Genomic DNA, 115,343 nt, shown 5'->3' with positions numbered 1-115,343 from the left:
CGCAAGACCTACGCGGAACTGATCAGCGAGTTACGCTGCCCGAAATGTCAAAACCAGAATATCGCCGACTCCAATGCACCGCTCGCTGCGGATATGCGTGAACGCGCCTACGAAATGGTCATGGCCGGTGAATCGAAACAAGCGGTTATTGATTACATGGTCGCGCGCTACGGCAATTTCGCGCACTATAAGCCGCCGTTTAATGTATTTACCGCCATACTTTGGGTGGCACCGGTGGCGATTGCATTAATTGGCATTTTTCTGGCCTTGCGCTTATCGCGAAAGCGTAGCCAGCCGGTCACCTTAAGCGACGAAGAAAAGCGTCGCCTGGCGCAACTAAAAGCGGAGGCCAAAGATGATTAAGTTAGTACTGGCGTTAGCCGTGTTAGTCATCTTAGCGGTGATTGTCATTTTATTGGCACGGGTATTTCAGCACAAACAGCAGCTTAGCCGCGATAACGAAAATCAGCAGTGGTACCGTCAGCGCCTGTCCGAATTAGACGAGGATCATGCCAACGGTCGTGTCAGCGAAGAAGAATATCAGCAAGCGGTAACCGAGCTGGATAAAACCTTCGTTACCGATAATCGTAATATCGAAGCCGACATAAAATGGCTACCGGCTAAACCCTGGCTACCCATTGTCTTATTGGTGGTGTTGTCGGTAGGGCTCTACATCGCATTCGGTAGCTGGACACTGCAGCGCCAGGCCGACGACGCCTTGCAGCAATTGCCCGAGCTGGGCAAAACCGTGTTACAGGAACAACAGCAGGTGGATGCCGAGACGCTGTCGACCTTTGCGCTGGGGCTGCGGCAAAAACTACAACGCCAGGGCGACGACCCCATCGCGTGGTGGATTTATGCCGGTCTGATGAGCGATTTACAACAGTTCGACCAGGCCAATAACGCCTTCCAACGGTCGCTGGACTTAGACCCTGACCGTGTCGGCACGCTGATTAGCTATGCACGCTTTTTACTGCAAAATGGCGGCGCAGAGACTAACCAGCAGGCGGCGCAGTTATTAGCTCGGGCACTGCGGTTAGAGCCGGATAATGCTGATGCACTGTCATTAAGCGGTTTTGTTGCATTCGAAAACGCCAATTACGAACAAGCTATCAACGCGTGGCAGCGCTTGTTATCGTTAACACCTGCAGACTCAAACCGGCGCGAGGTGGTGGAACAGGCAATTGCCGATGCCAAGCAGCAGTTGCAACAGGGTGCCATGAGCCTGACGGTAACGGTGGAGCTGGGCGAAACCGTGCGTGATGCACTGCCTGCCAATGGTACCTTGTTTATTTACGTGACTGCGCCTGATGGAGCACCGATGCCGGCGGCGGTTAAGCGTGTTGCCGCCGGCAGTTTGCCGGTAACTGTTACCTTGAGTAACCAGGATTCGATGCTGCCCGACTATCAGTTAAGCTCACTCGAGCAATGGAAAGTACAGGCGCGCGTCTCGCAAGATGACAAAATAGATGTACAAGCGGGTGATCTGAATGCCGTACCAGCGGTTATTAATGCAAAGGATTCTGCCAGCGTCACACTGCGGCTGACAGAGCAAGTTGCGACAACAAACAATCAAAATGGAAGTGGAAAGTAAGCGATGCAAAAAAGGTGGTATGCGAAGCTGTTTGGTGCGCTGATGTCAGTGCTGGTGTTGGCCGGTTGTTCATCCACACCGGATGATCCTTATGCCGACAAGCGAGACCCGTTCGAGGACATGAACCGCGTGGTCTGGGATTTTAACCAAGATGTTGACGAAGCAGTAATCAAACCAACCGCCGAGGTTTATGAAAACATCCCGGCACCGGTGCGTCATTCGTTGTATCGCGCGTTCGAAAACCTGCAAGAGCCCTGGTCGTTTGTAAATAATATTTTGCAAGGTAAACCCAAAGATGCCGGTGTTACCGTGGGTCGCTTTTTCTTTAACAGCACCATTGGTTTGCTGGGATTATTGGATCCGGCCACCGAAATGGGCCTGACCAAACGCGAAGAATCACTGGGCGAAACACTGGCACTGTGGGGCGTACCGGACGGTCCTTACCTGATGTTGCCACTGTTGGGCCCGACGGTACTTATCGATCGTGGTACCGACTGGGTTGACGGCAATTACTTCCCTTATACCGCAGTCGACTCAGACTGGGACATTCCGCGTTATACGGTAAAAGGGCTGGAGCTGCGCTTACGCTTGCGTGAGCAAGAGCAAGTGCTGGAGAACGCGCTGGACCCCTACACCTTTGTTAAAGAGGCGTATTATCAAAACTGGCGTTACAACGTGTATGACGGTAATCCGCCGCAAGAGCCGGCTGAAGACTTCGAAGATTTTGAAGATTTTTAATCAAATCGTGACATTGACGCCAGCCTGATCCTGAACAATGCTTAAGGCAGTTTCGGTATTTAAAGGCGGTAAACATGTCGCAGGCAACGGTATTAATGATCGAGGACGACGTCGTTTTTCAGGGCGTCGTGCAACAATACCTGCGTCAGCTCGATTATGACGTGCACTGTACAGCTAACGGCCGCGAAGGCATCAAACTGTGCAGTCAACGTACCCCCGATATTATCATTTGTGACTTAAAACTCCCTGATATCAGCGGTCTCGAGGTTATCGAGACACTGCTGTCGATGACCACCGACCTGCCGATTATTGTGGTTTCTGCCAGTGACTCCATGGCGGATATCCGCGAAGCGGTGCGACTAGGGGCGTGGGATTATCTGGTCAAGCCGTTAGAGAGTTTAACCACCCTAAACGAGGCAATTCAGCATTGTCTTAAGCGCTACCAGTTAGAAGAAACCTACCTGCATGATCGCTGGGAGCTGGATGATCATATCGACGTGCTCTACAACGATGATGCGCTGGTACAGCGGCTGACGCACGAATTATTGCCTAATGGCTCGCTGCAGTTGGGCGGCTACCGGTTTGATTTTCATCTGCAAAACGGACAGCCTAGTTTGTGGCTGGATTACCGGCCACTGCTGGACGGCAGGGTGCTGGTGCTGATGGCAAGCCCGCAAAACGCAACCGACCAAACCCTGATACCCTTGCTGGTTTTCAAAACGCTGTTAGATCCGCTGTTACGTCAACACCTGTCCGGAAACGACGATACGGTTTTACAACCACAGCGGCTGTTGCGGCATCTTAATAACGAGCTCTGTCACTCGCGCATTCGTACGGCTTTTGATGTCTGGGTGGGGGTGTTAGATACCAAACAACAACACTGGCGCTGGGCGCAGGCGGGGGACATGATACACAGTGAACCGCAGGCAAAACCGGATCTGGCGTTGGGCATATGGCAACAGGCGCGCTATCAATGCCGTGAACTTGAACAAGTGAGTAAAATTCATGCCCGGCTGCCACAACAAGCCGAGCTAATTATTCAGCGCGAGACGCCTCAAACTGCCGAATAGCCTTATCGATGTAGGGCAGGCTCATATTGATATTAATTGGCTGGGTAAACAACGGATAACCAATTCCGGCCGCTAACAACGCGGGTAACTTCCACCATCCTTGCACGTCTACGATGGCATAAAATACCACACAAATTGGCACTAACTTAGCCAGGTTGCAGATTAACCGACGTGGAACAGGCATCGCTTGTTGCGCTGCAGCCAGTATTGCTGCACGCTCAACAAATGAATAGTCCTGCAATTGCGGAACTTTTTTGGAAGAAAAATACAGGGCCATAAGTACCTTTGTTACCTTTAAATTCACTGTCTATAGGCGCGTTGAGGTTGCATTATAACAGTAAAACGCGGTATAAACGTGGCCGATTTTTAGAACTTTAGAATAGGTAAAAGCATGGACAAGCAGAACGTCAAAAAAGTCGTTATCCCGGTTGCGGGACTAGGAACACGGATGTTACCAGCCACTAAGGCCATTCCAAAAGAAATGCTGCCGCTGGTCGATCGTCCGTTAATTCAGTTTATTGTGGAAGAGTGTGCTGCGGCGGGCTTAACCGATGTGATTTTGGTTACACATTCCAGTAAAAACAGTATCGAAAACCACTTCGATACCAGTTTTGAACTAGAAACAACCCTCGAGCGCCGCGTTAAGCGTCAGTTGTTAGAAGAAGTACAGGCGATTTGTCCCAAAGGCACCACCATTATGCACGTGCGTCAGGGCGAGGCGAAGGGCTTAGGCCATGCGGTGCTGTGTGCGCGGCCGTTGGTCGGTAATGAACCGTTTGCGGTGGTGTTACCGGATGTCCTGGTCGACGAAGCCAGCTGCGACCTTAAGCGCGACAACATGGCCGAAATGAAGCGCAATTTTGAGCAGACCGGCGCGGCCCAGGTGATGGTAGAGAAAGTGCCACACGAAAATGTTAGTAGCTACGGCGTTGCCGATATTAACGGTGCGGATTTGGCCCCCGGTGAGCAGGCGGCCATTAAGCAATTGGTTGAAAAACCCGCCGTGGACGAGGCGCCGTCAGATTTGGCTGTGGTTGGTCGTTATGTGTTCCCGAAAGAATTATGGCCATTGCTGGAAAGAACCCCGGTTGGTGCCGGCAACGAAATTCAGCTAACCGACGCCATGGCAATGTTATTGCAGGATAAACCGGTCAATGCCTACTACATGAAAGGCAAAAGCCACGACTGCGGCAACAAATTCGGCTACGCCAAAGCCTTCCTCGAGCACGCCCTGCGCCACCCGCAACTAGCGGATGATATGCGGGATTATATAAATAGGCTTTGATGACATACGACGGTGGGGGGCATTCCGCTCCGCCGTTGCGTTCGGCTACGCCTCACTAAACCGGCGGCCACTTACGATATGAATTAATAGCGAGGGGTAGTCGGCATCAAGGTTTTAAAAGGATTCAACGTCATCGTTTCAAAAGTGCAATTTAGCTCGCGACGGAAAGGAATGATTGCATATCGTAAGTAGCCGTCGGCTTAGCGGCGCAACGCGCCGCGTGACGGCGGGAATAGATGTCACGAAACGGCCGCTTTCTGCGCTTCGATCTCCTTGCCCAGGATCAAGTCGGCCAATTGGCGTGCGCAGGGGCCGGTTTGTTCGCCTTTCGGTAGCACCATATACAAGCTGCCTTTGCGGCAGCTACTGCCTTCCAGTTGCAGTTTGCGAATAGCGCCTTTTTTCATCTCGCGCTCGGCAATGTAGGGCGGTAACCAGCAAAAGCCGAGGCCGGAACGAACCAATCGCAAAGCTTCGTCGAAATGGCTCACCGTCCAGCGTTGCTCCGCCTTCAGCCAGCCTTCATCCTCCTGCGGATGTTCGGCGGTATCGCGGATAACAATTTGCAAATGCTGGCTTAACTCGTCCTGCGCAACCGGCTGTTCGAGTTGCGCCAACGGATGGTCAGGATGGCACACCAAATCCATCACATAATCGTCAATAGGTTCGCCAATATAGCCTTTCGGCAGGTGGTGGGTAATGACCACATCCGCTGATTTTTCGCGAATGTGCTCCAGCGTGCCGGTCAATACGGTGTCTTCGATCGATAACCGGCTGCCGCGGCTAAAGTCCTGAAACTTGCGTAATGCCGGAATCAGCGTCGAGCGGTCAAACACCATCTCCAGCGCTAATTTAACTTCCGGCTCCCAACCTTGTTCCAGGTTATGCGCCAGTTGTTCCAGTTCCTGTGCCGTTTGTGTTAACTGTCGGGAGCGACGCAGCATAACCTCGCCCACCGCCGTTAAAACCGCCTTACGACCTTTAACCTCAAGCAGTTGTACGCCTAACACCTGTTGTAATTTTGCTACGGCGTGGTTTAAAGAGGATTGGCTCTTATTCAATTTATCGGCTGCGTGAGCATAACCGCCACAGTCGATAACGGCCTGAAAAATCCGCCACTGCTCTAAGGTGGATTTTGCTCTGTAATGTGCCATATCAGTATTGATACCGCCCTTATTGAAGAAAACTTAGGTCCGTGCAGTCAGAATGGCACGGATCGGTGCTTTGTACCCTTCAATAGTCATATTGTAGTCATTTGGATCAAGAAAATCTTTTAACGATTCACCCTGCATCCATTCCGTCGACCGCTGTTCGTCCAGAGAGGTGACGTTATGGTCAACAATTTCGATGTCTTTGAAGCCCAGCCGTTGTAGCCAAACCGCCAACGCCTCAGCGCTGGGTAAAAACCAAACATTGCGCATTTGTGCATAACGTTCACCGGGCATCATCACCGTGGTATCGTCGCCCTCGACTACAATCGTCTCCAGCACTAACTGGCCGCCGGGCTTTAACAACCCTTTTAACTGCTGCAAAAATTCCAGCGGCGAACGGCGGTGATACAACACACCCATGCTAAACACGGTATCGAAGCTTTTTAACTCCGGCATCTGTTCAATACCGACCGGGAAAAAGTGCGCGTGCCGGGCAAGCGCCGGCGGCATATATTTTTTAATCGCCTGAAACTGGGTTAAAAACAGCTCGCCCGGATCGACTCCCCAAACATCCTCCGCACCGGCTTCCAGCATCCGCCATAAGTGATAACCGCTGCCACAGCCGACATCCAGCACTTGTTTGCCCTGTAATGAATCCAGATGGGGCGCAACCCGCTGCCACTTCCAGTCCGACCGCCATTCGGTATCGATGGTCATGCCGAACAAATCGAACGGACCTTTACGCCACGGGCATAACTGCATTAACAGCCCGCGCATTTGCGCTCGCTGCGAGTCGGTCGCCCGCGCCGCAGAGCCGATGCTAATGGTGTCGCCTAAATCAACATCCGCGCTATCCGTTAGTTCGATATCCGGCAACTGCTTTAACACCCGTTGCCATTTTTTAAAGTCGCCATGGGGTTTGTCGCTAAACTGACGTAGCTGTGTTGGTAAGGTTTCCAGCCAGGCGGCATGCGGGCTATCGATTAAACGTTGCAGTGAATGATTAAACATCGGCATTAGTCAGTTCCCTTAACAGCCAGCATGGCAGCAAAATTAAAACACTGAAACCAGCAGCCATAGTGAGCAAAGCCGGCTTCCTTAAAGCGCGCAAAATGGTCGGACAGCTTGTCAATTTTCATGACGTTTTCGATGGCGGCGCGTTTTTGGCTGATTTCCAGCTCGCTGTAGCCATTGGCACGCTTAAAATCGTGGTGCAGATCCACCAGTACATCGTTCATGGTATCGTCCTCGGCGATGATTTTTTCGGCAATCATCAAGGCACCACCGGGGCGTAAACCAGAAAAAAGTGTCGAAATAATACGCTGGCGCTCTTCACGCGGCACGAATTGCAACGTAAAATTGAGCACTATCATAGACGCATTAGTAATGTCGGTTTCGCGGATATCCTCGCATCGTAGTGTTACCGGCACTTGGCTTTTAAAACCTTGCAGGTGCAGTCGCGCCCGCTCGACCATTGCTTCGGAGTTGTCGACGGCGATAATCTGAACCGGTGCAGTGGCTTCGCAGCCTTTGCGCAAAGCCAGCGTTGCCGCGCCCAGCGAGCAACCTAAGTCATACACGTTGGAATTCGGTTGAACGTAACGTGCGGCCAGTTGCGGCAAGGTTTGTAAAATGCTGGAATAACCCGGAACCGAGCGGTTTATCATGTCGGGAAACACCTCGACCACGTGCTGATCGAAGCTAAAATCAGCGACACTCGGTAAGGGTTTAGAAAAAATAGTATCGCGATGGTTCATAAATGGCGCGCCTGTCCGATAATGCTCTATATAAACAATAACGTAATAGTTTACCTAACCTGTCGGAGAATATACAACGAATGAAACATCAATGGCGGTCATTGCTTGCTTTCATGTTGCTGCTGTTTGGTCTTAACGCGCATGCCGCGAATGAGGCCAACGACTGGCTGGTTGAGCATCCGGAAATACGGGTTGGCGTGCCGGAAGATCTGAAGCCGCTTATTTCGTTCGATCAGGACAAGGCTGTTGGCTTTGATGTTGATATGCTGACAGCCATCACCCAGGGCGTACCGCTGGATTTTGTCTGGGTGCCCTGTGGCAGTTGGTCGGACTGTTTAAGTGCCCTGCAGCAACGCCAGATCGATGTACTGCCCAGTATGTCATTTTCTACCGACCGCGCAGCCTATACCAGTTTTACTCAACGCTACTGGACCATGCCCTGGGCCGCCTTGTCGATACATGACGTTGGCGAGCAGGTTCCTCGAGAACTCAAAGCCGAGCAGCTGCGGGGGCAACGCATTGGTGTGACCCAGGGTTACAGCGTTATCCCAATGCTGCAGCATATCCAGCAAACCGAGGTGGTGGAATTTAAGACCTTGCCGCGGGGCATTGATGCCCTCGCCCGCGATGCCATAGACGTTTATATTGACAGCCTGCCGATTTTGGTTGATGAGTTACAGCAACGGCCGGTGGCTAACGCCGATTTAAGCGTGCTAACCGGCGCGCCGGGGGAGGATTTGTTTTTTGGCGTGCGTAGCGATTACCAACCGCTGGTGGTGATATTTAATCAGGGTATCGAAAAACTGACCGAGTTAGAGCGTCAACGCATACGTCGTAAATGGTATGGCTACGAATTGCAGCGTGGCTGGAGCGATCAGGAGTTGCTCAGCCTGGGCCTAAAAGTGGGCTCGGTGGTGGTATTGTTGATTGCCGGTGTGGCCTACTGGAACAGCCGCCTGCGACGCGAGGTTAAATTGCGCAAATCGGCTGAGCGACGGATTCGTTACGTCGCCACGCACGACGAACTGACTGGTTTACCTAATCGTAATTTGCTCAGTGACAGGTTAGAGCAGGCGATTTTGCAGCATCAGCGCGGCAATAAAGCCTTTAGCATGATGTTTCTGGACTTAGATGGTTTCAAGGCGATTAATGATGACTTTGGCCACGAATACGGCGATGAAATACTCATCCACGCTGCGCAACGGTTAATCGGATTGCTGCGCAAATCAGACACGGTATGCCGCTATGGCGGTGACGAATTCGTCGTGTTACTGCCCAGCACCAACAACACCAACGCCGCATTGGCCGTGGCGCGCAAACTGGTGGTGCATTTAGCCCGGCCCTATAAAATTAAAGGCGAGTCGCTCGATGTCAGCGTCAGCATCGGCGTCGCCATGTTCCCGCAGCACGGCACCGACGAACAAACCCTGCTACGCTCCGCCGACAAAGCCATGTACGCCGCCAAAGCCGCCGGCAAAAACGACGTCCGCCTGGCGGGGTAGGGCGTCCCCACAGCGTGGATGACATTTGGCGCCAGTTCGCTATAATGTGGCGCTTCAAATTTCATAACATCCAACGACAGCTGGTAGTAGGAAAACGCACATGCGAACGCATTATTGTGGGCAGGTAAACGCCGAATTAGCAGGACAGCAAGTCACTTTGTGTGGCTGGGTCAACAAACGCCGCGATCTGGGCGGCTTAATATTTATCGATTTACGCGATCGCGAAGGCTTAATACAAGTCGTTTTCGATCCCGACCAAAAAGACCTGTTCGAGCAAGCCAACAAATTGCGTCAGGAATTCTGTGTGCAGATAAAAGGTACGGTTAACCGCCGTCCTGACAGCCAGGTTAACAAAACCATGAAAACCGGCGAAGTTGAACTGCTGGCCTCAGAACTGACGATTTTAAGCCGCTCTGAACCGCTGCCTATCGACTTTAACTCGCAAGTGAGCGAAGAAGCCCGTCTGCGCTTCCGCTACCTTGATCTGCGTCGCCCGCAGATGAACGAAAAACTGCAGTTTCGCGCCAAAGTCACCAGCGCCGTACGTCGCTTTTTAGACGACAGCGGCTTTTTAGACATCGAAACACCGATGCTGACCCGCGCTACGCCAGAAGGCGCGCGCGATTACCTGGTACCGAGCCGTACCCACAAAGGCCGTTTTTTCGCACTGCCACAAAGCCCGCAGTTGTTTAAACAGTTACTGATGATGTCGGGTTTTGACCGCTATTACCAAATCGTAAAATGCTTCCGCGACGAAGATTTGCGCGCTGATCGCCAGCCGGAATTCACCCAGATCGATATCGAAACCTCGTTCATGACCGCAGAGCAGGTAATGGAAGTCACTGAAACAATGACCCGTGAGCTGTTTCAGAAGCTGTTGAATATCGACTTAGGCAAATTCCCGACCATGAGCTGGCACGAAGCGATGCAGCGCTATGGTTCAGATAAACCTGACCTGCGTAACCCGCTGGAATTGGTCGATGTCGGCGACTTATTAAAAGACGTCGAGTTTAAAGTATTCTCCGGCCCGGCCAACGACGAAAAAGGTCGGGTAGCAGTGATTCGTCTGCCGGGACAAGCCGATAATGTTTCACGCAAAATGATCGATGACTACACCAAGTTTGTCGGCATTTACGGCGCCAAAGGTTTAGCCTGGGTTAAAGTTAACGATTTATCGCAAGGCCGCGACGGCCTGCAGTCGCCAATTTTAAAATTCCTGCCGGACGAAGCGTTAAACGCAATTCTGGAGCGCACCGGAGCGCAAACCGGCGACGTACTGTTCTTTGGTTCTGATAAAGCCAATGTTGTGGCAGAGTCGATGGGCGCGTTGCGTCTTAAGCTGGGTGAAGAGTTTGATTTGGTCAGCGACGAATGGAAGCCGCTGTGGGTTGTCGACTTCCCGATGTTCGAAGAAGACGACGATGGCTCGCTGGCTGCGCTCCACCATCCGTTCACCGCGCCGGTTAACGTCACCCCGGAAGAGCTTAAAGCCAATCCGGCACAGGCGCTGTCTAATGCTTACGACATGGTCTTGAACGGCGTTGAAGTCGGCGGTGGCTCGGTGCGTATTTTTGATAACGCCATGCAACAGGCGGTGTTTGAAGTGCTGGGCATTGGTAAAGACGAAGCGCAGGAAAAATTCGGCTTTTTGTTAGAAGCACTCAAGTACGGCACGCCACCACATGCGGGTCTGGCTTTTGGTCTGGACCGCCTGGTGATGCTGATGGTTGGCGCCAGCTCGATTCGTGATGTGATTGCGTTCCCGAAAACCACCACCGCGGCTTGCGTTATGACCGACGCACCGGGGCTGGCAAATCCGGACGCATTGCAAGAATTGGGTGTTAAGAGTACGGTTGAGGATAAACCAGAAAATCAATAAGGGTGAATTATGGCCGGTCATTCTAAATGGTCCAACATTAAACACCGAAAAGCCGCGCAGGATGCGAAGCGCGGCAAAATTTTTACCAAGTTAATCCGTGAAATTAACGTCTCTGCCCGCGAGGGTGGAGGCGACCCGGAAACCAATCCGCGATTGCGCGCTGCTATCGACAAAGCCCTGTCGAACAATATGAAGCGCGATACCATCGATACCGCCATTAAGCGCGGCACCGGCGAAATGGAAGGTGATAACGTTGAGGAGCTGACCTATGAAGGATACGGCCCCAATGGCGTGGCGATTTTGCTGGAATGCATGACCGACAATAAAAACCGTACGGTGTCGGAAGTGCGTTATGCCTTTAGCAAGCACGGCGGTAATTTAGGCACTGACGGCTCGGTGGCTTACCTGTTTAATAAAATGGGTGTGATCAGCTACAGCGATGGTGTTACCGAAGAGCAAGTGATGGAGCCAGCGCTGGAAGCGGGCGCCGAGGACATTGTTAAACATGCCGACGGCTCGTTAGATGTCATGACCACGCCGGATAACTTTGGTGCCGTCAAAGATGCGCTGGATGCGCGCGAGCTGGCCGCATCGAATGCGGAAGTGACCATGGTGCCGGATACCAAAGTCGATTTAGATGCCGACAGTGCGCAAAGCTTTTTAAAACTGCTGGATGCGTTGGAAGACTTAGACGACGTGCAAAACGCCTACCACAATGCTGATATTTCGGATGAAGTATTGGCACAGCTTAACGCCGACTGATGAGCGTGATTCTGGGCATTGACCCGGGCTCCCGCTTAACCGGCTACGGCATTATTCAGCGCCACGGCCGCAAGCTGCATTATGTCGCCAGCGGCTGTATTCGCGTTACCGGACCGTCGGCGCATCCTTATTCGTTGCCGGAAAAGCTTAAGCGCATTCACAATTCGGTAGTGGAACTAATCACGCAGTTTCAGCCGGACGAATTCGCCATCGAGCAAGTGTTTATGGCGCGCAACCCGGATTCAGCATTAAAGCTGGGCCAGGCGCGCGGGGCGGCCATTGTCGCAGCCGCCTGCCATGATTTGCCGGTAGCAGAATACAGCGCGCGCTCTATCAAACAAGCTGTAGTCGGCACCGGCGCCGCCGAAAAAGAACAAGTGCAGCACATGGTCATGGCCCTACTCAACCTCAGCAAACGCCCCCAGGCCGACGCCGCCGACGCCCTCGCCGTGGCTATTTGCCACGCCAACACCCGATCGTTTTGATACGCGCGGGTCGTTTTCGCCCCGCCGGTGCGTTCGGCTTCGCCTCACTAAACCGGCGGTTACCGCCTCCGCCGCCGTTGCGCTCGCCTACGGCTCGCTAAACCGGCGGTTACTTACGATATGAATTGGTTTCGTGGGTTAGCCGGCATCACGGTTTTAAAAGAATTCAACGTCAAAAAGCATTAAAACCTCAAATGCTGGCATATCCCGGGAACGTGAACAGATCGCAAGTAGCCGCCGGTTTAGCGACCGAAGGGAGCGCACCGGCGGGACAAAGCGTATCCCCGACGACGAGACCCATCGAAGCCCCCCGAATCCCCCGCCTAGCGGAGTGTGTGTGCCGGTGGTATGATATCGCCATCGCCAATAGAACAAGATAAACAATGATTGGACAAATCTCCGGCAAGCTGATTGCCAAGCAGCCGCCTGAAGTATTGATTGATGTGAATGGCGTGGGATATGAAATCCAGCTGCCGATGACCTGTTTTTACGCGCTGCCGGCGCTTAATGAACAAGTTACGCTGGTGACTCATTTTGTCGTGCGCGAAGACGCACAACTACTGTACGGCTTTAACAGCCAGGCGGAGCGCAGCCTGTTCCGTTTGTTAATAAAAACCCAGGGCGTGGGGCCGAAACTGGCGCTGGCGATTTTAAGCGGTATGAACGCCGATGAATTTGTCTGGGCGGTTAATCAAAACGATGTCAGCCGGCTGATCAAATTGCCCGGTGTTGGCAAAAAGACCGCTGAGCGCCTGGTAATTGAAATGCGCGATCGCCTGAAAGACTGGCAGGGCAGTGGCAGCCCGGCTACCGATGCGGCAGCTATTGATGCGGTTACCGCCGATTCCACCTTTGTGCACCCGGCCGATGCCCGCAGCGATGCCTTGAGCGCACTACTGGCATTGGGTTATAAACAAAACCAGGCCGATAAAGCCTTAAAAGCCGTGTATCAGCAAGAATATACCAGCGAAGAGCTAATCAAAGCCGCGCTTAAACAATTGGCGTAGTGAGAGCCTTCAGCGGAACGAGAGCCTTCAGCGGAATAAGCAAGCCTTCAGCGGAATAAGAGAGCCTTATGATAGAAGCCGACCAAATACCCAGCCATCGCATTGTCGAAGCCGAAACCCAGGGTGACGATGAGGCCATCGACCGTGCCATACGGCCCAAGGTCCTCAAAGATTATACCGGCCAAAAACATGTGGTCGAGCAGATGGAAATTTTCATCGAGGCGGCACGCAAGCGCCAGGAAGCTCTGGACCACCTGTTAATCTTTGGCCCGCCGGGGCTGGGTAAAACCACACTGGCCAACATCGTTGCCAACGAACTGGACGTGAATATAAAAACTACCTCGGGTCCGGTGCTGGAAAAAGCCGGTGACCTGGCCGCGTTGCTGACTAACCTCGATCCTCATGACGTACTGTTTATTGACGAAATCCATCGCCTAAGCCCGGTAGTGGAAGAGATCCTGTACCCGGCGATGGAAGACTACCAACTGGATATCATGATCGGCGAAGGGCCGGCGGCGCGTTCTATCAAACTCGATTTACCGCCATTTACGCTAATTGGCGCCACTACGCGCGCCGGCGCACTGACCTCGCCGCTGCGGGATCGTTTCGGTATCGTGCAGCGATTAGAATTTTATAACGTGGAAGAACTAACCGACATTGTTGCCCGCTCAGCCAATTACATGAATATGGTGATGAAAGACGGCGGCGCCCGTGAAATTGCCCGGCGTTCTCGCGGCACACCACGTATTGCCAACCGACTGCTACGTCGGGTACGCGATTACGCCGAAGTTAAAGGTAACGGCGAAGTCGACGAAGCCACGGCAAACGCTGCGTTGACTATGGTTGATGTTGACCAGGCCGGCTTCGACTACATGGATCGCAAGTTATTGCTGGCCATTATGGAAAAGTTCCTCGGTGGTCCGGTGGGGCTGGATAACCTGGCTGCGGCAATTGGCGAAGAAAAAGACACCATTGAAGACGTGCTAGAGCCTTATCTTATTCAGCAGGGCTTTTTACAGCGCACGCCACGGGGTCGTATGGCAACACCGCGTGCTTACCAGCACTTTGGTTTAAAACCTGAAGAAAAGTAAAGCTTGAGTAAAAAATGGATAAAAAAAAGCCCGCACAAAAGTACGGGCAAACAGAACAACAAGAAGGAAGTTAAATAAAATCCAGGGAACTAATTACAAAAAATCAAAATTTCAGAAGTAGTGACAACCAAACTCTGTCTCTTCGATTTGTTCGCTATTATACGGCTAAATTGGCCTGTATCAAACAAGAAATTTTACACGTTCACATTAAAAAAATTAATGCGAACATTTTAACTAACGGTTAAAAAAAGACCAACAATTTTTCAACAATTGAAAAAATCCGTTAAAAAACAAGGATCATAGTTTTAATTGTTTCAGTTTTGTCATAAATAAAAGTCTGCTGAAGTTTTAATCAGCGCCACTTTTAAGTGTCTTAAAAAGTTATTGTGACAAAATTGTCATTTTTAAAGGTTTACCCATGAAAAAAATACATTTTGAATGGCCAGTGAGAGTTTACTACGAAGACACTGATGCCGGTGGTATCGTTTATTATGCGAACTATCTCAAATTTCTTGAACGTGCCCGCACCGAATGGTTAAGGTCGTTGGGGATTGAACAGGACAGCTGGTTAGATCACAATAGGGGCTTCGTGGTCAGGCAGGTCGAACTGGATTTGCGCGAAGCAGTAAAATTTAATGCTGAACTGACCGTAACCGTGACGGTCGAACAGCTGAAGCGCGCATCGATGGTGTTTACGCAGCAGGTTATTGGTCAGCAGGGGCAGCTGCATTGCAGCGGTACGATCAAAGCCGCCTGTGTCGACCTTAATGCAATGCGCGCGGTCGCCATACCAGCGCCGATTTACGACAAAATAAATGACACCATAAAAACATAGTCAAACAGACAGAGGGTTAACGAGCGTGGAAACAGAATTATCCTTTATTGATTTATTCTGGCAGGCAAGCCTGCTGGTGAAGTTGGTCATGATCATGCTGTTGGCCATGTCAGTATGGGGTTGGGTGCTGATTTTCCAGCGCAAAAAGGTGATTAACACCGCCAACAAAGACGCGCTGAAATTCGAAGATCGCTTTTGGTCCGGCGTTGACCTTGCGCGCCTGTACCAGGAAATTTCCGCCCGCGCCAAAAATGCCAAAGGCATGGAGCTGCTGTTCCACGCCGGCTTTAAAGAATTCGCGCGGCTGCGTAACCATCCCGGAACCAATCCACAGGCCACTATCGAAGGGGCATTCCGCGCTATGCGTGTAGCTCACGCCCGCGAGCTGGAAAAACTCGAAAATAACCTCGGCATACTCGCTACCATCGGCTCAATCAGCCCGTATATCGGCCTGTTTGGTACGGTCTGGGGTATCATGAATGCCTTTATCGCCCTGGGCGCGGTTGAACAAGCGACGCTGGCAATGGTCGCGCCGGGTATCGCCGAGGCGCTAATTGCTACCGCAATGGGTCTGTTTGCCGCGATCCCGGCTGTTATCGCTTACAACCGCTATGTAAACCGGGTAGAAAAAGTCGACAACCAGTACATGAACTTTATTGATGAATTCGTCGCTATTTTGCAACGCCAGGCGCTGTCGCAAAAAGCCACTGGTAATAGCCAGGAGGAACCTGCGCTATGATGGTGATGCCGCGTAAACGCCGTAAGCCGGTAGCGGAGATCAACGTGGTGCCTTACATCGACGTCATGTTGGTGTTGCTGATTATCTTTATGGTTACCGCGCCGCTGATTACGCAAGGCGTTAAAGTTGAATTACCTAAGGCGTCGTCAGAGCCATTGTCAAAAGACTCTAAGCCGCCATTGGTGGCGTCGGTCGACGCGCAGGGCAATTACTACCTGAATCAGAACACTGATCCCGACCAACCCATCAGTGCGCAGGAAGTCGCGACGCTGGTGGCAGCGCAGCTGCAGTTAGAGCCGGAAACGCCGGTGATGGTGAATGGGGATGGTGCCGTTTCGTATAACCAAGTCGTACAGTTGATGGTGTTACTGCAAAAAGCAGGGGTACCGTCAGTGGGCTTAATGACAGATTCGTCGGAAAACTAGTCGTGGCAAAAAAAGTAGCAGGCACAGACAGTATTAAATTACCCTTGCTTTACTCGGTTGGCATTCACGCAGCAATCGGGGCTGTTTTGTTGTTCAGTTTTGAGTTTGCGCCAACCGAACCGACGCCGATGGAAGTCAGCCTCAGCGAAAGCGATTTTCAGCAGCAACCTGACGAGATCGTGTCGGCGGTATCGGTCGATAAAGCGGCAGTAGAGCAGCAGGTGCAGCGCATAAAAGATCAAAAAGCAGCGGAACGCCGCGCCGAGCAGCAGCGTATAGCAGAATTAGAGCGTCAGGCCGAGGCCGCGCGCAAAGCCCGTGAGCGGGAAGAGCAGCGTCGGGCGGAAATTGAACGCCAACAACAGATTGAACAACAGCAAGCTGCAGAAGCACGTCGCGCGGCTGAACAGGCCAGAAAAGAAGCACAACAGCTGGCCGAGGAGCGCCGCAAAGCAGAACAAGCCGCTAAAGAGGCTGAAGAACGCCGTAAAGCCGCAGAGGAAGCCGAGCGCCGTGCCGAAGAAGAGCGCAAGCGCCGCGAAGAGGAACGTAAACGGTTAGAAGAAGAACGTCGCAAGGCAGCCGAACGCGAAGCGCAGTTACAAAAAGAAATGGAAGCCGAGCGTCAGCGCCGTGCCGCCGCGCGCCGGCAGCAAATGCTCAGCGAAATCGAAAAATATCAGGCCTTGATCAGGCAGACTATTCAGCGCAACTGGAACGTTGACGAGTCCATGAGTGGCAAATCCTGTGAGCTGACCATTAGCGTAGCGCCCAGTGGTTTTGTTAAATCAGTAACCACCGGTGCCGGCGATGCCGCAGTCTGCCGCTCTGCCGAAAACGCGGTGCTAAAAGCCACCACGTTACCTGTTTCGCAAGACCCGGAAGTCTACGAACAAATGAGTACGATTAAATTAACTGTTAAACCGCAGTTGTAAGCTTAACGAGCTAAGGTGACCCATGAAAAAGCTGTTTATCAACACATTGTTGTTTTTCTTCGTTCTGACTTCCAGCGTCCGCGCCGGGGTATTGGAAATTGTCATTACCGAGGGTATGGACACCGCCAGACCGATTGCGGTCGTACCGTTTAAGTGGCTGGGCGATGGTCCGGCTCCGGGGCAGCTAACGGAAGTGATTGCAGCGGACTTGACCCGTAGCGGTAAGTTCAACCCAATCCCTGCATCAGCAATGCCCCAGCAACCAACTAACGACGGCGAGTTGGATTATGCCGCGTGGGCAAAACTTGGTGTTGAAGCGGTATTGATGGGAACCATCGAACCCTATAGCGTCGACCGCTACATGGTCAAGTTCCAGCTAGTTGACGTACTACGCGGGCAAATAACCGGCGGCAACGCGCAAATGTTGCGCGACGGCGAGTTGGTACAAAGCAATGATCACATTCTGGATGCACGCAGCTCGGTTATTGACGGTGATCAATTCCGTCAGTACTCGCATCGTATTTCTGACGTTGTATACGAGGCTTTGACCGGTGAACGTGGTGCCTTTATGACCCGCATCGCCTACGTTACCGTTAACCACGACGACCAATATCCGTACAAACTGATGGTAGCGGATTACGACGGTGCTAACGAAAAAGTATTATTGCGCAGCCCGGAGCCATTGATGTCACCTTCATGGTCACCGGACGGCAACAAACTGGCTTACGTGACCTTCGAAAACGAAACCGCAGAAATTTATATTCAGGACATTTACACCACACGCCGTGAAAAACTGACTTCGTTCCCGGGCATCAACGGCAGTCCGGTATTTTCGCCGGACGGCAGGAAAATGGCTATGGTACTGTCTAAGGACGGTAATCCGGAATTGTACGTAATGGACCTGGCGACTAAAAACTTGCAACGGGTAACACGCAATCGTACGATTGATACTGAGCCGAGTTGGACGCCTGACAGTAAATCGTTGGTATTTACCTCAGAAAGGGGTGGCAGACCGCAACTTTATAGCGTAAATTTAGATTCAGGGCAGGTACGTCGGTTAACGTTCGAAGGCGAGCAGAACTTAGGTGGTACCGTTGCACCGTCGGGTGACTCAATGATTTTGGTCAACCGTACACGAGGCAACTATCACATTGCGCGTCAGGAGTTTCCACGGGGTACCATGCAAGTGCTGACCAAAACATTTTTGGATGAATCGCCAAGTATCGCGCCAAATGGTAGCATGGTGATTTACAGCACGACACACAACAACAAGCAGGTGTTGGCGTTGGTGTCGACCGATGGCCGTTTTAAGGCACGATTACCGGCTTCAAGTGGTGAGGTTAAGTCGCCATCTTGGTCACCGTTTATGTAACGTAATTTGATACAACAGACGAGAAAAAATAAGGAATACAGGATGCAGCTGAACAAACTCTTTAAAGCTCTGGCAATTGCTGTACCAATGGCAACTTTGGCCGCTTGTAGCTCAAACCAGTCGACTGATTCCGGCGCTGGCGCAGGTCAGGAAACTAACCAGGCTTCTGGCCAGGACTCTGGCTCAGGTGTACAGGTTGGCGCTGCTGACCGTCAAAAAACGCCTGAAGAAATCCGTCAGGAGCAAATGGAAGCGCTACGTAAAGAGCACATCATTTACTTCGCGTTTGACCGTTCAAATATCCAGTCTGAGTACGCAGAACTGTTAGCTGCGCATGCGGACTACCTGGTTAAAAACCCAAATGTCAGCGTTGTAATCGAAGGTCACGCCGACGAGCGTGGTACGCCTGAGTACAACATCGCACTGGGCGAGCGTCGTGCACAAGCTGTCGAAAGCTACCTGGAAAACCTGGGTGTTCAGGACTCACAAATCTCTACCGTATCTTACGGTGAAGAAAAGCCGATGGTTAATGCCTCTACCGAGAGTGCATACGCGAAAAACCGTCGCGCTGTTTTAGTTTACTAATCGCTAACGTTAGCTGTATTCAACCATGTTGAAAAAAACGCTAATTGCGATGAGTTTACTGGTGCCTGCTGCCGCTATGGCGCAGGCCCCGGTTTCGAGCCTTTCTGATTCAGCCGGCTCGCTGGAGCAACGCCTGGCCACCATCGAACGTATGATGGAGGCACGACAGGGGGCGCAGTTGCAGCTGATGGATCAGTTAAGTACATTGCAACAGGACGTCGCCGAGCTGCGCGGTATTACCGAGGAGCACGAGTATCGTCTGGAGCAGTTGCTACAACGTCAACGCGAGCTGTATCAGGAAATCGACCGCCGCTTCAGTCAACTGAAGGAGCAGGGCGGATCGTCGTTTGGCGGCTCAGTTTCAGCCGGGGGCGTTCAGACGATACCCACCGACAGTTCCGGCTCTGCGGATGGTGGCAACTCGGGTTATTCCAGTAACCTCAGCGAAAACGACGCCTATGACCGTGCTATTGCTTTAGTGTTGGAAGACAAGCGTTACGACGCGGCAATTCCTGCATTCGAGCAGTTTATCCAGCAGTTCCCGAACTCAAGTTACCTGCCTAATGCGCATTACTGGCTAGGCCAACTGCAGTTTGCACAGCAAGCGTACGATAAATCTAAAACGCATTTTCAGACGGTGGTTAACGACTATCCTGACAGTAACAAACGGGCAGATTGTTTGTTAAAACTGGGCGTTATTGCCTCGGAGCAGGGCCGTAGTGCCGATGCCGAGTCGTTTTATCAGCAGGTTGTGTCGGAATACCCGGACAGCACCGAAGCAAATCTGGCCAAACAGCGGTTAAATTAATCGCTGTTTTTGCTCGCCTTTGCTAACACGAAGGCAACAACTGCTGGTGAATTAAGCAGTCGCACAAAAAACTGAAATAATCAGTTGCATCACAGCGTTATTTAAGTAAACTATGCCGCCGTTGCCAAGGACAAATCGTCTCCGGTTTAGCGTTGGTAACGGCACGTTTGGACGTGGGTTGTTAGCTCAGTTGGTAGAGCAGTTGACTTTTAATCAATTGGTCGCAGGTTCGAATCCTGCACAACCCACCATCTCCTCCCCCAAACGTAGCTTGCGTCCTGACGCAAGTAAAACCTCAGAATACGGGTTGTTAGCTCAGTTGGTAGAGCAGTTGACTTTTAATCAATTGGTCGCAGGTTCGAATCCTGCACAACCCACCATTTCTTGCTCATTTCATTCGCGGTTTTTTGCACCTTCGGTGCGGTTATTTGTTGCCTTCGGCCACGGCTTTTTGCGCCTGCGGCGCGGCTTTTTATCGGTTCGCTTCGCTCACCGATGGCTTTTGAATTTACAGCCGTTGCGTAGCAACAAAAAGCCGACGACGAGCGAAGCGAGTCGACAAACAGCCGTGCCGCAGGCACAAAAGGCCGCACCGAAGGTGCAAATAGTGGTTTGTCCATTGAAATCCGCTATACTTGCCCGCACGTATATAGGACTCCACCGAATAAAGATGTAGGAAGTATGTCAGCGATCCAAACTTTAGATAATTTAGATTACGCGTTTCCGCCTAAGCCGAAGCCATTATCTGACAAACAGAAAGCAGAATACCGTGCGCGTATTAAAGACTTATTACAGCAACGCAATGCGGTGCTGGTTGCGCACTATTACACCGATCCCGAAATTCAGGCGCTGGCTGAAGAGACCGGCGGCTGCGTTGCCGACTCGCTGGAGATGGCACGTTTTGGTCGTGACCACGATGCCGATACATTGATTGTTGCCGGCGTGCGCTTTATGGGCGAAACCGCAAAAATCCTGACACCTAACAAAACCGTGCTGATGCCAACCCTCAAAGCTGAGTGCTCGCTTGATCTGGGTTGCCCGCCGGATAAGTTCGCTGCATTTTGTGACGAGCATCCGGATCGCACCGTGGTGGTCTACGCTAACACCTCTGCTGCTGTTAAAGCGCGTGCCGACTGGGTGGTAACATCAAGCATGGCACTGGATTTAGTTGAGCACCTGGACAGTAAGGGCGAGAAAATCCTCTGGGGCCCAGATCGCCATCTGGGTAACTATATCCAGAAGCAAACCGGCGCTGACATGGTGATGTGGCAGGGCGCCTGTGTAGTGCACGACGAGTTTAAAGCGAAAGCGCTTAAAGATCTTAAAAAAGTGCACCCTGATGCTGCAATTCTGGTACACCCGGAGTCACCGCAAAATATCGTCGATATGGCGGACGCTGTTGGTTCGACCTCACAGCTAATCAAGGCCAGCCAGGAATTGCCTAACGATACCTTTATCGTGGCCACCGACCGCGGCATTTTCTATAAAATGCAGCAGCTGCAGCCAAACAAAACTTTTTTAGAAGCACCAACCGCCGGTAACGGCGCCACCTGCCGCAGCTGCGCGCACTGTCCGTGGATGGCAATGAACGGCTTAGTCGCCATCGCCGATGCCCTCGAACACGGCGGCGCAACCCACGAAATCCACGTCGACCCCGAGCTCGGCAAACAAGCCATGCTCCCCCTCGACCGCATGCTCGCCTTTAACGCTCGGTAACGTGCGCATCTTGCGCACGATGGCTCCGATTGGGGATTGTAGGCAACGGCGGGCTTAGCCCCGCCGGTGCGTTCGGCTGCGCCTCACTAAACCGGCGGCTACACACGATATAAATTAATATTTTGGGAAACTAAAGGGCCAAACGTATTCAAAGCGTTGATGCCGTAATCAAAACGGAATCATTGCAGCTCGTAAGTACCCGCCGGTTTAGCGACCGAAGGGAGCGCACCGGCGGGGGCGGATTCGAATCCAAAGCCGGAAGTCAGAATAAATCCTCCTCTATCCGCATCTGCGATGCTCCATAGAATCCAACCCCACCATTCAACAAATTTATTACAAATTCGCAGCATCGCATGATAATCTAATAAGAATGAATATTCATTCATTGGAGTATCAAATGAGCTTGTACCAGCACGATGATGTGCGCGATAACTGCGGATTTGGGCTGATAGCCGATATTAACGGCGAAGCACGGCACGACCTGATTACCACCGCCGTGCAGGGCCTCGACCGCATGCAGCACCGCGGCGGTATCGGCGCCGACGGCAAAACCGGCGACGGTTGTGGGCTGCTACTGCAAATGCCCGAGCAATTCTTTCGCGATTACGCCAAACAACAAGGCTGGGGGCTGAGCAAAAAATTCGCCGTCGGCAGCATCTTTTTCAGCAATAACAGCGACCAGCGCGAAGCCGCGCGCGCTGTTATCGAACAAGAGCTGAAAAAAGAAACCCTCGAAATAACCGGCTGGCGTAAAGTCCCCACCGACAACAGCGTGCTGGGCGAGGGCGCCAAACAGTCCGAGCCGACCATAGAGCAAGTTATCATTTCGGCACCGCCGGGATGGCGCAAAAAAGACATCGAACGTCGCCTGTACATGGCGCGTCGTCGTATCGAAAAGCAAATCAGCGATCCCAATCAATTGTATATCGCCTCGTTGTCCAGCCTGTTGCTGGTCTACAAAGGCCTGATGATGGCCGGGGATCTGCAAAACTATTACCCCGATCTGGCCGATGAAAGCCTGAAAACCACCATTTGTGTGTTTCACCAGCGCTTCTCGACCAATACCCAGCCGCGCTGGCACCTGGCACAACCGTTCCGTTTTCTCGCCCACAACGGCGAAATCAACACCATAAGAGCCAACCGCCAGTGGGCAAAAGCGCGGGCATATAAACTGCAAACGCCGTTAATACCTGACTTGCAGGATGCCGCACCCATTGTCGGCATGAGTGGCTCTGATTCCGCCTCGCTGGACAACATGCTCGAGCTATTATTAGCCGGCGGCATGGACTTATTCCGCGCCATGCGTCTGTTAATCCCGCCTGCGTGGCAGGGCGACAGCACTATGAGCGAAGAAATGCGCGCCTTTTACCAGTTCAACGCGCTACACATGGAGCCGTGGGACGGCCCCGCGGGTGTGGTGATGAGTAATGGTCGCCATGTAGCCTGCTCGCTGGATCGCAACGGCTTACGACCGGCACGTTACGTGCTCACAAACCAGGGCATCTTAACCATCGCCTCCGAAGTCGGCATCTGGGACTACGACGAGCGCGACGTAAAAGAAAAAGGCCGTCTCGGTCCCGGCCAAATGATGGCGGTCGACACCTATACCGGCCGTATTTGGTACAACCAGGAAATCGAAGACGAACTGAAAGACCGCCACCCGTACCGACAGTGGCTGGATCAGCATCGCCGCACCTTGTTGCCATTCGAACAGTGCAGTGCCGACAAAATCGGCCAGCGCCTGTACGACGACAAGATGATGAAGGTGTTGCATAAAGCCAACCTCTATACCGAGGAAGAACTGCTGCAGGTGGTCGCGGTGCTGGCTAAAGACGGTCAGGAAGCGGTTGGCTCCATGGGTGACGACACCCCGACCGCCATCCTGTCGCAGCAGCCGCGCCTGTTGTACGACTTTTTCCGTCAGCAGTTCGCGCAGGTGACCAACCCGGCCATTGACCCCATCCGCGAGCGTCACGTGATGTCGCTGGCGACTATTATTGGCCGTGAGCATAACGTTTTTAGCGAGGCTTCCGGTGATGCTGATCGGGTCGCATTTGAATCGCCAATCCTGATGTACACGGATCTTAAGCAACTACGCGAAATGGATCCCACCCATTACAAGCATAAAACCTTGTCGCTCGCATTTGATGCGGAAAACGACGACTTGCAGTCCGCTTTAATCCGTGTAACTGAAAGCGCTTACACTGCGGTAAAAGAAGAACAAACCGTCATTTTAATCCTGTCTGATCGCGGCCTGGAACAAGGCCAGCTTATGATCCCTGCGCCAATGGCAGTGGGTGCGGTGCAACAAACGCTGGTCGACAACGACCTGCGCTGCGACTCAAATATTATTATCGAAACAGCCAGCGCCCGCGACCCGCATCACATGGCCGTGCTGCTTGGTCTGGGCGCCACCGCAGTTTATCCGTATCTGGCTTATGAAACGGTCGAGCAGCTGGTGCAGCAAAGCCGTCTGCAGGCCGACCTAAAGTTAGCACTGACTAACTACCGTAAAGGCCTGAACAAAGGGCTGCTTAAGATCCTCTCAAAAATGGGAATCTCGACCATTGCCGGCTATCGCGGCGCTTCGTTGTTCGAAGTGGTGGGGCTGGACGAGACGATTCGCAAGCAGTGCTTTGTAAATGCGCCTGCGCGTATCGGCGGCGCCACCTTTAACGATATCCAGCAGGATCTGCAGCGTGTATTCAAATCTGCCTGGCTGCACCGCAAGCCCCTCTCGCAGGGCGGTTTGCTTAAATACGTGCACGGCGGCGAGTATCACGCCTACAACCCGGATGTGGTCATGAGCCTGCAAAAGGCGGTCGCCAGTGCCAGCCAACAGGACTACGACACCTACGCCAAGCTGGTGAACGAACGCCCGGTCACGCACCTGCGCGACTTACTGGCGATTGATAAAAGCAAGGCAACGGCTATCGACATCAATCAAGTCGAGCCCAAAGAGCAGCTGTTCCAGCGTTTTGACACCGCCGCCATGTCGATTGGCGCGCTGTCAGCCGAAGCGCACGAAGCGCTGGCTATTGCCATGAATAAAATCGGCGGCCATTCGAACTCGGGCGAGGGCGGTGAAGATCCCAAACGCTTTAACAGCCTGAAAAACTCGCGTATTAAGCAGGTTGCGTCCGGCCGTTTTGGGGTGACGCCGCATTACCTGATTAACGCCGATGTCATACAAATAAAAGTCGCACAGGGCGCCAAGCCCGGCGAGGGTGGTCAGCTACCTGGCGAAAAAGTCACTGCCGAAATCGCGCAGCTACGATTTGCGGTGCCGGGCACTACGCTGATATCGCCGCCGCCGCATCATGATATTTACTCCATCGAAGATCTGGCGCAGCTAATTTTCGACCTCAAACAGGTTAACCCCAAAGCGCTGGTCAGCGTCAAACTGGTCTCAACTCCGGGTATTGGCACCATCGCCACCGGCGTAGCCAAAGCCTATGCCGATCTGATCACGGTATCGGGTTATGACGGCGGCACCGGCGCCAGTCCGCTGACCTCGGTTAAATATGCCGGCTCGCCCTGGGAGCTGGGCTTAGCCGAAGTGCATCAGGCATTAGTCAGCAATAACTTACGCCATAAGATACGCCTGCAGGTCGACGGCGGCTTAAAAACCGGCGTGGATATCGTCAAAGCGGCTATTTTAGGCGCCGAAAGTTTCGGTTTTGGCACGGCACCCATGGTGGCGCTGGGGTGTAAATACTTACGTATTTGTCACCTCAATAACTGCGCCACCGGCGTTGCTACGCAGGACGAAACCCTGCGTAAAGAATTTTTCCGTGGCCTGCCGGAGCGCGTCATCACCTTGTTTGAATTTGTTGCCGAAGAAGTGCGTGAGATCCTGGCACAGCTGGGGTTGGAAAACCTCACCGATGCCATTGGCCGCACCGATCTGCTTAAGCGTTTACCGGGCGATACCCCGCGCCAACAGGCACTAGATTTAGCACCTTTGTTAGATGCGGCCGGCACGCCGTCAGAGCAAACGCTGTATTGCAGCGAACCGAACGAGCCGTACGACAAAGGCGCGCTCAATCAGCAGTTGCTCGAGTTAACCGAAGACGCGGTCAAACAGCGTCGCGGCGGCCGTTGGGTGCTGCCAATCCGTAATGACGATCGCTCAGTGGGAGCAATGGTTTCAGGCGTTATTGCCTCGCATCACGGCAATCAGGGCATGGCCGCGGCGCCTATTCAAATCGACTTTAACGGCACCGCAGGGCAAAGCTTTGGCGCATTTAACGCCGGCGGCTTAAAACTGCGTTTAACCGGCGACGCCAACGACTATGTCGGCAAAGGTATGGCCGGCGGGCAAATCGTGATAAAACCACCAGCCGGCGTCAGTTATGCCAGCGAAAACTCGGCCATTATGGGCAACACCTGCCTGTACGGCGCCACCGGCGGCAAGCTCTATGCCGCGGGCTGCGCAGGTCAGCGTTTTGCGGTGCGCAATTCCGGTGCCGCAGCGGTAGTCGAGGGCATTGGCGACAATGGTTGCGAATACATGACCGGCGGTATCGTCGTGGTACTGGGCAGTTGCGGCATTAATTTCGGTGCCGGCATGACCGGCGGTTTTGCCTATTTGCGCGATACCGACGGCGATTTGCATCGGCGCTTAAACCACGAATTGGTTGAGGCCGTGGCGGTAGACACACCGATTATCAAAGAGCACCTGCGCGGGCTCATCCATGAACACCACGAAGCCACCGGCAGCCGCTACTCGCAGCAACTATTGCAGGATTTCGAAGACGTGGTTGGCGACTTTTATATCGTCAAACCTAAATCGGCAGACATTAAGGAGCTACTCGGCCATCGTGCGCGCTCCACCGCAGAATTACGGGTCGAGGTAATGTAATGAACAAGAATATTTATCAGTTTTTAGACGTACAGCGCATTGATCCGCCCAAGCATCCGGTGGACGAACGGCGCATCGAATTTAAAGAAATCTACGAACCCATGTCGGATCGCCAGCTGCAGGGTCAGGCCGATCGCTGTCTGGATTGCGGCAACCCTTACTGCGAGTGGCAGTGCCCGGTGCATAACTATATTCCGCAATGGCTGCAACTGGCTAACGAGGGCCGGGTGCTGGAAGCGGCGGAGCTGATGCACAAAACCAATTCGTTGCCGGAGGTTTGCGGCCGTGTGTGCCCGCAGGATCGCCTCTGCGAGGGGGCCTGCACGCTTAACGACGGTTTTGGCGCGGTGACCATTGGCAGCATCGAAAAGCAGATGGTGGATGAGGCCTTTGCCCAGGGCTGGCGACCGGATTTATCGGACGTTGAAGCGCGGCCGGAAAAAGTAGCGATTATCGGCGCCGGTCCGGCGGGCTTGGCCTGTGCGGATGTGTTGGCGCGCAATGGCATCAAACCGGTGGTGTACGACCGTTATCCGGAAATTGGTGGCCTGCTGACTTACGGGATCCCGCCGTTTAAGCTGGATAAGTCAGTGATGACCCTGCGCCGCGAGATTTTTACCGAGATGGGGATTGAGTTTAAGCTCGGCGTTGAAGTCGGCAAAGACGTGACCTTTGATGAGCTGGTTAACGGCCATGATGCGGTGTTTTTGGCGTTGGGTACGTACAAAGCACTCGATGGCCGGCTCGAGGGGCTGGATACCCCGGGGGTTTATCCGGCGCTGCCGTTTTTAATCGGTAACACCCAGCGTTTATTGCAACAGCAGATGGCGGACTATCCGCTGATTGATGTTAAAGACGAAACCGTGGTGGTGCTGGGCGGTGGTGATACCGCGATGGACTGTGTGCGGACGTCGATCCGCCATGGCGCTAAGTCGGTGGTATGTGCGTATCGCCGCGACGAAGAGAACATGCCGGGCTCGCGCCGTGAGGTGCAAAATGCACGCGAAGAGGGCGTGGAGTTTGAGTTTAACCTGCAGCCACTGGAAGTGGTGAAGGGCGATGATGGTCGCGTCAGCGGCGTGCGCATGGTCAAAACCGAACTGGGCCCGCCCGATGCTGACGGTCGCCGTCGCCCACAGCCGGTCGAGGGCTCGGAGTTTGTGATACCGGCAACGGCTGTGATTATCGCCTTTGGTTACCAACCGAATCCACCGCAATGGCTGGCCGAGCATGAGGTTAAACTAAGCGACTGGGGTACGGTACTGGCGGTCGGCGACAGCGAGTTTGCCATGCAAACCAGTAACCCGAAAATCTTCGCCGGCGGCGACATGGTGCGCGGCGCCGATCTCGTCGTCACCGCCATCGCCGAAGGCCGCACCGCCGCCGACGGCATCCTCGACTGGTTTGATCGGTAACGCACCTCTGCCCCGTACCGTGCGCCTCCGGCGCACGTTCAAAACATCTCACCACCGAGAACACGGAGGGCACGGAGAAAACCTTTTAAAGGTAAACACCGATCGGTAGCGTGCGCCTTTGGCGCACGTTCAAAATATCTCACCACCGAGAACACGGAGGGCACGGAGAAAACCTTTTAAAGGTAAACACCGATCGGTAGCGTGCGTCCTGACGCACGTTCAAAATATCTCACCACCGAGAACACGGAGAGCACGGAGAAAACCTTTTAAAGGTAAACTCCGATTGGAATCGGCCTATAGGTTTTGCCGGTTAAGCTGCATGGCAGCGGTTGCGGCTTCGCGGATCGCCTCGTCTGCGTGGTGACGGCCTTGGCTATCTAAAGCGTCGATAACATTCGCCAGCCTAAAAATTTGTGTATTGCCGACGCTAGTGAAAGGATGAACGTGCGATAGTTTTGTATTAACCAGAGCCTGAACTCGCTGTCGAGTGATTGAATATACACGGGCGATATCCGTCGGACCGACAAAGTCCGGTTTCACTTCGAGTAATTTTGCTTGCGGCAACGCTAAAAGCACCTGCTTTTGCGCATCTTGCATCGCATCAAGCGCCGTTGATGACTGGCGTTCGAAGGTGATATTAATCTCGCCGCCCCGACCGTGGCGGACTAGCGCATCATCGCAGCCAGCCTCAAACAAACTATCGTCAATTTGATCCTGATTTTTGCCACAGTTTGAGACATCAAACCGAAGGCTGAATTCATAGTATTTCGTCATTTTGTCCCCGCCACTGACATTTTTCGACTGCTTTTATCGTTTCTTGGGAAAAATACTCCTTTATCTTTTTATTGTCAACCGACAATATTTTTAATATGTGGTTTATAAGCATAGTTCAATCTAAAAAGTCTGCTTAAAATGGGATCCGAATAGAGTCCCGTGGTGGGTGCTGAGACACAGCAACAAATGGTTTCATCGGTTACGCACGCTATTCCTTCAAAGATATAACCGCAGAGGCGCAGAGCACGCAGAGAAAACCTTTTTAAAGGTAAAACCTAAACATCTAACCACGGAGGACACTGAGAACACGGAGAAAACCTTTTAAGGGGAAAACCAAAAACTCGCTTATTGGGGTTTTAATTTATAAAGTCTTTTCTCCGTGCTCTCCGTGTTCTCCGTGGTTATAGTGTTTTAACAATATAAGTGTTTTCTCTGCGCCCTCCGCGCCTCTGCGGTTATATCTCTTGCCCTAACCCCATCGAATGGTGTTATATTCTGCCGTATGAAAATATTATCAATTGGTTATGGCGATATTGCGCAGCGTGCGGCGCGGCGGTTAGTGGCGGCGGGGCATTCGGTGGTAGGTGTTTGCCGGCATCCGGATGACAAGCCGCCTGTAGACGGGGTCGAATTAATAGCTGCCGATGCGGGCAATGAGCAGGATCTGCGCGCGGTCTTGCATGGCAACGAATTCGGTGCGGTGCTGGTGACGCTGACGCCGTCCTCTTACGATTTAGAAGGCTACCGCAACGGTTACGTTGTGCCTTGTCGGCATTTGCAGCAGATGATTAGCGGCCTGGACTATGCCCCCTACGTGATTTATGTGTCCAGCACCGGGGTGTATGGCCAGCAAAATGGTGAGTGGGTGGACGAGGATTCGCCCTGTGAGCCAGAATCGGACTCGGGGCGCATGTTGCTGCAGGCCGAAGCCTTGGTACGCGACTTGCCGGTACCGTCGACGATTATACGATGTAGCGGCATTTATGGTGCAGGACGAGACTTTATGCTACGCCAGTTAAAAGCCGGCAAAGTCACCTTGCGCGAGAGCTGGACCAACCGTATACACCAGGACGATGTCGCCCGCTTTATCGCATTCGTGATTGAACACTCCGAAAAGCGCAACGATGCGTATTTACTCAGTGATGACGAGCCAGTGATGCAATACGAGGTATACCAATGGCTGGCACGGCAATTGGGCGTAGAGGTATCGTCCGAAGTCGAACCCGGCCCCGGCCCGCGAGGCTCCAAGCGCTGCAACAACACCCGCGTGCGCAACACCGGCTTTACCCTCGAATACCCCACCTACCGCCACGGCTACGCCGAAATGATTAACCCGTAGCGTGCGTCCTGACGCACGTTCCAAAGATTTAACCACGGAGGACACGGAGAGCACGGAGAAAACATCTTAAGGGTAAAACACAATTTAGGTTTAAAATTTAAAAGGCTTTCTCCGTGCCCTCCGTGCTCTCCGTGGTTAGCGCTCGTCCTCGTAAAGAACCGACCCCATTGCGAACCATCCATTTATGAAGTATGTTAAGCGCATGTTACATGGAGGTAACGTCAGGGAGGTTTAATGGTCAGGGGACTCGGGTTACAGAAATTAATTAACGAGCTTAAGCACAAGGTGCATTCGGCCAGTTTTGAGCGCCTGTTTGCCGAGAAAACAGCACACCTTAGCGGCCCGCAAAAGCTTCAGCTCAAAATTAAGCTGAACGAGCTGACCAAACCCAGCACCGCTGCCATCGACCTGCGCCGCAAGGTGCCCGGACCGGTTGCAATGTACGAATACCAGGGGCGTACTCATTTTTTTAACGCCGAAGCGCAAAAAATCTTTACCGACGGCCTAAAAGCCAACAACGGCGTTTATACTGACGAAACCTACCGCAACATCATGCAGTACATGCGCGAGCAACAGCAGACTCGCGTCACTAAGCAAATTGAGGCCGACAGCCAGAGTAAGCTGGGTAGCTTTGTGCTGGGGCGCTATTACCGGCGCAGCGAAGAGCGCATGAATTTTGTCACCGACGTTGTCGTGAAAGGCCGCATAGACGGCAAGCTCATTAAGCTAAAAGCCGTGACTGTCGACATTTCATTGCAGGGCGTGCAGCTAAAACTCCCCGCCACCGCACCGGTGCAAAAACTATTACACCAAACAGTCGCTATTTTTTACCTGGGGCTGGCCAAAGAATTTGTCTTTGATCAGAGCCAACCCTACAGCTACCAGGTGCTGGGCACACACGAAAAAGACAAACAAAGCTATTTACGCCTGCGCCGTGACGCCGTAGCCGATGACGATGCGCTGGATAAACTGCTGCGCGGCCTGCTGAACGGCTATAAATTCCGTTACAAGGTGAATGTCGACCATGTTATCCACTCGGTACGCGCCAAAGGCCACGAAAGCCAGTGGCTGCAAAGCCAGCAGGGCGTGCCGGTTATCTTTAGCGGCAATCCGGAAAAGACCGCTTACGCCATTGCCACCGAGAGCAACAGTGCGCTAATTGATTCCTGCTGTAAGAAAACGCCACAGCTATTGAATGCGTTAATTAACCAACGCTGGTTAAGGTTAAAACTGGCCGAGCTACGCGGCCACAGTGAACAAACCCGGCTGCAACTGCCGTTTTACTTTTTAACCCTTAACGTGAAGGGCGAAAAGCGCCATTATGCCGTGCCGACGGTAGCGCTGGCCAAACAGCCGGCGATTAAAAACATACTCGCCGGACTCAAGCGCGCGGGCTACACGGTGCAGGCGCTGGTACTGAGCGTCACCTACAGCAGGCTGGACAAACTATTCGTTGGCCTGGTTAGTGCCATCGATTTGCCGGACTGGAAGACGGTTAAAGCGTCAGAGTTAAAACTGAATGTGCTAAAACCTCACCGACTGCATTTACAGGGCGTGCAGGGCACTAAAGTGGTAGAAGAGCATCCGCGGTTAACGCAGTTATACACCAAATGTGGTCTGTGCAATGCGCTGTTTGTACACCGCGAAGCTAAGCAACAAGATATTGGTTTAGCCGCTTTGATGCCGTTCAAACAGGGGTTGCCGGGATGGTTCCAGAACCCGGAATTATGGCTAAGCCGCAGTCATTATATTTTGGGCGGCAAAAAGATCGAAAACGAAATTCTCAAGCGATTAAAATATATCGACCCGGCTGAACATGCCGATACCAAGACGTTGTTACTGCGCCTCAGCCAAAGCGATAATCAGGCCGAGCCGACGGTAAACGGCCGCTGGCTGAGCGATTTTACCAGCTTTAACGAAGCCAGCCTGTATATGAAAAAGCTCTACAAAGAGAAGAAATTACTGGCTGTAAATATTGAGCTGTACCGTTGCAAACGGCCGGTCATCCGTGCCTTCCGCGACGACCTCAACTACGTACAAACCTACCTGCCGCACCGCGCCAAAAGCCTGGAGCGCCAAATCAAATCCATCGACGGCGTCATCGGCGTCCAGGACGTCACCGCCCCGTTATTGCGCCTGGCCCTATAAGAAATATTAAGTGTTAGTAAAACGACACAACCACAGGGTAGTTTGTCTTGCGATTACAAAACTAAGTTGTCGATATGCATTAAAGTAACTTGCGCTTAAAGCGCAAGCTACGACGATGGTTGAACTTGCGCTACAAGCGCAAGCTACGCATAATCAAATGCATCTTGTATAAATAAGAAGGCGATTGATTATGCGTTATTTGAAGAGCTTGGTTGTGGCGGCTACGGTGTCGCTGAGCCTGCCGGCGACGGCGTCAGCGCAGCAAGCATTGACTTATAAAGACCAGCAAAAACTGCACGATATCGCGGCGGCTGTGCAGGCGGACCGTATCGAAAAAGACATCCAGAAGCTGGTTTCTTTTGGCACCCGCCATACCCTTTCCGAAACTGAATCAGATACCCGCGGCATTGGTGCTGCGCGGCGCTGGATCTACGAAGAGTTTAAACGCATTTCCGCCGACTGTGGTGGCTGCCTGGAAGTCATGTACGTTACTGATATTATCGAAGGCGAAACTCGCATCCCGGATGCGACCGAAGTTAAAAGTGTTATCGCGATTCAGCGCGGTAAGACGGACCCGGGCCGTTATGTGTTGATGTCGGGCGATATCGATTCGCGGGTTAGCGACGTGATGGACTATACCTCGGATGCGCCGGGTGCTAACGACAATGCCTCGGGCGTTGCCGGCACCTTAGAAGCTGCGCGTGTTTTGTCGCAGTATGAATTTGATGGCTCAGTTGTATACGCTGCGCTGGCCGGCGAAGAGCAGGGTTTGTTTGGCGGTAAAATTCTGGCCGAGAAGGCAAAAGAGCAGAACTGGCGTATTCATGCGGTGCTGAACAACGACATGATCGGTAACATCGAGGGCATTAACGGCGTCATTAATAATACGACTGCGCGGATTTTTGCTGAGGGCACGCGCATGGATGAGACCGACCGCGAAGCAACCATGCGCCGCTTTTATGGTGGCGAAGTTGATTCACCGTCACGTAACGTCGCACGCTATGTGGATTTGATGGCTGACCGTTATATTCCTAACCTGGACACCATGATCGTGTATCGGCTGGACCGCTTTGGTCGCGGCGGACATCACCGCCCGTTTAATGATCTGGGTTACCCGGGTGTTCGTATAATGGAGACTAACGAAAATTATTACCGTCAGCATCAGGATCTGCGTACCGAAAACGGTATCGAGTACGGCGATACTATTGATGGCGTCGATTTTGATTACGCGGCTAAATTAACCGCACTTAATGCTGTTTCGCTTGCTGGTATGGCGTGGGCGCCGGAGCCGCCTCAGAACGTTGACATAGAAGGTGCGGTACAGCCGTCAACAACGCTTAAATGGGATGCCGCCAGTCAGGGCGAAGATGTTGCCGGTTATAAGATTTATTGGCGTTTGACGTCAGAACCACAATGGCAATGGAGCCGGTTTGTGGGCGATGTGACCGAATACACACTAGAGAACATCGTTATTGATAACTATATCTTTGGCGTCGCCAGTGTCAGCGAAGACGGCTTTGAAAGTCCGGTGGTGTTCCCCGGGCCGGCTGGCGAGTTCTCGATAGACTTTGAGGAAGAGGGCGATCAGTAATTCTACAGAAAAGAACACTAACGAGTTTTTACCACTACAACGTGATTGCACCGTCGGCTTTGAGCTGGAGTTTTCCGGGCTGTCGGTGCAGCAAACCCTCGATACCCTGCAGCATCAACTGCAGGGTCACATCCAACGCGTTTCGCTTGCTGAACGCACGATAACCCATTCTGAGTTGGGCGATTTCCAGATCGAACTGGACTGGAGTTACCTGAAAAAACTTGCCAAAGAACAGAGCGAAACCGGCGAGAAAGCCTGGTTGCAGGATTTACAGCAGCTGGCCGAAAAGGTGGTGCCGATGGAGGTGGTCTGCCCGCCGTTGACGCTGACGCAATGTGAGCAGTTACTACCGCTGGTGGATGCGTTGCGCGACGCCGGCGCGCGCGGCACCGACGAAAGCTGGATTGCGGCTTATGGCGTGCATGTGAATGCATCCGTGCCTATGGCTGATAATGGTGACGATGACGAGTCGATTTCGGCCGAAGTGATTCATCGTTATCTGCAGGCCTACGGTTTATTGCAGTGGTGGCTGTTTGACGCGCTGCAAGTGGATACCACCCGCAAAGTTAGTCCTTACATCGATAAATACCCTGAGAGTTATTTACGTGTGTTGTTGTCGCACGAATCGGTAGCCATGCCGTTATTGATTAGCGATTACCTGGAGCACAACGCGTCGCGGAACCGTGCGCTGGATATGCTGCCGCTGTTTGCGCATATCGACCCGGACCGGGTTTATAAAGCGGTTGGCGATGACAAAATAAAGTCGCGGCCGACCTTTCATTTTCGGTTGCCTAATTGCCACGTCGAGCGACCGGACTGGAACTTAACCGAGAGCTGGAAGGGCTGGTGGGTGATTGAGCAGTTGGCCAATGATGGTAAGGCATTGGCGTATTGGCGCGATGAGTTTTTAGCGTTAAGCCGTCCATTGATGGGCGTGAGCGAGAGCGATTGGAAGCGGAGAATGCAGGCATGGCTAGTCGACCGCGGGTGGTGGTAACCGGTAATGCACGGCGCTGGTCGCCGTCGTGGTGGTGTACCTGGCTGGCGCTGCGCTTGCTTGGCGCTTGCCCGCTGCGGGTAAGTGTGCGGCATCAGGTGTCGCCTGATGCTATTGATGCGGTGATTATTGGCGGCGGTGATGATATAAGCCCGTCGCATTATGAGCAGCAGCCGGAACCCGATGGCGAGTACGATCCGGATCGCGATGATTTGGAAATTAGCTGGATCCGCTGGGCGCTGGAGCATAATCGGCCGCTACTGGGCATTTGCCGTGGCTCGCAGTTAATTAACGTGGTTTTAGGCGGGGCGCTGAACCAAAACATCCGCGAGTTACGTAAATTGACCTATAACCGTCCCGGATTGTTGCCGACCAAGCAGGTGCGTTTAGCTGATGATTCTTGTATTGCTGCGGTATGCCGCAAGCAACGGCTGCGGGTTAACAGCCTGCATTCGCAGATTGTCTCGCGCACCGGCACGGACATGCGCGCCGTGGGTTGGGATCTTGACGGTTTTATTCAGGCGTCGGAGCATACACAGCGAGACGTGATTGGAGTTCAGTGGCATCCGGAGTATTTGTTTTATGTCCCGAGTCAGTTACGGCTTTTTCGCTGGTTGTTGGATTGCCGTTAGTTTAGTTTTAGTCAGTTGTTCCAGCCCTTCTTATCAGCCCACCAAGCCCTGGCACACTGCCGAGGGTTTTAAAAACTTGCATGGCGCCGAAAAAGATACCGGTTTTTTTGATTACTGGTATATGCGCTGGTTTGGTGACGTGGAGTGGAAGGATCAGGCCGAGCAGGCGCATTTAATCCCTGTGGCCGAGCCGGATTTAGCAGCGATTCAGTCGCCGGACCCGGACGAGCGGATCGTTACCTGGGTGGGGCATTCGACGTTTTTGCTGCAATACCAGGGCATGAATGTGCTGACCGACCCGATTTTTAGTGAGCGCGCGTCGCCGGTTAGTTTTGCCGGCCCATCGCGGTTAACTGAACTGCCATTATCACTGGACGAGTTGCCGCCGATTGATGCGGTGGTTATTTCGCATGATCACTATGATCACCTGGATGAAGCCAGCATTTTGGCGTTGGGCCCGGATGTGCATTATTACGTACCGTTAAAGTTAAAATCATGGTTTGTTGAGCTGGGTATTGCTGAGTCGCAGGTGACTGAACTGGATTGGTGGCAGAGTGCTTCGCTGGCTAGCGGTGATTTGTCTGTTTATGCAACGCCGAGTCAGCACTGGTCGGGACGGTCGTTGTGGGATCGGTTTGAGACCTTATGGGCCAGTTATGTGATTGATATTGGCGACTGGCGGGTGTGGTTTGGCGGTGATACCGGCTATAACGAGGTGCAGTTTAAGGAAATTGGCGAGCGCTTTGCGCCGGTCGATTTGGCTTTAAATCCGGTCGGCGCCTATTTACCGCGCTGGTTTATGGAAATGCCCCATGTTGACCCCTATCAGGCGACCTTGATTCACCGTGATATTGGTGCAAAACAAAGCGTGACCATGCATTGGGGAGCGTTCCAGTTAGCCGCGGAAGGCATTCAGAGAACCTTGGATGATATTGCGGCGGCGCGCGAGCAGGCGGGTCTGTCTGAGCAGGAATTTCAGATAATGGCAGTTGGCGAAACCCAACAGTTTTAGGTTTTTTCGAATATTTTTGATCTAAACCTGCATTAAATGGGTAAAACTCTTCGTTAAAATAGAATAATCAATCAATTTGGAGTTATTGATGACGATTGCCAACCGTCTTTATGCGGGTTTTGCCTTCATTATATTGTTGTTAGTCGCCACTACGGTGATTGGAACCTACCAGGTCGACGAAATTAATAAAACCCTGACCCGGGTTAACGAAGTCGGCAGCGAAAAACAACGCTATGCGATTAATTATCGCGGCTCAGTGCATGACCGCGCTATTGCCCTGCGTGATTTAGTGCTAACCGAAAGTGCCGCCGAGCGGGATGAATTTCGGGCGTTAATAGAAGAATTAGCGGCGGCCTATGATGATGCTGAACAGGGTATGGATTCGGTTATTAGTAATCCTCAGTATGTGAATAGCCGCGAAAAAGAATTGTTGGCGCGAATTGATGAGATTCAGCAGCGGGCGTTGGCGACGGCGGTTGAAGTTGAACGGCTGTTGGCCGCAGGGCAACGTCAGCAAGCGCAGGATTATGTATTGACGGACTTATCGCCGGCCTATGCTGAGTGGCTTAATCGGATTAATGACTTTATTGATTACGAAGAGGCGTCAATTGCAGATGGTGTCGACTCGGTATTGGAAGATAGTAATAACTTCACGACATTAATGTGGATTGTTACGGCGTTTGCGATTATTGCCGGTGCGGTAGTGAGTTATTTTATTGTGCGCCGCTTAACGCATACCATTGGTGGCGAGCCTGAAGAGGCGGTGGAAGTGCTGGAGCGCATTGCTGATGGTGATTTGACGGTATCGACTCACTCTAAGTATGAAGGCTCGATGATGGAGCAGGTGAACCGCATGGTTCGTCAGCTGCAGCGGTTGGTTAAAGAAGTGTCTGAGTCGTCTGATACCTTGTTAAATTCATCCGGCGAGTTGTCAGAGACCGCGGACAATAATTCGCAGCTGGTGATTAAACAACAGGACGAAACCACTCAGGGTGCTGCGGCAATTAACCAAATGTCGCAAACGGTGAGTGAAGTAGCCCGCCATACTAACGAAGCGGCACAGTTGGCTGACGAGACCGATCGTGAAACCCAGCAGGGCAGTGCCGAAGTCGATTCGACCATTCGCTCGATTGAATCGTTGGCGCATGAAGTAGAGAATGCCGCCGCGGTGATTACGCAGCTGAGTGATAATACCGAAGAGATTAATAAAGTGCTTGAGGTTATCGAGGGGATTGCTGACCAGACTAATTTATTGGCATTGAATGCGGCCATTGAGGCGGCTCGTGCGGGTGAGCATGGCCGTGGGTTCTCGGTAGTAGCTGATGAAGTTCGCGCGTTGGCGAATCGTACCCAGGAGTCGACGAAGAGCATCCAGACGGTTATTGGCACCATGAAAACCAGTGCGAGTGATGCAGTGTCGGTAATGGAACGCGGCCAGCAACAGGCGTCGGATAGTGTGGAGCAGGCGCGTCGGGCAGGGCAGTCGTTGCAGACCGTCAACGAAGCCGTCAAACGCATGACTGATATGAATGCGCAAATCGCCACCGCGGCGGAAGAACAAAGCTCGGTAGCGGATGAAATTAACGAAAACTTCCATAGTATTACCCAGGCGACTGAGCAGTCGGCTGCGGGTTCTGAGCAAGTTAGCTCATCCAGCCGCGAGCTAAATGAGCTGGCCAAGCGCTTAAGTGGCCAGGTGCGCCGCTTCCGGGTGTCGTAAAAGATGTATGAGTTTTAGCCTGTTAGCGCAAAATGACTTGAACTAACCGGCTAAAACCCCTAGTATAGCGGCCGTTCCGGAGAGGTGTCCGAGTGGCTGAAGGAGCACGCCTGGAAAGTGTGTATAGCGCAAGCTATCGAGGGTTCGAATCCCTCTCTCTCCGCCAATATATAAGAAAGAACCGCCCTTGAGGCGGTTTTTTTGTTTCTGCAGGCTATGGCTTTGGAGGCTTCGATGGGGCTCGCAGGCGACGGCGGGTTTTGCCCCCGCCGCTTCCCCGATCTCCCTTAAATCCCATCCCGAATTCAACCCCGCCCCCTAAAAACCCTTCCGCGATATCCGATATTTCGATGTCGATTTTAATCCGATATCCCCGGCAATTTTCGCTTTCTTGATTTTCAATTGGGGGATGAAAAAATGGAAACTCCAAAAATATTATCCCGCGGGTATGTATTTCGTCACCATGAATACCTACCAGCGTGAGCCTGTTCTTATAGAGCCTGATGTTCTTGCAGCGTTTCGGTGTGCGTTGAAGCGTGCGCGGGACAAATATCCGCTCGAGGTTCATGCGTGGGTGGTGATGCCGGACCATATGCATTTTGTTATTCGAACCCATCATATTGAACTGGGTCGATTTATTGCATGTTTTAAAAGCCATATGACGCGTGCGTTACCGAAATATTCATCTAAAAAGTATAATTTGAATGATAAATTTAAGCAGCGTCGAAGAGCGAAGCGGGGGAGCTTGTGGCATAAGGGATTCTATGAGCATTGGATTGCTGACCAAGCCGATTATCAGCGCTGTATTAAATATTGCGTTTATAATCCGGTAAAGCATGGCTACGCTAATCGGCCCTGGGAATGGCCGTATTCAACACTGCACGAATTTATCGCCAAAGGCCGATATCCGCCGGCATGGCGGAATTTGGTGGGGCAATAAATGTTTTGGGCATAAAATATTTTTTCTCCGTGGGCTCCGTGCCCTCCGTGGTTAAATCTTTGGTTCTTAATCATGTTAATCGTTTTGCCCGCGTTGCGACGTATATGAGACACTATGGTTTTAATGGGTAATGGAGGTCAGGTGGTTCCTGCCAGCAGTGATTTTTGGTTTCTGCCGCTCGGTGGTACCGGTGAAATCGGTATGAACATGAACCTTTACGGGCACGCGGGGCAGTGGCTGATGGTCGATTGCGGGGTGTCGTTTGACGAACCGCTCAATCCGGACGATGTCGGTGCCGCAAAACACGAGGTGGTGGCGCCTGATCCAAAATTTATCACCGACAATCTCGATTTACTGGCTGGGTTGATTATCACTCATGCGCATGAGGACCATATTGGTGCGGTTGAAGATTTATGGCCACGGCTGAAGTGCCCTATTTATACCACGCCCTATACCGCGGCGGTGTTACGGCGAAAGCTCAGTTATACCAATTTTGCCGATAAAGTGCCGATAATTGAAGTTAACGACGGCGAAACTGTCACCATTGGCGCTTTTCAGGCCACCTGGATCCGGTTGACCCATTCATTACCCGATCCTTATGGCATTTTACTGGAAACTCCCGCTGCCCGTGTCGTACATACCGGCGACTGGAAAATTGATCGTGACCCGGTGATTGGTGCGCCGATTGATGCCAGCGCGTTGCAACAGCTGGCGAATATCCCCATTGATGCGGTCGTTGGTGACTCTACCAATGCATTAAAACCGGGTTGGTCGGTGTCAGAAGCAGAATGTTTTGAGGGACTGCTGGCAGAAACCAAACGCTGCGAAGGGCGCGTGGTGGTCGGTTGTTTCAGTAGCAATATTGCCCGCCTGGTTACACTGGCTAAAGTGGCTGAGCGCGCCGGTCGGCGCATGGCGGTGTTTGGTCGCTCGTTAGAGCGGCACGTTGCCACCGCCAGAGCGTTTGGCCTGTGGCCGGATGATTTAGAGCTTATCACGCACCAGCACGTCGGCTATCTGCCGCCGCACGAAGTGATGGTGGTGGCTACCGGTTGTCAGGGTGAGCCGCGTGCTGCGCTATCGCGTTTAGCGGACGACTCCCATCCAATGTTGGCGATGGATAAAGGCGATACCGTCATCTTGAGCGCGATGGTGATTCCGGGCAATGAAGCGCCAATCGACACGATGAAGAAAAAATTCAGTGCCCGTGGTATCGCGGTTATCCAGAAGCATGACACTGAGTTGCCTATCCACGCCTCTGGTCACCCTAACCAGGAAGAGCTTAAGCAACTTTACCGTTGGCTTACCCCGGCGCTGGTTATCCCCACCCATGGCGAGCCGGAACACTTAAAACGTCACGCCGAGATTGCTCGCGAAATCGGCATTAAACGAACCCTGACAGGTGTCAATGGCGATTTGTTCCGCATTGCGCCTATCCCGAGTATCCGCCGTAAGGCCGTATCCACCGGTCGCTTTCCTATCGCACGTAGCTAGCAACCTCGGCGTTTTTACACAATGATGCGACCAAGGTCGAATTCCATATTTCCTGCCACAGCCTATGCTGTTATCAAGATGTTAAAAAATGGATTTGAGGTAGCAGTATGCAGGCTTATCACGAGATTTATACCGAAGCGCAGCAGGATCCTGAAGGCTTTTGGCTGGAGCAGGCCAAGCGGCTGGAATGGTTTAAGCAGCCGACTATAGGTGCGGCTGTTAAAAAGAACGGACTGGCGGACTGGTTCCCGGATGGTGAAATCAACGCCAGTTATTTGGCTCTGGATGCGCAGATTAATGCCGGTCGTGGCGATCAGGATGCGTTGATTTATGACTCGCCGGTTACCGGAAGCCTGCAAAAATATACCTTTAACGAACTGAAAGACGAAGTGGCGAAGTTTGCCGGCGTTATACAGTCGATGGGGGTAGAAAAGGGCGACCGCGTCATTATCTACATGCCTATGATACCCCAGGCGGCGATTGCGATGCTGGCGTGCGCCCGCGTTGGCGCGATTCATTCAGTGGTATTTGGCGGTTTTGCCGCGCACGAGTTGGCCATTCGCATTGACGATGCCGAGCCTGCCCTGTTGCTAACCGCGTCGTGCGGTATCGAAGGTAAAAAGACGCTGGCCTATAAACCTATCGTGGATAAAGCGCTGAAAGAAGCCGAAAAGCCGCCAAAAAACGTGATTGTCTTCCAACGTGAGCAAGAAACTGCCGAATTACAAGACGGTCGCGACCATGACTGGCAGCAGTTAATGCAAACCGCTCAGCCGGTTGATGCGGTGCCGGTAGCGGCGACGCACCCGCTGTATATTTTGTATACCTCGGGCACCACCGGACGACCAAAGGGCGTGGTACGCGACCACGGTGGTTATGCGGTGGCGCTGAATTTTTCTATGAACTATGTGTACGGACTGCAACCGGGTGAGGTGTTCTTCACCGCGTCGGACGTTGGCTGGGTGGTTGGCCATTCTTATATTGTTTATGGGCCGCTAATTTTTGGCTGTACCAGCATTTTGTACGAGGGTAAGCCGGTGAATACCCCTGATGCAGGAGCATTTTGGCGGGTTATAGAGCAGCACAAAGCCACTGCGGTATTCTCGGCCCCGACGGCTTTTCGGGCGATTAAAAAAGAAGATCCGCACGCGGAATACCTTAAAAAATATGACCTCAGTTCGCTGCAACGCATTTATATGGCCGGCGAGCGTTTAGACCCGGCAACTTACGAGTGGACCACCGAGGTAACCGGACGGCCGGTGTATGATCACTGGTGGCAGACCGAGTCTGGCTGGCCCATGTGTGCGAACCCGGTAGGCGTTGGTGCAACGCCGGTTAAACCGGGCTCATCGAGCCTGCAGGTACCGGGCTATGAAATTGCGGTGCTGGATACCATGGGTAAACCGGTAGCGGCCGGCGAAGAAGGCTCGATTTGTGTGCGCTTGCCATTGCCGCCGGGCTGTTTACCGACGGTTTGGGGCGACGAACAACGGTTACACGATAGCTATTTGAAGGCGTTTCCCGGTTATTATTGTAGTGGCGACGGCGGCTATATTGATGACGAGGGGTACGTGTTTATCATGGGCCGTACCGACGACGTGATTAACGTTGCCGGGCACCGCTTGTCGACCGGCGAAATGGAAGAAATCCTTGCTGCGCACCCGGCTGTTGCCGAGTGTGCGGTGGTGGGTACGCCGGATGATTTGAAGGGCGAGCTGCCCATTGGTTTGGTTATTTTAAAAAATGACGTGGATGTGGATCCGGCACAGTTGCAAGCCGAGTTAGTGCAAACCATTCGCAACGAAATTGGCGCGATTGCGTGCTTAAAAACCTTGTACGTGGTGCCAAAATTGCCGAAAACGCGTTCCGGTAAGATTTTGCGCCGGCTTATTCGGCAGTTATTGCAACGCGAGGATGTGGCGATTCCGTCGACCATTGATGATCCGAACAGCATCGAGGCGATACAGCAGAGCATTGCCGAGCAGCAAGGGTAAAGCAAATAGTGTAACTTTGCGTTTAACGCGCTAAAATGACGCCATTAAATTAAACCAAATTCAAAGGGTTATTAATGGCGTTGTCGATTGTAGCGGTCATCGTTGGTTTAGCGGTATTAGTTTGGAGTGCCGATCGTTTTGTTGATGGCTCGGCCGCGGTTGCAAGGCATCTGGGTATGCCACCGTTGATCATCGGTATGGTCATTATTGGTTTTGGTACTTCTGCACCTGAAATGGTGGTTTCTGCATTGGCCTCGTTAGATGGCAGCCCGGCGCTGGCGCTGGGTAACGCCTACGGTTCTAACATTACCAATATTGCGCTGGTATTGGGTTTAACCGCGGTACTTGCGCCGATCACGGTGCAATCCGGCGTGATCAAACGCGAAATGCCGGTATTAATCCTTATTACGTTATTTTCTGCGGCACTACTTTGGGACTTTAATATTACCGAGCTTGAGGCCTGGTTGTTGTTGGCAATTTTTGCCGTCTACATGGGCTGGTCGGTGTATTTGGGTGCTAAAGGCAAGCAGAATACGTTAGCGGCCGAATTTACCCAGGAGATTGATTCGCATCCGATGGCGATGAAGCCGGCGGTGATTTGGCTGCTGGTTGGCTTGGTGTTTCTGGTGTTGAGTTCGCGGGCGCTGGTGTGGGGCGCGGTGAATATTTCGCAGGCGCTGGGCGTCAGTGACTTGGTTATCGGCCTGACGGTAGTGGCTATCGGTACGTCACTGCCGGAACTGGCTTCAGCGATTGCCGCCGTGCGCAAAAACGAACATGATTTGGCGCTGGGTAACGTGATTGGCTCGAATATGTTTAATACCCTGGCGGTTGTGGGTATCGCCGGCACCATCCATCCGATTTCGTTAGAGCCTTTGGTGCTTTACCGTGACTGGGTAACCATGGCCGCGCTGACGCTGCTGCTATTGTTGTTCTCGCTGCGCATCAACCGCATCGGCCGCATCAACCGGATTCATGGTATTTCATTTTTGGCCATGTACATCGCCTATTGTATCTATCTGGTCTCTACGGGATTTGCACCGGCGCTGTAACTTGCGCCTTTGGCGCAAGGGCAGCACGAGTCGTGCCAAAGGCACGACCTACAGCTTTTCCAAGCACTATTGCAAATTGTTCGCATTTGCGCTAATCTGGCTTTAGCTAGAGAGGTGATTGCGAATGTATGTTTGTTTATGCAAAGGCGTAACCGATAAAACCATCAAGAAGGCGGTGGCGTGTGGTGATGTTGATTCCATGCGCGACCTGCGTCAGCAATATGGTGTGGCATCGCAGTGCGGGTGCTGCAAGCAGTGCGCGAAAGAAACCCTCAATGAGGCACTGGCCGAGCGCTCTACCGAAACTGCGAAAGACCTTGCCTTTGCCGCTAAAATTCCTGGATCGGTGTGCTACACTTAAGTTAATTTCATACACGAAATAGCTTAAGGAGTGCACCCTGATGAAAGGTGATGCAAAAGTTATTCAGCAGCTGAACAAGGTGCTGACCCTCAAATTAACCGCCATTAACCAGTATTTTTTGCATGCCCGCATGTATCAAAACTGGGGCTTCGAAAACCTCAATAAAATGATCTACAAAGCGTCCATCAACGAGATGAAGCACGCTGATGACATTATCGAACGCACTTTATTCCTGGAAGGCATGCCGAATCTGCAAGAGCTCGGTAAACTCTACATTGGCGAAGATCCGCGCGAGATGATTGAGCTGGACCACAAAGTTCAGTTTCAGGATGTTAATGCGATTCGCGATGCGGTTAAGGTGTGCGAAGAGCACCAGGATTACGTCAGCCGCGATATGCTGAACCACATTCTCGACAGCCAGGAAGAACACCTCGATTGGCTGGAAACGCAAATCGACCTAATGTCACGTCTGGGCAACGAACTTTACTTACAATCGCAGGTAGAAAAAGGGGAGTAGTATGAAGGCAGATAACAATGTTGTAGAGCAATTAAACCGTCTGCTGGCTTTCGAACTGACCTCGATTGATCAGTACACCTCGCACTCGCGCCAATACGAAGATTTCGGGTTGATGAAGCTATATGAGCGCATTAACCACGAGATTGATGACGAGCGCGGGCATGCCGACTTGTTGATCCGCCGCATCCTGTTTTTAGAGGGTGAGCCGGATATGACCACCCGCGAAAAGCACAATATTGGTCATAACGTGCGGGAAATGCTGGAAAACGATCTGCAACTGGAATATAACAACGCCAACACCTTACGTGAGGTAATTCAGTATTGCGAAGAAGTTCGTGATTACGTGACCCGTGACATGCTGATCGGCATTTTACGTGATACCGAAGAAGATCACGCGTATTGGTTGCGGATCCAGTTAGGCCTGATGGATAAACTGGGTGAGGAGATTTACCTACAGAGTATGAAATAAGCATGGCCTTTATTATCGATGCGTGGGATTTTAACCAGCAGCCGGCGAGTCGGGTTACGGACCTAACCGGTAAGCCGGTTGTTGGTTGTTGGTATCACCTGGAGCGGGATACCGACGGGCTTGAGGATTGGCTTAAACAGGCCGACATTCCGGAGCCGTTGATTGATGCGATGACTGAAGAAGACACGCGCCCGCGCTTTCAGCGCTTAAAAGAAGGTTTTGTGTTGTTGTTGCGTGGCGTGAACCTGAATCAGGGCGCCGCGCCGGAAGACATGTTGAGCCTGCGCATTTTATCCTACAAAGGCGTGATTTATACCTTCCGTAAGCGGCCGTTTAAGGCCATTACTCATATCCGTGAAAGCCTCGAAAAGCAGGACGGGCCGGATGATCTGAATGATTTTTTGGTGCACTTGGTCGAGCAGCTTAACCTGCGCATCGAGGATGTGATTGATGCGGTCGAGGTAAAAATCGAGGATATGGAGGCGGGAGGTTACGACAATACGGCTGTGCAGCAGCAGGAAATTAGCAAATTGCACCGGCGGTTGTTGCGTCTTAACCGCTTTGTGCGACCGCAGCTGGCGGCGTTAGATAAGTTCACTACAGAAAGTGAACGGAGCATGGATAATGAAATGCATCAGTGGCTGTTGAACGAGCGTGATACCACCCAACGTCTGCTTGAGCAGATTGATTTAATGCTGGAGCAGCTGTGGATGCAACGCGAACTGTTGCAGCAGGCGGTGGCTGAAAAAATGAACCGCAATACCTATTGGCTATCGGTGATCGCCGGGGTATTCCTGCCATTAAGCTTTTTAACCGGCGTGTTCGGTATCAATATCGGCGGCATGCCGGGCGTCGAAAACGAAGACGCTTTTGAGATTTTTACCTATGCTTTAGTCGTCATCGCGGTTATTGAGTTTTTGTTGTTGCGGCGGCTGCGATTTTGGTAGCTTTTAGCTGACTCTCCGGGGGAGGGAGCCTCCGCCCCGCCGTTACGCTCCCTGCGGTCGCTAAACCGGCGGGTACTTACGAGCTGCAAAGGCTCCTCTATATCGCGAGCATATTTCCATTTTTAGCGTGTTGGCGTTGAATTCGGGGGGATTTATGCCGGCTTTCGGCGGCGGGTTCTGGTCCGCCCCCGCCGTTGCGCTCCCTACGGTCGCTAAACCGGCGGGTACTTACGAGCTGCAAAGGCTCCTCTGCGTCGCGAGCATATTTCCATTTTTAGCGTGTTGGCGTTGAATTCGGGGGATTTATGCCGGCTTTCGGCGGCGGGTTCTGGTCCGCCCCCGCCGTTGCGCTCCCTGCGGTCGCTAAGCCGGCGGGTACTTATGATCTGTTCGCGTTCGCGGGAAATGCTGGCATTCGAGGTTTTAATGCCTTTCTGCGTTGAATTCTTTTTCTCTTTAATAAGATTTCTCCGTGCTCTCCGTGTCCTCTGTGGTGAAATCTTTTAAAAAAACACTCGATATCGAGGTGCTGTTACGGCCGTTGTGCTATTGAAGTTCGTAAGTAGCCGCCGGTTTAGCGAGGCGAAGCCGAGCGCACCGGCGGAGGCTAAGCCCCCCGTCGACTGAAGATCCAATTAATTAATCGGACAACTCGCGCACCGGCGGGGCGAAGCGCGCCGTCGACTGAGGACCCGCGCAATTAATCCGGCAATTCGCAAACATCTGAATCAAAGACGACGAGGTGGTCGAAGTCGTATTCGATGCCGACCTGGGCGCCGTTTTGCAGGGGTTGGTGTGAGGGGCCGACGGCCAGTACCTGGGAGGTGTCGGGTAGCTCCAGGGTGTAGAGATAGTGCGAGCCGCGGAAGCCGCGACCGGCGACTATGGCGGTTAATTCGGCGTCGCGCTTATCGGTGATTAAGACGTCATCCGGGCGCACTAAAAAGGTCACGTCGTGGTCGTCCTGTTCACACAAAATTTCGTGATCAATCACGCCCAGCGCGCAGTGCAGCTGATGTTCGCGGATCCGGCCTTGTAATAACACGCCGCGGCCGATAAAGTCGGCCACCAATTGATGCTCCGGCTCGTGATAAAGCTCGTAAGGGGTATTCCACTGCAACAGCTGGCCGGCGTACATCACACCGGCTTTGTCGGCCATAGCAAAGGCCTCCTGCTGGTCGTGGGTAACCAATAATGCCGTAATGCCTTCCTCTTTCAACAGCTGTCGCACATCCTGCGCCAACAACTCCCTCAGTTCCGCGTCCAGACTCGAAAACGGCTCATCGAGCAACATCAGTTGCGGCTTCGGCGCTAATGCGCGAGCCAGCGCGATACGTTGCTGCTGGCCACCGGATAGCTCGTGCGGGTAACGTTTTTGATAGCCATTTAAACCAATCCGTTGCAGTAGCTCTTTAATGCGTTGCTCCTGCGCATCGGCAGACAAGTGCTCAATACCAAAGCGAATGTTATCGGCAACGTTTAAATGCGGAAACAATGAAAAGTCCTGAAACATCATGCCGACCTGGCGCTGTTCCGTCGGTATCGACAGCGACGATGATGACACCGCCTTGCCCTGCAAAGAAATCGCACCACCGGAAACCGGGTTAAAACCGGCAATAGCACGCAACACGGTGGTTTTGCCACAGCCGGACGGACCCATTAAACAACCAATATCACCGGGTTCTAACGCGATACTCAGGTCATCGACGATGCGATGCCCGGCCAGTTCTATCGATACCTTGTCGAGTTTAAGGAACGCGCTCATTTAGTCTCCCGTCTTTATACTTTGGGTTTTTAACGCCCGCGATAACATCATCACCGGAATTAATCCGACCGCGACAATCATCAATGCCGGTGGCCCGGCGTCGGCCAGGCGCTCGTCCGACGCCATCTCGAACGCCCGCACGGCCAGCGTATTAAAATCAAACGGGCGCAGCACCAGCGTTGCCGGTAGTTCTTTCATGACATCCACTAACACCAATATCAGCGCCGCCAAAATAGAACTGCGTAATAGTGGTAAGTGCACACGCCACAGAATACGCCGCGGTGAGGCACCCAGGGTGCGTGCGGTATCGTCCATTTGTGGAGTAATTTGCTCCAGCCCCGAACTAACCGTCTGTAGCGATACCGATAAAAACCGTACGCTGTAAGCAAACAGTAGCGCCACCACGGTGCCGGATAGCAACAAGCCGGGATTAAAATCAAATGCCCAGCGGCTGAAATCGATAATGCGATGGTCCATCCAGGCCAGCGGCGATAACAAACCCACCGCGATAACGATACCGGGAATAGCGTAGCCAAGACCGGCAAGACTTACGGCAACCCGCAGCGGGCGGGTCGGGTGGCGGCGACGGCCATAGGCCAGCCATAACGCCAGCATCACCGTGATCATTGCAGCCAACAGCCCCAGCCACAGCGTATTTAAGGTTAACTGCCAAAACGATGGCTGGGTCCAGACCTCCGCGCGCTCGATGGACCACACCACCAATTCAAACGCCGGAATGATAAAGCCCAATACAATAGGCAGCCAACAAACCACAGCGGCGTAAACCGCATGTCGGCCGTGCAACGGTTTGCGTAGCGATTGACCATCGCTGCGGCGTTGATAAAACTTAGCGCGGCGGCGTGAATAGCGCTCGACTAGAATCAGCGCAATTACAAACAGTAATAAAATAGCCGCCAATTGCAGCGCGCCCTGAGTATCGCCGATGCCGTACCAGGTGCGGAAAATACCGGTGGTAAACACGGTAACGCCAAAGTATTCCATGGTGCCGTAATCGGCCAGTGTTTCCATCAATGCCAGGGTAACGCCGGTGGCAATGGCCGGTCTTGCTAACGGCATAGCAACACGCCAAAAGCTTTTCCAGGGGCCGGCGCCCAGGGTGCGTGCGCTTTCAAAAGCGGCCGTGGACTGTTGCATAAAGGCCGCACGGGTAATTAAATAAACATAGGGGTAGAGCACCACACAGAGCACGAAAATAGCGCCCGGCAGGCTGCGAATATTGGGGAACCAGTACTCACCTAATTGCCAGTCGAAGGCAGCGCGTAAAAACTGCTGTACCGGGCCGGCGTAGTCCAGCAAGCCGGTGTAGGTATAGGCGGTAATGTAGGCGGGCATCGCCAGTGGCAGTAATAACCCCCAGCTAACCCAACGCCAGCCGGGAAAATCAAATTGTGACACACACCAGGCACTGCTGACGCCCAGCACAGTCACGCCAATACCCACCGAAACCAGCAGGATCAGTGAATGGCCAACATATTCCGGGATCACCGTTTGCCATAAATGCGCCAGTGTATCCCATTGAGGATTTAACAAAGAAAGGGCCACCACAATTAGAGGTAACCCAATCAATGCCGCAACACCGAACAACAATAACGGGCCGCGGGTCATTAGCAACTCTCCTTAGAATTCAATGACTAAGGACTTATCTCCAGCCTGCGCGGTTCATCAGGCGCACGGCTTCGGCATTATTCTCGCCAAGGATGTCCATGGAAATGTCGTCTTGTTTAAAGTCGCCCCATTGTTGCAGAGTCTCGCTCCAGGCAACACCCTCCCGAACGGGGTACTCGTAGTTGGCTTCAGCATACCATTTTTGCGATTCTTCTGAGAGCAAAAATTCGATTAACTGCTTGGCCTCGTCGATATTTTTCGCGTGCTTGGTAACACCGATACCGGATACGTTAACGTGGGTACCGTTGCTATCCTGTGCCGGCCAAAAAACTTTTACTTTCTCGGCGGCTGATTTTTCTTCGGCGTCATCTGAATTCAGCATGTGGCCAAAGTAGTAGGTATTTGCCACGGCAATATCACAGACGCCAAAGGCGACGCCTTTGATCTGGTCACGGTCGCCACCTACCGGCTGGCGGGCAAAGTTTTCGACTAAGCCTTCGGCCCAGTTTTCGACGTTATCGGCACCGTGGTGCTCAATTAATGCAGCAACCAGTGACTGGTTATAAAGGTTGTTTGATGAACGAATACAAATGCGGTCGTTCCATTGTTCGTCGGCCAGCGACAGATAATCGCTCAACTGTGATGGGTCAACACGCTCCGGCGAGTAAAAAATTGGCCGTGCGCGCAGGCTCAAGCCCACCCAGTGATCATCATCAGAACGAAAATGTTCCGGTACCACCTGATTGATGCGTTGTGATGAAACCGGTTGGAAAACATCAGCCTCGACTGCCCGGTGCAGGGCGCCGGCGTCAACGGTCAGGAATAGATCGGCGGCAGTATATTCGCCTTCAGATTTTAACCGCGCCAATAGTGCATCGGAATTACCGGTTAATAAATTCACTTCGATGCCTGTTTTTTCGCTAAACTGGTCCAGCAAGGGTTTGATTAATGCCTCTTTACGCGACGAATAAACGTTAACTTCGGCGGCATTGGCTGCGACCGGCAATAAACTGGTCATGACACTGGCGACTGCGGCCAGCGTGAATGCTTTGTTAAAGAAAGTTGCCATAGAGAAACCTCTTGCTAATAATTTGCGTATAGAATCAGATAGTTCGAGTAGGCTATCACAATTTTTATTTAATGATAGCTATTCTCATTTGTGTTTTGACGAAAGTCAAGTGATTTACATGGAGCGTGTATGTCTGAATTGTCCCTGTTAGCGCTAATCGGGGTGCTGTCAATCAGTTGTCAGTGGTTAGCCTGGCGTTTAAAAACGCCGGCCATTTTACCGTTACTGGTATGCGGCCTGATTATTGGCCCCACGCTGGGCTGGCTGAACCCGGATCAACTGTTTGACGATTTGCTGTTTCCACTGGTTTCGCTGGCCGTTGCGGTGATCCTGTTTGAGGGCAGTCTGACACTTAAGTTTGAAGAAATTCGCGGCCATGGCCGCATGGTGACTAACCTGGTCAGCGTGGGTATGGTGGTGACCTGGATTGCCATTGGCGTGCTGACGCATTTTTTAATGGGCTGGGAGTGGGAACTGTCGGCGCTGTTCGGGGCGCTGGTGGTGGTCACCGGACCAACCGTTATTCAGCCGATGATACGCTCTATTCGGCCGATTAATAAGCTGGCGAATATTCTCCGTTGGGAAGGCATCATTATTGATCCGCTTGGCGCCTTGTTAGCCGTTTTGGTGTATGAATTTATCATCGCCAGCCAGGACGTGGCGTTTTTACACTCGCTGCAGGCGTTTGCCAAAACCATTGGTATTGGTTTTTTCTTTGGTTGGGTTGCGGCCAAGTTATTAGGCCTGGCGCTGGGCCGTGGCTGGTTTCCGCATTACCTGCAAAACGTCGCCACGCTGACCATCGTACTGGGTGTGTTTGCGCTGTCTAATGCAATTCAACAGGAATCGGGCTTGTTGACGGTAACGGTAATGGGTATGGCCATGGCCAACACCAAAAACCTGAACCTGGACGAGATCCTGGAGTTTAAAGAAACGCTCAGTGTGCTGTTGATTTCGGCATTGTTTATTATTCTGGCAGCGCGGCTGGACTATGCGCAGTTCGACGCACTGGGCCTGCCGGCGGTGATTTTGCTGGCTATTATTCTGTTTGCGGTGCGGCCGTTGGCGGTGTGGTTATCGGCTATTGGCACCGAGCTGCGCTTTAAAGACAAGGTGCTGCTGTCGTGGATTGCGCCACGCGGTATCGTAGCCGCAGCCGTGTCGGCGCTGTTTGCGTTAAAAATGGAGCAGTCCGGCTGGGACGGTGCGGAGTCGATTGTACCGCTGGTATTTTTGGTGATCATGACCACGGTGGTACTGCAAAGTCTTACCGCTAAGCCACTGGCGCGTTTACTGGGCGTAATTGAGCCGCCGGCGCGGGGCTTTTTGATATTTGGTGCTAACCAAATGGCGCGGGCCGTGGCTAAATCGTTGCAGGAACACGATGTACAGGTGCGCCTGGCCGATACCAACTGGGAGAACATTCGCAGCGCGCGCATGGATAACCTGCCGGTTTATTTTGGTAACCCGGCCTCGGAACACGCCTCTAATAATATCGATTTGACCGGTATTGGCCGGCTGTTAGTGATGTCGCCGTATAAGCAGCTAAACCCATTGGTTTCAGTGTATTATCAGGACTGGTTTGGCAGTAACAAAGTGCATGGCTTAAATAGCGGCGAATCGGACTTTCGGGCTAGCCATCAGTTATCGGAAGCTTATAAAACCACACTGAATTTGTTTGGCGAAAGCGTAACTTATTCTAAGTTAGCCAGCCTGCATTTTCAGGGCGCTAAAATGAAGTCGACGCCAATTACCGAGAACTTTAGTTTTGAGGATTACCAACAGCAGTACGGCGCCCGGGCGGTACCGATGTTTGCCATGGATGAACAGAAGAAGGTGCATATATTCAGCACCGAGCGTGAACTGAAGCCGATGCCGGGCTGGCTGGTTATTGCCATGATATCACCGGAGAAAGAGGCCGAAGAAGGTGGTCGTGACGACGAGTAATCGTTGCGTTTGCCCGGATTGTGACTGGGTTGTCGATGTACCCGTTACATCAACCGAGGTATTTAAATGCCCGCGCTGCGGGCATCGCCTGGGGGGCGGTGCGCCCGTTAGCGAGCGGCACACGCTGGCGTTAGCGCTGGCGGCGTTAATATTGGCATTGGTCAGCTTGTGGTTGCCGTTTGTCGGCTATTCCGCCAGTGGTGTATCGCAGACCATGAGCCTGCTGGATACCAGTGCCGAGTTATTGCACTTTCACGAACGCTTATTGGCGATACTGGTGCTATTCACGGTGTGGGTTGTGCCGGTTTTATATTTGCTGGCGATCTGCTGGATATTCACCCGTTTACTTGGTTCAGGGCCAGTGGGCCCGGTGACTCTCTATTTTATCCGGACCGTGGTGCAGCTGCGGGTATGGATGATGGCCGATGTGTTTTTGCTGGGTGCACTGGTGTCGCTGATTAAAATATCGGGGCTGGCGGCAGTGGAACTGGCGTCGGGTTTCTATACGTTTATTGCGTTTGTGGTGCTGCAGTTGTGGGTTGCCAATAATGTCAGCCGTTACCAATTGTGGCATCGGTTACCGCATCAGCAAGCGCCGCAATCCGAAGCCGGCAGGGCTGCCCATAACCAGGGTTTGAGCGGTTGTGTTTGTTGTCAGGCGCCGAATTCACGACAGCATAAAAAATGCTGGCGCTGCGGCGAAACGCTGTCGCTAACCCGCTGGCGTGGCTGGCGCTTAACCCTGGCGTTGTTAATTGCAGCGGCGTTATTGCTGGTACCTGCGCATGTATTACCGGTTATGGAAACAACGAGCTTTGGCCGCACCCAGCCCAATACCATAATCGGTGGCGTGCTGGAATTATGGCAAGGCGGCGATGCCCCTATTGCGATTATCGTATTTGTTGCTAGTTTGGTGATACCGGTGGCTAAAATCCTGACGTTGTTGGTGTTACTTTATGTTGCTGAACGCGGCAACGACAGTACCGTAAAAAACCGGGTGGTGTTGTATAAGGTCACTGACTGGATTGGTCGCTGGTCAATGATCGATATTTTCGTGGTTGCCGTGCTGGTAGCGCTGGTGCGCAGTGGGCAGTTGATGTCGGTGTATCCCGGTAACGCGGCGCTGGCGTTTGCGTTAACGGTGATATTGACCATGCTGGCAGCGATGACCTTTGACACGCGACGCTTTTTTATGCCGACAACAAAGTAAAGTGAAGGAATCAGGACGACCCATGAGCGCGATGAAAAACGTATTCTCACCCATCTGGCTTATCCCGCTATTGGCTTTGGCGGTAGCGCTGTGGATGGTGTGGCAGGAGAGTGCCGGCTCGGGGCCGCAAATAGAGGTGTTGATTAGCGATGCCGAGGGCCTTGAAGCAGGTAAAACGCCGGTGCGGGTGCGCAATGTGGACGTCGGTTTGGTTAGTGAAATCAGCCTGAGCGAGGACATGAGCGCGGCGGTGCTAACCATCGAAATGAACGAAAATACGCAGCGCATGTTGGCCGAAGATAGTCGTTTATGGGTGGTTAAACCGCGTATTGGCCGGCAGGGCGTTAGTGGCTTATCCACCTTGCTGTCCGGCGCTTATATACGGCTACAGCCGGGGTCATCAGAGCAGACAGCGACGCGTTTTGAGGCGTTGGAAGAGCCGCCGGTAACACCGCAACAAACGCCGGGACGGCGTATTACGCTGACCAGCTCGGTTAATAGTGCGGTTGTAGTCGGTGATACCGTGCAATATAACGGCCTGTCGGTGGGGCAGGTCGAAAAGGTTGATTTTAACGTTGATGACCGCAGCATGCGCTACCAGGTGTTTATTGAACAGCCCTATGACGAGTTATTGACCGAGAATACGCGTTTTTGGTTGCAAAGCGGTTTATCGCTGCGCTGGAATGCCAATGGTCTGGACGTGTCGCTGGGTTCTTTCGAGTCATTGCTGGGCGCGGGGATTAATTTTGGCGTGCCTGAAGGGCAGCCGAGCGGCGCTAAAATGACTGAGGAACGCTCGTTTGAGTTATTTGCCAGTGCCGAGGCTGCGCGGCAACAAGGCTTTGTTAATGGCATCGATTATGTGATTTTACTGGATGAGTCGGTTGCCGGCCTGGAAGAAGGCGCGCCGGTTCAATTTAAGGGCGTTCGCGTGGGCACGGTGCTTAAAGTGCCGCTGCGCTGGAACCCCACCGACAGTGACAAAGCGCCGTTAAAACAGATCCCGGTATTAGTACGTTACGAGCCGGAACGCATGGATGGACTGGTGCCTGATACCGACATCGGCTATTGGCGTGAACGATTACCGGAGCTGTTTGAACAGGGCTTGCGAGCCAATATCCGGGCCTCAAACTTACTGACCAACACCTTGTATGTCGACTTACGCTTTTATCCCGAAACCGAATTGCAGGCGCAGTCTGAATTTGCCGGTTACCCGGTGATGCCGTCGATGGTCAGTGACTTTAGCCGCTTAGAAGAAAAGCTGAACCAATTGCTGGATAAATTTAATGATCTGGAGCTTGAACAGAGCCTGACCGAATTTAGTGAGGCGATGGCCGCGACGGAGCAGAGCGCCGACGAGATTGAAGCTTTGGCACAGTCAGTAGCGGCCATTGTCGAGCAGCCGGGCATGCAACAGTTACCGCAGCTATTGCAGGATAATTTAACCCAATTAGAGCGGCTGTTAAGTAGCGTTGATGATGGTTCGGCCACACGCCGTCAGTTGCACAGAACCTTATCTAATATCGAGGCGTTAACGCGCGACTTAAAACCGCTTGCGGAGCAGTTACGTGAACAGCCGAATTCGCTAATTTTTGATGCCGAAAAGCCGGCCGATCCGGAGCCTAAAGCCCATGATTAAATTGATTCCGAGTATTGCTGTTGCGTTGGTTTCTCTGGTGGCCCTGAGTGGCTGTGCCAGTCAACTTGATAGTGTTAAAGGTGAGTATCGTTTGCCGCTGTTAAACAGCAGCCCGGAGCAGGTGTGCAGTGCGGCGCAGCGGCAGGTTGTGGTAAGTGACTTGATGCTCAGCGATGGTATTTTGCTGCAACAGAGCGCAACCCGCATTCATGCAGCTCGCCATCACCGCTGGAGTGGCTCGCTGGAACAGCAGTTACAACAAAGCGTACAGCGGGTTTTAAGTGAGCCGCACTGCAACGGCGAGCTAGTTATTCAGGTTATGGATTTTTATGGTGACGATGAAGGCAACGCAGTCGTCACAGGACATTGGCTTTATCGCCAAGACGACACGCAAATCGAACAAACCTTTAGCCAGCGGCAGCCGTTAACCAACGATGGTTACGAGGCGTTGGTTATGGCGCTTAACCAGGCCTGGAGCGATACGCTAAAACAAATTAAAAGCGCCATTCCCAACTGATTCGCGCGCCTATGTCGTCGGTATTGGCGCCGGCGCGCTCATTGTCATTGTATTCAAAACCAATATTTAACAAGCCACCGAACACCGGTTGTGAGCGTTGCAATAATGCCTGTGTCTGGTTGCTGTCATCGGCAAGGCTGGAATAAGCCAGTTGCGCGGTCCAGCCGCTGCCGTCTGCTGCAAATAGTCGGTAACTGAGTGATAGCGTGCGGCTGTCGGGCGCAAAAGACGAGCCCAGGTTGCGTTGGTGATGCTGATAAAACGGCTGGGTCGAAACGCGTGGCAAACGCTGATAGAAGTTGTGACTTTCTGTATCGGTGTATTCCGCTACCAGGGTGTGACGCATTTGCTGAGCGCTGAATATCGATGCATTAAACTGCCATTCACCACCGACTGTAAATGCAGGGTTCTCACCTTCTTCTAACTGGCCGTCAAAGCCAACTTCTGCATAAGCGGCAAAATGATGCTGTTGCCAATGCCAGCCTTTACGCAGATCCAGGCTGACCATGGTGTTGTCTGGTATTGCGCTGTTTACAACGGTCTTACTCGTCTGGTGCACGGCACTAAGCCCGGCCTGAAGGCCCCATTGCAATTGGGTGGCAGCGCGCAGGCCGAGGACTTCGCGCGACACATTAATATTACCTAACCGGGTTTCGTTATAGCCAACAAAGGTGCTGACATGTAGCGGGTTAAGGCCGATGGGGGCGAAGTCGGGACTATAATCGAGCCGCAGTTTAGTTAGTGGCCGGGCGTTGGTCGACATCAGCAGGCTGCTGTGTTGTGCAGGTCCCCACCACAGCGGTTGTGCGTCCAGCGACAGGCTGACGTCGCCAAAGTTATAGGCCAGATAGCTGCCATCCAGCGTCTGTTCGTTGTCGTCTTCGTATGGGTCCCAGCGGTGATTGATCTGTAACCTTGCGGCAAAGTGCTCGCCTTTAAAATGCCTTGCTACGCTTAGACTGCCGCGCTCTTGCACACTGCGACCAAAGCGGTTTACCCAGGGCGCTTCGCTACTGGCTTGTAGTTTTAAGTAGGTTTGCGGTCCGCTCTGGGCATTGCGCAGATAATGACGCACCTGTAATAAGGCAAGTTGTTGGGTATCGTTAAGCTGCTGTGTATCAATGGTATCCAGTTCCAGCAAAATCGCTCGCCATGGCATGGGTAATTGCTGTAGTGGTGTATTAATCAGACCGGCATCGACCAGCACATTCAGACTGTTTCTGAGATCCTGGTTATCGGCACTGATATAGACAGAAGACTGCGCCTGAGGGGATACCAAGCCCAGTCCGGTGGCCAGGATAATTGCAGAAAACAACGACTTGCGCACAGAGAGTCCCTTATAATTGTTTTTGATGCCAATGCACGAATAACGCTATGATGCCAGAAGCATTGGTGAATAGACAATCCTATAATTTTTATGGCGTGCTTTGAGCGTGTTTTGATAGAGTGCAGCCGGGTAATAACTGAGAGAGCAAATTTTGAAACGAGTAGCGTGGCTGATTAGTTTATTGTCGGTAGTGTTAGTGAGTTGTTCACCGGCACCGCAATCAACAACTGAAAGTGGCTTAGATACGACGATGCAGCAATTAGATCTGCAGTTACTGCCGAATGAGCAATGGCGTTTGAGCGCCGCGGTTATTGAGCTGAGTTTTTGTCGTAATCCGGTTAACGAGGCGTTACTGGCGTCGCAGATGGAATTGAATAATTGGCGTTTGACGGGCGATGAGACTGCGTTTCCGCCTTATCGCAAGGATGGTTTGCAGCAGTTACAGCAGGTGCTTGCCGGGCAGCCGTTTATGCTATGGCAGACCGATGGCACGGTCAGCGCCCAGCGCTATCGACTGGTGATGCCGGCATCGGCATCGAAGGGAGATGTAGCCGAACAGTTGTTTCCGGCGGTGGCGACGCTGGCATCCAAGCGTGTGATTTGTCACACGGCGGTAATTGAGCAGTAAGGAGTTTAGAGATGAAGATGCGCGAGCAGATTGAGCAAAAGTTACAGCAGGAGTTCGCACCGCTGCATTTGCAGGTGGATGATGAGAGTTATATGCACGCTAGTGGCCGCGAAGCGCAATCGCATTTTAAGGTGACCATGGTGAGCGAAGCGTTTTCCGATAAACGCTTATTGCAACGCCACCGGGCGATTAACAAAGTGCTGGCAGAAGAACTACAACAAATCCACGCGCTGGCGCTGCACACCTACACCCCCGACGAATGGCAAGGCCAGGCCCCGGATTCGCCTAATTGTATGGGTGGCGGGCGTTAGCCCGTAAAAATGGTATGATCTGTTAAACTGCGCAAACCAGCTACAATAAGACCAAATTCAAAATAGGGAAAGTCTACTATGGTGATCAAACCGAAGATTCGTGGTTTTATCTGCACCAACTCTCATCCTGTGGGTTGTGCGGAGAACGTGCGGCGTCAGGTCGAATGGATAAAACAACAGCCAACGGTTGAAAACGGGCCGAAAAATGTATTGGTTATCGGCTGTTCGACCGGTTATGGACTGGCATCGCGCATTACTGCTGCGTTTGGCAGCGGCGCCGCGACGGTGGGCGTGTGTTTCGAAAAAGAGCCCACTGAAAAACGCACCGGCACCGCAGGTTGGTACAATACTGCGGCCTTCCATCAGCAAGCCGATCAGGCAGGGCTTCAGTACCACTCAATCAACGGCGATGCATTCTCGGACGAAATCAAACAAGAGACTATCGATTACATCAAAGCCAATATGGGCAAAATTGATTTGGTCGTTTACAGCCTGGCTTCGCCTAAGCGCAAAGACCCGGAAACCGGCGAACTGCACAGTTCTGTATTAAAACCGGTAGGCAAGCAATACACCACCAAAACCTACCACACCGACCGTGACGAAGTGCACGATGTAACGCTTGACCCGGCGACTGAAGAAGACATCGCCAACACCATTAAAGTGATGGGGGGCGAAGACTGGGAGCGCTGGATTAAACAACTGCATGATGCCGGTGTGCTGGCGCAGGATTGTCAGACCACGGCTTACACCTATATTGGTAAAAAACTGACCTGGCCAATTTATGGCCATGCCACCATCGGCCGGGCCAAAGAAGATCTTGACCGTGCGTCAACGCAACTTGACAAAAACTATCAGGATATCAACCTGAAAGCTTATGTTTCGTCGCTTAAAGCGTTGGTTACCCAAGCCAGTTCTGCGATTCCGGTGATGCCTTTGTACATCTCGTTAATTTATAAGGTGATGAAACAAGAAGGCACGCACGAGGGCTGTATTGAACAAATCTACCGCCTCTTCACCGAAGGCTTGTATGCCGCGGATCCGGAGCTGGACAGCGAAGGGCGCTTGCATATGGATGGCTACGAAACCAACGATGCGACGCAGGCAAAAATTGAAGCCCTTTGGGATAAGGTAACCCAGGACAACTTCCACCAATTGGCAGACTACGAAGGTTACCATCAGGACTTTTTAAATCTGTTTGGTTTTGGCTTCGATAACGTTGACTACGAAGCTGATGTTAATCCAAAAGTTAACTGGTAAGCGCACCTGAAAAAGTGTTAAAATCCGCCCGATAAGTGTGGAATACGTTTTTAAGTTACGGAGTTTGGCTGTCGCGTAGCCGTTGCCATGCTCGGTAACTTATTGATTTTTCAGGTTTCTAGCCCTAACCGGCTGGTTGTGATGAATCTTCCCTAACGAGTAGTGCAAACGCATATGATTACTATCAAGAAAGGGCTGGATATCCCGATTAAGGGAGCCCCCCAGCAGCAAGTATCCGACGGTAAGGCCGTGACGACGGTCGCTACCCTGGGAGAAGAGTACGTCGGTATGCGCCCGACCATGCACGTTAAAGTTGATGAGCGTGTGAAAAAAGGTCAAGTGATTTTCGAAGACAAGAAAAATCCGGGCGTTAAATATACGGCTCCTGCAGCGGGTGTTGTAAAAGACATTCCTCGTGGCGAACGCCGCGTTCTGCAAGCCGTTGTTGTCGAGTGTGATGGTGACGAGCAAATCACCTTCGAAAAATTCGATAGCGACAAACTCGACTCATTGGGTCGCGACAAAGTTCAGGAAATCCTCATTGAGTCTGGTCAATGGCCAGCGCTCAGAACCCGCCCCTACAGCAAGGCGCCGGCAGTTGACGCAGAAGCTTCGGCTATTTTCGTTAACGCTATGGACACCAATCCGCTGTGCATGGATCCGACGCTGTTTATTAACGAACACAAGCAGGCTTTCGTTGATGGCTTAAAAGTGCTGTCAAACTTAACTGACGGTAAAGTGTTCGTGGTTAAAGCGGGCGATGCTGAAGTGGATACCGGCGACGCTAAGGTTCAGCTTGAATCTTTTGGCGGCGTGCATCCGGCTGGCTTGGTCGGTACCCATATGCACTTTTTGCACCCGGTTAGCTTAAAGCGTCCGGCATGGCATATTGGTTACCAGGATGTTGTGGCATTCGGTAAGCTCTTTACCACCGGTGAAATCTTCACCGATCGGATGGTGGCATTAGCGGGCGAAGGCGTTAAAGAGCCTCGCGTTTTGCGTACTCGCATGGGCGCCAACTTACGTGAGTTGAGCGATGGCGAACTGCAAGGCGATAATAACCGTATTATCAGTGGCTCGGTGCTTAATGGTCATAAAGTGGACGACGCCCATCAATGGTTGGGTCGCTTCCACACACAAGTGAGCGTTATCCCTGAGGGTAACCACAAAGAATTCTTGGGTTGGATCCGTCCGGGCTCAGACTTGCACTCGATTACCCGAGCTTATGCCGGTCATTTCAATCCGAAGAAGCTGTTCAGCATGACCACATCAATGAACGGCTCGTCTCGTTCAATGGTACCGATTGGTAACTATGAACGCATTATGCCGTTGGACATCGTACCGACGTTATTGCTGCGTGATTTGTTGTCAGGCGATACCGATGAAGCTCAGCAACTGGGTTGCTTAGAGTTGGACGAGGAAGACTTGGCATTGTGCACATATGTTTGCCCTGGGAAGTACGAGTACGGCCCGGTGCTGCGCGATTGTCTCACTAAGATTGAGAAAGAAGGCTAACCATGAGCTTGAAAGATACACTCGAGCGTATTGAGCCGCAGTTCGAAAAGGGCGGCAAATACGAAAAGTGGTACGCGCTGTATGAAGCGGTAGCCACTATCTTGTACACGCCAGGTACGGTGACGCAGTCTCGCACACACGTTCGTGACCGCATCGACCTTAAGCGTATTATGATCCTGGTGTGGATGATGACGTTCCCGGCGATGTTCTGGGGCATGTACAACGTTGGTAACCAGGCCGCGATGGCTTTAGCTGAAGGCTACCAGTTAGCTGACGTTTGGCAGGTGGGCTTGTTCCAGTTGCTGGGCGGTGAGCTGGGTGCTGACGCCGGTTGGGGCGCGAAAATGTGGTACGGTGCCTGCTGGTATCTGCCTATCTACGCGGTCACCTTTATTGTCGGTGGTTTCTGGGAAGTCCTGTTTGCGAGCATTCGTAAGCACGAAGTCAACGAAGGATTCTTCGTTACCTCGGTACTGTTCTCATTGATCCTGCCTGCAACCACGCCACTGTGGCAGGTTGCACTGGGTATTACCTTTGGTGTTGTCATTGGTAAAGAGATCTTTGGTGGTACCGGCCGTAACTTCCTTAACCCGGCACTGACGGGTCGTGCATTCCTGTACTTCGCCTATCCGGCGAGCATGTCTGGTGACTCTATCTGGACAGCAGTTGACGGTTTCTCTGGCGCGACTAACCTGGGTGCTGCGGCACTGGGTAACCTGGACTACGGTAACACCGAATTATGGTGGGACGCGTTTTTAGGTAACATCCAGGGCTCTGTGGGTGAAGTATCAACGCTGATGATTTTAATCGGTGGTTTAGCACTGATTTACTTCCGCATTGCCTCATGGCGTATCGTATCCGGCGTATTCGTGGGTATGGTGCTGTTCTCTGGCCTGTTAAATCTGATTGGCAGCGACAGTAACCCAATGTTTGCGATGCCGTGGTACTGGCACTTAGTATTGGGTGGTTTTGCCTTTGCGATGATGTTTATGGCAACCGATCCGGTGTCGGCATCATTCACCAACAAAGGTAAATTCGCTTACGGTCTGTTAATTGGTTTTATGACGGTCATGATCCGCGTAATTAACCCGGCATTCCCGGAAGGTATTATGCTGGCCATCTTGTTCGCGAACGTTTTTGCACCGCTGTTTGACTACTTTGTAGCACAGGCAAACATTAAACGGAGGTTAGCACGCAATGGCTAGTAAGAACGAAAGTTTAGGCAAAACGATAGGTGTTGTGCTGGCGCTTTGTTTGGTGTGTTCAATTCTGGTTGCGGGGTCAGCGGTAGCGCTTAAACCAATGCAGGAAAAGAACGCGGCGCTGGCGATGCAGCGTCACATCCTGAACGCGGCAGGCATCTTAGAAGCCGGTATGGATATTCCTTCTGTCTACGACGAGCGTATTAAAGCGCACGTCGTTAGTTTGGAAGATTATCAAGTGGTGCAGGACAAAGACCCGAAGGACTTTGATAACCGCAAAGCGGCCGGCGACCCGGAAACCAGCACCAAACTTGATAAAAGTACGGATATTGCTGGTTTAGGTACCATGGAAAACATGACCGAAGTTTATCTGGTGATGGACGAAAATGGCAACCGTAACGGTGCGGTGCTGCACATCCGCGGGCAAGGCCTGTGGGGCACAATGTACGGTCTTATCTCGTTAGAAGACGACATGAGTACCGTGCGTGGTGTTCACTTTTACGAACATTCAGAAACACCGGGGCTTGGTGGTGAAATCACTAATCCTGCTTGGGTAAAAACCTGGGAAGGCAAGGAGCTTTACGGTGACGACGGAAAAGTGAAGTTTGATTTGGTTAAAGGCGGTGCGTCTAACGAGCACGAAGTTGATGCGCTTTCAGGTGCCACCTTAACCAGTAACGGCGTTGATGCGACCATCGATTTTTGGATGAGCGAAAAAGCATATGGTCCGTTACTCGATAAACTTCGCAAAGGAGAGCTGACCAATGGCTAGTGCAAAAGAAATGAAGTCCGTTTTATTCGGACCGATCTTCGCGAATAACCCCATCGCACTGCAGATCCTGGGTATCTGTTCAGCGTTGGCGGTAACCTCTAAAATGAGTAACACCCTGGTTATGTGTATCGCGCTGACCGCGGTTGTTGCTGCATCGAACTTTTTCATCTCGATTATTCGTAATCACATTCCATCGAGTGTACGAATTATCGTACAGATGACCATTATCGCGAGTCTGGTTATTGTTGTTGACCAGGTATTGCGGGCTTATGCCTACGAAATATCCCGTGAGCTATCGGTATTCGTTGGTTTGATTATTACCAACTGTATCGTTATGGGTCGTGCCGAAGCTTACGCGATGAAGAGCACGCCGTTTATGTCCTTGCTGGACGGCATCGGTAACGGCTTAGGCTACTCTGTGGTATTGCTTGTGGTTGGTTTTGTGCGTGAGCTGTTTGGTTCAGGTAGTTTGTTCGATGTGCAAATTATGCCATTGGTATCGGAAGGTGGTTGGTACGAGCCGGTTGGCTTGCTGCTGATGCCGCCAAGTGCATTCTTTATCATCGGCGGCTTTATCTGGGTACTACGTACGTTCTACCCTGACCAAGTCGAACCTAAGGAGTAATGGCCATGGAACAATATATTAACCTGTTCATCCGCGCGATTTTTATCGAAAACTTAGCGCTGTCATTCTTCTTGGGCATGTGTACCTTTTTGGCGGTGTCTAAAAAGGTAAAAACAGCCTTTGGTTTGGGTGTCGCGGTTATCGTTGTACTGGGTATTTCGGTACCGGTAAACAACTTGGTTTATCACAACATTCTGGCACCTGGTGCATTAGACTGGGCAGGCTTTCCGGATGCGGACTTAAGCTTCTTGCGGTTCCTGACCTTTATCGGTGTTATCGCTGCATTGGTACAGATCCTGGAAATGACGCTGGATAAATACGTACCGGCATTGTACAACGCCTTGGGTATCTTCCTGCCGCTTATCACCGTTAACTGCGCCATATTTGGTGGTGTGTCGTTCATGGTTGAACGTGACTACAACTTTGGCGAGTCGGTAGTTTACGGTATCGGCAGTGGCGTTGGCTGGTGTCTGGCGATTGTTGCCTTGGCAGCGGTGCGCGAGAAACTCAAGTATGCTGACGTACCCGATGGTTTGCGTGGTTTAGGCGCAACCTTTATGTCGGTCGGTCTTATTGGTTTGGGCTTTATGTCGTTCTCCGGCGTATCTCTTTAATCCAGTGTGTTGAATCAGTAAACGTTAAAGGTACGAATCGATGGATATTACTCTGATAGCGCTCGGTGTAGGGATGTTTACCATCATCGTACTGATTTTGGTGGCGATCATTATGGTCGCCAAATCAAAGTTAGTACCGCAGGGCGATGTAGAAATCCTGATTAACGAGGACGAAGAGAAGAAGATTGTTACCCAGCCGGGTACGAAACTGCTTGGCGCGTTGGCCAATGCCGGTATCTTCGTTTCTTCTGCCTGTGGTGGTGGTGGCTCTTGTGGTCAGTGCCGAGTAACGATTAAAGAAGGTGGTGGTGATATTCTGCCAACCGAGCTTGATCATATTACCAAACGCGAAGCGCGCGAAGGTGTGCGTTTGTCTTGCCAGGTTAACGTTAAGCAAGACATGAAAATTGAACTGCCGGAAGAAATCTTTGGTATCAAGAAGTGGGATTGTACGGTTAAGTCTAACGACAACGTTGCAACCTTTATCAAAGAGTTTGTGGTGCAGTTGCCGGAAGGCGAAGACGTGCCGTTCCGTGCCGGTGGTTATATTCAGATTGAAGCTCCGCCGCATCATATTAAGTACAAAGACTTTGACATTGCGCCTGAGTACCGTGGTGACTGGGAACGCTTTGGCTTCTTAGATGTAGAATCTAAAGTGGACGAAGAAGTTATCCGTGCGTATTCAATGGCTAACTACCCGGAAGAGAAAGGCATTATCATGCTGAACGTTCGTTGTGCGACACCGCCACCGAACGACTTGAGTCTGCCGGCAGGTAAAATGTCATCGTACATCTTTAGCCTGAAGGCGGGTGATAAAGTCACTATCTCCGGTCCATTTGGTGAGTTCTTTGCTAAAGACACCGAAGCTGAAATGGTCTTCATCGGTGGTGGTGCCGGTATGGCGCCGATGCGTTCGCACATTTTTGACCAGCTGCGTCGCTTAAATACCAATCGTAAGATCAGCTTCTGGTATGGTGCACGTTCACTGCGCGAAATGTTCTATGTTGAAGATTTCGATATGTTGCAGGAAGAGAACGACAACTTTGAGTGGCACGTGGCCTTGTCGGATCCTCAACCAGAAGATAACTGGGATGGTGATACGGGCTTTATCCACAACGTGCTTTATGAGCGTTATCTGAAAGATCACGACGCACCTGAAGACTGTGAGTTCTACATGTGTGGTCCGCCGGTGATGAACGCGGCGGTCATCAACATGTTGCACGAGCTTGGTGTTGAAGATGAAAACATCATGCTGGATGACTTTGGTGGTTAAGCAATGATGGGCTATAAACCCGCCGTGGTTGCCAACATGGTTGCTAAATTCTGGCTAGTCCTTCTGGGGCTAGCCTTTTTAGTATCCTGTTCGGACGCGCCAAAGCAAATTCGCTTTAGCGGCGATACCATGGGTACCACCTACAACATCACCCTGTTCAGTAAGGACCCGCGCCATAGTCAGGCGGAGATCCAGAAAAAGGTCGAGACGGTTTTAGCGCAGGTCAACGCGCAGATGTCGACCTACGACCCTGAATCGGAATTATCGCGGTTTAATCAACACGACTCGACTCAGCCGGTAGTGATAAGCCGGGCATTGGAACGCGTGGTTAGCCGGGCGCTGGAAATCTCTGCGCAAACCGACGGTTTGCTTGACGTGACGGTCGGGCCACTGGTTAACTTGTGGGGGTTTGGCCCGCAGGCAAAACCTGAACAAGTGCCTTCCGAAACGGAACTGAACAAGATTCGTGCTTATGTTGGTTATGACAAGCTGACACTGGCTAATCATCAGCTGACCAAAAGTCACCCGCAGGTCTATGTGGACTTATCGACGATTGCGAAAGGTTATGGGGTTGATCGGGTTGCCTATTTATTGGACGACCTGGATATTACCCAGTACTTAGTCGAAATTGGTGGTGAGATCCGCACCCGCGGTGGTAAACCTAACGGTAAACCGTGGCGGTTAGCGGTCGAGAAGCCGGTATCGACGGAACGATCAGTACAGGAAGTTGTCTCATTTAGTGAAGGGGCATTAGCCACTTCAGGCGATTACCGTAATTTTTACGAAGAGAACGGACGTCGTTATTCACACATTATTAATCCGCTAACAGCAGAGCCTATCCAACACAATTTAGTATCAGTCAGCGTTTATGCTGATGACTGCATGTCAGCCGATGCCTATGCAACGGCGTTGTTGGTTATGGGGCCGGAACAGGCAAAAGCCTTTGTTACTGAGCATCAAATCGATACCATGTTGGTGCTAAAAACCGACGATGGCTTTGAAGAATGGGTAAGCCCCGGGTTCGAAAAACTGTTATCGGATGAGTGATTAGGAGTTCTCATGCAAACATTTTTACTGGTGTTGGCGCTGTTTTTAATCGTCGTACTGATTATGGCGGTTGGCTATATTGTTCAGCGCAAGACGATTTCCGGTAGTTGCGGCGGTATTAGCTCGCTGGGTATGGATAAAGCCTGCGATTGCGATGACCCTTGCGATAAGAAAAAGGCGCGCATGGCAAAAGAGCAACAGTGGAAAGAAAACCAAATCCATTAGTGCACGCTTTTCGCGTCAGCAATTGACGCAAAACAGTTATAACGATATAACTACCCTCAATCGATGTTGTTTAAGCGGGGGTAGTTATGAATCCATTAGAGTTACGGCCAGATAGTCAGGAAATTTACCTCGATTGTAACGCCACCACCCCCGTACTTCCGGAAGTAGCCCGGTCTGTATCGCATACCATGGAAGCCATATTTGGTAATCCCTCGAGTAGCCATATTACCGGCTTAAAAGCGCGCTATATTTTGGATACCACACGCCAGCTTGCGCGTGAAGCTATCGGCTCGTTTAACAGTAAACTAATTTTTACCAGTGGTGCCACTGAGGGCATTCAGACCGCGGTGGTTTCGGCCATTAGTGCCGCCGTGCAGGACGCCCGGCGACCACGTCGTTATCTGATGTATGGAGCGACGGAACATAAAGCGGTACCGCAGGCGTTAGCGCACTGGAACCAAATGCTGGGTCTTAACGCAGAACTGTTGGCCATACCGGTCGATAACAAAGGCTTGCTGGATCATGAGTTTATTGCTCAGCACGTAAGTCAGGCGGCAATGATTTGTACCATGGCGGTGAACAACGAGACTGGCGTGGTGCAGGATTTAGGCTCGCTTGAACGGATTATCCGCGATAACGCGCCTACCGCCCCCTGGATGGTTGATTGTGTACAGGCACTGGGTAAACAACTGCTTGCGTTGGATGATACCAGCATTGATTACGCGCCGTTTAGCGGCCACAAGTTATACGGGCCAAAAGGCATAGGCTTTATGGCGGTGCGTGACGCGGCACCGTTTTCGCCGTTAATTATCGGCGGCGGTCAGGAGAGTGGTTATCGCTCAGGTACTGAAAACTTGCCCGGCATCGCCGCATTGAACGCGTTGTTCCGGTTAATGCAGCAAGGCAGTTCGTTCGCATCGGTTGAAAAGCTTAATAGCTATCGTGAACAACTGGCGAAAGCATTAAGACAAGCCTTTCCGACAGTGGTGTTCAACAACGATTTTTCGGTTTCGGTACCCACCACGCTTAACTTTTCGGTGTCCGGGGTATCCTCGCGTGACATTATGGATGTGCTGGATGCCTGCCATATTCGGGTTAGCTCCGGCTCGGCCTGTAGCTCTAAAGTCACCCGCAGCTTTGTTTTAGACGCAATGGGATTGGATTCCTGGCGTAGCGAGTCAGCCATCCGTTTGTCGTTTGGGCCGGCAACCACTCAGGCTGAGATTGACGAAGCTTGCACACGCCTGCAGCAAGCTGCAACCGCATTAAAACAGTCCTGTTTGATTGTCGCCGACACCAATGACGATAACGATGGTTTATTAGATGGCGTGGTGCAATTACGTTATGACGACCAGTGCAGTTATCTGCTAATCGATCGCGCTGCCCGACAGATGGTTGTTATTGACCCGCATCCGGCACTAGCCGGCCGTATCGAAAACATTGTCCATTGTCAGGGATACCAAATTCCGGCTGTTTTAAGTACAGCCGCCGAGGGTGAAATTGCTAATGCAGCAGCGATGTTACGTGCAATGCTGCCACTGCAGCATACCGATACCGACGTATTCGGTTGGCCGGTTGATGCGGTGGCAACCTGTGACGCTATCCCGCAGGAGTGCCAAAGCGGCGTTGACGGCTGCTTATCGATTGGTGCGCGTCGGCTGTTCCGTTGGGGGAGCCGTTTACCGGTTTATTTACTCAGTGAGCCAGTTGCCGATGAGCAGCCGCTGCACGTTGACTTCGCCTTTATCGGCTCGGAGATTGCAACCGAAACCTTATGTCGCTGCATCGGCAGTCAGACGCTTGTCTGCGCAGGGCAGGATCCTGATTCTGAGCTGGTCACATCGTTGGGTGAACAAACTGGTGCTGCCGGACACACTGATCCCAAACAAACGGGCATCGATATAGCCATTGGCGACGAAGCCTTCTGGAACCGCGATGATGTGATTATTATCGATGTACGCGAACGTCAGGAGCATGTGGTGGATGATTTACCCTGCTGTGCGGAGGTTATCAACGTGCCCCTAACGCAGGTTATCCAGTTCATCCACGACAATGCTGCGCTAAAAGACCGCGAGTTAGTTTGTGTGTGCCGTTCAGGCAACCGCAGCGGCGTGGTGGCTAAAGCGCTGCGGCGTCAGGGTTTTACTAAAACTCGGCATTTGTTGGGCGGTCTGGCTCTGGCTTCCAAACAAGCGTAGCAGCGAAACCATCTTTGCCGACGAACCAACAACTGATATCGCTGTGACACTGCACGTTCCAGACGTTAGCGTCGGTTAACTTGAACCATTTTTGCGACGGCTCGTGGTAGGCTGCGGCACCTGATGGATTAGAGGTTAAGATCCAGCGGCCCTGGTGTTCAACTACACTGAGGCTGTATAGCGCACCTTGTAACGGCGGTTCGGGCAGCGCGCTAAACTCATCACCATCGTAGTACCATAGTCGTTGGCCTTCGTTATCGTCGGTGTTTAAATGGCCACCGGCGATGTAAAACTGCTCGTCATCCACTGGCCATACCGCCCAAATACCGGCATTAGGACCGGCTTGCATGGGCGTGTCAATAACTTCAAAACGAATACCAAAACCGCCTTTGCGTAAAACTCGCGCGGTATCAGCGTTACCGGTGCCGACTAACCAGGTTTGGTTATTGAAGCGTACGCAGCTGCCGCTGGAGGCAAAGCCACCCTCGTTAGACAAGGGTTTTTGACTAACAGCACTGTATGCCTTTATCCAGTTGCGACCACCCGGACTGCGCACAATACGCCAGCTGTCACCGACACTGTCGCCGAATACCCAGGCTTCGCCGTTGGGTGACAAATCCATGCAATTTAAAAAGGTATCGGCTTCGGCACGGTAGCGCATACGCCAATTAGCACCGCCGTTATCGGTAAAATAGACCTTCGACTGACCATCGTCGCCGATGCTTAACGCGTAAGCCTGGCGATTATCAATCGCCTCGATGTCGCGAAACTGCAGGTCATCCTGACCCGGTTGGCTGTATCGCCAACTGTTGCCGCCATCGTCGCTGTGTGCGACGAGGCCATTTTCGCCGGACAGCCAAATAGTCGAGCGGCTGACCGGCGCTGCACCAATCCACAGTTGCTTTTCGAGGTTTTCCAGTACCTTCAGCTTTGGCGGCTCTGCAGCAACGGCCGATAAATTAACGGCAGCTGCAAGCGCAAGGGTCGAGCTGAATTGGGTAAACCGAGTTAATTGCATTATGTCACCTAAGTTGAGACGTCCTTTATTGAGGAGTCAGTTCGGACAATTATTGCGCATCAAAGCACAGGTTGTTGTCCTTTTTACTCTCATCGCCCATCAGATACAAATAAGTTGGCATAAGATCTAACGGTGTTTTAAGGGCTTTTGGATCTTCCGCAGGGTAGGCTTTTGCTCGCATACTGGTGCGGGTAGCGCCCGGGTTAATCACATTAGTGCGTACCGAGGTGGTTTCGTACTCATCGGCAATCACTTGTGCCATGCCCTCGGTGGCGAACTTAGATATGGCATAGCTGCCCCAATAGGCACGTCCTTTACGGCCGACACCTGACGAAGTGAATACCAGCGAAGCATTGTCGGCTAATTGCATCACCGGCAGCAGTGCCTGGGTCATCAGCATGGGGCCTGTAACATTGATTTGCATGGCATCGTTAAAGTCGTCTGCTTCGATATGAGTGAATGGCGATAAGATGCTCAGAATGCCGGCGTTGTGTAACACGCCGTCTAAGCGGCCGAATTGTTCCTTGATGGTTGCCGCCATGCCCTGGTAGTGATCCAGAGTCGCGCCCTTGAGATCCAGCGGGATAATCGCTGGCTTGGCGCCACCGGCTTGTTCAATCTCGTCGTATACTGCTTCCAGCTTATCAACTGTGCGCCCCAGCAGAATAACCGTGGCACCATGTTCGGCAAAAGTTAGCGCTGCCTGGCGGCCGATACCGTCGCCGGCGCCGGTTACCAGAATAACTTTATCGGTTAAGAGGTCTTTAGGGGCTTGATAATCATGTACCGTCTTGATTTGCATATTTATCGTTTTCCATTGGACTGTTAAGGTCAGTGTAGGCTATTGTACTGATATTCGGATAACTTCTCAGCAAACGAATAGAAATTCCGGAAAAAGCCTTTTATCTTAATTCATACAGGTGTATAAAAATCGTTAAGCGAAAGGCTTCATAATAAAAATGTAAAAAGGACTGGGGAATCCACATGAAAAAACTATTACTCCCATTGGCGATTGGATCAGCATTGAGTCTGGTCGGCTGTGGTAGCGGTGACGAAGCACCGTTAACAGAAACGGAAGTTAGCGTTGCGGCAACGCGCGTGCAATTTGACCCATCGAACAGCATTATTCCGGTGCCAACTAACGTATTGCTTAGCGGTACTGTCGACGGAACCTTAAATATTCCGGTAGCGGACCCAAGTGATATTAGTGACCCACAAGTGGCGTTAAATGGTCTGGATGGTTGGGGTACACACCCCACGATAACCTTTAACTTTTCACTGCCACGTGATGAGAACGGCGACTTGGTTAACGTAGCCGCTGGTAGTTTGGAAGCCCAGGGCTCTATTCGTGTTTTCGAAACCATTCAGGGCGGTTCTGACGTTAATGCAACTTGTGCCGCGGCTAGCCCCGCAGCAGCTTGTGCGGTAACAGCAGAATTAACACACGGCGTTGATTTTACCGTATCAGCGGTTGATGAAGATACCGTTGCGGTGGTGCCACTACGGCCGTTAAAGCCTAAAACAGGCTACATTGTTGCTTTGACGTCCGGTATTCAGGATACCCTGGGCCGTGACGTGAAGCCATCACAGACCTATACCCTGATGAAACGTCCGGCAGACAGCGATCCGGTATCATCTGATCCGTCGGCTCTGTCTCTGCAACGTTTGATTAATAGCTACGAAGGTGCGCTGGCGCAGTTTGGCGTTGATGCCGAAGAGGTTATTTACACGTCTAATTTCACCACGCAATCGGTGGGTGATGTCTTAGGTGCAACTAAACAGATGTTAGGCCTGAGTGCCGCTGGTATAGAAACACCATGGTCACCGGAAGTTCCGGTAATGCAGGCGGCGCCGCAGGGCTACTCGCTGGACGTGGTGTTGCAGCAAAGTGGCGTCACTGATCCTACGGTATTGGCAGCTGCTTCTGCTGCGCGCGTATACGGTGGTCAGGTGAATCTACCTTACTACTCGCCGTTACCATCAGCTGAAAACCCGCGTGCACCGGTGGATGGTCGCTGGCGTGCAGCCTGTGATAGCCCGGCGTCTATTTTAGGTGCGGTGCAGCAGGGTATTATCGACCCGGCAGGCGCAGGCATTCCACAGGAAGCATTGCAGGATCCAACGCTATTGCTGCCACCTAACAACTGTTTTGACTTCCCGGGTGTGGACGAAGAGCGTCACCTGACTAAGTACAACCCGATCCCGGCGATTCAGGGTACGCAAACGGTGCCTGCCTTTATCACTATTCCTGATTTGGCGGTTGTGAATGCCATTCGCGCCCAGCGTGGTATGGCACAATTAGAAGCTGTGCCACAAGGCGGCTGGCCGGTGGTGATCTTCCAACACGGCATTACCGGTAACAAAACTAATGCTGCTGGTATTGCGGGTTCGTTAGCGGCGGCTGGTTTTGCCACCGTAGCCATTGACCATCCGCTGCATGGCGATCGTGGTTTCGACCTTAATGGTGATGGCACGGACGAAATTAACGCCTCAAGTGCGGCCGGTGTTACCAGCTACATGAACTTAGCTAACTTGTTGGCCGCGCGCGATAATGTGCGTCAGTCTATTGCTGACTTAGTTGGTTTGCGCATGAGCTTAAATAACTTTATGGCAGCCGATGGTGCGCAGTTAAATGGCCAGGACGTGCATTTTGTAGGCCACTCGTTAGGTGCAATTGCTGGTGTGGGCTTTACGGCGATGGCCAATACGCCGTTTGAAAACCCTCAGTTAGCACCGCTTAATCCAATGTTCAGTGTGCAGGCGTCTTCGCTTGGTATGCCGGGCGGCAGTATTGCTAACTTCCTGTTAGCGTCAGGTTCGTTCGAAGTGCCGGTTAAGAGCCAACTGTTGTATTCAGCAAGTGCAGATTTTGCAGCGGCAGTTAATGCACAGGCCGAAGCTGCGGGTATTAACCCCGGCGGTCCAGGCTTTAGCGAGCTGCTGGCACAAGTTTATGTTGAATTCATGAATTCAGCATCGTCTGCGCAGGTGGCACAAATCAATGCAACCTTCGAGCAGTTTGCTTTTGCTGCGCAGGCTGTGATTGACTCTGCAGACCCGGTTAACTATTCAGCGGGTGTTGCTGCGACGGGTACGCCGGTGCATTTAATTGAAGCCATTGGCGATGCGACTATTCCTAATGCGGTTCAGGGCAAGCCGCTGGCGGGCACTGAACCACTGATTGGGTTAATGGGTCTGCCGTCAGTTTCGAGCACTGTGCAGTCGCAAGATGGCAATCCGGTTTCTGGTGCTGTGCGCTTCAGCGCAGGTGATCACGGTTCATTAGTGTCGCCGGCAGCTTCTGCAGCCGCAACCGCAGAGATGCAAACACAAATCTTCAGCTGGTTCGGTTCTGACATGTTGTTACTGCCGATTAGTAACGAAGAAGTGGTACAGTAGCAGGCATGTCGGTGCTTTGCACCGCCATGCCCGCTAGGCAAAAAGGTCAGCTTCGCTGACCTTTTTTTGTTTGGCGCTGCGCTTGCCTGGCGCCCTGCGGGCTTGCTTGGCGGCTCGTGGCTTCGCCACTCGCCTATGTAGGTCGCGCCTTTGGCGCGACGGGATGTTAGACTGGGCTAAATAGTGATACTTGGGAGTTGTTTGTATGGAATTTTTGGCCGATATTGGCAGTTTTTTGTTGAAGGCGGGGATTATTATTTTTGCTTTCGTGATTATCACGGGTGTCATTGCGCAAGCGGCGCAGAAGCAGAAAAAACAGAAAGGCGAATTGGAAGTGACCCATTTGTCCAAAGAGATCCAACAGATGCAGGATGCCCTGCGGATGGAGCTTTTGGATAAGAAAGCGCGTAAAAAAGCCGAGAAGCTGCTTAAAAAAGCGCGAAAATCTGAAAAGAAACATGAAAACCGTTTATTTGTGATTGATTTTAAAGGCTCGATGGATGCTAAAGAAGTCGAAAACTTGCGCCGCGAGATTAATGCGGTACTGAGTATCGCCAGTGATAAAGACGATGTGCTGATTCGCCTGGAAAGTGGCGGTGGTGTGGTTAATGGTTATGGCCTGGCGGCTGCGCAGTTGCAGCGTTTACGTGACCACGGCATGACCTTGCACGTGGCGGTGGATAAAGTCGCTGCCAGTGGCGGTTATATGATGGCCTGTGTGGGGCATAAAATTTATGCGGCGCCGTTTGCCTTTATTGGCTCGATTGGCGTGGTGGCGCAGATTCCGAACGTGCATCGTTGGCTTAAAAATCACGATATCGATTTTGAGCAGATTACCGCGGGCGAGTTTAAACGCACGCTGACGGTCTTCGGCGAAAATACTGATGAAGGCCGCCGCAAATTCAAAAAAGACTTAGAAGCCATTCATCACCAATTTAAAGACTTTGTGCAGACTAATCGCGCGGAGCTGGATATTGATAAGGTGGCTACCGGCGAAGTCTGGTCAGGACAGCAAGCGAAAGAACTGGGTTTGGTTGACGAAGTAGTAACCAGCGATGAATGGTTACTGAAGCAATTGGACGAGCGTGAGATTTTAAAACTGGAGTACAGTGTTAAAAAGCCGCTAAGCGAGCGTTTCGCTAAAGGGGCGGCGACCATTATTCAGACCTTAAAATCCTCGTTTGCACGCTCTGACGTTTAAGCGAGTTATTCGGTCGCTAAAGCGCCTGTTAATCGCTAGCGCTGACGCGGCCTTTTTGCTAGTCTTAGGCGGTTTTGGGAAGCCAATTTAATAAAATAAAGGACTCGTATGAGTGACAAAAAGAAATTGAGCCTAACCAGCCGTATCGTCATTGGTATGGTCGCAGGTATTGCATTGGGGCTGGCGTTGCGCTTTTTTGCTGGTGAAAGTGCCTGGGTTGATAGTTATCTGACGAACGGTTTGTTTAATATCATTGGTCAGATATTTATTACCTCACTGAAGATGCTGGTAGTACCGCTGGTATTTGTCTCGCTGGTGGTGGGAACATGTTCGTTGAGTGACCCCAGTAAGCTCGGTCGCTTAGGCGGTAAAGCCGTCGGTATGTACCTGGTTACCACGGCTATCGCTATTTCTATCGCGATTTTCTCGGCCATACTGATTCAACCGGGTTCAGGTGTTGAGCGTGACTCAAATACGACCTTTGAGCCGTCCGAGGCACCGTCGCTGTCGCAGGTTATTATTGACTTGTTCCCGGATAACCCGATTAATGCCATGGCGCAGGGCAACATGCTGCAAATTATCGTGTTTGCGTTGTTGTTTGGTATTGCGATGGCGTTGGTAGGTAAGCCGGGCGAGCGCCTGAAAAGCTTTTTTGATGACTTTAACGAAGTCATTATGAAGCTGGTGGTTATTTTGATGAACCTGGCGCCTTACGGTGTGTTTGCGCTTATGGCCAAGCTATTTACCGAGACCGGACTGGGTATGATAGCGAGCCTGGCGAAGTACTTCTTCCTGGTGTTGATCGTGCTGTTAATTCACGGTCTGATCGTGCATCCGTTCCTGCTCAGTACCTTAGCGCGCGTTAAACCGGGTATATTCCTGCGTAAGATGCGTGATGCGCAATTATTTGGGTTTAGTACCGCGTCCAGTAACGCTACGATGCCGATTACCCTGGAGACCGTGACCAAGCGTCTAGGTGTCAAAAACAGCGTCGGTTCGTTTACCGTGCCGCTGGGTGCGACCATTAATATGGATGGCACCTCGATCATGCAGGGTGTGGCGACGGTGTTTATTGCTCAGGTGTATGGGCTTGACCTGTCGGTAGGTGATTACCTGATGGTGATCCTGACGGCGACATTGGCGTCGGTGGGTACTGCGGGTGTACCGGGCGTTGGCTTGATCATGCTGGCGATGGTGCTGCAACAGGTTGGTTTGCCGGTCGAGGGCATCGGCCTGATTATCGGTGTTGACCGCTTACTGGATATGACCCGAACGGCCGTTAACGTCACCGGTGATGCGATGGTCAGCTGTGTGGTTGCCAAATCCGAAGGCGACTTCGACGAAGAGGTCTATTACGACCGCGAGGCCGGCAAGAAGCTCGAAGAACTGTAGGTCGCGTCCCGGCGCGACATGCTCTCGTCGTCTGTGCCGAGGCGCAGCGATTGGAGCCATATTCCATTCTCGCCTATTATAGATTAAATCGTTCGTTCGCTTAGGTTTGTATCGGATTTATTATCGTTGCCATCAAATTTTAATAAGGTGGCAACGATGGCGATACAGCAGTTACCGATAATTTCGTTTGCACAATTAGATAGCGAACAGGAACGTCTGCGGTTGCGCTGGGCGGCAAGTGAAGTGGGCTTTTTCTATTTGGTTGACCATGGGCTATCTGAGCACGAACTGGCACAGGTCATGAACTTGAGTCGGCGATTTTTTGGCTTGCCTGCTGCGCAGAAAGCGGGTGTCGATATGCGTTATTCACCTCACTTCCGTGGTTATAACGCGGTTGGGCAGGAGTTGACCGGCGGGGCGGTGGATGTCCGTGAGCAGTTTGACTGGATGAATGAAGAGCCGGCGCCGACGGAAATACGCCATGATTGGCAGCAGGTTATCGGGCCCAATTTGTGGCCTGCGGCGTTGCCACAGCTTGAGCATACGCTATTGGCCTTAAGCGAACGCCAAACGGACATTGCTGTGACTTTATTGCGCGCCCTTTGTCAGTCTATGGGTATGGACGCACATGCGTTGGATCAGAGCTTTCGTGATAGCCCCTATACGCATTCCAAAATTATTCGCTATCCGGGATCGGTGCAATCACGCCAGGGCGTTGGCGCTCATAAAGACCCCGGCTACCTGACCTTCGTCCTACAAGACCAGCAAAGTGGCTTAGAAGTCGAGCATCAGGGGCAGTGGCTGGATGTTGAACCGATGCCCGGATCGTTTGTGGTCAACATTGGTGAGCTACTGGAGTTGGCATCCGACGGCTTTTTACAAGCCACCAACCATCGAGTACGCGCTCCACAACCGGGAACCGAGCGCTATTCCGTGGCCTATTTTATGGCAGCGCGGCTGGATGCGACGGTGCCGGTACTGGACTTGCCTGAGCAGCTGAAAGCTAAATCAAAAGGCATCTCAACGGACCCTAATAATCCGCTATTGTCTCATGTCGGCGAAAATGTCCTAAAGGGCAGGGTGCGCTCGCATCCAAGTGCCGGAAAGGCCGCCTGACGGCGGGGCTTCACGCGGGCAACCCGGAATGGAATTTAAAATCGGGGTCGGGAGATTCAATCAAATCGCGTTCGATCTCGCCGAAAAATGCGATGCGGTCGGAGATATCGTCACCAGCGATTTGCTCGGCCAGGGTCAGGTAATCCTGATAATGGCGGGCCTCGGAACGTAATAACGAGATATAAAACTGGCCTAAGCGCTCGTCAACGTGCGGTGCGATGGCGGCAAAACGTTCGCATGAGCGTGCTTCGATATAAGCGCCGCAAATTAACTTATCGATAAGTGCCGCCGGTTCGTAGGTTCGCACATGGGTTAGCAACCCACGTGCATAGCGGCTGGAGGTTAGCTTGTCGTACTCAATGCCGAGCTCCTGTGCAATCTCCAGTACCTGATAAAAATGATGCAGCTCTTCCTTTATCAACAACACCATTTTGTCGATCAGTTCCTGACTGTAAGGCCGCTCTGACTTAGGTACCATGCGCTTATTCAACTTATTATGCTTGCCCAGCTCGCGCCAGTTACCGACCAACCGGTAGGTGTAATCTTCATACGGCTTTAACCAGGCCAGCAACGCGTTGCCGCTTTCTTCATCAACGGCGTAGCGGCGGATTAGCAACATGGCGCTCTGGGCGGCTTTTAACTCGCAAACCATGTGATCACGTAATAGCACCGGCAGGTTTTCCGGCTTTTTGGCTTGCTCCAGCCAGGCTCCGGGTGTGCGGCATTGCAAAAACTCGTTGATCGGTTGCAGCAATCGCTCGATCTCGCGGGCAGATTGTGTTTCTGTTGGTTCCGGCTTAGGTGCTACAGCAGTCATTACTACGCGTCTGTTGTTGGCGAATAATAACGCTATTTTACGCCACTTGAGGCGAAAACTGAATGCGTGATAATCCATTGTTGACATTTATTAATAATGTTAATAAATCGTTGGGATTGTTAACAGAAATCGCTTGACAGGTTAAAAAATGTTCTCAATAGTAGGGGTAAGGTGAATTTTTACTCACTCGTGTTTTTTTAACAAGAATAACTGCTTAAATAACAATAAGAAGCCGCGACAGCGGACAGGTGCATAAGCACATTTTTTGGAACAACTTTTTTGGGAACAATAAGGGCGGCAAAGCCGCGTTATATGGGGTAGTCAATTATGATTCTGAATCACATATGGGGTTTATACGCTCATCCAATGGAAGAGTGGAAAACCATTGACGCTAAACGTGAAAGTATCGTCAATTCGTTAACGCACATTTTGTTTGTCGCACTATTACCGTGTGCTGCAGCCTATTACGCTTCTGCTCATATTGGCTGGAGTGTTGGTGCGCGGGAATCGATTTTCTTAACGCAGGGTAGCGCAGTAATGTTGGGCGTTGCTATGTACGCCGGTATCATCGCCGCCACCTTTGCGTTGGCCTATTTGGTTTACTGGATGGCGAAGACCTTTGGCGCCGATCCGAGCTTTACTCAGTCGCTGGAACTGGCGGCTTATACAGCAACTCCGGTTATTATGTCAGGTGTTGCAGCGCTTTATCCTGAACTATGGTTTGTATCGTTGATTTTCCTGGCGGGCGTCGCCTACTCAGTTTACCTACTGTATGCGGGGATTCCGGTCATCATGCATATTCCGGAAGAGCGCGGCTTTTTATATGCCAGTTCAGTGGTTACTGCCGGCCTTATCCTGATGGTAATCCTAATGGTAACGACAGCCATTTTATGGACTAATGGCTTCGGCCCAACCTTCATGTCGTAATTTAAACCGCTCACAGCTTGCGCCTAAGGCGCAAGCTACTTTGTATAAATCCCCGCATATCCCCGTGTATTCAAAACCCGCTGAGCATCATACCAATCACCTAATACGACGCGTTCAGCCTGCTTGCCGTTAACACAAAACGAATGGATCGCAGCACGATGCGTATGGCCGTGAATAAGCCGTTGCACGTTATGCTTTTGCATTACCGAGATAACCGCAGGATGCTGCACATCCATTTGGCGCAACCGTTGCGGCGTTAGGTTGGGGCGTTTAGACGCTGAACCGGCACGCAGTTTACGGGCAATACGCATCCGCAAGGCCAAGGGTAAATGACGTAAAATAAACTTGCTAATGGGGTGCTGAATGATAGCGCGGTAGCGCAGATAGTCGGTATCGTCTGTGCAGAGTGTATCGCCATGCATTAATAGCGTGCGCTCGCCGTTAAGGTTAATCACGGTTTCGTCCGGCAGCAGGGTTAAGCCCACGTCCGCCGCAAAGCGCTCACCCAGCATAAAGTCACGATTGCCCGGCATAAAATAAAGCGCTACACCGGCATCGCTTAGCGCGCGCAGCTGCGACTTGATTTGCCCGGCAAAGTCGCTGGGGTCATCGTCACCCAGCCAGGCGTCGAACAAGTCGCCGAGAATATAAAGCTCATCCAGAGTATGACGCTGCTGCTGACAAAAGTCGCTGAACGCGGCCGTGATATCGGGCCGCGCCGGCGATAAGTGAAGATCAGCAATAAACGCAGTCGTCATAGCAGCGCGTTTAGTCGTTGATGGTCACTTTTTGAATGATCACGTCGTCGACTGGCACATCCTGATGAAAGCCTGCTGAACCTGTTTTAACGTCTTTGATTTGATTAACCACGTCCATACCGTCAACCACTTCGGCGAATACGCAGTAACCGTAGCCGTTCGGGGTTTCGTTCTGGAAGTTCAAAAAGCTGTTGTCATTCACATTGATAAAGAACTGTGATGATGCCGAATGCGGATCCGGTGTACGCGCCATTGCCACGGTACCAACCGTGTTCGGCTTAGCGGTTTTTGCTTCGTTTTCGATAGTGTCGCGGGTTTCTTTTTGCTTCATCCCCGGCTCAAAGCCACCACCTTGTACCATAAAGCCATCAATCACGCGGTGGAACAGCGTATTGCTGTAAAAACCGTCGCGCGCATACTTTAAAAAGTTTTCTACCGTATTCGGCGCGGTATCTTGATGCATTTCCAGGGTGATGTCACCGTGGTTTGTGTGTAATACAACCTGCATATTGGTATCCTGTAACAATGATTAAACCGGCGCTAGTGTACCAGAGCGTTACGTTCAGTGGTATCATTAGTGTTTTGCAAAAACATCAATCTTCACGCTAAAACTAAAGGAAGCACAGCATTATGGCACTGACACTGTTTAATACCCTAACGCGCGAAAAGCAGACGTTTACGCCGATCGAACCCGGCAAAGTGGGTATGTACGTGTGCGGTGTCACCACCTATGACTTCTGTCACATTGGCCATGCCCGCACTTATGTAGCGTTTGATATTGTCGTGCGCTATCTGCGCAAAATCGGCTATGACGTGACCTATGTGCGCAATATTACCGACCTGGACGACAAAATTATTAAACGTGCAGCGGAAAACGGCGAAGATTTTAGTGCGGTTACCGAGCGTTTTATCGGCGAAATGCATAAAGACTTCGATGCGCTTAACCTGGTGCGCCCGGATATCGAACCGCGTGTGACCGGTCACATGGGTCAAATTATAGCCATGATTGAGCGGCTTATTGCCAATGACAACGCCTACGTTGCCAGTAACGGCGATGTGCTGTTCGATGTGTCTACCTTCACTGATTATGGCAAGTTAAGCCGTCAGGACCTGACGCAATTACAGGCAGGCGCGCGGGTGGATGTCGATGAGGCAAAAACTGACCCGTTAGATTTTGTGCTGTGGAAGAAAGCCAAAGCCGGCGAACCGAGCTGGTCATCGCCGTGGGGCGAGGGGCGGCCGGGCTGGCATATTGAATGCTCGGCAATGAACAAAGAGCACCTGGGCGAGACATTTGATATTCATGGCGGCGGCTCGGATTTAACCTTTCCGCATCACGAAAACGAAATTGCGCAAAGTTGCTGTGCTAACCACTCGGATTACGTTAATTACTGGATGCACAGCGGTATGGTGCAGGTTGATGACGTCAAAATGTCTAAATCGCTGGGTAACTTTTTTACCATTCGCGACGTGTTAAACAGCTATGACGCCGAGACCGTGCGTTATTTCCTGTTATCCAGTCATTATCGTTCGCAGTTAAATTATACCCAGGACAATCTGGAACAGGCGCATGCCGCGCTGGAACGGTTGTATACCGCCTTACGTGGCATTGAACCGGTGACTGCTGAAGAGACCATACGAGCACCATACTGGCAGGCTTTCAGTGACGCGATGAATGATGATTTTAATGCGCCCGAAGCCATGAGCGTGTTGTTTGATATCGCGCGCGAAATGAACCGTGTGCGCGATACCGAGACCGACAAAGCAGCGCAGCTGGCAACCGTATTGCAAGAGCTGGCTGAGGTACTGGGGTTATTGCAACAACAGCCCGAACAGTTTTTACAGGGCGACAACGATGACGTGGCGTTGATCGAGTCGCTGATTGCCAAACGTAATAACGCCAGAGCAGAAAAAGATTGGGCGGCCGCCGATGCCGCGCGGGACGAACTGACCGCGATGGGCATTGTGCTGGAAGATGGTCCCGGTGGGACCCAATGGCGCCGCAGCTAACAGGAGGCAGATTTAATTATGGCATTTGCACAACTACATTGTGTTGAGTCTTTGACTCAGGCAAAAGAAAACGAACAAACCGACGCACTGATTGTGATTGGTTCATTTGACCGGGTTGAAGACACTGAGCTGAGCGAAGCTATTCGTGCGGCGCAACAGAGCGACCAGCGTGTGGGTAAAGAAACCTTGTTGTTATTGCAGCCTGACGTGCCGGGTAACCGTTTGGTGGTTGCGCCAACCGGACCGCTGAATCGTGATTATGACGATGTACGACAAATTTTTGATGCCGCAGCCAAGGCCGCGAAAATAGCGCAGGACGCCGGTGCACGCCATCCGGTATTGATGCTAAATGCGGTTGATACCCAGGACGAACGGTATCAGCAAGCGCACCTTGCCGCCTATCTGGGTTTTTGCCAGGCACTGTATCAGCCGTTAGAGGCGCGCGAAGCCCATGGCGAAGATGAGATTGAGCCGACTAAAGCGGTAACCCTGGTGGGTGCGCTGAATGCCGATTGGGCAATGGCGGTTGAGGCCGGTAAACGGGTAGCGCGTGATTTAGCCGGTACCGAACCTGAGCGGATGGCACCACCACGGTTTGCGGAATATTGCCGTCAGGCGTTTGCGCATACACCAGTAAAAGTAACAGTGATTGACGATTATCAGCAGTTACAGCACGAATATCCATTGGCGGCGGCCGTTGGTCGTGCATCGATCGAGGTCGAACGCCATCGTCCCTGCGTTATTCGATTAGAATACAAAGGCGCGAACCCTGAACGCACGGTGATGTTTGCCGGCAAGGGTATTGTTTACGATACCGGTGGCGCTGACCTTAAAGTGGGCGGCCACATGGCGGGCATGAGCCGAGACAAAGGCGGCGCCGCTGCGGTTGCTGGCTTTGTGAAAACGGTTGCAGAAGTGCAGCCGGATAATATTAACGTGATTGCGGAAATTGCCGCGGTACGCAACAGCATTGGCTCTGACGCCTTTGTTGCCGACGAAATTATTACCGGTCACAGCGGTAAACGAGTGCGCATTGGTAATACCGATGCCGAAGGGCGTCTGGCCATGGCTGACCTGTTGTCGCATCTGCGTGAAGAAGCCGCCGCCAGTGAAGTGCCGTGCGACTTATACACGGTAGCGACGTTGACAGGACACGCGGCGCTGTCCAAAGGTCCGTATTCGGCATTAGTACCTAATGGTGCGGCACGCAAAGCACAGGTAGCCCAGCAGTTGTTTGAGCAGGGCGAAGTATTCGGCGATCCGGCTGAGATCTCCTGGTCACGCCGCGAAGACTTTGATTTTGTTAAAGGGCGCACGTTGTGTGATGACTTGCTGTCGTCAAACAATGGCCCGTCAGCAACAACCGCGCGCGGACACCAGTTCCCAATGGCGTTTTTAGTCGGCGTATCGGGTCTGGATGCTCACGGTATTGATAGTGACAAACCACTGAACTACGTGCACGTAGACATCGCCGGCAGCGGTGTTGAAGGCGGTGACTGGCAACACGGCAAGCCAACCGCGGCGCCGGTAACGATGCTGGCAGCGCACTACTTACAGTAGGTCGCGCATTCTGCGCGACCTACGCTCGGCGCTGCCTGCGGCAGCTTGCCGGGCGGCACAGGCTTCGCTGTGCCTTGCTTGGCGCGGGCTTCGCCCGCTTGCTTGGCGCGCCTCCCGGCGCTTGTTAAAAACTGAGCACGCGCCTGTGGCGCGGCGAACCGCCTTGCGCCGCAGGCGCAAGTTACGGTGTTTAGCTGCAAGGCGCGTAGCGCCGCTGGGCAAGGCTCCGCGAAGCGGGAGCCGCCTGGCAAAGCGCGGCGCAGCACGCGCTGCCCGGCAAGCCGCCGCAGGCGGCGCCTAGCACTGGAAGTCATCGTAGTGTCATAAAAGCACCGTAGGCTGTTCTTATCGCAACGATGAGGACAGCCCCATGTTGAACGTAGAAGACGTTGTCAAACAGAGCCTGCCGCGTATACACAATACACCCTGGCTGGCTAAACCCACCACCTGGTTTTTACGCAACTTGCTGCACGAAAGCGATATTCGTGACTTTAGTCAGCACTATCCTGAACTTAATGGCATCGACTTTGTTGAGCAGGTGCTCGATTATTTTAATTTTTCTTATGCTTACCGTAGTAGTGAGCTGGATAATATTCCCAGTCGAGGGCGGGTGATTATATTTGCCAACCATCCGATTGGCTCACTCGACGGTTTAGCCTTACTAAAATTGGTCAGCGAAGTGCGCAGCGATGTAAAAATTGTCGCCAACGATCTGCTGATGAAACTAAAACCGCTGCAATCAATGCTATTACCGGTACGCGTGTTTAACGGCTCTTCGGGCCGCGATGATATTCGTAATATGCACCAGCATTTAAACGATGAGGGCGCGATTATTGTGTTCCCTGCCGGCGAGGTGTCGCGCTTGCGACCTCAGGGAGTCAGGGATACGCGTTGGCAGCAAGGTTTTGTTAAGTTAGCGAAACGCTGTGAAGCACCGTTATTACCCATTCGTCTGTACGCTCACAATTCGGCGTTATTTTATACCGCTTCTATGGTTTACAAACCATTGGCGACCTTATTGTTGGTGAAGGAGATGTTCCGCCAACAGCGTAAACACGTCAGTTGCCGTATTGGTGAGCTGATTCCATACCAGGCGCTGGAAACGATGCGTCTGTTGCCGGTAAAACAACAACTTAAACTACTAAAAAAGCACCTTTACCGGCTGGGCAGTCAAAAGGAGCTGATTTTACCCACCCAAACGGCGGTGGCGAGGCCTGAGCCGCGCCAAACGTTAAAGCAGGCTATTGAACAGTGCGAGCAACTGGGTACCACCGCCTGCGGTAAGCAGATTGTCTTGTATGAGTTTAACGGTAGCTCGCCGATTTTGCGTGAAATTGGCCGTTTACGCGAAGTGGCATTTCGGGCAGTAGGCGAGGGCACCTGGCAGCGCCGCGATCTGGATGACCATGACCGTTATTATATGCACCTTATTCTGTGGGACCCTGATGACCTTGAAATCGCCGGTGCGTATCGGCTGGGAGACTGCGCAAAGATCCTGCAAAAGGTAGGCTCAAACGGACTTTATACTAATGCATTTTATCAATTTGATACGGCGATATCCGATATTCACGCGCAGGGTTTAGAGCTGGGGCGTTCGTTTGTACAACCACGCTATTGGGGTAAACGCAGCCTCGATTATTTGTGGCTGGGGATTGGTGCGTTATTAAAACAGCGGCCGCAGTATCGCTATTTATTTGGCTCGGTCAGTATCAGTAACGCCTTGCCGGATCCGGCGAAAGAAGCCTTGGTCGCGTTTTATCGTCACTACTTTCCGCCCGTGCATCCACAGCTTGCCACAGCAAATCATCCCTATAATCCGGAGGCGAAACACTTTCGGCTAACGGGTTGTTACGAACAGGACTTTTGCGATTTAAAAAGCTATCTGGCATCGATGGGTACAGCAATACCGACGTTATATAAACAGTATGCGGATTTGTGTGAAAAGGGCGGGGTGCAGTTTTTAGCGTTTGGGGTCGATCCGGACTTTTCCAATTCCATCGACGGCCTGGTGCTGGTGGATATTACTAAATTAAAGCCGAAGAAGCGCAAACGATATCTTTAGCGCCTGACGGCGCGGCTATTTGCCCCTGTCGGGGCGGCTTTTTGTGCCTACGGCACGGCTGTTTTTAGCGTGCCTTCGGCCGCTAAGGCTGTTTGCCTGACGGCGGTAAAAGCCGTGCGTAGCACAAACAGCCGCAACGAGCGAAGCGATGTTGCAAACAGCCGTCGCGAAGCGACAAACAGCCACGCCGCAGGCGTCAATAGCCGCAGCGCAGCTGCCAAGGGCCTTATTCCTGGAACTGCTTACCGAAGTAAGAATCTTCCAGCCATTGCGGGCGCTGATCAGCGTTCGCAATTTCGTTTCCGATTTCGAAGTTGATGTTGGTGAAGCGCGCACCCGCCTCGTAGTTAACATCATGTACTTTTAAATCATCGCTGGGGCGGTGGTAGTGCTCAGCAAAGAATTTACCCCATACTTCGCCACCGTCTTCACCCTCAGTACGCGAGGTAAAGCCTGTCATCAGGAATACCGCCGGGATACCTTTTTTAACCAAAGTGTAGTGGTCAGAGCGTGTGAAGATCGCTTGCTCAGGCATTGGATCCGGGCTTTGTTCGGTATCATATTGTTGCGCCGCTTTAGTCACTGTATCACCCAGGGTCGAGTGCGATGCACCGAAGGCGATAACGTCAGCAAAATCGTACAACAACACCGGCATATCCAGGTTGACGTTGGCGACGATGCTGTTCAGAGGCACGGTCGGGTTGTTGGCGAAGTAATCAGCGCCCAACAGGCCTTTTTCTTCTGCGGTTACCGACAGGAACATGATTGAACGTTTATTGTCGATGCCTGATTCAACAAACATGCGCGCGGTTTCCAGCATGACTGAAACGCCTGAGGCGTTATCCATGGCGCCGTTGTTAATGACATCGTCACTGCTCATGTCTTTGACTACGCCAATATGGTCAGAGTGAGCGGTGTAAACCACATACTCGTCCTTAAGCTGAGGATCGGTGCCCGGAAGTACTGCAGCTACGTTAGGGCTGGTCGTTTCTTCATGGGTTGACTCTTTAGCCAACATAACCGAACCGTCCAGTTCAAAGCCTTTAGGCGAAAAATTAGGATCTTCACTGATTTGTTCGAAGATCGCATCCAACGCCGTAGGAGCGTTAGCAAATAATTTTTGCGCCGGTTCGTCGTCTAAATAGGCAGAGCCCATTAATTGTTGTTCCTGACCCTGTGGCAAACCATTAGGCCCCATCCAGGTCATGCGCGGCGTTTTGGTGTAATAGACGCTGGTTTCAAATTTACGCACTTCTTCGCGCACCGGCGTATGCAGGGTAATGATGCCGACAGCACCTTTGTCGCGGGCAATATCATCTTTAATATTGGCTAAATGTGCGCCTTCTTCGCTAGGCAGGTTCTCGGGGCGGCCGGTCAGCATCACCACGATCTTGCCTTCAACATCCAGGCCTTCGTAATCGTTTAAACCAAATTCAGGCGCTTCCATACCGTAGCCAACAAACACCAATGGTGCGGTCACTTCACTGCGTTCAGCGTGATGGCTGGGGCCGGTGATGAATTCTTTACCAAACTCAAATTCAAGCTCTTCGCCGTTAGCCGAGTAAACCATTTTCGCGCTATCGGCTTTCAGCATACTGGTGCGAAACGGAATGCGCTGATAATAGGTACCGTCCTCGCCTGCGGGTTCAAGGCCTAATTGTTTGAATTCGCTGACAATGTACTTTGACGCGATCTCATGACCGTCGCTGCCGGTTTGACGACCTTTCAGGTCATCACTGGCAAGAAATTCTAAATGGGCGCGGATATTTTGTTGCTGCGCACTGACACTGGTGTCTTTGGCGGGCGCTTCTTGCGCGCCACAGGCAGCTAAAGTAGCTGCGATGGCTGCAGGTAATAGCAGACGAGTTAACTTCTTCATGATGTTCTCACAACGTATTGTTATTAAAAGATGTTGGATTGCCGGTTCAGTGTAACCCAGCTAATAAGCAATCACTAGCCGCTTATCGCAACGAGAGTGTTGCAAATCGTAAATAAGAATTGTAATGTTATATTATTACATAAGCGATTGATTCAGATCAGCTAAGGAGTCTGTGTGAGGTTAAATGCTATTACCCTGGGTTTGCTCGGAATGACGACGTTGCCGGTGGCGGCTCAGCAGTCATCGCAGAGCGAATCGGTTCCTGTAGGCGAAACTATAGTGATTACCGCCAACCCGTTGAATAAAACAGCGCTGGAATCAACCCAACCGGTCAGCATTATCAGCGGTGACGAGTTACAGCAAAAACATGCCCAGACGTTAGGCGAAACACTATCGTCGGAACCGGGCATTAACAACACGCATTATACCGCTGGTGCAGGCAGTCCGATTATTCGGGGGCTGGATGGTCCGCGCGTAAAAATCACCCAAAATGGCTTAGATACCGGCGATGTATCACGGGGCAGTCCTGATCATGCAGTGACCACCGAAACCAGTAGCGCTGATCAAATTGAGGTGCTGCGTGGCCCGGCAACCTTGTTGTATGGCAGTGGCGCCATTGGCGGCGTGATTAATGTGGTGGACAACCGCATTCCGACGCAGCCGGTCTATGATTTGGAGGGTAACCTGAATCTTCGCGGTGCGACGGTCAATGATCAGAAGGAAGCCTCGTATAATGTCACCGCCGGTAACGGCAGCTGGGCTTTTTATGCGGACGCGCATTATCGCCGCAGCGACGATTTTGATACGCCGAACTTTATCAATGACGAGGGCGAGGCCGTTGATTCGGTCGAGAACAGCTTTTCTGATTCAGACGGCGCCACCTTAGGCACCGCGTATCATGACGACTGGGGCTTTTTCGGTGTCAGTTATCAGGCGTTGTACTCGGAATACGGTATTCCCGGACATGCACACGGCCATGACGAAGAGCACGAAGACGAGAGCGAAGAAGAACATGGTGCTGAAGAAGAGGCGTTGCCGTTTGTTGATTTAGAACAACAGCGCTGGCAAATTGCCGGCCAACTCAATGCTCCGGTCAATGGCATCGAGGCGGTCGAGATGCGCGCTGCCTTTACCGATTATCAGCACCGTGAAATAGAAGGAGCACAGGTCGGTACGCAGTTTAACAATAATCAAAAAGAGCTGCGCGTCATAGCTAAACACGAGCCGTTACAAGGCTGGAGCGGCGCCCTGGGCTACCAGTGGGATATCAGCGATAAACAGGCGTTTGGCGCCGAAGCTTTTACTCCGGATACCAGTCGCCGGGCACAAGGTGTGTTCTGGTTAGTTGAGCAGGAATTTGGCGATCATCACGTCGATTTAGGTGCGCGCTACGAACAAACCACACTGGCCAGCGAAGACGTGCGCTTAGATACCTTCGATTCGGTCTCGGCATCGGCAGGCTATCTGTATCATTTTGACCAGCACAGTTCGGTTTCGGTAAACCTGAGCCATGCAGAACGTGCGCCCAGCGCGACGGAAGTGTTTGCTAACGGCGAGCATTTTGCCACCCAGACCTACGAATTGGGAACTTTTTATGAGCTGCACCAGGAAGACAATGGTGAGTACCATATAGAAAATGCAGGCGCAGAAGTGAGCACCGAAACCTCTAACAACATTGACGTAGGGCTACATTTTGAAAACGAGCGCGTGCATGCGCAAGTCAATGTGTTCTACAACCGTGTCGATAACTTTATTTATGAACGTTTTACCGGTATCAGCAGTGACATGATTCATACTGACGAGGGGCACGATGAGCATGCAGGAGAACTTGCGGACGAGCACGGACATGAAGGCGAAGAAGCGCTGCAAGTGGTGCAATTTGCTCAGGCTGACGCCGAACTTTATGGTTATGAGTTAGACTTGGGTTACCGCTTTGATGATGCCTGGTCAGTGCATGGTTTTAGCGATTACACTCGCGCGAAACAAACCGCCGGCGGCGATTTACCGCGTATCCCGGCGCAGCGCATAGGCATAGAAGCACGTTATCAGGCACAGGATTTTGATGCTGCCGTAGGCTACACACGCTATATGGAGCAGGATCGCATTGCAGACAACGAGACCGTGACACCTGCCTTTGGCATTGTTGATGCGCGCATCAATTATTACCCTCCAATGCTGGCGCAATATGGCGCGACGGTTTATCTAAAAGGAGAAAACCTGACTGACCAGTTGGGCCTGGTGCATAGCTCGTTCCTTAAGGATGATGTGCCGATGCCGGGACGTAATGTGCAGCTTGGGGTGTCGATAAACTTCTGAACCTGACCGTTAATCGCAGTCAGACACATTAGCGCCGCGTAATTTGCTATCCTTCGGTAAACTTTAAAACAAGGATACTATTATGCGGCGTTTGTCTTTATTAACCGCAACTATGGCACTGTTGTCGAGCAGCGGTTTTACAGCTGCTGCGGCAGCCGAACAGCTGACTATTGAGCGTATTTTTACGGCACCATCGTTAACCGGTGAATCTATCCGCTCGCTGCGGTTCTCGCCCGACGGGCAAACTCTGACTTACCTGAAAGGACGTGACGATGATGCTAATCGTTACGACTTATGGCAGTACAACATCGATAGTCAACAGCATCAGTTGTTGGTTAACTCCGATGATTTGTTTTCCGGCCCCGAGAACCTCTCCGATGAAGAAAAGGCTCGCCGCGAACGCTTACGCTTAAGTGGTTCGGGCATTGTCAGTTACCAGTGGTCGGCGCAATCGGATGCGTTGTTATTTCCGCTGAATGGCGACGTTTACTACTATGATTTGCAGCAGCAAAAAGCCCGTCAAATTACCGCTACCGATGCATTTGAAACCGATGCCCGCTTGTCACCCCAGGGCAATTACGTGTCCTTTATTCGCGAGCAAAACTTATATACGGTTAATTTACAAACGGGTAAAGAGCAAGCCATTACCGAATCCGGCGGCGACACGATTAAATACGGTATGGCCGAATTTGTGGCGCAGGAAGAGATGGATCGGATGACCGGTTACTGGTGGGCGCCGGACGAGTCAAAACTGGTGCTGACCAAAGTTGATGAGTCGCCGGTAGAGATCGCAACCCGCAGCGAAATCTACGCCGATCGCATCGATATGATTGAGCAGCGCTATCCTTTTGCCGGCACCGATAACGTGGCTGTCGATTTGGGCGTGGTCAGCTTAAGCCATAACGCGCAGTCCTCAGGTTCATCGATAGAGTCATCGATTAAGTGGCTGGGTTTGAGTGTCCTTGGCGATGGCTACCTGGCCGGGGTTAACTGGGTTGATGGCGATCGTTTTACCTACCAATGGCAAAGCCGCGATCAACAGCAGCTGGATTTGCGTCTGGTCGATGCTAATGATCAAAAGCAGCAGGTATTGATCACTGAAACCAGCGACAGCTGGGTTAATATTCATGATGACTTACACTTTTTATCGGACAATAAGCATTTTGTCTGGGCATCTGAACGCAGTGGCTACAAACATCTGTATTTATACCGTTTAGACGGCAGTTTAATCCGCCAGTTAACATCAGGTAACTGGGCCGTTGATGCGCTAGCGGCCATTGATGAACAAACGGGGGCTATTTATTTCACCGGCCGTCTAAAGTCGCCGTTACAGCGCCATCTGTATCGTAATCAGTTAAATACCGGTTCGCCGGGCTCACCAAGCCAGATAACCGAGCGCGAAGGTATGCATAGTATTACTTTTGCTGCCAATGCACAGTCTTACCTGGACACCTTCGAATCACCGCAACAACCGGCGCAGGTGAGTTTGCATGGACCGACCGGTGAGCGCCTGGCGTGGTTAAATGAAAATGCTATTGATGATTCACATCCATTAAAGCCTTATTACCACGATTGGCTCTATGCGGACTACGGTACGCTGGAAGCCGAAGATGGTCAGACGCTGTATTATCAGTTAACCAAACCGGCCAATTTTGATGCTGAAAAGCAATATCCGGTGCTGGTTTACGTGTATGGCGGGCCGGGCGTACAGGTGGTTGATAAAGGTTTCGGTAGCCTATTCCTGCAATACATGGCGCAGCAGGGCTATGTGGTGTTTAGTCTGGATAACCGCGGCTCTGCTAATCGCGGCAAAGCGTTCGAAGCGCCGATTTACCGTAACATGGGTACACCCGAGGTGGCGGATCAGGTCCGTGGGGTAGAATATCTGCGTACACTGGATTTTGTCGACCCGGAACGCATTGGTATTTATGGTCACAGTTATGGCGGCTATATGACACTGATGTCGATGTTTAAAGCGCCGGACTACTTTGCAGCCGGTGTATCGGGTGCGCCGGTGACGGACTGGAGTTTGTACGACACCCATTATACTGAACGTTATATGGGCATGCCGCAGGACGGCGATGCTTACCAAAATGCATCGGTATTTCCGTACGCTGACGGACTGCAGGGTGACTTGCTGATGTATCACGGTATGGCTGATGACAATGTGTTGTTTACCCATAGCACCAAGCTGTACAAGCAGTTGCAGGATAATCAGCAGCAATTTCAAATGATGAATTACCCGGGTAAAAAGCACTCGCTTAACGGCACAGCGACGAAAATTCACCGGCATCAATTGATCCACGACTTTTTTCAACAAACGCTTAAAAAATAATGCGTTATACTTAGCGGCTCTATAACTTATTTTGTTAAGGAGTCGCTATGCGTTTTCTTTCTCGCCGCCTGGTTATGCCCAATGACCTTAACTTTGCCGGCTCTTTATTTGGTGGCCGTATTCTGGAATGGATTGACGAAGAAGCATACATCTTCGCCAGTTGCCAGTTAGAAGCGAAAAGCCTGGTCACCAAACACATTGGTGCGATCACTTTCGAAACGTCGGCGTTTCAGGGTGATGTGGTGGAGTTTGGTCTGCAGGTTAAAAAGGCAGGACGCAGCTCACTGACTATTACCTGTGTGGTGCGTAATAAACACACCAAACAGAATATCTGCGTGGCCGATGATATTGTCTTTGTACATATTGACCCGGACACTCGCCAGCCCACACCTCATGGCAAAACTGAGGCGGAGCTGGACGATTCAAATTACGAAATCGACTAGCGTTTTACGGCCGTGGCTCGCCTTAAATTGGCGAGCCCGGTGGCATGGCGTGTGGCTGGTAACTGGCCGGCCATTCGCCTTCCTCTAAGAATCGTTGCAGTTGCTTGGCCAATTCTTGTGCCAGGCTTTGATCCGCTGACGCTAACTTCTGTTGCTGAGTCGCCAGCGCACTACGCAGTGCCAAATGGACTTCCGGCGCTAACTGATCTGCCTGAACGGCGTTAACCATGGCGTTAAACGCAGTTGTTAACAGGCGTTGACGCAGCACATCGGCAGGTTGTTGTTGCCACTGCTCAAGCACCTGTTTTGCTACCTGATTAACCACGCCGGCAGCGGATGGCACGCTATTATCAGCGGCATGCTGTTGTTGCAGACGGTTAAGGCGGGCACTGTTGAATAGCAGCGACAGACTAAAGTCGGCCGCCGTGGCAGCCCAGCTTACCGGATCAGGAACGAGTCCGGTGCGGCCGTTAAAACGTTCGCGATTGTCGTAAGAGCCATAAGCCAATGGCACCATCAGCTGTTGCACCTGCTGCGGTAACTGCAGCGTATCAGCACTCACCGTGGCTAGTAGTTGCTGCAGTGCCCGCTGCTGATTAGCGGCGCCAAGCGGGCCATAATCGCTGGGGTTGTCACTGTTCATGTAATAGCGGTAATTAACGCCACCAACAACTTTGACCGCAGCCTCGGTCTGATAGCGGTGCAGCAGGTACATGGGTACCAATACTTCCTGCAAATCACTGAGTGGCTGGTCATTGCCTAACTGCGCCTGACCAAAGCCTTGCAATACTTGCTGGCGCAACGCTAATACGCGTTGCAGTTCGGTCACCGGGTCCGAGCCGTTATCCCATAAGTGAGCGGTAGGGTGTGCGCCACTTGCAGGACGGGCATCGCTGTCCGAAATAAAGTCCAGCCCTTTGGCTTTGTTGTCGGCTAGAATGCGTGCCAACTGGTCAGCCTCTGATGGCATACCACCAAAATCACTGTAGCCATAGGCAATGACTTGCTTATCCCACTCGCCGAGGCCAGTGTCGTAAGCGTTCTCCAGGCTAACGGTACCGTCGGTGGTTAGCGTGACCAGTGGGTGCGGATAATCCATAACTGACGCGCGATCCTGCGGCGAGGCGGCAAAATTATGCGCAATACCCAGTGTATGGCCAATCTCGTGAGCACTGAGCTGACGAATACGTGCCAATGCCATGGCCTCGATTTGCGCTTTGAGTTCGCTCTCGTTTTGCTGGTTAAACGGGGCTAATAATCCCTGCGCAATTTTCATGTCCTGGCGCACCCGTAACGAGCCCAGCGTAACGTGGCCTTTGATTATTTCGCCAGTACGCGGGTCAATGATCGATGAGCCATAAGACCAGCCGCGGGTGGCGCGATGTACCCACTGGATTACGTTATAGCGCACATCCATAGGGTCGGCATCGTCCGGCAGTACCTTAACCTGAAATGCATTTTCGTAGCCGATAGCTGCAAACGCTTCGGCCCACCAGCGAGCACCTTCGAGTAAAGCAGTTTTAACCGGTTCCGGTGCACCCGGGTCGAGGTAGTAAACGATCGGTTCACGAGCCTCGCTGATCGATGCAATGGGGTCCTTTTTATTCAGCCGATGGCGCGGAATAACCTTTTTTTGCATGTCTTCGCCCAGCGGCGCGGAATAATCGACAAAGCTCTCGGCCCAGAAGCCGCTGTTAGGATGAAACGCGCGGGTACTGTAATTATCATCCGGTAAGCGAATAAATGAATGATGCAAATGCAGTGTCAGCGCATCGCTGTCGGCGGCAACCTGATTAACATAACGGCCGGTGCCGTCGCCGCTAAAGGTAACTTTTGCTTCTAATTCGGTATTGTCGACAAAGGCTTTGGAACGCGCTGGGTAGACCACCGAACGGCTGCTGTCGGCACTAAAGCTACCCTGGTCGGTTGCTTTAAGACGCTTGCTGACACCATGTACGTCGGACAATAAATAGGGGGTGTAGTCGATAATCGCCGCGTTGTCGCTGCGGGCGACGACCTCAAAGCCGTGCAGGGCACCATCGGCAAAGGCCTGGTCAACGCTGTTGCGTTCAGCCTGATTGCGGCTGCTGGCACGAAAGCGTGTATTATGTGCCATCAGCAGTGCTTTGTTGCCTTCCACGTAAAAGGATGCCAATTGCGTTTGCCCTAACTGGCCACGATCCAGGCCTATGTCGTTAGAGCCAAGGCCCCATGGCAGCGAGGTTTGAAAGATAAACTGCTGACCATCAGTGGGTACTTGCAAGTAAACCTGACCCGTACCGGTATGGTGATAAAAACTGAAAAAGCCGTCGTATTTTTGCAGTGCGGGGGCGTGTTGTTGTTCGAACTCAGTCACGCCGGGAATGCTGTCGTCGGCACTGGCGGGTGATGCCAATAGCAAACTCAAACACAGCACCGTTAGGGTTATCAGCTGCCGCATAATTGGTTCCTTTTTTGTTATTCTCTTGAAGTCTTGTTGTTAAAGTTGTTCCGCAATTTCTTCTAAAACTTGGGTTGTCCATTGTTCAATGCGTTCATCGGTTAAATCATACTGGGTGTCTTCATCCAAGGATAAACCGACAAACTGCGATTGATCTGCGGTCAATGCTTTGGACGCGGCAAAATCGTAGCCCTGGTTGGGCCAAAAGCCGATGCGTTTACAGTCTTTGTCGGCGATGGCGTCGTGCAGCATACCCAGCGCGTCCTGGAACCAGTCGGTATAGCCTTCCTGATCGCCCATACCGTAGAGCGCAACAATTTTACCGTCTAAATTCAGTGGTGTTATGTCGTCCCAGTAGCTTTCCCAGTCTTCCTGTAACTCGCCAAAATCCCAGGTGGAAATACCAAAAATCAGAATGTCATACTGTTCGGCTTCGGCCAGTGGCGTATCTTTAATGTTGTGCAGGGAGACGATGTCTTCGCCAATGGCTTGCTGAATTTTTTCGGCGGCAATTTCGGTATAGCAGGTGGTTGAGCCGTAAAATAAACCAATTTGTAATGACATGGGTTACTGCTTCCCCTTTTTGTATTTGAGCGCTTCGGGTGCATTGTAGCAAAAAGGCCGTTAAAATGGCGTTCTACTTTAAATGAAACTTAACACGAAACCTAACATTAAAAAGGTAGCCTATGTCGCTTAACGTGGTGGTAGAACAACTCGAAGCTGTATTTGATCAAGCCTATGAAGATGGTAACGATGATGAATTGTTCGCCAGCGGTTATTTGCGCGGTCATTTTGATTTGGTGGTAGCGAAAATGGAGATGAATGGCGAGACCGACCCTGCCTACATCATGCCCAATCTACGCGCGGCCGTCGACCAGGCCAAACACGAACTGGCCCCTGCCGACCAGGCCCACGTGCAAAACCTGATGGATAAACTCGAGGGTATTGCGGCGGCTTAGCGCGGCTGCAGCCGTTCGAGCGCATCGGTGGCAAGCGGCTGCAGGCCGCCGCTGAGCTGCGCGGCGAGGATTTCGGCTAATAACGGGGCTGCGGTGAGGCCGCGGGAGCCGAGGCCGCTGAAGACATACAGGTTATCCTGCACCCGGCCAATCATGGGTTGATGATTGGGGGTGGTGGCGCGGACACTAGCGCGCTGGCTGATAATCGTTAAGTCATTTACCCACGGCTGCTGCGCGCAATCTTTTAAGCTGGCTAAATTCTCGCTGTCATCGTCAGCGCGTATGTCGCTGCCATCATCGCCACGATTAAAGGTTGCACCAATACAATGCAGGCCATTATCCGCTGGTACCATATAGCCTTTATAACAAAGCACCTGCTTCAGTGACGCCGTCGCATCAGTCGCTTCAACCTGAGTTATCTGCCCACGTACGGGGTTAATTGATAATTTCTGTCCAGAAAATGCCGCAACAATGTCACCACTGCAATGACCGGCGGCAATTACGGTTTTTTGTTGCACGTCGACTTGTGGTCTGTCGCTAATACCGACACTAATACCGGCCTTATTAAACAGTTCTTTGACCATAGCGGCCGGCCTTAGCCAGCCCGCGCGGGCATAATGCAGGGCACTGGTGCCTATTTCGAGACCGGCGGCCGTGTCGCCAGCAGGCTGCAGCGAAACCGTTTGTGGATCATACAAACCAGCGGCAATCTTCTCAGCGCGCTGCTGGCGCTGGGCATTAAATGCCGGTTGCAATACGCCGCCGGGGAACCAGTGCTGTTCACGCCAGGGTAAGTAAGCGCTAACCGCAGTACTAAATGCGTGCAGATAAAACTGGCTGAGTGGGGTTTTTTCGGCGTGCAGTAACGGGTAGACCGCGCCTTGCGGGTTGCCAGACGCTGCATCGGCGACACCACGACTGGTTACCGTGACGTTAACACCGCGACGCTGCAATGCAAGGCTCAGGCTGGCCGCGGCAATGCCACCGCCAATAATGGCGACGGGCTCCGTTTTCAGTGCGGCTTTCTGTGGCGCGTCGGTAGCCTCAAACGCCCCGCACAACATGTCGCGCTTGCGGCCAAAACCTTTAACTTTTGCAACCGTAAAACCAGCACCTTGCAACCCCCGCTTTACCACACCGGCAGCGGTAAAGGTCGCATAACGCGTGCCTTGATGAGCGGTGGCGGCCATGGCAGAAAATAAAAAAGACTGCCACATTTGCGGATTTTTTGCCGGTGCAAAGCCATCTAAAAACCAGCGGTCCACTTGCCCCCGAGCTTGTGCGACAAATTGCGGTAGTTGTTGTTCGATATCGCCAACCCATAAATCCAGGGTTACCCGGCCATCGGCCAACAACAGTCGATGACAACCTTCGTCGCCGGCAGGGTAAACGGCAAGTAATTGTTCGCATAAAGCGCGCAACGTCGGTAATGCCTCGTATGCTTGTTCGAGTTGCTCACGGCTTAACGGAAACTTCTCGAAGCTGACAAATACCAGCCGGCAGTCGCGCGGCGCATGTTCGATAAACGCTTGCCAGCACAATAAAAAATTGAGTCCGGTGCCAAAGCCTGTTTCTGTCACCACAAATTCATAATGGCTGGGTAAGCTTTTAAACGCGTCGGGCAATCCGTTTTGCTGCAAAAAAACGTACTGGGATTCGTCTATACCGCTGTCGACGGAAAAGTAAATATCGTCAAAGTGGTTAGAAACCGGCACGCCGTCGCTGTTAAAGTGTATGTCAGCAGAACGATTCATTTAGATGTTGCTCATGGAATCTGGCACAATGGGCGCTATAATAACAGCCAATCGTAGATAAAAAATAGCGTCGCCAAAAATAGCCGTGCGACATCAGCTAATGGTGACAAAGCAGACCACATTCATAAGACAGCTTGGTTACCATAGACAATATTTAATTTAAGTTGCAACGAACGGCGCATTGGCGCCAGACAGGACAAAAGAATGAAAAGAGCAGTGATTACCGGACTTGGGATTGTCTCAAGCATAGGCACTAATCAAGACGAAGTATTGGATTCATTACGTACCGGCAAGTCAGGACTGGAACGGTCCGAATCGTTTGCCGAGATGGGCTTACGTTGCCAGGTGTGGGGGCCGGTTCGCTTAGACGTTAAAGACCACATCGACCGTAAAGCGTTGCGTTTTATGGGTGATTCTGCGGCGTATGCGTATATCGCCATGAAACAAGCCATCGAGGACGCCGGTTTAACGGATGAAGAAGTGTCGAATCCGCGTACCGGGTTAGTGGTTGGCTCAGGTGGCGCCTCGGGCGAGCATCAAGTTGCCGCAGCTGATATTTTACGCGAAAAAGGCGTCAAGCGCGTAGGCCCATACATGGTGCCGCGTTGCATGGCTTCGACCACTTCTGCGTGTTTGGCAACGCCTTACAAAATTAAAGGCGTGAATTATTCCATTAGCTCAGCTTGTGCGACCTCTGCGCACTGTATTGGCCACGCGCTGGAACTGATCCAGTTTGGCAAACAAGACCGCGTATTTGCCGGTGGTGGCGAAGAGCTGCACTGGACCTTAGGGATGGAATTTGACGCTATGGGTGCGCTTAGCACCAAGTATAATGACACACCGGAAAAAGCATCGCGTACCTATGACAAAGATCGTGATGGCTTTATCCCGGCCGGCGGTGGCGGTATTCTGGTGATTGAAGAACTAGAAGCAGCTAAAGCTCGCGGTGCCAAAATTTATGCCGAAATTGTTGGTTATGGTGCAACCTCTGATGGTTACGACATGGTGGCACCATCGGGTGAAGGCGCTATTCGCTGCATGCAAATGGCGATGGAAACCGTTGATACGCCGGTTGATTATCTGAACACGCACGGTACCAGTACCCCGGTTGGCGATGTCAAGGAGCTGGAAGCCATTCGTGCGGTATTCCCGGAGCAAACGCCAATGATCAGCGCAACCAAAGCGATGACAGGTCATGCGCTGGGTGCGGCAGGCGTGCACGAAGCGATTTATTCGCTATTGATGATGAAGCATGGGTTTGTAACGCCTAGCATCAACATCGAAAACCTCGATGACGCGGCTGAAGGCATGCACATTGTGCGTGAGCCGACCCAGGCTAAACTGAAAACGGTAATGTCGAACAGCTTTGGCTTTGGCGGTACTAACGCCAGCCTGGTGCTGCGTGAATATGCCGAATAAACTCAGCCGCATAAGCTGACGATTACGTGCATATTGTTGCTGATCAAAATATACCCGCATTGTCGTCATTATTGGCGGATGCGGGTTGTTTGTCTCTGTATGCCGATCGGTGCCCGCCCGATGATTTGCTAACCGATGCCGAGGCGCTGTTAGTACGGTCGGTAACGTGTGTCGACGAGGCCTTGTTGGCCAAGGCGCCGCAGCTAAAATTTGTGGCCACAGCCACTATTGGTACCGAACACCTGGATTTAGATGCGCTGGCCGCCCGCAACATTACCGTTGCCAGTGCGCCCGGCGGCAATGCTGATTCAGTCGGCGAGTATGTGTTAACGGCGGTATTAGCACTGTTTCAGCGACGTCAGCAATTAGCTGCGCTCGCCGATATGGAAGTTGCCATTGTCGGTGCCGGTAATACTGGCCGTGCTACAGGTCGACGCTTGCAGGCACTGGGTCTTAACGTACATTACTACGATCCGCCGTTGTTAGAGTCTAATTCGCAACTGCCGCTTGATCTTCATGACCACTGGCAACGGGTATTAAACGCTGACATCATCAGTTGCCATGTGCCGTTGATAAAGGACGGCGCACATCCCACACATCACTTGTTTGATATCGAGGCACTGCAATCTTTGCATGCAGAGCAAGTGCTGATTAATGCCAGCCGTGGTGCGGTGGTTGATAACCGCGCCTTAACCGATGTTTGTGCGCAGGGTGATTGCCCGTCGCTGATACTGGATGTGTGGGAGGGGGAACCTCAGATAAGCACACAGTTACTGGATGTCGCCGCTATCGCGACCCCGCATATTGCCGGCCATAGTGCCGAGGGCAAGGTCGGTGGTGCCATCATTGTCGCGCGGGCACTGCATGACTTTTTGCAGTTGCCTTTTGACGGGAGTATCGATGACGTGCTGCCCGCATGCCCCTGGCCAAATTATGACGCCAATCGTCTGCAAACTCTGGATGATCTGACCGCGCTGGCGCTGCACCGCTACAACATCTGGCATGACGATGCGCTGATGCGCGAGCATGGTACAACGGCTGCGGGTTTTGATCAGTTGCGCAAAGGTTATCGTAAGGATAATCCGCGTAGACAGTTCAACAATCAACGCATTGCATGTCATAATAGGCAGCAAGTCGAACAATTTTCGCAGCTTGGGTTTAGCGTGCTCGGATCAGTGCGTTAAGGCAGACCCAATTGCTGCAGCCATTTTTAAGTGACAGGAGCTGTTATGTCTGAAGGATTTCGCGTTGCCGTTTTAGGTGCTACTGGTTTAGTTGGTCAGCAAATGATCGAGATCCTGGCAGAGCGGAAATTCCCTGTCAGTCAATTATTCCCGCTTGCCAGTGCGCGCTCAGCGGGTGCCACGGTCAATTTTGCCGGTGAAGAGATCGAAGTACTGAATGCCGATGAATTCGACTGGAGCGAAGCGGATATTGGCTTTTTCTCTGCCGGCGGCAGCATCTCACGGGAGCTTGCGCCAAAAGCGGCCGAAGCAGGCTGTGTGGTTATTGATAACACCTCTGAATTCCGCTACGAAGCGGATATACCGCTAGTGGTGCCGGAAGTTAACAGTTATGCACTGGCCGACTTTCGCAACCGCAATATTATTGCTAACCCCAATTGCTCAACCATTCAAATGTTGGTGGCGTTAAAGCCCATTCATGATGCCGTTGGTATTGAGCGGATCAACGTTGCTACTTATCAGTCCGTATCCGGTGCGGGAAAAGAATCGATGGAGGAGTTGGCTAAGCAAACGGCAGAACTGCTGAATGGCAAAGAACCAACCGTGGCCAACTTTAGCCGCCAGATCGCCTTTAACTGTATTCCGCAAATCGATATTTTTATGGATAATGACTACACCAAAGAAGAAATGAAAATGGTGTGGGAAACCCACAAAATCTTTAATGACCCAACCATTCGGGTTAATCCGACAGCGGTGCGAGTACCGGTGTTCTTTGGTCATGCCGAGGCCATACACATAGAGACGCGACAGCCGATTACCGCCGAACATGCCAAACAGTTACTAACTGACGCACCGGGCGTAACCTTATTCGAAACCCGCGAAGAGTTCCCTACGCAGGTGGGTAACGCTGCCGGCCATGACGATGTGTTTGTTGGCCGTATTCGCGAAGATATTAGTCATCCGCAGGGTTTAAACCTGTGGGTAGTGTCAGACAATATTCGCAAAGGCGCAGCGACCAATTCAATTCAAATTGCTGAGCACTTGATTCGCGACTATTGGTAAGTACTGGCGCTATGCAAAAATTGTAAAAGCATAAAAGACGGTGGTAAAAACACGGCGCTTATGTCATAAAGTTTTTATAACGTACGCCGTTAATAATAACAGTAAAGCGCGGGCAGAGATTAAAGGATGAAAAAAACCACTATCGGACGCACAGATCGACCCTTACATTACTATCTTGGTGTTGCCGCTTTAGTGTTGAGCCTGGCGGGCTTAACGGCTCCGGCTTTGGCACAGGATGATGGTGTCATCATTAAGGGCGAGAAAGGCTCCGAAGCGACGGATGTACGCAAAGGGCAGGAGCGTTACGGCCCGATAACCTCAGCTGATACGCTATGGGCGATTGCCAGCGAGTATCGTCCACACTCTAGTGTTACTCAATACCAGACCATGATCGCGATTGCACAGGCGAACCCGCGCGCCTTTGTCGATGGCAATATTAACCGCATGCTGGATGGCTTTTATTTACGCATTCCGAGCCTGCAGGAAATTCAGATGATTAACCCGGAAACCGCACGTCGCCGGGTGTTAGCCGATCAACAGTTAGAATCTCAGCAACAGCGCTTGTCGCAGGCACAGCAGCAAACCGAAAACACGCGTGAACAACAGCAACAGTTGTTGGAACAGGCCCGCGAGCGTGCAGAACAGGTTATTGCGCAGGTTGAACAGCAACAGCAGCAAAGTTTTAGTCAGTTGCAGAGCGAAGTTAACGAGTCAATGCAGGCGCTGCAGCGTGTTTACGACGAGAACGAACAAATTCAGCAGCGTCTGGATGCGCTGGCCGACCGCATCGAAGAGTTATCTGCCGGATTACAGCAAACAGGTGAACTGGAACAGCAATTTGACCAGTTGTTGCAACAACAGCAACAACTGATGGCAATGCAGCAGCAAGAGCAACAACAGCAAAGCTCGGGATTTTTAGACTGGTTAAAAAATCCACTTAATTTAGCATTATTGGCTATTCTGCCGGCTTTATTGATCATTGTAGCCTTGTACCTATTGTTCTTCCGTCGCAAGTCCACTGCTGACGATGACACGCCGTTGGCGACCCAAAAGAACACTGAGCTGAATGACGAGGAAGCATCTAAAGCGCTGGACCGCGAGCTGATGGAAGGAGGCCAGGATAGCGACGACGATGGCTTGTTTGATTTGGACGGTGACCTGGGCCATGAAGACGATGATGACTTAGGCGATGACTTGAGCGCATTGGAGGCCGAATTAACGCAAACCGGCCAGGCCGACGATGATGACGATTTTAGCATTCGACTCGATGACGAAGAAGATAACGATGCCGGCGACGATGAACTGGACGAAGATGATGCCAGCCTGTTGCCGGATGATGATGAGTTGACGTCGGAGCCGGAACAGGAACCAGCGGCAGAACCGCAGCAACCGGCTGATGACGAGGAGGAGGGCGACAGCGAATTGTCGCAGGAAGAACTCGACCGGTTATTTGCTGAAAGTGATGACAATGACGAGCCGGCATTAGATTTATCGCTCGATGATGACGAAGATGACGCTCAACCAGACGATGATGCGTTGGTTGCTGAAGCCGAACCCGATACTGAGCAAGAGGCTGAACCTGAGTCAGAACCCGAACCCGAACCCGAACCCGAGCCCGAATCAGAACCAGAGCCTGAACCAGAATCGGAGCAAGAACCAGAGCCAGAGTCCGAGCCACAACCCGAAACTGAGGCGACCACCGCTGAAGACGAGGATGAGCAGGACGATGCTTTTGAAGATCCCGACGATGCCGAGGAGGCTCTGGCACAATTAGGCGTCCAGGAAGGCGATGAAGAAGACGACACAGCGACTGATGATCAGGATCTGGACAGTCTATTACGCGAATCTGAAGAGCTCGAGTCAGAACTGTCGGAACTGGATGAGATTGAAGAAGAGTTGCCTGAAGATGACGAAGCCCTGGCACAGGCCGAAGATCAGGCTGACGACGAACTGGATGATTTCTTCGGTACTGCTGAAAAAGATGCCGACGCCGAAGATGCTGACGCCGAAAGAACGGAAACCGAAAGTGCTGATGCGGAAGAGCAACAGCCATCGGAAGCTGAAGACGACGAAGACGGCGGTTATGTCGATATCGATAAGTTGATGGAAGATGCCGAGGGTGATGGCGAAGAGCAGGACAACTACCAGGCTTCAGCGGTTGAAGATCTTCTTAATGACGAGGAACTTGATAACCTCGGCGACGACAGCAGTGATGACAACGTCGATGAAGAAGCCTCAGCACAGCTCGATTTGGCACGTGCATACATCGATATGGGTGAAGAAGACGAAGCCAAAGAGATATTACAGCAGTTGATCGATGGTGAGGATGAGTCACTGTCAGCCGACGCCAAGGCCTTGTTGTCACGCATTAGCAGTTAAGGAAGTTGATTTATGCGTATGGCTTTAGGCCTTGAATATGACGGCAGCTGCTATTATGGCTGGCAACGACAACAGCACGTTGACTCAGTACAACAGCGGTTAGAGGCGGCGCTCAGTAAGGTTGCTGACGAGCCAATCGAGACCGTTTGTGCCGGCCGCACCGATGCCGGCGTGCATGCCACCAACCAAGTTGTTCATTTTGATGTATCGCAGCCGCGCCGGGCAGCCGCCTGGACGCTCGGCATCAATAGTAATTTACCCGCCGATATTGCGGTGCGCTGGGCGCAGCCGGTTGCTGATGATTTTAGTGCACGCTTTAGCGCAACGGCACGACGCTATCGTTATATTATCGCCAATACCCGTTTACGCCCCGGCATCCATAGCCATGGCGTTAGCCACTATCACCATCCGTTAGACGAACAAGCCATGCAGGCGGCGACGCCCGCGTTGCTCGGTGAGCATGATTTTAGTAGCTTCCGGGCCGCGCAATGCCAGTCTAAGTCAGCGCATCGTCAGGTCACCCACCTGCAAGTGAGCCGCCGCGGCGAGTTTATTATCGTTGATATTAAAGCCAATGCATTTTTGCATCACATGGTGCGTAACATTGTCGGCAGCCTGATCGTGATAGGCCGGCATCAGCAGCCACCTGAATGGCTAGGCGAGCTGTTAGCCTGTCGTGACCGCACTCAAGCGGCAGCAACGGCCAAACCGGGCGGTTTGTATCTAGTGGCTGTCGATTACCCCGAGTCGTGCAATATTCCGCAACCTGAACCGGGACCACTGTGGTTTGTTGAGTAATACGATTTGTGGAATGACCTCTTTGCTTGACCCAGTTGTGCTACCATGTAAGCTATCCGACAATTAATACACCGAGTGTAAGAAGCAGACCGATATGAGCTGGATTGAACGAATTCTTGCCAAACCAAAATCAAATAAGCGTAAAAACGTTCCTGAGGGCGTTTGGAGCAAATGTACGGCATGTGACGCGATTATTTATCGCAATGACTTAGATCGTAATTTAAGCGTGTGTCCGAAATGTGATCACCACATGCGTTTAACCGGTCGCGAACGTTTAGCGCTATTTTTAGACGAACAAGGTGTTAGCGAGATTGCGGCCGAGTTAGAACCCAAAGATATCCTTAAGTTTAAAGACTCGAAAAAGTACAAAGACCGTATTGCTGCGGCGCAAAAAAGCAGTGGCGAAAAAGACGCACTGATTGCGCAGCGCGGCACGGTGCAAGGTGTGCCGGTAGTAGCGGTTGCGTTTGACTTTAACTTTATGGGCGGCTCGATGGCTTCCGTGGTTGGGGCAAAATTTGTCAAGGCCGTGGAAGAGTGTCTGGCTCACCGTCTGCCACTGGTATGTTTTTCGGCATCCGGTGGTGCGCGTATGCAAGAAGCGCTGATGTCATTGATGCAGATGGCAAAAACTTCGGCAGCGTTGGCGCGCATGAGTGAAGAGGGCCTGCCTTATTTTTCGGTGTTGACCGATCCAACCATGGGTGGTGTGTCGGCCAGTTTGGCGATGTTAGGCGACGTTAATATTGCTGAACCGAAAGCGTTAATTGGTTTCGCCGGACCTAGGGTAATCGAACAGACGGTGCGTCAGACATTGCCGGAAGGGTTCCAGCGGGCAGAGTTTTTGCTGGAGCACGGGGCGATTGATATGATCGTTGATCGCCGTCAGATGCGTGCGACCATTGCCCGACTGTTGGCGAAGATGATGAATTTACCCTCACCGGCTGCGGGTGATGAGTCGGACCAGCCGTTAGTTGAAGCATAAACGGAAACGGCTATGACAGCAGGGAAGGACTTAGTAACACCACCACAAGCGCCGGGTCTCGACTCGGCGCTTTCTGATTGGCTTAGCTATCTTGAGCAGTTGCATAGCAGCGAGATTGATTTAGGCCTGCAACGGCTGGGCAAAGTCGATGCCAATCTGCGCCAGGGACGCAAACCGGCACGTTTTGTGATCACGGTAGCCGGCACCAACGGCAAAGGCTCCACGGTTTGTTATCTGTCGACAATTTTGCAACGAGCCGGCTATAACGTCGGCGTTTATTCGTCGCCGCACATGAGCGATTACCGCGAGCGGGTGCTTGTTAATGGCCAAATGTTGTCTGAGCAGGCTCACGTGGGCGCCTTTAATGCGGTCGAACAAGCTCGTGGCGAAACTTCGTTAACCTACTTCGAATTCGGCACCCTGGCAGCCTTTTATCTGATGCAACAGCAGCCCCTCGACGTCGCCATTTTAGAAGTCGGCCTGGGTGGGCGCCTGGATGCGGTCAATATTGTTGATGCGGATGTCGCTGTAGTCACCCGTATTGGCATCGATCACGTCGCTTTCCTGGGCGATAACCGTGAACAGATTGGTTATGAAAAGGCCGGTATTGCGCGCGCCGATAAACCCCTGATTTGCGGCGATCCTAGTCCGCCTAAAAGCATTGCCGGCCACGCCCGTGATATCGGTGCGCGACTGATGCAACGTGGTCGCCAGTTTAGCTTTAGCGAACATGCTGCGGGCTGGCATTATCGGGGCATTGACTCGAATTTGATGAATCTGCCGTTACCGCAACTGCCATTGCAAAATGCGGCAACCAGCCTGGCTGCGCTGGAATGTTTACCCTTGGCGGTTAGCGCTGATGCCATTGCGCAGGGTCTTAGCGAGGCGCAACTGAGCGGCCGCATGCAGCAGCTGCTGTATCGAGATTGCGAGCTGCTGCTAGATGTTGGGCACAACCCGCAGGCCGCGGAATATCTGGCTGAAGAAATTCCCAAACGGTTTAAAAATCGTCCGGTTTACGCGGTGGTGGGGATGCTCAAAGACAAAGACCATAGCGGTGTGTTTAAGGCGCTGGCTGGTTGCGTATCGCGTTGGTACCTGGGGTCTCTGAGTGAGCCCAGGGGGAATACGGCGGTGCAGCTAAAAGCCGGACTAACGCCGCTTGATATCGAACCAACGGGTGAGTTTGACAGTGTCGAGGCGGCCTTTGAACAGGCGCTGGCAGATGCTCAGGCAACACAAATCGAAAAGCCGCTGGTGTTCGTATTTGGCTCGTTTTACACTGTCGGCAGAATTAACCAGCAAATAAGGAGCTAAGTGTGGCCAGCCCTCTTCAAAACCGCTTGGTTGGAACCATCATCTTAGTGGCTCTGGCAGTCATCATTCTGCCGGACGTGTTAGACGGCGAAAAGGCCGAAACGGTGGAGCAGTTCGAAACCATTCCTTTGCAGCCTGAGCAACAAGCCAGTTTGCAGCAACCACAGCCGTTGCCTGAGGCAACTAAACAACAGTTACAACAGCAATCACAAAGCGGCGATGAGGCGGCAACCAGCGACACAGCTGACGCTACCGAGGCGCAGCCGATTGCAGCCGACAAAGTGCAGGCTGAGTCATTACAGGCGCCACCACGTAAACCGCAGGAGTTCGCTGCGGACGGCGATGCCTATGTAATCCAGCTAGGCGCTTTTAGCCAGGCCGGCAGTGTCGAAAAAATAGTGCAACAGCTTAAACAAAAAGGGTTTGCTGCTTATGCGCAGCGTTCCGGTAACCTGACCAAGTTGATGGTAGGCCCGGATACCTCCAAAGCCGAACTAGAAAAGCAGTTGCCGATATTGAAAGAATTGACCGGACTGAGTGGCAAGGTTTTAACTTATAATCCGTCGTAAAAAAAGCCACATCGGCGCTGTTTTTCTGTTAAAATTCGCCCACTTTTGATGGGCTAACGAGTGCTTATGCTCTGGATAGATTTCGTCATTCTTGGCATTATTGCCATATCAACGTTGGTGAGTTTGATCCGCGGCTTTGTAAAAGAGGCGGTTTCACTTGCCGTCTGGGTAGCTGCATTTTTTATTGCCAGCCAGTTCTACCAGGATCTTGCCGTTTATTTTACCCAAATACAGGATCAAATGCTCCGCAATGCGGCGGCGATTGCCGTGCTCTTTGTGGTGACCTTAATCCTGGGCGCCATCATTAACTATATTTTATCAAAATTGGTACAGACCACCGGATTGTCAGGGACAGATCGCGTGCTGGGACTAGTATTTGGCGCGCTGCGCGGAATTCTAATTGTTAGTGCGTTACTATTTTTCATGGATTCTTTTACCGGTCTGTCCGATAGCCAGTGGTGGCACGACTCGGTGCTCATTCCCCATTTTGGCGTTTTCATTCAGTGGTTTTTTGAATATCTGGAAACCAGCTCGAGTTTTATTGTCCCGAAACCGGTTTAAGAGGTTATCTTTTTATGTGTGGTATTGTTGGTATCGTAGGCAAGCAGCCCGTTAACCAGGCGTTGTATGATGGGTTAACTATGCTTCAGCACCGGGGTCAGGATGCCGCCGGCATTATGACGGTGGATGAACACCAGACGCTGCGTCTGCGCAAAGCCAATGGCTTGGTACGTGATGTGTTTCATACGCGTCACATGCACCGTTTAGCCGGTACCGTTGGTATTGGCCATGTCCGCTATCCGACGGCAGGTAGTTCGAGCTCCGCTGAGGCGCAGCCATTTTATGTGAATTCACCGTTTGGAATCGCGATGGCGCACAATGGTAATTTAACCAACGCCGGTGATGTTCATAACCACTTATTCAAAACCGCCCGTCGCCATATTAATACCACCTCAGACTCTGAAATCTTACTTAATGTATTTGCTAACGAGTTGGATAAAAACGATAGTCTGCGCCTTAATGACGACGATATTTTCCGTACCATTACCGCAGTACACCGCAAAATTCGCGGTGCTTATGCCGTTGTTGCGATGATTATCGGGCATGGTTTAGTGGCCTTTCGTGACCCCTGGGGTATTCGCCCGCTGGCATTGGGTAAACGCGAAACTGCTGACGGCGAGGAATATATTGTCGCCTCAGAAAGTGTTGCTATTGATGGTACGGGTTTCAAATACGTACGTGATGTCGAGCCCGGCGAAGCCATTTATATTACTAACGACGGCAAGCTTTATTCGCGTCAATGCGCCGACAAGCCAAAACATTGTCCGTGTATTTTTGAGTATGTTTATTTTGCCCGTCCCGACTCGTTTATTGACGGTATTTCGGTTTATGCGTCGCGGGTTAATATGGGCCGCAAGCTGGGCGAGAAGATCAAGCGCGACTATGCCGATCTCGACATAGACGTAGTGATTCCGATTCCCGAAACCAGTAACGATATCGCGCTGGAAATAGCCAGTGAGCTGGACTTACCTTATCGCCAGGGCTTTGTTAAGAACCGTTACATCGGCCGTACCTTTATCATGCCGGGTCAAACGCAACGGCGTAAATCGGTGCGGCGCAAACTCAATGCGATTAGTGCCGAATTTAAGGATAAGAACGTGCTGTTGGTCGACGATTCGATTGTGCGCGGCACCACCTCAGAGCAAATTATTGAGATGGCCCGTGAAGCGGGTGCGAAGAAAGTCTACTTTGCCTCAGCGGCGCCGGAAATTCGCTTCCCGAATGTGTACGGCATCGATATGCCAAGTGCGAACGAGTTGATTGGTCATGGCCGTGAATCGATGGAAATCTGCGATATGATCAAGGCGGATGGTTTGATTTACCAGGAACTTGAAGACTTAGTGGCTGCAGTAGGGCAACAAAACCCAAGCATTCAGCGCTTCGAAACTTCGGTATTCAATGGTGAATACGTAACCGGCGATATCAGCCAGGAATATCTGGATCAATTAGATGCTGCCCGTAATGATACGGCGAAAGCGGCAAATGCCAGCAGCGAAGACGCCAACCTCGAACTCCACAACGACAACGATTAACTAAGTGCCGCCTGCGGCGGCACGCTAGGCGCGGGCATACGCCCGCTTGCCAGGCAGCGCGGGCTTCGCCGCGCTTTGCTGGGCGGCACTTCGCGCCTTGCTGCAAGCCACCGCAGGTGGCGCTTAGCGTTGAAACGCGTAGACCGAACCGATTTTGAGGATTTGCGTTAGTTCGTCCAACGCAGTGCGCGACTCTTCCAGTAACGCCGGATCGCGTAAATCATCGACCGCCAGTTCGTCACGGTAATGCTTGTTAACCCACTTATTTAAGCGCGCAAACAGCTCGTCAGACATTAAACAATGTTGGTTGGCCGCATCCAGCTCTTCGTCGTTTAACGCCACACGTAAGCGCAGACACGCCGGGCCACCGCCGTTGCGCATGCTTTGTTTTACGTCAAAAAACTCAACCCGCTGGATTGGTCCACCGCTGGCAACCAGTGAATCAAGATAAGCCTTCACGCGCTCGTTCTCCTGGCACTCTGTCGGTGCGATAATGGTCATCTTACCGTCTGGCGGGGTGATCAACTGGGTGTTAAATAAGTAAGTACTAACAGCGTCCTGCACGCTGACCTGGTCCGTACCTACCTTAATAAAGTGTAATTCACTGTCGCCGAATTTTTGCTGGATTTCGGCCAGTTTCGCTTCGGTATCGGCAAACGCCTGCTCATGGTAGAACAGCACGTTTTGGTTACCCACCGCGATAACGTCATTATGGAATACGCCCTGATCAATAACGTCAGGGTTTTGCTGGATATAAACGGTGTTGCCTTCGTCCAGTCCGTGCAGGCGCGCGATAGCCTCACTGGCTTCCAGTGTCTGTCGGGCCGGATAACGAGTCGGCGCAGGTTTTGACGAATCAAACGCATGGCGGCCATAAACAAACACCTCGACCCCGGCATGACCATACTCACGGCACAGGCGGGTGTGGTTAGCAGCGCCTTCGTCGCCAAAGTGTTCGTTGTCCGGCAAGTGGGTGTGGTGCTCAAAGTAACGTTCGTTGGCGAACATGCCCTGCAAAATACGACCGCTGGTTTCCGGCTCCAGCGAACGGTGAAATTTGTTGGTCAAGTTAGCCGGGGTAAAGTGAACCTTGCCATTCGCTGTGTCAGCGCTGGGTGATACCGTTGCTGCATTGGCTGTCCACATACTTGATGCCGAACAGACCGCCTGGAAAATAGCGGGTGCCTGGGTCGCAGCTTTATACAGCACCTCGGCATCGGTACCGGAAAATCCTACCCGACGCAGCGCATAAACATCGGGACGTTCTTGTGGTGCCAGAACGCCTTGCTTCATGCCCATGTCGTGTAACGCCTTCATTTTAGCCAAACCCTGAAGCGCAGCATCTTTGGGGCTGGACGACGATTTTGCATTCGCCAGCGAGGCCACATTGCCGAACGATAAGCCGGCATAATTATGGGTAGGGCCAACCAGGCCGTCGTAGTTAACTTCAAAATGTTGCATGGTCACGTTCAGGCGCTCCTGTAAATTAGTGCGTCGAATGGATCGATTTAACGCCATTATACGTTGTATTAATGCGCTTGTAAGCCTTTAATTTTGGGGCTTTTGGCAAAGCGGTCAGGAACTGATTGTTTATGTTCTTTGTGCGAATTTTTATCAAATTCATCGACAACGGTTGTTTCTGTTGGCAATTACCGATATACCTAAAAAAAGGAAATGCCGGCCGCTTAGCACTTGCAATTGTGCTATCGAATACTTATATCGTCGGTCAATCATCATTAAGAGAAGCTAACGTCTATGGCTAAATCGCTCGTTATTGTCGAGTCCCCGGCAAAAGCAAAAACGATTAACAAGTACCTGGGTAACGACTTTGTAGTTAAGTCGAGTGTGGGGCACGTGCGTGACCTGCCAACCAAAGCAGTAGAGAAAGTGCCGAGTAAACCGGCGGCGGAAATCCGCAAAATGGAGCCGGAAGAGAAAGAACGTTACCAAAAGCAGCGCGACTATAAGCGTCTGATAGCACGTATGGGTATTGATCCTGAGCACAATTGGGAAGCCCACTACGAAGTACTGCCGGGCAAAGAAAAGGTCGTTAAAGAACTGCAGCAATTAGCAAAAAAATCCGATGCCATTATTCTGGCGACGGATTTGGACCGCGAAGGGGAAGCGATTGCCTGGCATTTAAAAGAACTTATTGGTGGTGATGACCAACGCTACAAACGCGTGGTGTTTAACGAAATCACTAAGTCGGCCATACAGGAAGCTTTTAAGCATCCGGCAGAGCTCAACACGGCCCGCGTTAATGCGCAGCAAACCCGCCGTTTTCTGGACCGTGTGGTGGGCTTTATGGTGTCGCCGCTATTGTGGAAGAAAATCGCCCGTGGCTTATCGGCCGGGCGGGTACAGTCCGTTGCGGTACGTCTGGTAGTAGAGCGAGAGCGCGAAATTAAAGCCTTTGTGCCGGAAGAGTACTGGGACGTATTTGCTGATTTAACCACGCCATCGTCTGACGCATTGCGGATGCAGGTGGCCAAAGAAAATGGCAATAATTTTCGTCCGGCCAATGAGCAACAAACACAGCAGGCGCTGGATCAGTTAAAAGGCGCTGACTATCAGGTTGTTGCCCGCGAAGATAAACCGACCAGCAGTAAGCCGTCAGCACCTTTTATAACCTCTACCCTGCAGCAGGCAGCCAGTACCCGGCTTGGGTTTGGGGTTAAAAAGACCATGACCCTGGCACAGCGGTTGTATGAGGCCGGTCATATTACTTATATGCGTACTGACTCGACTAACTTGAGTGCCGACGCTGTCAGCGCTTGTCGTGCCTTGGTAGAAAAAGATTTTGGTAAGAATTATTTGCCCGAACAGCCTAATCGCTATGGCTCGAAAGAGGGCGCGCAGGAAGCGCACGAGGCGATCCGACCGTCCGATGTTAAGGTCAAAGCCGACCAGCTGAAACAGATGGAGCGCGACGCGCAACGTTTATATGAATTGATTTGGCGGCAGTTTGTGGCGTGCCAAATGGTGCCGGCTAAATACACCAGCACCACGTTAACCGCGCAGGCCGGTAATTTTGAATTAAAAGCCCGTGGCCGGGTAATGAAGTTTGCCGGTTGGACTAAGGTTATGCCGCCGTCAGGCAGCAAAAAAGACGGCGACCAAATTTTGCCCGACGTGAATAAAGGCGATGTGCTGGATTTGCAAAAGCTGGATCCGCAGCAGCACTTTACCAAGCCGCCGGCACGATACAGCGAAGCGTCGCTGGTTAAAGAGTTAGAAAAGCGGGGCATTGGCCGGCCATCAACCTATGCGTCGATTATTTCGACCATTCAGGATCGCGGTTACGTGAAGGTCGAAAGCCGTCGTTTTTATGCCGAAAAAATGGGCGAAATCGTCAACGATCGGTTGCTTGAGAATTTTACCGACTTGATGAATTACAACTTTACTGCCGAGATGGAACAGGCGCTGGATGATATCGCAGCCGGTGAGCGTGACTGGAAGCAGACGCTGGATAAATTCTACGAGGACTTTAAAGAGCGGCTGGAAAAAGCCGAAATGGAACCCACTGCCGGTGGTATGCGCGGCAATCCACCCGTTCTGACTGACATTGACTGCCCTAAATGTGGTCGCAAAATGGGCATCAGAACGGCCTCTACAGGTGTGTTCTTAGGTTGCTCCGGGTACAACTTACCGCCGAAAGAGCGCTGCACCCAGACGTTGAACCTGGTGCCGGGGGAGGACGCGATTAAAGTTTCTGACGATGACGAAGCAGAAACCGAGGCGCTGCGCGCTAAAAAACGCTGTCCTAAGTGCGGTACGGCGATGGACAGTTACCTCATTGACGAAAAACGTAAACTGCATGTGTGCGGTAATAATCCGACCTGTGACGGCCATTTAGTCGAGCAGGGCGAGTTTCGGATTAAAGGCTATGACGGCCCGACTATCGAGTGCGATAAATGCGGCTCGGAAATGCAGCTTAAATCCGGACGTTTTGGCAAATACTTTGGTTGTACTAACGAAGACTGTAAAAATACCCGTAAGTTATTGCGCAACGGCGAGCCGGCGCCACCGAAAGAAGATCCGGTACCGTTACCGGAGTTACCCTGCGAAAATTCTGACGCATACTTTGTGTTGCGTGATGGTGCGTCGGGTATTTTCCTGTCGGCCAATACCTTCCCTAAATCGCGCGAAACACGTGCGGTCACGGTCAAGGAACTAGCGCGCTTTAAAGATCGTCTGCCGGCTAAGTTTAAATACCTGGCCGAGGCGCCGCAGGAAGATGACGATGGTAACGAAGCAATTGTGCGGTTTTCGCGTAAAACTAAAGAGCAGTACGTTGTTACCGAGGTGAATAAAAAGCAAACCGGCTGGAAAGCGTTTTATAAAAATGGCCGCTGGGAGATTGATAGTAAGTAGTCAATTGCTTACAGCGGTTGTCGGTTATAACCACTAGGCAGTCACGGATCTTCTTTCTACAGTTGGGAGTGTCAGGACGACACGTCAACAGGATAAGGAGATCCAATAATGTCGCAACACGTTTCCCTCTCTCAGCTCGGTTGTTTCATTATGTTGGCACTCCCGGTTGCTGCATCTGCAGCAACCGGGAATTCTTCCTGTCAGCCGCTATTACTTAACCAACCGGCAGTGGCCAGCGCCTTGCCGCGCGAAGCCAACCTGCCGGCACCGTCAGCTGCTGTCGTTACCGAGCTTTATCCGGGCCAGTTAGAGCCGCAGATTAGACGTCTGTTAAAAGAGCATCTGGCGATAAAAGTGCTTGACTGGCAGGCATCCCCGCATCACCAATGGCCCACCGAGCACCAAGTGAGTGCTGACAGCTGGGCTGAGTTACTGCGCCGCATTTTACAGCCTTACAAACTGCAATTAGTGATGCATCCCAATCATAGTGCTGTTGTTCGATATCGAACGCTGTAATACCAATGTTGTTATTAAACCTCTGGCGTTTGCCTGTGGTGCTGCTACTGTGCATGCAGCTGACCGGGTGTATGCAAAGCCCGCAACAACTGCTGTTGCAAGCGGATGCCCTGCAACGTCAGCAGCATCAGCAATTAAGCCACCAGTATCCGCATCAAAGGCTGCCTAAGCCGGTTGATACAGTTGTAGTCAGTGAACAATTTTATGTACCGAAACTGGATGCCCGACTGGCGGCCAAACCAGCCTGGTATAGTCGGCAGGTAACTGCTGATATGCGCGGATTGCCGCTGCAGGATGCATTGCATCAAATATTGAGCCCCCTGAACGTGCGCGTCAGTTTTGCCGATGAAGTCGACACTCACACCTTAGTTTACGCTGACCACAAGGGCACCGTAGGGCAGTTGCTTGAATGGATCGCTAACGCAAATCAGTTACTTGTGGAACCCCACGCTGCCCGGGTTGAGGTTAAGCAGTTGCAGGTACGACGTTTTGATGTCTCGTTTTTGTCCGGCGATACCCGTTTTATGCTGGGCGATCAGGGCAATACATCACGACTGCCGTCCACACAGCAGCAAAATTCAGTTTCTCAGCAGGGTAATCAGTATCTCAATTTTGCCTCAGAACAACTGTCGCTGTGGCAGGATCTGGAGCGAACGTTGCAGTTAATGTTATCAGAGCGCGGCGAACTGGCCATCAGCCAAAGCTCGACCTCTGTAGTGGTCAAAGATACCCCAACCGTCATCGCTACAGTAGCCGATTATATTGACGATCTGAACCGGCAACTTACCCGGCAGGTAGCGATTGATGTGCAGGTGATTGAGGTTACCTTTAATGATAGCGAGCAGTTCGCGATCGATTGGCAATTGATGCGCAACATGCAGGAACTGGGGCCGATTTCTGCGCTGAGCTCGTCCGGGATGTCTGCGGCGCAATCAGTGTTATCACTGGGTCTGCAAAAAACCACGGGACGATTTGCCGGCTCGCAAATACTGATCGATGCCTTGCAACAACAGGGCGAAGTGCGAGTCAGTCATCAACCGCGGGTGTTAACACTGAATAATCAGGTGGCTCGTATTTTGGTTGAGGACGAAACCACCTATCTGGCGTCTGCGGGCTCCACCAGCACCCCTAACGTGGGTACCGAGCAATTACTTTTGCCGGGAAAAGTGACCACCGGTTTTGAACTGTTTTTGTTGCCCAAAATTCAACAACAGCAAGTTATTTTGCAGCTATCGTCCAGTCTTAGCGCATTGCGCGGGCTCGACATGGTCAGTTCCGGCGCACAGCAAATTCAAACGCCACGCACGTCGCGTAAAACCTTCTTTTTGAAAGCTATGGTCGGTCACCAACAAACTTTGTTGTTATCCGGATTGCAACATGCCCGCAGCGAATCGGGCGAGCGTAAGGGATTATTTAGCTGGTTGGCCGGCGGAGATGTCAAACAATCACTGGGTAATAGCGAAACCCTATTGTTGTTAACACCGCACGTGAT

The 115,343-nt window shown here is 52.0% G+C and carries 98 protein-coding genes and 3 tRNA genes (2 of these 101 only partly in view); 80 read left to right on the top strand and 21 right to left on the bottom strand.

Going from position 1 to position 115,343, the window contains the following annotated elements; translation table 11 throughout:
- The 4 genes from KZ771_RS07355 to KZ771_RS07340 all read left to right on the top strand — a co-directional run.
- A protein-coding gene (locus KZ771_RS07355; RefSeq protein WP_290569498.1) for a cytochrome c-type biogenesis protein crosses the window boundary here: on the top strand, positions 1-363 show its 3' portion. 108 nt of this gene lie to the left of the window's left edge; only the last 363 of its 471 coding nucleotides appear in the window; the start codon falls outside the window, past its left edge; its stop codon occupies positions 361-363.
- The gene (gene ccmI, locus KZ771_RS07350) at positions 356-1,594 is read left to right on the top strand and encodes a c-type cytochrome biogenesis protein CcmI (RefSeq protein WP_290652602.1); all 1,239 of its coding nucleotides are present in this window, start codon (positions 356-358) and stop codon (positions 1,592-1,594) included. The genes KZ771_RS07355 and ccmI overlap by 8 nt, the downstream gene beginning before the upstream one ends.
- Positions 1,595-1,597: 3 nt before the next feature.
- A complete protein-coding gene (locus KZ771_RS07345; RefSeq protein ID WP_290652600.1) occupies positions 1,598-2,332 on the top strand; it encodes a VacJ family lipoprotein in 735 nt (244 codons plus the stop codon).
- 74 nt (positions 2,333-2,406) lie between these two features.
- Positions 2,407-3,402 carry a response regulator gene (locus KZ771_RS07340; RefSeq protein WP_290652598.1) on the top strand — a complete coding sequence of 332 codons (996 nt, stop codon included), beginning with the start codon at positions 2,407-2,409 and terminating at the stop codon, positions 3,400-3,402.
- On the opposite strand, the gene KZ771_RS07335 is transcribed toward KZ771_RS07340, so the two are convergent.
- Entirely contained in the window at positions 3,368-3,679 is a 312-nt protein-coding gene (locus KZ771_RS07335) for a DUF6170 family protein (protein ID WP_290652596.1), read from the bottom strand. The genes KZ771_RS07340 and KZ771_RS07335 overlap by 35 nt on opposite strands.
- 114 nt (positions 3,680-3,793) lie before the next feature.
- On the opposite strand from KZ771_RS07335, the gene galU reads away from it, so the two are divergent.
- Positions 3,794-4,687, top strand: a complete 894-nt coding sequence (gene galU / locus KZ771_RS07330) for a UTP--glucose-1-phosphate uridylyltransferase GalU (RefSeq protein ID WP_290652594.1) — start codon at positions 3,794-3,796, stop codon at positions 4,685-4,687.
- A 239-nt stretch (positions 4,688-4,926) separates the two neighbouring features.
- On the opposite strand, the gene KZ771_RS07325 is transcribed toward galU, so the two are convergent.
- From KZ771_RS07325 to cmoA, 3 genes are read right to left on the bottom strand one after another with little or no spacing between them, the layout of a single operon-like run.
- Entirely contained in the window at positions 4,927-5,841 is a 915-nt protein-coding gene (locus tag KZ771_RS07325) for a LysR family transcriptional regulator (RefSeq protein ID WP_290652592.1), read from the bottom strand.
- A 33-nt stretch (positions 5,842-5,874) separates the two neighbouring features.
- The gene (gene cmoB / locus KZ771_RS07320; protein WP_290652590.1) at positions 5,875-6,855 is read right to left on the bottom strand and encodes a tRNA 5-methoxyuridine(34)/uridine 5-oxyacetic acid(34) synthase CmoB; all 981 of its coding nucleotides are present in this window, start codon (positions 6,853-6,855) and stop codon (positions 5,875-5,877) included.
- Positions 6,855-7,595, bottom strand: a complete 741-nt coding sequence (cmoA, locus tag KZ771_RS07315; protein WP_290652588.1) for a carboxy-S-adenosyl-L-methionine synthase CmoA — start codon at positions 7,593-7,595, stop codon at positions 6,855-6,857. Before cmoA ends, cmoB begins: the two co-directional genes overlap by 1 nt.
- Positions 7,596-7,675: 80 nt before the next feature.
- On the opposite strand from cmoA, the gene KZ771_RS07310 reads away from it, so the two are divergent.
- From KZ771_RS07310 to nadA, 16 genes are all read left to right on the top strand, one after another.
- Positions 7,676-9,097 carry a diguanylate cyclase gene (locus KZ771_RS07310; RefSeq protein WP_290652586.1) on the top strand — a complete coding sequence of 474 codons (1,422 nt, stop codon included), beginning with the start codon at positions 7,676-7,678 and terminating at the stop codon, positions 9,095-9,097.
- Positions 9,098-9,197: 100 nt separating this feature from the next.
- Positions 9,198-10,976, top strand: coding sequence for an aspartate--tRNA ligase (gene aspS / locus KZ771_RS07305; protein WP_290652584.1), 1,779 nt, complete (start codon positions 9,198-9,200; stop codon positions 10,974-10,976).
- Positions 10,977-10,985: 9 nt separating this feature from the next.
- Positions 10,986-11,738: a YebC/PmpR family DNA-binding transcriptional regulator gene (locus KZ771_RS07300; protein ID WP_290652583.1), complete on the top strand. Its 753-nt coding sequence runs from the start codon at positions 10,986-10,988 to the stop codon at positions 11,736-11,738.
- On the top strand, positions 11,738-12,223 hold the full coding sequence (gene ruvC, locus KZ771_RS07295) for a crossover junction endodeoxyribonuclease RuvC (RefSeq protein ID WP_290652581.1): 486 nt from the start codon (positions 11,738-11,740) through the stop codon (positions 12,221-12,223). The genes KZ771_RS07300 and ruvC overlap by 1 nt, the downstream gene beginning before the upstream one ends.
- A 383-nt stretch (positions 12,224-12,606) precedes the next feature.
- A complete protein-coding gene (gene ruvA, locus KZ771_RS07290; RefSeq protein ID WP_290654795.1) occupies positions 12,607-13,230 on the top strand; it encodes a Holliday junction branch migration protein RuvA in 624 nt (207 codons plus the stop codon).
- Between the two features lie 68 nt (positions 13,231-13,298).
- Positions 13,299-14,321 carry a Holliday junction branch migration DNA helicase RuvB gene (gene ruvB / locus KZ771_RS07285; protein ID WP_133540155.1) on the top strand — a complete coding sequence of 341 codons (1,023 nt, stop codon included), beginning with the start codon at positions 13,299-13,301 and terminating at the stop codon, positions 14,319-14,321.
- Between the two features lie 418 nt (positions 14,322-14,739).
- Positions 14,740-15,156: a tol-pal system-associated acyl-CoA thioesterase gene (gene ybgC, locus KZ771_RS07280; RefSeq protein ID WP_290569472.1), complete on the top strand. Its 417-nt coding sequence runs from the start codon at positions 14,740-14,742 to the stop codon at positions 15,154-15,156.
- Between the two features lie 25 nt (positions 15,157-15,181).
- The gene (gene tolQ / locus KZ771_RS07275) at positions 15,182-15,895 is read left to right on the top strand and encodes a protein TolQ (RefSeq protein WP_133540153.1); all 714 of its coding nucleotides are present in this window, start codon (positions 15,182-15,184) and stop codon (positions 15,893-15,895) included.
- A gap of 2 nt (positions 15,896-15,897) precedes the next feature.
- On the top strand, positions 15,898-16,320 hold the full coding sequence (tolR, locus tag KZ771_RS07270; protein WP_290569575.1) for a protein TolR: 423 nt from the start codon (positions 15,898-15,900) through the stop codon (positions 16,318-16,320).
- Positions 16,321-16,322: 2 nt separating this feature from the next.
- Positions 16,323-17,255 carry a cell envelope integrity protein TolA gene (tolA, locus tag KZ771_RS07265; protein ID WP_290654794.1) on the top strand — a complete coding sequence of 311 codons (933 nt, stop codon included), beginning with the start codon at positions 16,323-16,325 and terminating at the stop codon, positions 17,253-17,255.
- 22 nt (positions 17,256-17,277) lie between these two features.
- Positions 17,278-18,627, top strand: a complete 1,350-nt coding sequence (gene tolB / locus KZ771_RS07260) for a Tol-Pal system beta propeller repeat protein TolB (protein ID WP_290654793.1) — start codon at positions 17,278-17,280, stop codon at positions 18,625-18,627.
- 42 nt (positions 18,628-18,669) lie between these two features.
- Entirely contained in the window at positions 18,670-19,212 is a 543-nt protein-coding gene (gene pal, locus KZ771_RS07255; RefSeq protein ID WP_290654792.1) for a peptidoglycan-associated lipoprotein Pal, read from the top strand.
- Between the two features lie 25 nt (positions 19,213-19,237).
- The gene (ybgF, locus tag KZ771_RS07250; RefSeq protein ID WP_290654791.1) at positions 19,238-20,020 is read left to right on the top strand and encodes a tol-pal system protein YbgF; all 783 of its coding nucleotides are present in this window, start codon (positions 19,238-19,240) and stop codon (positions 20,018-20,020) included.
- Positions 20,021-20,195: 175 nt separating this feature from the next.
- Positions 20,196-20,271 (top strand) — tRNA-Lys (locus tag KZ771_RS07245).
- A 53-nt stretch (positions 20,272-20,324) separates the two neighbouring features.
- Positions 20,325-20,400 (top strand) — tRNA-Lys (locus tag KZ771_RS07240).
- A gap of 301 nt (positions 20,401-20,701) precedes the next feature.
- On the top strand, positions 20,702-21,736 hold the full coding sequence (gene nadA, locus KZ771_RS07235; RefSeq protein ID WP_290654790.1) for a quinolinate synthase NadA: 1,035 nt from the start codon (positions 20,702-20,704) through the stop codon (positions 21,734-21,736).
- 179 nt (positions 21,737-21,915) lie between these two features.
- Here the strand turns inward: nadA and KZ771_RS07230 are convergent, their stop codons facing one another.
- Positions 21,916-22,122, bottom strand: coding sequence for a hypothetical protein (locus tag KZ771_RS07230; RefSeq protein WP_290654789.1), 207 nt, complete (start codon positions 22,120-22,122; stop codon positions 21,916-21,918).
- A gap of 11 nt (positions 22,123-22,133) precedes the next feature.
- Here KZ771_RS07230 and gltB point away from each other — a divergent pair, with 11 nt between their 5' ends.
- Both gltB and KZ771_RS07220 read left to right on the top strand, forming a co-directional pair.
- On the top strand, positions 22,134-26,600 hold the full coding sequence (gene gltB / locus KZ771_RS07225) for a glutamate synthase large subunit (RefSeq protein ID WP_290654788.1): 4,467 nt from the start codon (positions 22,134-22,136) through the stop codon (positions 26,598-26,600).
- Positions 26,600-28,015, top strand: coding sequence for an FAD-dependent oxidoreductase (locus KZ771_RS07220; protein ID WP_290654787.1), 1,416 nt, complete (start codon positions 26,600-26,602; stop codon positions 28,013-28,015). The genes gltB and KZ771_RS07220 overlap by 1 nt, the downstream gene beginning before the upstream one ends.
- A 294-nt stretch (positions 28,016-28,309) precedes the next feature.
- Here the strand turns inward: KZ771_RS07220 and KZ771_RS07215 are convergent, their stop codons facing one another.
- Positions 28,310-28,789, bottom strand: coding sequence for a hypothetical protein (locus KZ771_RS07215; RefSeq protein ID WP_290654786.1), 480 nt, complete (start codon positions 28,787-28,789; stop codon positions 28,310-28,312).
- Between the two features lie 502 nt (positions 28,790-29,291).
- Between KZ771_RS07215 and KZ771_RS07210 the strand changes: the two genes are divergently transcribed.
- The 16 genes from KZ771_RS07210 to KZ771_RS07135 all read left to right on the top strand — a co-directional run bounded on the left by KZ771_RS07210 (position 29,292) and on the right by KZ771_RS07135 (position 46,002).
- The gene (locus KZ771_RS07210) at positions 29,292-30,128 is read left to right on the top strand and encodes an SDR family oxidoreductase (RefSeq protein ID WP_290654785.1); all 837 of its coding nucleotides are present in this window, start codon (positions 29,292-29,294) and stop codon (positions 30,126-30,128) included.
- Between the two features lie 234 nt (positions 30,129-30,362).
- The gene (locus tag KZ771_RS07205) at positions 30,363-32,276 is read left to right on the top strand and encodes a hypothetical protein (protein ID WP_290654784.1); all 1,914 of its coding nucleotides are present in this window, start codon (positions 30,363-30,365) and stop codon (positions 32,274-32,276) included.
- Positions 32,277-32,466: 190 nt separating this feature from the next.
- On the top strand, positions 32,467-33,867 hold the full coding sequence (locus KZ771_RS07200) for a M28 family metallopeptidase (protein ID WP_290654783.1): 1,401 nt from the start codon (positions 32,467-32,469) through the stop codon (positions 33,865-33,867).
- A complete protein-coding gene (locus KZ771_RS07195) occupies positions 33,845-34,864 on the top strand; it encodes an amidoligase family protein (protein WP_290654782.1) in 1,020 nt (339 codons plus the stop codon). Before KZ771_RS07200 ends, KZ771_RS07195 begins: the two co-directional genes overlap by 23 nt.
- Positions 34,837-35,496, top strand: a complete 660-nt coding sequence (locus tag KZ771_RS07190; RefSeq protein ID WP_133540137.1) for a type 1 glutamine amidotransferase — start codon at positions 34,837-34,839, stop codon at positions 35,494-35,496. Before KZ771_RS07195 ends, KZ771_RS07190 begins: the two co-directional genes overlap by 28 nt.
- On the top strand, positions 35,447-36,508 hold the full coding sequence (locus KZ771_RS07185; RefSeq protein WP_290654781.1) for an MBL fold metallo-hydrolase: 1,062 nt from the start codon (positions 35,447-35,449) through the stop codon (positions 36,506-36,508). Before KZ771_RS07190 ends, KZ771_RS07185 begins: the two co-directional genes overlap by 50 nt.
- Positions 36,509-36,596: 88 nt before the next feature.
- Positions 36,597-38,228 carry a methyl-accepting chemotaxis protein gene (locus KZ771_RS07180; RefSeq protein ID WP_290654780.1) on the top strand — a complete coding sequence of 544 codons (1,632 nt, stop codon included), beginning with the start codon at positions 36,597-36,599 and terminating at the stop codon, positions 38,226-38,228.
- 78 nt (positions 38,229-38,306) lie between these two features.
- Positions 38,307-38,394, top strand: a tRNA-Ser gene (locus KZ771_RS07175).
- A gap of 243 nt (positions 38,395-38,637) precedes the next feature.
- A complete protein-coding gene (locus tag KZ771_RS07170) occupies positions 38,638-39,168 on the top strand; it encodes a transposase (protein WP_290654779.1) in 531 nt (176 codons plus the stop codon).
- A 201-nt stretch (positions 39,169-39,369) separates the two neighbouring features.
- Entirely contained in the window at positions 39,370-40,662 is a 1,293-nt protein-coding gene (locus KZ771_RS07165; RefSeq protein ID WP_290654822.1) for a ribonuclease J, read from the top strand.
- 107 nt (positions 40,663-40,769) lie between these two features.
- Positions 40,770-42,656, top strand: a complete 1,887-nt coding sequence (locus KZ771_RS07160; RefSeq protein WP_290654778.1) for an acetate--CoA ligase — start codon at positions 40,770-40,772, stop codon at positions 42,654-42,656.
- A 74-nt stretch (positions 42,657-42,730) separates the two neighbouring features.
- Positions 42,731-43,708, top strand: a complete 978-nt coding sequence (locus KZ771_RS07155; protein WP_133540132.1) for a calcium/sodium antiporter — start codon at positions 42,731-42,733, stop codon at positions 43,706-43,708.
- A 124-nt stretch (positions 43,709-43,832) separates the two neighbouring features.
- Positions 43,833-44,069, top strand: a complete 237-nt coding sequence (locus KZ771_RS07150; protein ID WP_290570112.1) for a (2Fe-2S)-binding protein — start codon at positions 43,833-43,835, stop codon at positions 44,067-44,069.
- Positions 44,070-44,109: 40 nt separating this feature from the next.
- On the top strand, positions 44,110-44,586 hold the full coding sequence (gene bfr / locus KZ771_RS07145; protein WP_133539012.1) for a bacterioferritin: 477 nt from the start codon (positions 44,110-44,112) through the stop codon (positions 44,584-44,586).
- 1 nt (position 44,587) lies between these two features.
- Positions 44,588-45,055: a bacterioferritin gene (gene bfr, locus KZ771_RS07140; protein ID WP_290654777.1), complete on the top strand. Its 468-nt coding sequence runs from the start codon at positions 44,588-44,590 to the stop codon at positions 45,053-45,055.
- Positions 45,056-45,057: 2 nt separating this feature from the next.
- The gene (locus KZ771_RS07135) at positions 45,058-46,002 is read left to right on the top strand and encodes a CorA family divalent cation transporter (protein ID WP_133539014.1); all 945 of its coding nucleotides are present in this window, start codon (positions 45,058-45,060) and stop codon (positions 46,000-46,002) included.
- 700 nt (positions 46,003-46,702) lie between these two features.
- Here KZ771_RS07135 and KZ771_RS07130 read toward each other — a convergent pair.
- The 3 genes from KZ771_RS07130 to KZ771_RS07120 are packed head-to-tail and all read right to left on the bottom strand — an operon-like array spanning position 46,703 to position 50,411.
- Positions 46,703-47,767, bottom strand: a complete 1,065-nt coding sequence (locus KZ771_RS07130) for an ABC transporter ATP-binding protein (protein ID WP_290654776.1) — start codon at positions 47,765-47,767, stop codon at positions 46,703-46,705.
- Entirely contained in the window at positions 47,768-49,393 is a 1,626-nt protein-coding gene (locus KZ771_RS07125) for an iron ABC transporter permease (protein WP_133539016.1), read from the bottom strand.
- Positions 49,394-49,427: 34 nt separating this feature from the next.
- Positions 49,428-50,411, bottom strand: coding sequence for a Fe(3+) ABC transporter substrate-binding protein (locus KZ771_RS07120; protein ID WP_290654821.1), 984 nt, complete (start codon positions 50,409-50,411; stop codon positions 49,428-49,430).
- Positions 50,412-50,591: 180 nt separating this feature from the next.
- On the opposite strand from KZ771_RS07120, the gene KZ771_RS07115 reads away from it, so the two are divergent.
- The 4 genes from KZ771_RS07115 to KZ771_RS07100 are packed head-to-tail and all read left to right on the top strand — an operon-like array spanning position 50,592 to position 55,775.
- Entirely contained in the window at positions 50,592-52,409 is a 1,818-nt protein-coding gene (locus KZ771_RS07115) for a sodium:proton antiporter (protein WP_290654775.1), read from the top strand.
- On the top strand, positions 52,396-53,619 hold the full coding sequence (locus KZ771_RS07110) for a PqiA/YebS family transporter subunit (protein ID WP_290654774.1): 1,224 nt from the start codon (positions 52,396-52,398) through the stop codon (positions 53,617-53,619). Before KZ771_RS07115 ends, KZ771_RS07110 begins: the two co-directional genes overlap by 14 nt.
- Positions 53,620-53,641: 22 nt before the next feature.
- A complete protein-coding gene (gene pqiB, locus KZ771_RS07105) occupies positions 53,642-55,258 on the top strand; it encodes an intermembrane transport protein PqiB (protein ID WP_290654773.1) in 1,617 nt (538 codons plus the stop codon).
- The gene (locus tag KZ771_RS07100) at positions 55,251-55,775 is read left to right on the top strand and encodes an ABC-type transport auxiliary lipoprotein family protein (protein ID WP_290654772.1); all 525 of its coding nucleotides are present in this window, start codon (positions 55,251-55,253) and stop codon (positions 55,773-55,775) included. The genes pqiB and KZ771_RS07100 overlap by 8 nt, the downstream gene beginning before the upstream one ends.
- On the opposite strand, the gene KZ771_RS07095 is transcribed toward KZ771_RS07100, so the two are convergent.
- Positions 55,753-57,102, bottom strand: coding sequence for a capsule assembly Wzi family protein (locus KZ771_RS07095; protein ID WP_290654771.1), 1,350 nt, complete (start codon positions 57,100-57,102; stop codon positions 55,753-55,755). The two genes, KZ771_RS07100 and KZ771_RS07095, sit on opposite strands and share 23 nt — an antisense overlap.
- Positions 57,103-57,253: 151 nt before the next feature.
- Here KZ771_RS07095 and KZ771_RS07090 point away from each other — a divergent pair, with 151 nt between their 5' ends.
- The 12 genes from KZ771_RS07090 (at position 57,254) to KZ771_RS07035 (ending at position 68,769) form a co-directional block, all read left to right on the top strand.
- A complete protein-coding gene (locus tag KZ771_RS07090) occupies positions 57,254-57,730 on the top strand; it encodes a hypothetical protein (RefSeq protein ID WP_290570320.1) in 477 nt (158 codons plus the stop codon).
- A gap of 11 nt (positions 57,731-57,741) precedes the next feature.
- Positions 57,742-58,041 (top strand): BolA/IbaG family iron-sulfur metabolism protein, encoded by a 300-nt coding sequence (locus KZ771_RS07085; RefSeq protein WP_290570322.1) that lies wholly within the window; start codon positions 57,742-57,744, stop codon positions 58,039-58,041.
- 78 nt (positions 58,042-58,119) lie between these two features.
- The gene (gene fabV, locus KZ771_RS07080; protein ID WP_290570324.1) at positions 58,120-59,298 is read left to right on the top strand and encodes an enoyl-ACP reductase FabV; all 1,179 of its coding nucleotides are present in this window, start codon (positions 58,120-58,122) and stop codon (positions 59,296-59,298) included.
- A 174-nt stretch (positions 59,299-59,472) separates the two neighbouring features.
- The gene (locus tag KZ771_RS07075; RefSeq protein ID WP_290570326.1) at positions 59,473-60,813 is read left to right on the top strand and encodes a Na(+)-translocating NADH-quinone reductase subunit A; all 1,341 of its coding nucleotides are present in this window, start codon (positions 59,473-59,475) and stop codon (positions 60,811-60,813) included.
- Between the two features lie 2 nt (positions 60,814-60,815).
- The gene (locus tag KZ771_RS07070) at positions 60,816-62,018 is read left to right on the top strand and encodes an NADH:ubiquinone reductase (Na(+)-transporting) subunit B (RefSeq protein ID WP_133539027.1); all 1,203 of its coding nucleotides are present in this window, start codon (positions 60,816-60,818) and stop codon (positions 62,016-62,018) included.
- On the top strand, positions 62,011-62,787 hold the full coding sequence (locus tag KZ771_RS07065) for a Na(+)-translocating NADH-quinone reductase subunit C (protein ID WP_290654770.1): 777 nt from the start codon (positions 62,011-62,013) through the stop codon (positions 62,785-62,787). The genes KZ771_RS07070 and KZ771_RS07065 overlap by 8 nt, the downstream gene beginning before the upstream one ends.
- Positions 62,780-63,412 (top strand): NADH:ubiquinone reductase (Na(+)-transporting) subunit D, encoded by a 633-nt coding sequence (locus KZ771_RS07060; RefSeq protein ID WP_290654769.1) that lies wholly within the window; start codon positions 62,780-62,782, stop codon positions 63,410-63,412. Before KZ771_RS07065 ends, KZ771_RS07060 begins: the two co-directional genes overlap by 8 nt.
- Positions 63,413-63,417: 5 nt before the next feature.
- Positions 63,418-64,026 (top strand): NADH:ubiquinone reductase (Na(+)-transporting) subunit E, encoded by a 609-nt coding sequence (gene nqrE, locus KZ771_RS07055; protein ID WP_133539030.1) that lies wholly within the window; start codon positions 63,418-63,420, stop codon positions 64,024-64,026.
- 46 nt (positions 64,027-64,072) lie between these two features.
- Positions 64,073-65,299 carry an NADH:ubiquinone reductase (Na(+)-transporting) subunit F gene (gene nqrF / locus KZ771_RS07050; protein ID WP_290654820.1) on the top strand — a complete coding sequence of 409 codons (1,227 nt, stop codon included), beginning with the start codon at positions 64,073-64,075 and terminating at the stop codon, positions 65,297-65,299.
- A 3-nt stretch (positions 65,300-65,302) separates the two neighbouring features.
- Complete coding sequence (locus KZ771_RS07045; RefSeq protein ID WP_290654768.1) at positions 65,303-66,346, top strand: FAD:protein FMN transferase; 1,044 nt, start codon at positions 65,303-65,305, stop codon at positions 66,344-66,346.
- A 12-nt stretch (positions 66,347-66,358) separates the two neighbouring features.
- Positions 66,359-66,571, top strand: a complete 213-nt coding sequence (gene nqrM / locus KZ771_RS07040) for a (Na+)-NQR maturation NqrM (protein WP_133539031.1) — start codon at positions 66,359-66,361, stop codon at positions 66,569-66,571.
- Between the two features lie 86 nt (positions 66,572-66,657).
- Positions 66,658-68,769 (top strand): aminotransferase class V-fold PLP-dependent enzyme, encoded by a 2,112-nt coding sequence (locus tag KZ771_RS07035; protein ID WP_290573743.1) that lies wholly within the window; start codon positions 66,658-66,660, stop codon positions 68,767-68,769.
- Here KZ771_RS07035 and KZ771_RS07030 read toward each other — a convergent pair.
- Both KZ771_RS07030 and KZ771_RS07025 read right to left on the bottom strand, forming a co-directional pair.
- Complete coding sequence (locus KZ771_RS07030; protein WP_290654767.1) at positions 68,717-69,787, bottom strand: hypothetical protein; 1,071 nt, start codon at positions 69,785-69,787, stop codon at positions 68,717-68,719. The genes KZ771_RS07035 and KZ771_RS07030 overlap by 53 nt on opposite strands.
- A gap of 49 nt (positions 69,788-69,836) precedes the next feature.
- A complete protein-coding gene (locus KZ771_RS07025) occupies positions 69,837-70,589 on the bottom strand; it encodes a YciK family oxidoreductase (protein WP_290654766.1) in 753 nt (250 codons plus the stop codon).
- A gap of 182 nt (positions 70,590-70,771) precedes the next feature.
- Here KZ771_RS07025 and KZ771_RS07020 point away from each other — a divergent pair, with 182 nt between their 5' ends.
- The 4 genes from KZ771_RS07020 (at position 70,772) to KZ771_RS07005 (ending at position 76,895) form a co-directional block, all read left to right on the top strand.
- Positions 70,772-73,186, top strand: a complete 2,415-nt coding sequence (locus KZ771_RS07020) for a VolA/Pla-1 family phospholipase (RefSeq protein WP_290654765.1) — start codon at positions 70,772-70,774, stop codon at positions 73,184-73,186.
- Positions 73,187-73,391: 205 nt separating this feature from the next.
- Positions 73,392-74,387, top strand: coding sequence for a protease SohB (sohB, locus tag KZ771_RS07015; RefSeq protein WP_133539036.1), 996 nt, complete (start codon positions 73,392-73,394; stop codon positions 74,385-74,387).
- Between the two features lie 108 nt (positions 74,388-74,495).
- A complete protein-coding gene (locus tag KZ771_RS07010; protein WP_290573751.1) occupies positions 74,496-75,779 on the top strand; it encodes a dicarboxylate/amino acid:cation symporter in 1,284 nt (427 codons plus the stop codon).
- 156 nt (positions 75,780-75,935) lie between these two features.
- Positions 75,936-76,895: a 2-oxoglutarate and iron-dependent oxygenase domain-containing protein gene (locus tag KZ771_RS07005; protein ID WP_290654764.1), complete on the top strand. Its 960-nt coding sequence runs from the start codon at positions 75,936-75,938 to the stop codon at positions 76,893-76,895.
- Between the two features lie 10 nt (positions 76,896-76,905).
- On the opposite strand, the gene miaE is transcribed toward KZ771_RS07005, so the two are convergent.
- Entirely contained in the window at positions 76,906-77,712 is an 807-nt protein-coding gene (gene miaE, locus KZ771_RS07000) for a tRNA isopentenyl-2-thiomethyl-A-37 hydroxylase MiaE (RefSeq protein WP_290654763.1), read from the bottom strand.
- Positions 77,713-78,039: 327 nt separating this feature from the next.
- Between miaE and KZ771_RS06995 the strand changes: the two genes are divergently transcribed.
- On the top strand, positions 78,040-78,639 hold the full coding sequence (locus KZ771_RS06995; protein WP_290572186.1) for a Yip1 family protein: 600 nt from the start codon (positions 78,040-78,042) through the stop codon (positions 78,637-78,639).
- A gap of 35 nt (positions 78,640-78,674) precedes the next feature.
- Here KZ771_RS06995 and KZ771_RS06990 read toward each other — a convergent pair whose 3' ends face one another.
- Both KZ771_RS06990 and KZ771_RS06985 read right to left on the bottom strand, forming a co-directional pair.
- Positions 78,675-79,397 (bottom strand): UDP-2,3-diacylglucosamine diphosphatase, encoded by a 723-nt coding sequence (locus KZ771_RS06990; protein WP_290654762.1) that lies wholly within the window; start codon positions 79,395-79,397, stop codon positions 78,675-78,677.
- A gap of 10 nt (positions 79,398-79,407) precedes the next feature.
- The gene (locus KZ771_RS06985) at positions 79,408-79,905 is read right to left on the bottom strand and encodes a peptidylprolyl isomerase (protein ID WP_133539043.1); all 498 of its coding nucleotides are present in this window, start codon (positions 79,903-79,905) and stop codon (positions 79,408-79,410) included.
- Positions 79,906-80,027: 122 nt separating this feature from the next.
- Here KZ771_RS06985 and cysS point away from each other — a divergent pair, with 122 nt between their 5' ends.
- The 3 genes from cysS (at position 80,028) to KZ771_RS06970 (ending at position 85,029) form a co-directional block, all read left to right on the top strand.
- Positions 80,028-81,407: a cysteine--tRNA ligase gene (gene cysS, locus KZ771_RS06980; protein WP_290654761.1), complete on the top strand. Its 1,380-nt coding sequence runs from the start codon at positions 80,028-80,030 to the stop codon at positions 81,405-81,407.
- Between the two features lie 18 nt (positions 81,408-81,425).
- Positions 81,426-82,967, top strand: coding sequence for a leucyl aminopeptidase family protein (locus tag KZ771_RS06975; protein ID WP_290654760.1), 1,542 nt, complete (start codon positions 81,426-81,428; stop codon positions 82,965-82,967).
- A gap of 370 nt (positions 82,968-83,337) precedes the next feature.
- Complete coding sequence (locus KZ771_RS06970; protein WP_290654759.1) at positions 83,338-85,029, top strand: GNAT family N-acyltransferase; 1,692 nt, start codon at positions 83,338-83,340, stop codon at positions 85,027-85,029.
- A 47-nt stretch (positions 85,030-85,076) separates the two neighbouring features.
- Here KZ771_RS06970 and KZ771_RS06965 read toward each other — a convergent pair whose 3' ends face one another.
- Both KZ771_RS06965 and KZ771_RS06960 read right to left on the bottom strand, forming a co-directional pair.
- The gene (locus KZ771_RS06965) at positions 85,077-85,250 is read right to left on the bottom strand and encodes a hypothetical protein (RefSeq protein ID WP_290572196.1); all 174 of its coding nucleotides are present in this window, start codon (positions 85,248-85,250) and stop codon (positions 85,077-85,079) included.
- Positions 85,251-85,255: 5 nt separating this feature from the next.
- The gene (locus KZ771_RS06960) at positions 85,256-86,908 is read right to left on the bottom strand and encodes a M28 family metallopeptidase (RefSeq protein ID WP_290654758.1); all 1,653 of its coding nucleotides are present in this window, start codon (positions 86,906-86,908) and stop codon (positions 85,256-85,258) included.
- Between the two features lie 174 nt (positions 86,909-87,082).
- Here KZ771_RS06960 and KZ771_RS06955 point away from each other — a divergent pair, with 174 nt between their 5' ends.
- The 3 genes from KZ771_RS06955 (at position 87,083) to KZ771_RS06945 (ending at position 92,002) form a co-directional block, all read left to right on the top strand.
- Complete coding sequence (locus KZ771_RS06955) at positions 87,083-89,224, top strand: TonB-dependent receptor (RefSeq protein WP_290654757.1); 2,142 nt, start codon at positions 87,083-87,085, stop codon at positions 89,222-89,224.
- Between the two features lie 82 nt (positions 89,225-89,306).
- Positions 89,307-91,559 (top strand): S9 family peptidase, encoded by a 2,253-nt coding sequence (locus KZ771_RS06950; RefSeq protein ID WP_290654756.1) that lies wholly within the window; start codon positions 89,307-89,309, stop codon positions 91,557-91,559.
- A 47-nt stretch (positions 91,560-91,606) separates the two neighbouring features.
- Entirely contained in the window at positions 91,607-92,002 is a 396-nt protein-coding gene (locus KZ771_RS06945) for a hotdog domain-containing protein (RefSeq protein ID WP_133539050.1), read from the top strand.
- Between the two features lie 22 nt (positions 92,003-92,024).
- Here KZ771_RS06945 and KZ771_RS06940 read toward each other — a convergent pair whose 3' ends face one another.
- Positions 92,025-94,442, bottom strand: coding sequence for a zinc-dependent metalloprotease (locus tag KZ771_RS06940; RefSeq protein ID WP_290654755.1), 2,418 nt, complete (start codon positions 94,440-94,442; stop codon positions 92,025-92,027).
- A gap of 39 nt (positions 94,443-94,481) precedes the next feature.
- Positions 94,482-95,006, bottom strand: coding sequence for a flavodoxin FldB (fldB, locus tag KZ771_RS06935; protein ID WP_290572211.1), 525 nt, complete (start codon positions 95,004-95,006; stop codon positions 94,482-94,484).
- A 122-nt stretch (positions 95,007-95,128) separates the two neighbouring features.
- Here fldB and KZ771_RS06930 point away from each other — a divergent pair, with 122 nt between their 5' ends.
- The gene (locus tag KZ771_RS06930; protein WP_133539053.1) at positions 95,129-95,401 is read left to right on the top strand and encodes a YfcL family protein; all 273 of its coding nucleotides are present in this window, start codon (positions 95,129-95,131) and stop codon (positions 95,399-95,401) included.
- On the opposite strand, the gene mnmC is transcribed toward KZ771_RS06930, so the two are convergent.
- Positions 95,398-97,155, bottom strand: coding sequence for a bifunctional tRNA (5-methylaminomethyl-2-thiouridine)(34)-methyltransferase MnmD/FAD-dependent 5-carboxymethylaminomethyl-2-thiouridine(34) oxidoreductase MnmC (gene mnmC / locus KZ771_RS06925; protein ID WP_290654754.1), 1,758 nt, complete (start codon positions 97,153-97,155; stop codon positions 95,398-95,400). The genes KZ771_RS06930 and mnmC overlap by 4 nt on opposite strands.
- A 204-nt stretch (positions 97,156-97,359) precedes the next feature.
- Here mnmC and fabB point away from each other — a divergent pair, with 204 nt between their 5' ends.
- The 10 genes from fabB (at position 97,360) to purF (ending at position 108,961) form a co-directional block, all read left to right on the top strand.
- A complete protein-coding gene (gene fabB, locus KZ771_RS06920) occupies positions 97,360-98,574 on the top strand; it encodes a beta-ketoacyl-ACP synthase I (RefSeq protein ID WP_290654753.1) in 1,215 nt (404 codons plus the stop codon).
- A gap of 26 nt (positions 98,575-98,600) precedes the next feature.
- Entirely contained in the window at positions 98,601-99,758 is a 1,158-nt protein-coding gene (locus KZ771_RS06915) for a 4-phosphoerythronate dehydrogenase (protein ID WP_290654752.1), read from the top strand.
- A 45-nt stretch (positions 99,759-99,803) separates the two neighbouring features.
- On the top strand, positions 99,804-100,820 hold the full coding sequence (locus KZ771_RS06910) for an aspartate-semialdehyde dehydrogenase (RefSeq protein WP_290654751.1): 1,017 nt from the start codon (positions 99,804-99,806) through the stop codon (positions 100,818-100,820).
- A 126-nt stretch (positions 100,821-100,946) separates the two neighbouring features.
- A complete protein-coding gene (locus KZ771_RS06905; protein WP_290654750.1) occupies positions 100,947-103,199 on the top strand; it encodes a FimV/HubP family polar landmark protein in 2,253 nt (750 codons plus the stop codon).
- A gap of 12 nt (positions 103,200-103,211) precedes the next feature.
- Complete coding sequence (truA, locus tag KZ771_RS06900; RefSeq protein WP_290654749.1) at positions 103,212-103,997, top strand: tRNA pseudouridine(38-40) synthase TruA; 786 nt, start codon at positions 103,212-103,214, stop codon at positions 103,995-103,997.
- 94 nt (positions 103,998-104,091) lie between these two features.
- Positions 104,092-104,982, top strand: a complete 891-nt coding sequence (gene accD, locus KZ771_RS06895) for an acetyl-CoA carboxylase, carboxyltransferase subunit beta (protein WP_290572225.1) — start codon at positions 104,092-104,094, stop codon at positions 104,980-104,982.
- 12 nt (positions 104,983-104,994) lie between these two features.
- The gene (folC, locus tag KZ771_RS06890; RefSeq protein WP_290654748.1) at positions 104,995-106,299 is read left to right on the top strand and encodes a bifunctional tetrahydrofolate synthase/dihydrofolate synthase; all 1,305 of its coding nucleotides are present in this window, start codon (positions 104,995-104,997) and stop codon (positions 106,297-106,299) included.
- Between the two features lie 2 nt (positions 106,300-106,301).
- Complete coding sequence (locus KZ771_RS06885; RefSeq protein WP_290654747.1) at positions 106,302-106,868, top strand: SPOR domain-containing protein; 567 nt, start codon at positions 106,302-106,304, stop codon at positions 106,866-106,868.
- 66 nt (positions 106,869-106,934) lie between these two features.
- A complete protein-coding gene (locus KZ771_RS06880; protein ID WP_290654746.1) occupies positions 106,935-107,429 on the top strand; it encodes a CvpA family protein in 495 nt (164 codons plus the stop codon).
- A gap of 14 nt (positions 107,430-107,443) precedes the next feature.
- Entirely contained in the window at positions 107,444-108,961 is a 1,518-nt protein-coding gene (gene purF, locus KZ771_RS06875; protein ID WP_133539064.1) for an amidophosphoribosyltransferase, read from the top strand.
- A gap of 123 nt (positions 108,962-109,084) precedes the next feature.
- On the opposite strand, the gene astB is transcribed toward purF, so the two are convergent.
- The gene (gene astB / locus KZ771_RS06870) at positions 109,085-110,422 is read right to left on the bottom strand and encodes an N-succinylarginine dihydrolase (RefSeq protein WP_133539198.1); all 1,338 of its coding nucleotides are present in this window, start codon (positions 110,420-110,422) and stop codon (positions 109,085-109,087) included.
- A 294-nt stretch (positions 110,423-110,716) separates the two neighbouring features.
- On the opposite strand from astB, the gene topA reads away from it, so the two are divergent.
- From topA to KZ771_RS06855, 3 genes are all read left to right on the top strand, one after another.
- On the top strand, positions 110,717-113,335 hold the full coding sequence (gene topA / locus KZ771_RS06865; protein WP_290572232.1) for a type I DNA topoisomerase: 2,619 nt from the start codon (positions 110,717-110,719) through the stop codon (positions 113,333-113,335).
- A 108-nt stretch (positions 113,336-113,443) separates the two neighbouring features.
- The gene (locus tag KZ771_RS06860; protein WP_133539066.1) at positions 113,444-113,851 is read left to right on the top strand and encodes a hypothetical protein; all 408 of its coding nucleotides are present in this window, start codon (positions 113,444-113,446) and stop codon (positions 113,849-113,851) included.
- A 5-nt stretch (positions 113,852-113,856) separates the two neighbouring features.
- A protein-coding gene (locus KZ771_RS06855) for a hypothetical protein (RefSeq protein WP_290654745.1) crosses the window boundary here: on the top strand, positions 113,857-115,343 show its 5' portion. Its footprint extends 16 nt past the window's final position; only the first 1,487 of its 1,503 coding nucleotides appear in the window; its start codon is at positions 113,857-113,859; its stop codon lies beyond the right edge, outside the window.

The sequence above is a fragment of the Idiomarina sp. genome (assembly GCF_019431395.1).
GTDB lineage: Bacteria > Pseudomonadota > Gammaproteobacteria > Enterobacterales > Alteromonadaceae > Idiomarina.
This window is presented reverse-complemented; position numbering and strand designations above follow the sequence as displayed.

Bases quoted from the DNA above. Each gene is read 5' to 3' on its own strand.
- KZ771_RS07160 (WP_290654778.1), top strand. From the start codon at position 40,770: ATGCAGGCTTATCACGAGATTTATACCGAAGCGCAGCAGGATCCTGAA.
- KZ771_RS07060 (WP_290654769.1), top strand. From the start codon at position 62,780: ATGGCTAGTGCAAAAGAAATGAAGTCCGTTTTATTCGGACCGATCTTC.
- KZ771_RS07335 (WP_290652596.1), bottom strand. From the start codon at position 3,679: ATGGCCCTGTATTTTTCTTCCAAAAAAGTTCCGCAATTGCAGGACTAT.
- KZ771_RS07035 (WP_290573743.1), top strand. From the start codon at position 66,658: ATGAATCCATTAGAGTTACGGCCAGATAGTCAGGAAATTTACCTCGAT.
- KZ771_RS07115 (WP_290654775.1), top strand. From the start codon at position 50,592: ATGTCTGAATTGTCCCTGTTAGCGCTAATCGGGGTGCTGTCAATCAGT.
- cysS (WP_290654761.1), top strand. From the start codon at position 80,028: ATGGCACTGACACTGTTTAATACCCTAACGCGCGAAAAGCAGACGTTT.
- nadA (WP_290654790.1), top strand. From the start codon at position 20,702: ATGTCAGCGATCCAAACTTTAGATAATTTAGATTACGCGTTTCCGCCT.
- cmoA (WP_290652588.1), bottom strand. From the start codon at position 7,595: ATGAACCATCGCGATACTATTTTTTCTAAACCCTTACCGAGTGTCGCT.
- purF (WP_133539064.1), top strand. From the start codon at position 107,444: ATGTGTGGTATTGTTGGTATCGTAGGCAAGCAGCCCGTTAACCAGGCG.
- gltB (WP_290654788.1), top strand. From the start codon at position 22,134: ATGAGCTTGTACCAGCACGATGATGTGCGCGATAACTGCGGATTTGGG.
- KZ771_RS06990 (WP_290654762.1), bottom strand. From the start codon at position 79,397: ATGACGACTGCGTTTATTGCTGATCTTCACTTATCGCCGGCGCGGCCC.
- KZ771_RS07075 (WP_290570326.1), top strand. From the start codon at position 59,473: ATGATTACTATCAAGAAAGGGCTGGATATCCCGATTAAGGGAGCCCCC.
- KZ771_RS06995 (WP_290572186.1), top strand. From the start codon at position 78,040: ATGATTCTGAATCACATATGGGGTTTATACGCTCATCCAATGGAAGAG.
- topA (WP_290572232.1), top strand. From the start codon at position 110,717: ATGGCTAAATCGCTCGTTATTGTCGAGTCCCCGGCAAAAGCAAAAACG.
- KZ771_RS06970 (WP_290654759.1), top strand. From the start codon at position 83,338: ATGTTGAACGTAGAAGACGTTGTCAAACAGAGCCTGCCGCGTATACAC.
- KZ771_RS06930 (WP_133539053.1), top strand. From the start codon at position 95,129: ATGTCGCTTAACGTGGTGGTAGAACAACTCGAAGCTGTATTTGATCAA.
- KZ771_RS07030 (WP_290654767.1), bottom strand. From the start codon at position 69,787: ATGCAATTAACTCGGTTTACCCAATTCAGCTCGACCCTTGCGCTTGCA.
- KZ771_RS07220 (WP_290654787.1), top strand. From the start codon at position 26,600: ATGAACAAGAATATTTATCAGTTTTTAGACGTACAGCGCATTGATCCG.
- nqrE (WP_133539030.1), top strand. From the start codon at position 63,418: ATGGAACAATATATTAACCTGTTCATCCGCGCGATTTTTATCGAAAAC.
- cmoB (WP_290652590.1), bottom strand. From the start codon at position 6,855: ATGCCGATGTTTAATCATTCACTGCAACGTTTAATCGATAGCCCGCAT.
- KZ771_RS07120 (WP_290654821.1), bottom strand. From the start codon at position 50,411: ATGACCAGTTTATTGCCGGTCGCAGCCAATGCCGCCGAAGTTAACGTT.
- KZ771_RS07130 (WP_290654776.1), bottom strand. From the start codon at position 47,767: ATGAGCGCGTTCCTTAAACTCGACAAGGTATCGATAGAACTGGCCGGG.
- KZ771_RS06905 (WP_290654750.1), top strand. From the start codon at position 100,947: ATGAAAAAAACCACTATCGGACGCACAGATCGACCCTTACATTACTAT.
- KZ771_RS07150 (WP_290570112.1), top strand. From the start codon at position 43,833: ATGTATGTTTGTTTATGCAAAGGCGTAACCGATAAAACCATCAAGAAG.
- KZ771_RS06860 (WP_133539066.1), top strand. From the start codon at position 113,444: ATGTCGCAACACGTTTCCCTCTCTCAGCTCGGTTGTTTCATTATGTTG.
- KZ771_RS07215 (WP_290654786.1), bottom strand. From the start codon at position 28,789: ATGACGAAATACTATGAATTCAGCCTTCGGTTTGATGTCTCAAACTGT.
- KZ771_RS07200 (WP_290654783.1), top strand. From the start codon at position 32,467: ATGCGTTATTTGAAGAGCTTGGTTGTGGCGGCTACGGTGTCGCTGAGC.
- ruvB (WP_133540155.1), top strand. From the start codon at position 13,299: ATGATAGAAGCCGACCAAATACCCAGCCATCGCATTGTCGAAGCCGAA.
- ruvC (WP_290652581.1), top strand. From the start codon at position 11,738: ATGAGCGTGATTCTGGGCATTGACCCGGGCTCCCGCTTAACCGGCTAC.
- folC (WP_290654748.1), top strand. From the start codon at position 104,995: ATGACAGCAGGGAAGGACTTAGTAACACCACCACAAGCGCCGGGTCTC.
- KZ771_RS06880 (WP_290654746.1), top strand. From the start codon at position 106,935: ATGCTCTGGATAGATTTCGTCATTCTTGGCATTATTGCCATATCAACG.
- KZ771_RS07205 (WP_290654784.1), top strand. From the start codon at position 30,363: ATGGTCAGGGGACTCGGGTTACAGAAATTAATTAACGAGCTTAAGCAC.
- KZ771_RS07070 (WP_133539027.1), top strand. From the start codon at position 60,816: ATGAGCTTGAAAGATACACTCGAGCGTATTGAGCCGCAGTTCGAAAAG.
- nqrM (WP_133539031.1), top strand. From the start codon at position 66,359: ATGCAAACATTTTTACTGGTGTTGGCGCTGTTTTTAATCGTCGTACTG.
- KZ771_RS06985 (WP_133539043.1), bottom strand. From the start codon at position 79,905: ATGCAGGTTGTATTACACACAAACCACGGTGACATCACCCTGGAAATG.
- KZ771_RS07100 (WP_290654772.1), top strand. From the start codon at position 55,251: ATGATTAAATTGATTCCGAGTATTGCTGTTGCGTTGGTTTCTCTGGTG.
- KZ771_RS07310 (WP_290652586.1), top strand. From the start codon at position 7,676: ATGAAACATCAATGGCGGTCATTGCTTGCTTTCATGTTGCTGCTGTTT.
- KZ771_RS07010 (WP_290573751.1), top strand. From the start codon at position 74,496: ATGAGTGACAAAAAGAAATTGAGCCTAACCAGCCGTATCGTCATTGGT.
- KZ771_RS06950 (WP_290654756.1), top strand. From the start codon at position 89,307: ATGCGGCGTTTGTCTTTATTAACCGCAACTATGGCACTGTTGTCGAGC.
- ybgF (WP_290654791.1), top strand. From the start codon at position 19,238: ATGTTGAAAAAAACGCTAATTGCGATGAGTTTACTGGTGCCTGCTGCC.
- fldB (WP_290572211.1), bottom strand. From the start codon at position 95,006: ATGTCATTACAAATTGGTTTATTTTACGGCTCAACCACCTGCTATACC.
- KZ771_RS07300 (WP_290652583.1), top strand. From the start codon at position 10,986: ATGGCCGGTCATTCTAAATGGTCCAACATTAAACACCGAAAAGCCGCG.
- KZ771_RS06960 (WP_290654758.1), bottom strand. From the start codon at position 86,908: ATGAAGAAGTTAACTCGTCTGCTATTACCTGCAGCCATCGCAGCTACT.
- aspS (WP_290652584.1), top strand. From the start codon at position 9,198: ATGCGAACGCATTATTGTGGGCAGGTAAACGCCGAATTAGCAGGACAG.
- fabV (WP_290570324.1), top strand. From the start codon at position 58,120: ATGGTGATCAAACCGAAGATTCGTGGTTTTATCTGCACCAACTCTCAT.
- bfr (WP_290654777.1), top strand. From the start codon at position 44,588: ATGAAGGCAGATAACAATGTTGTAGAGCAATTAAACCGTCTGCTGGCT.
- KZ771_RS06910 (WP_290654751.1), top strand. From the start codon at position 99,804: ATGTCTGAAGGATTTCGCGTTGCCGTTTTAGGTGCTACTGGTTTAGTT.
- KZ771_RS07045 (WP_290654768.1), top strand. From the start codon at position 65,303: ATGATGGGCTATAAACCCGCCGTGGTTGCCAACATGGTTGCTAAATTC.
- KZ771_RS07190 (WP_133540137.1), top strand. From the start codon at position 34,837: ATGGCTAGTCGACCGCGGGTGGTGGTAACCGGTAATGCACGGCGCTGG.
- KZ771_RS07025 (WP_290654766.1), bottom strand. From the start codon at position 70,589: ATGCAAATCAAGACGGTACATGATTATCAAGCCCCTAAAGACCTCTTA.
- astB (WP_133539198.1), bottom strand. From the start codon at position 110,422: ATGCAACATTTTGAAGTTAACTACGACGGCCTGGTTGGCCCTACCCAT.
- KZ771_RS07125 (WP_133539016.1), bottom strand. From the start codon at position 49,393: ATGACCCGCGGCCCGTTATTGTTGTTCGGTGTTGCGGCATTGATTGGG.
- truA (WP_290654749.1), top strand. From the start codon at position 103,212: ATGCGTATGGCTTTAGGCCTTGAATATGACGGCAGCTGCTATTATGGC.
- KZ771_RS07230 (WP_290654789.1), bottom strand. From the start codon at position 22,122: ATGAATGAATATTCATTCTTATTAGATTATCATGCGATGCTGCGAATT.
- mnmC (WP_290654754.1), bottom strand. From the start codon at position 97,155: ATGAATCGTTCTGCTGACATACACTTTAACAGCGACGGCGTGCCGGTT.
- KZ771_RS07340 (WP_290652598.1), top strand. From the start codon at position 2,407: ATGTCGCAGGCAACGGTATTAATGATCGAGGACGACGTCGTTTTTCAG.
- KZ771_RS06940 (WP_290654755.1), bottom strand. From the start codon at position 94,442: ATGCGGCAGCTGATAACCCTAACGGTGCTGTGTTTGAGTTTGCTATTG.
- KZ771_RS07210 (WP_290654785.1), top strand. From the start codon at position 29,292: ATGAAAATATTATCAATTGGTTATGGCGATATTGCGCAGCGTGCGGCG.
- KZ771_RS07185 (WP_290654781.1), top strand. From the start codon at position 35,447: ATGTCCCGAGTCAGTTACGGCTTTTTCGCTGGTTGTTGGATTGCCGTT.
- KZ771_RS07065 (WP_290654770.1), top strand. From the start codon at position 62,011: ATGGCTAGTAAGAACGAAAGTTTAGGCAAAACGATAGGTGTTGTGCTG.
- miaE (WP_290654763.1), bottom strand. From the start codon at position 77,712: ATGACTGCTGTAGCACCTAAGCCGGAACCAACAGAAACACAATCTGCC.
- KZ771_RS07325 (WP_290652592.1), bottom strand. From the start codon at position 5,841: ATGGCACATTACAGAGCAAAATCCACCTTAGAGCAGTGGCGGATTTTT.
- KZ771_RS07170 (WP_290654779.1), top strand. From the start codon at position 38,638: ATGAAAAAATGGAAACTCCAAAAATATTATCCCGCGGGTATGTATTTC.
- KZ771_RS07005 (WP_290654764.1), top strand. From the start codon at position 75,936: ATGGCGATACAGCAGTTACCGATAATTTCGTTTGCACAATTAGATAGC.
- sohB (WP_133539036.1), top strand. From the start codon at position 73,392: ATGGAATTTTTGGCCGATATTGGCAGTTTTTTGTTGAAGGCGGGGATT.
- ybgC (WP_290569472.1), top strand. From the start codon at position 14,740: ATGAAAAAAATACATTTTGAATGGCCAGTGAGAGTTTACTACGAAGAC.
- tolB (WP_290654793.1), top strand. From the start codon at position 17,278: ATGAAAAAGCTGTTTATCAACACATTGTTGTTTTTCTTCGTTCTGACT.
- fabB (WP_290654753.1), top strand. From the start codon at position 97,360: ATGAAAAGAGCAGTGATTACCGGACTTGGGATTGTCTCAAGCATAGGC.
- KZ771_RS06975 (WP_290654760.1), top strand. From the start codon at position 81,426: ATGGCATTTGCACAACTACATTGTGTTGAGTCTTTGACTCAGGCAAAA.
- KZ771_RS06945 (WP_133539050.1), top strand. From the start codon at position 91,607: ATGCGTTTTCTTTCTCGCCGCCTGGTTATGCCCAATGACCTTAACTTT.
- galU (WP_290652594.1), top strand. From the start codon at position 3,794: ATGGACAAGCAGAACGTCAAAAAAGTCGTTATCCCGGTTGCGGGACTA.
- bfr (WP_133539012.1), top strand. From the start codon at position 44,110: ATGAAAGGTGATGCAAAAGTTATTCAGCAGCTGAACAAGGTGCTGACC.
- accD (WP_290572225.1), top strand. From the start codon at position 104,092: ATGAGCTGGATTGAACGAATTCTTGCCAAACCAAAATCAAATAAGCGT.
- KZ771_RS07085 (WP_290570322.1), top strand. From the start codon at position 57,742: ATGAAGATGCGCGAGCAGATTGAGCAAAAGTTACAGCAGGAGTTCGCA.
- KZ771_RS07135 (WP_133539014.1), top strand. From the start codon at position 45,058: ATGGCCTTTATTATCGATGCGTGGGATTTTAACCAGCAGCCGGCGAGT.
- KZ771_RS07180 (WP_290654780.1), top strand. From the start codon at position 36,597: ATGACGATTGCCAACCGTCTTTATGCGGGTTTTGCCTTCATTATATTG.
- ccmI (WP_290652602.1), top strand. From the start codon at position 356: ATGATTAAGTTAGTACTGGCGTTAGCCGTGTTAGTCATCTTAGCGGTG.
- pal (WP_290654792.1), top strand. From the start codon at position 18,670: ATGCAGCTGAACAAACTCTTTAAAGCTCTGGCAATTGCTGTACCAATG.
- pqiB (WP_290654773.1), top strand. From the start codon at position 53,642: ATGAGCGCGATGAAAAACGTATTCTCACCCATCTGGCTTATCCCGCTA.
- KZ771_RS07345 (WP_290652600.1), top strand. From the start codon at position 1,598: ATGCAAAAAAGGTGGTATGCGAAGCTGTTTGGTGCGCTGATGTCAGTG.
- KZ771_RS07155 (WP_133540132.1), top strand. From the start codon at position 42,731: ATGGCGTTGTCGATTGTAGCGGTCATCGTTGGTTTAGCGGTATTAGTT.
- ruvA (WP_290654795.1), top strand. From the start codon at position 12,607: ATGATTGGACAAATCTCCGGCAAGCTGATTGCCAAGCAGCCGCCTGAA.
- KZ771_RS07020 (WP_290654765.1), top strand. From the start codon at position 70,772: ATGAAAAAACTATTACTCCCATTGGCGATTGGATCAGCATTGAGTCTG.
- KZ771_RS07165 (WP_290654822.1), top strand. From the start codon at position 39,370: ATGAACATGAACCTTTACGGGCACGCGGGGCAGTGGCTGATGGTCGAT.